The organism is Actinophytocola sediminis, from assembly GCF_054779715.1.
Window position 1 is genome coordinate 1 of record NZ_BAAGXS010000043.1, and the last position, 105,235, is coordinate 105,235.

Annotated in this window: 101 protein-coding genes and 2 riboswitches; of the genes, 58 read left to right on the top strand and 43 right to left on the bottom strand. The window is 70.7% G+C overall.

Annotation, left to right across the window (positions count from 1 at the left end; all coding sequences use genetic code 11):
• Positions 1–312, bottom strand: a 312-nt coding sequence (locus ACYVIP_RS25680; RefSeq protein WP_460400709.1) for a hypothetical protein, incomplete at its 3' end; no start/stop codon positions are given.
• A 121-nt stretch (positions 313–433) separates the two neighbouring features.
• Between ACYVIP_RS25680 and ACYVIP_RS25685 the strand changes: the two genes are divergently transcribed.
• Positions 434–607, top strand: a complete 174-nt coding sequence (locus tag ACYVIP_RS25685) for a hypothetical protein (protein WP_460400711.1) — start codon at positions 434–436, stop codon at positions 605–607.
• Here the strand turns inward: ACYVIP_RS25685 and ACYVIP_RS25690 are convergent.
• A complete protein-coding gene (locus ACYVIP_RS25690) occupies positions 597–1,553 on the bottom strand; it encodes a helix-turn-helix transcriptional regulator (RefSeq protein ID WP_460400713.1) in 957 nt (318 codons plus the stop codon). The genes ACYVIP_RS25685 and ACYVIP_RS25690 overlap by 11 nt on opposite strands.
• A 113-nt stretch (positions 1,554–1,666) precedes the next feature.
• Between ACYVIP_RS25690 and ACYVIP_RS25695 the strand changes: the two genes are divergently transcribed.
• On the top strand, positions 1,667–2,779 hold the full coding sequence (locus tag ACYVIP_RS25695) for a beta propeller repeat protein (protein ID WP_460400715.1): 1,113 nt from the start codon (positions 1,667–1,669) through the stop codon (positions 2,777–2,779).
• Between the two features lie 212 nt (positions 2,780–2,991).
• Here the strand turns inward: ACYVIP_RS25695 and ACYVIP_RS25700 are convergent, their stop codons facing one another.
• The 3 genes from ACYVIP_RS25700 to ACYVIP_RS25710 all read right to left on the bottom strand — a co-directional run bounded on the left by ACYVIP_RS25700 (position 2,992) and on the right by ACYVIP_RS25710 (position 6,591).
• Complete coding sequence (locus ACYVIP_RS25700; RefSeq protein ID WP_460400717.1) at positions 2,992–4,698, bottom strand: CocE/NonD family hydrolase; 1,707 nt, start codon at positions 4,696–4,698, stop codon at positions 2,992–2,994.
• Between the two features lie 148 nt (positions 4,699–4,846).
• A complete protein-coding gene (locus ACYVIP_RS25705) occupies positions 4,847–5,449 on the bottom strand; it encodes a response regulator (RefSeq protein WP_460400719.1) in 603 nt (200 codons plus the stop codon).
• Complete coding sequence (locus tag ACYVIP_RS25710) at positions 5,446–6,591, bottom strand: sensor histidine kinase (protein ID WP_460400721.1); 1,146 nt, start codon at positions 6,589–6,591, stop codon at positions 5,446–5,448. Before ACYVIP_RS25710 ends, ACYVIP_RS25705 begins: the two co-directional genes overlap by 4 nt.
• Before the next feature lie 162 nt (positions 6,592–6,753).
• On the opposite strand from ACYVIP_RS25710, the gene ACYVIP_RS25715 reads away from it, so the two are divergent.
• The 5 genes from ACYVIP_RS25715 to ACYVIP_RS25735 all read left to right on the top strand — a co-directional run bounded on the left by ACYVIP_RS25715 (position 6,754) and on the right by ACYVIP_RS25735 (position 11,077).
• Positions 6,754–7,635 carry an ABC transporter ATP-binding protein gene (locus ACYVIP_RS25715; protein ID WP_460400723.1) on the top strand — a complete coding sequence of 294 codons (882 nt, stop codon included), beginning with the start codon at positions 6,754–6,756 and terminating at the stop codon, positions 7,633–7,635.
• A 26-nt stretch (positions 7,636–7,661) separates the two neighbouring features.
• On the top strand, positions 7,662–8,381 hold the full coding sequence (locus tag ACYVIP_RS25720; protein ID WP_460400725.1) for an ABC transporter permease: 720 nt from the start codon (positions 7,662–7,664) through the stop codon (positions 8,379–8,381).
• Positions 8,382–8,553: 172 nt separating this feature from the next.
• A complete protein-coding gene (locus tag ACYVIP_RS25725) occupies positions 8,554–8,787 on the top strand; it encodes a hypothetical protein (protein ID WP_460400727.1) in 234 nt (77 codons plus the stop codon).
• Positions 8,787–9,908, top strand: a complete 1,122-nt coding sequence (locus ACYVIP_RS25730) for an SPFH domain-containing protein (RefSeq protein WP_460400729.1) — start codon at positions 8,787–8,789, stop codon at positions 9,906–9,908. The genes ACYVIP_RS25725 and ACYVIP_RS25730 overlap by 1 nt, the downstream gene beginning before the upstream one ends.
• Before the next feature lie 71 nt (positions 9,909–9,979).
• The gene (locus ACYVIP_RS25735) at positions 9,980–11,077 is read left to right on the top strand and encodes a sensor histidine kinase (protein WP_460400905.1); all 1,098 of its coding nucleotides are present in this window, start codon (positions 9,980–9,982) and stop codon (positions 11,075–11,077) included.
• Positions 11,078–11,164: 87 nt separating this feature from the next.
• Here the strand turns inward: ACYVIP_RS25735 and ACYVIP_RS25740 are convergent, their stop codons facing one another.
• The 3 genes from ACYVIP_RS25740 to ACYVIP_RS25750 are packed head-to-tail and all read right to left on the bottom strand — an operon-like array spanning position 11,165 to position 14,317.
• Positions 11,165–12,505, bottom strand: coding sequence for an ABC transporter substrate-binding protein (locus tag ACYVIP_RS25740; RefSeq protein WP_460400731.1), 1,341 nt, complete (start codon positions 12,503–12,505; stop codon positions 11,165–11,167).
• Between the two features lie 31 nt (positions 12,506–12,536).
• Positions 12,537–13,409 carry a carbohydrate ABC transporter permease gene (locus ACYVIP_RS25745; RefSeq protein ID WP_460400733.1) on the bottom strand — a complete coding sequence of 291 codons (873 nt, stop codon included), beginning with the start codon at positions 13,407–13,409 and terminating at the stop codon, positions 12,537–12,539.
• Positions 13,409–14,317 (bottom strand): carbohydrate ABC transporter permease, encoded by a 909-nt coding sequence (locus ACYVIP_RS25750; protein ID WP_460400735.1) that lies wholly within the window; start codon positions 14,315–14,317, stop codon positions 13,409–13,411. The genes ACYVIP_RS25745 and ACYVIP_RS25750 overlap by 1 nt, the downstream gene beginning before the upstream one ends.
• A gap of 407 nt (positions 14,318–14,724) precedes the next feature.
• Here ACYVIP_RS25750 and ACYVIP_RS25755 point away from each other — a divergent pair, with 407 nt between their 5' ends.
• Positions 14,725–15,180 (top strand): hypothetical protein, encoded by a 456-nt coding sequence (locus ACYVIP_RS25755; RefSeq protein WP_460400737.1) that lies wholly within the window; start codon positions 14,725–14,727, stop codon positions 15,178–15,180.
• Here the strand turns inward: ACYVIP_RS25755 and ACYVIP_RS25760 are convergent.
• Positions 15,137–15,499 (bottom strand): DoxX family protein, encoded by a 363-nt coding sequence (locus tag ACYVIP_RS25760; RefSeq protein ID WP_460400739.1) that lies wholly within the window; start codon positions 15,497–15,499, stop codon positions 15,137–15,139. The two genes, ACYVIP_RS25755 and ACYVIP_RS25760, sit on opposite strands and share 44 nt — an antisense overlap.
• Entirely contained in the window at positions 15,496–15,966 is a 471-nt protein-coding gene (locus ACYVIP_RS25765; protein ID WP_460400741.1) for a cupin domain-containing protein, read from the bottom strand. Before ACYVIP_RS25765 ends, ACYVIP_RS25760 begins: the two co-directional genes overlap by 4 nt.
• 81 nt (positions 15,967–16,047) lie before the next feature.
• Here ACYVIP_RS25765 and ACYVIP_RS25770 point away from each other — a divergent pair, with 81 nt between their 5' ends.
• Positions 16,048–16,899: a LysR family transcriptional regulator gene (locus ACYVIP_RS25770; RefSeq protein ID WP_460400743.1), complete on the top strand. Its 852-nt coding sequence runs from the start codon at positions 16,048–16,050 to the stop codon at positions 16,897–16,899.
• A gap of 3 nt (positions 16,900–16,902) precedes the next feature.
• Here ACYVIP_RS25770 and ACYVIP_RS25775 read toward each other — a convergent pair whose 3' ends face one another.
• Positions 16,903–18,201, bottom strand: coding sequence for an MGH1-like glycoside hydrolase domain-containing protein (locus ACYVIP_RS25775; RefSeq protein ID WP_460400745.1), 1,299 nt, complete (start codon positions 18,199–18,201; stop codon positions 16,903–16,905).
• A gap of 132 nt (positions 18,202–18,333) precedes the next feature.
• Here ACYVIP_RS25775 and ACYVIP_RS25780 point away from each other — a divergent pair, with 132 nt between their 5' ends.
• The 8 genes from ACYVIP_RS25780 (at position 18,334) to ACYVIP_RS25815 (ending at position 25,185) form a co-directional block, all read left to right on the top strand.
• Positions 18,334–19,053, top strand: a complete 720-nt coding sequence (locus ACYVIP_RS25780) for a GntR family transcriptional regulator (protein ID WP_460400747.1) — start codon at positions 18,334–18,336, stop codon at positions 19,051–19,053.
• 40 nt (positions 19,054–19,093) lie between these two features.
• Positions 19,094–20,335: an urea ABC transporter substrate-binding protein gene (gene urtA / locus ACYVIP_RS25785; RefSeq protein WP_460400749.1), complete on the top strand. Its 1,242-nt coding sequence runs from the start codon at positions 19,094–19,096 to the stop codon at positions 20,333–20,335.
• A gap of 28 nt (positions 20,336–20,363) precedes the next feature.
• On the top strand, positions 20,364–21,248 hold the full coding sequence (gene urtB / locus ACYVIP_RS25790) for an urea ABC transporter permease subunit UrtB (RefSeq protein ID WP_460400751.1): 885 nt from the start codon (positions 20,364–20,366) through the stop codon (positions 21,246–21,248).
• Positions 21,245–22,339, top strand: coding sequence for an urea ABC transporter permease subunit UrtC (gene urtC / locus ACYVIP_RS25795; protein ID WP_460400753.1), 1,095 nt, complete (start codon positions 21,245–21,247; stop codon positions 22,337–22,339). Before urtB ends, urtC begins: the two co-directional genes overlap by 4 nt.
• Complete coding sequence (gene urtD / locus ACYVIP_RS25800; RefSeq protein ID WP_460400755.1) at positions 22,336–23,088, top strand: urea ABC transporter ATP-binding protein UrtD; 753 nt, start codon at positions 22,336–22,338, stop codon at positions 23,086–23,088. The genes urtC and urtD overlap by 4 nt, the downstream gene beginning before the upstream one ends.
• A gap of 1 nt (position 23,089) precedes the next feature.
• Positions 23,090–23,782 carry an urea ABC transporter ATP-binding subunit UrtE gene (gene urtE / locus ACYVIP_RS25805; RefSeq protein ID WP_460400757.1) on the top strand — a complete coding sequence of 231 codons (693 nt, stop codon included), beginning with the start codon at positions 23,090–23,092 and terminating at the stop codon, positions 23,780–23,782.
• 222 nt (positions 23,783–24,004) lie between these two features.
• On the top strand, positions 24,005–24,208 hold the full coding sequence (locus ACYVIP_RS25810; RefSeq protein WP_460400759.1) for a cold-shock protein: 204 nt from the start codon (positions 24,005–24,007) through the stop codon (positions 24,206–24,208).
• A 131-nt stretch (positions 24,209–24,339) separates the two neighbouring features.
• Positions 24,340–25,185: a TIGR03619 family F420-dependent LLM class oxidoreductase gene (locus tag ACYVIP_RS25815; protein WP_460400761.1), complete on the top strand. Its 846-nt coding sequence runs from the start codon at positions 24,340–24,342 to the stop codon at positions 25,183–25,185.
• On the opposite strand, the gene ACYVIP_RS25820 is transcribed toward ACYVIP_RS25815, so the two are convergent.
• Positions 25,148–25,972, bottom strand: coding sequence for a phosphotransferase (locus ACYVIP_RS25820; RefSeq protein WP_460400763.1), 825 nt, complete (start codon positions 25,970–25,972; stop codon positions 25,148–25,150). The two genes, ACYVIP_RS25815 and ACYVIP_RS25820, sit on opposite strands and share 38 nt — an antisense overlap.
• A gap of 169 nt (positions 25,973–26,141) precedes the next feature.
• On the opposite strand from ACYVIP_RS25820, the gene ACYVIP_RS25825 reads away from it, so the two are divergent.
• Entirely contained in the window at positions 26,142–27,350 is a 1,209-nt protein-coding gene (locus ACYVIP_RS25825; RefSeq protein ID WP_460400765.1) for a discoidin domain-containing protein, read from the top strand.
• A gap of 58 nt (positions 27,351–27,408) precedes the next feature.
• Entirely contained in the window at positions 27,409–29,898 is a 2,490-nt protein-coding gene (locus ACYVIP_RS25830; RefSeq protein ID WP_460400767.1) for a chondroitinase-B domain-containing protein, read from the top strand.
• A gap of 56 nt (positions 29,899–29,954) precedes the next feature.
• Here ACYVIP_RS25830 and ACYVIP_RS25835 read toward each other — a convergent pair whose 3' ends face one another.
• Positions 29,955–30,347, bottom strand: coding sequence for a hypothetical protein (locus tag ACYVIP_RS25835; RefSeq protein ID WP_460400769.1), 393 nt, complete (start codon positions 30,345–30,347; stop codon positions 29,955–29,957).
• A gap of 208 nt (positions 30,348–30,555) precedes the next feature.
• Here ACYVIP_RS25835 and ACYVIP_RS25840 point away from each other — a divergent pair, with 208 nt between their 5' ends.
• From ACYVIP_RS25840 to ACYVIP_RS25865, 6 genes are all read left to right on the top strand, one after another.
• Positions 30,556–31,200: a TetR/AcrR family transcriptional regulator gene (locus tag ACYVIP_RS25840; RefSeq protein WP_460400771.1), complete on the top strand. Its 645-nt coding sequence runs from the start codon at positions 30,556–30,558 to the stop codon at positions 31,198–31,200.
• 108 nt (positions 31,201–31,308) lie between these two features.
• Complete coding sequence (locus ACYVIP_RS25845) at positions 31,309–32,811, top strand: flavin-containing monooxygenase (RefSeq protein ID WP_460400773.1); 1,503 nt, start codon at positions 31,309–31,311, stop codon at positions 32,809–32,811.
• Positions 32,808–33,719, top strand: a complete 912-nt coding sequence (locus tag ACYVIP_RS25850; protein WP_460400775.1) for a metal-dependent hydrolase — start codon at positions 32,808–32,810, stop codon at positions 33,717–33,719. The genes ACYVIP_RS25845 and ACYVIP_RS25850 overlap by 4 nt, the downstream gene beginning before the upstream one ends.
• Positions 33,716–34,777: a PDR/VanB family oxidoreductase gene (locus tag ACYVIP_RS25855; protein ID WP_460400777.1), complete on the top strand. Its 1,062-nt coding sequence runs from the start codon at positions 33,716–33,718 to the stop codon at positions 34,775–34,777. Before ACYVIP_RS25850 ends, ACYVIP_RS25855 begins: the two co-directional genes overlap by 4 nt.
• Positions 34,778–34,804: 27 nt before the next feature.
• A complete protein-coding gene (locus tag ACYVIP_RS25860) occupies positions 34,805–35,302 on the top strand; it encodes an SRPBCC family protein (protein WP_460400779.1) in 498 nt (165 codons plus the stop codon).
• A 1-nt stretch (position 35,303) separates the two neighbouring features.
• Positions 35,304–36,212 (top strand): short-chain dehydrogenase/reductase, encoded by a 909-nt coding sequence (locus tag ACYVIP_RS25865; protein WP_460400781.1) that lies wholly within the window; start codon positions 35,304–35,306, stop codon positions 36,210–36,212.
• A gap of 51 nt (positions 36,213–36,263) precedes the next feature.
• Here the strand turns inward: ACYVIP_RS25865 and ACYVIP_RS25870 are convergent, their stop codons facing one another.
• The 6 genes from ACYVIP_RS25870 to ACYVIP_RS25895 form a co-directional block, all read right to left on the bottom strand.
• On the bottom strand, positions 36,264–37,664 hold the full coding sequence (locus ACYVIP_RS25870) for a restriction system modified-DNA reader domain-containing protein (RefSeq protein ID WP_460400783.1): 1,401 nt from the start codon (positions 37,662–37,664) through the stop codon (positions 36,264–36,266).
• Between the two features lie 6 nt (positions 37,665–37,670).
• The gene (locus tag ACYVIP_RS25875) at positions 37,671–38,348 is read right to left on the bottom strand and encodes a hypothetical protein (protein WP_460400785.1); all 678 of its coding nucleotides are present in this window, start codon (positions 38,346–38,348) and stop codon (positions 37,671–37,673) included.
• The gene (locus ACYVIP_RS25880) at positions 38,345–39,286 is read right to left on the bottom strand and encodes a ParA family protein (RefSeq protein ID WP_460400787.1); all 942 of its coding nucleotides are present in this window, start codon (positions 39,284–39,286) and stop codon (positions 38,345–38,347) included. The genes ACYVIP_RS25875 and ACYVIP_RS25880 overlap by 4 nt, the downstream gene beginning before the upstream one ends.
• A gap of 129 nt (positions 39,287–39,415) precedes the next feature.
• Positions 39,416–40,381, bottom strand: a complete 966-nt coding sequence (locus ACYVIP_RS25885; RefSeq protein ID WP_460400789.1) for an N-acetylglucosamine kinase — start codon at positions 40,379–40,381, stop codon at positions 39,416–39,418.
• Positions 40,371–41,252 carry an N-acetylmuramic acid 6-phosphate etherase gene (locus tag ACYVIP_RS25890; RefSeq protein ID WP_460400791.1) on the bottom strand — a complete coding sequence of 294 codons (882 nt, stop codon included), beginning with the start codon at positions 41,250–41,252 and terminating at the stop codon, positions 40,371–40,373. The genes ACYVIP_RS25885 and ACYVIP_RS25890 overlap by 11 nt, the downstream gene beginning before the upstream one ends.
• Positions 41,239–43,350, bottom strand: coding sequence for an alpha-N-acetylglucosaminidase (locus ACYVIP_RS25895; RefSeq protein ID WP_460400793.1), 2,112 nt, complete (start codon positions 43,348–43,350; stop codon positions 41,239–41,241). Before ACYVIP_RS25895 ends, ACYVIP_RS25890 begins: the two co-directional genes overlap by 14 nt.
• Positions 43,351–43,418: 68 nt before the next feature.
• Between ACYVIP_RS25895 and ACYVIP_RS25900 the strand changes: the two genes are divergently transcribed.
• Genes ACYVIP_RS25900 through ACYVIP_RS25915 form a run of 4 tightly spaced genes read left to right on the top strand, consistent with a single transcriptional unit; the run spans position 43,419 to position 47,696 of the window.
• A complete protein-coding gene (locus ACYVIP_RS25900; protein ID WP_460400795.1) occupies positions 43,419–44,618 on the top strand; it encodes an ROK family transcriptional regulator in 1,200 nt (399 codons plus the stop codon).
• Positions 44,619–44,642: 24 nt separating this feature from the next.
• Positions 44,643–45,944: an extracellular solute-binding protein gene (locus ACYVIP_RS25905; RefSeq protein WP_460400797.1), complete on the top strand. Its 1,302-nt coding sequence runs from the start codon at positions 44,643–44,645 to the stop codon at positions 45,942–45,944.
• Entirely contained in the window at positions 45,937–46,875 is a 939-nt protein-coding gene (locus tag ACYVIP_RS25910; RefSeq protein ID WP_460400799.1) for a carbohydrate ABC transporter permease, read from the top strand. The genes ACYVIP_RS25905 and ACYVIP_RS25910 overlap by 8 nt, the downstream gene beginning before the upstream one ends.
• A complete protein-coding gene (locus ACYVIP_RS25915) occupies positions 46,872–47,696 on the top strand; it encodes a carbohydrate ABC transporter permease (protein ID WP_460400801.1) in 825 nt (274 codons plus the stop codon). The genes ACYVIP_RS25910 and ACYVIP_RS25915 overlap by 4 nt, the downstream gene beginning before the upstream one ends.
• 6 nt (positions 47,697–47,702) lie before the next feature.
• On the opposite strand, the gene ACYVIP_RS25920 is transcribed toward ACYVIP_RS25915, so the two are convergent.
• Complete coding sequence (locus ACYVIP_RS25920; RefSeq protein WP_460400803.1) at positions 47,703–47,933, bottom strand: hypothetical protein; 231 nt, start codon at positions 47,931–47,933, stop codon at positions 47,703–47,705.
• 129 nt (positions 47,934–48,062) lie between these two features.
• Here ACYVIP_RS25920 and wsfD point away from each other — a divergent pair, with 129 nt between their 5' ends.
• The gene (gene wsfD / locus ACYVIP_RS25925; RefSeq protein WP_460400805.1) at positions 48,063–49,535 is read left to right on the top strand and encodes a glycan biosynthesis hexose transferase WsfD; all 1,473 of its coding nucleotides are present in this window, start codon (positions 48,063–48,065) and stop codon (positions 49,533–49,535) included.
• A gap of 104 nt (positions 49,536–49,639) precedes the next feature.
• Complete coding sequence (locus ACYVIP_RS25930) at positions 49,640–50,995, top strand: MFS transporter (protein ID WP_460400807.1); 1,356 nt, start codon at positions 49,640–49,642, stop codon at positions 50,993–50,995.
• Here ACYVIP_RS25930 and solA read toward each other — a convergent pair.
• From solA to proC, 4 genes are read right to left on the bottom strand one after another with little or no spacing between them, the layout of a single operon-like run.
• Positions 50,943–52,109, bottom strand: a complete 1,167-nt coding sequence (gene solA / locus ACYVIP_RS25935; RefSeq protein WP_460400809.1) for an N-methyl-L-tryptophan oxidase — start codon at positions 52,107–52,109, stop codon at positions 50,943–50,945. The two genes, ACYVIP_RS25930 and solA, sit on opposite strands and share 53 nt — an antisense overlap.
• Positions 52,106–53,053, bottom strand: a complete 948-nt coding sequence (locus ACYVIP_RS25940; protein WP_460400811.1) for an EamA family transporter — start codon at positions 53,051–53,053, stop codon at positions 52,106–52,108. The genes solA and ACYVIP_RS25940 overlap by 4 nt, the downstream gene beginning before the upstream one ends.
• Positions 53,050–53,913 carry a 50S ribosomal protein L11 methyltransferase gene (locus tag ACYVIP_RS25945; RefSeq protein WP_460400813.1) on the bottom strand — a complete coding sequence of 288 codons (864 nt, stop codon included), beginning with the start codon at positions 53,911–53,913 and terminating at the stop codon, positions 53,050–53,052. Before ACYVIP_RS25945 ends, ACYVIP_RS25940 begins: the two co-directional genes overlap by 4 nt.
• Before the next feature lie 30 nt (positions 53,914–53,943).
• Positions 53,944–54,828 (bottom strand): pyrroline-5-carboxylate reductase, encoded by an 885-nt coding sequence (proC, locus tag ACYVIP_RS25950; protein WP_460400815.1) that lies wholly within the window; start codon positions 54,826–54,828, stop codon positions 53,944–53,946.
• 129 nt (positions 54,829–54,957) lie between these two features.
• On the opposite strand from proC, the gene ACYVIP_RS25955 reads away from it, so the two are divergent.
• Positions 54,958–55,893: a LuxR C-terminal-related transcriptional regulator gene (locus ACYVIP_RS25955; protein WP_460400817.1), complete on the top strand. Its 936-nt coding sequence runs from the start codon at positions 54,958–54,960 to the stop codon at positions 55,891–55,893.
• Between the two features lie 44 nt (positions 55,894–55,937).
• On the opposite strand, the gene ACYVIP_RS25960 is transcribed toward ACYVIP_RS25955, so the two are convergent.
• On the bottom strand, positions 55,938–56,525 hold the full coding sequence (locus ACYVIP_RS25960; RefSeq protein WP_460400819.1) for a hypothetical protein: 588 nt from the start codon (positions 56,523–56,525) through the stop codon (positions 55,938–55,940).
• Positions 56,526–56,655: 130 nt separating this feature from the next.
• Between ACYVIP_RS25960 and ACYVIP_RS25965 the strand changes: the two genes are divergently transcribed.
• The 5 genes from ACYVIP_RS25965 (at position 56,656) to ACYVIP_RS25985 (ending at position 64,085) form a co-directional block, all read left to right on the top strand.
• Positions 56,656–59,040, top strand: a complete 2,385-nt coding sequence (locus tag ACYVIP_RS25965) for an ATP-binding protein (RefSeq protein WP_460400821.1) — start codon at positions 56,656–56,658, stop codon at positions 59,038–59,040.
• A 358-nt stretch (positions 59,041–59,398) separates the two neighbouring features.
• The gene (locus ACYVIP_RS25970; protein WP_460400823.1) at positions 59,399–60,652 is read left to right on the top strand and encodes a quaternary amine ABC transporter ATP-binding protein; all 1,254 of its coding nucleotides are present in this window, start codon (positions 59,399–59,401) and stop codon (positions 60,650–60,652) included.
• On the top strand, positions 60,652–61,569 hold the full coding sequence (locus ACYVIP_RS25975; RefSeq protein WP_460400825.1) for an ABC transporter permease: 918 nt from the start codon (positions 60,652–60,654) through the stop codon (positions 61,567–61,569). Before ACYVIP_RS25970 ends, ACYVIP_RS25975 begins: the two co-directional genes overlap by 1 nt.
• Before the next feature lie 40 nt (positions 61,570–61,609).
• Positions 61,610–62,506: a glycine betaine ABC transporter substrate-binding protein gene (locus ACYVIP_RS25980; RefSeq protein ID WP_460400827.1), complete on the top strand. Its 897-nt coding sequence runs from the start codon at positions 61,610–61,612 to the stop codon at positions 62,504–62,506.
• A 202-nt stretch (positions 62,507–62,708) separates the two neighbouring features.
• Positions 62,709–64,085: an alkaline phosphatase PhoX gene (locus ACYVIP_RS25985; protein WP_460400829.1), complete on the top strand. Its 1,377-nt coding sequence runs from the start codon at positions 62,709–62,711 to the stop codon at positions 64,083–64,085.
• A 29-nt stretch (positions 64,086–64,114) separates the two neighbouring features.
• Here the strand turns inward: ACYVIP_RS25985 and ACYVIP_RS25990 are convergent, their stop codons facing one another.
• From ACYVIP_RS25990 to ACYVIP_RS26015, 6 genes are all read right to left on the bottom strand, one after another.
• Entirely contained in the window at positions 64,115–64,759 is a 645-nt protein-coding gene (locus ACYVIP_RS25990) for a hypothetical protein (RefSeq protein WP_460400831.1), read from the bottom strand.
• Positions 64,756–69,456 (bottom strand): phage tail protein, encoded by a 4,701-nt coding sequence (locus ACYVIP_RS25995; RefSeq protein ID WP_460400833.1) that lies wholly within the window; start codon positions 69,454–69,456, stop codon positions 64,756–64,758. Before ACYVIP_RS25995 ends, ACYVIP_RS25990 begins: the two co-directional genes overlap by 4 nt.
• 124 nt (positions 69,457–69,580) lie before the next feature.
• Entirely contained in the window at positions 69,581–70,738 is a 1,158-nt protein-coding gene (locus ACYVIP_RS26000) for a geranylgeranyl reductase family protein (RefSeq protein WP_460400835.1), read from the bottom strand.
• Positions 70,738–71,760 (bottom strand): NAD(P)/FAD-dependent oxidoreductase, encoded by a 1,023-nt coding sequence (locus tag ACYVIP_RS26005; protein WP_460400837.1) that lies wholly within the window; start codon positions 71,758–71,760, stop codon positions 70,738–70,740. Before ACYVIP_RS26005 ends, ACYVIP_RS26000 begins: the two co-directional genes overlap by 1 nt.
• 4 nt (positions 71,761–71,764) lie before the next feature.
• Complete coding sequence (locus ACYVIP_RS26010; RefSeq protein ID WP_460400839.1) at positions 71,765–72,286, bottom strand: isoprenylcysteine carboxyl methyltransferase family protein; 522 nt, start codon at positions 72,284–72,286, stop codon at positions 71,765–71,767.
• A complete protein-coding gene (locus ACYVIP_RS26015; protein WP_460400841.1) occupies positions 72,280–73,338 on the bottom strand; it encodes a type III polyketide synthase in 1,059 nt (352 codons plus the stop codon). The genes ACYVIP_RS26010 and ACYVIP_RS26015 overlap by 7 nt, the downstream gene beginning before the upstream one ends.
• Positions 73,339–73,374: 36 nt before the next feature.
• Here ACYVIP_RS26015 and ACYVIP_RS26020 point away from each other — a divergent pair, with 36 nt between their 5' ends.
• The 6 genes from ACYVIP_RS26020 to ACYVIP_RS26045 all read left to right on the top strand — a co-directional run bounded on the left by ACYVIP_RS26020 (position 73,375) and on the right by ACYVIP_RS26045 (position 78,363).
• Positions 73,375–74,202, top strand: coding sequence for a UbiA family prenyltransferase (locus tag ACYVIP_RS26020; RefSeq protein WP_460400843.1), 828 nt, complete (start codon positions 73,375–73,377; stop codon positions 74,200–74,202).
• Between the two features lie 378 nt (positions 74,203–74,580).
• The gene (locus ACYVIP_RS26025) at positions 74,581–75,657 is read left to right on the top strand and encodes a DUF3558 family protein (RefSeq protein WP_460400845.1); all 1,077 of its coding nucleotides are present in this window, start codon (positions 74,581–74,583) and stop codon (positions 75,655–75,657) included.
• A 95-nt stretch (positions 75,658–75,752) separates the two neighbouring features.
• Positions 75,753–76,910: a DUF5685 family protein gene (locus tag ACYVIP_RS26030; protein WP_460400907.1), complete on the top strand. Its 1,158-nt coding sequence runs from the start codon at positions 75,753–75,755 to the stop codon at positions 76,908–76,910.
• Between the two features lie 66 nt (positions 76,911–76,976).
• Positions 76,977–77,405 (top strand): hypothetical protein, encoded by a 429-nt coding sequence (locus tag ACYVIP_RS26035; protein WP_460400847.1) that lies wholly within the window; start codon positions 76,977–76,979, stop codon positions 77,403–77,405.
• A gap of 137 nt (positions 77,406–77,542) precedes the next feature.
• The gene (locus tag ACYVIP_RS26040; protein ID WP_460400849.1) at positions 77,543–78,082 is read left to right on the top strand and encodes a hypothetical protein; all 540 of its coding nucleotides are present in this window, start codon (positions 77,543–77,545) and stop codon (positions 78,080–78,082) included.
• On the top strand, positions 78,079–78,363 hold the full coding sequence (locus ACYVIP_RS26045; protein WP_460400851.1) for a hypothetical protein: 285 nt from the start codon (positions 78,079–78,081) through the stop codon (positions 78,361–78,363). Before ACYVIP_RS26040 ends, ACYVIP_RS26045 begins: the two co-directional genes overlap by 4 nt.
• Before the next feature lie 51 nt (positions 78,364–78,414).
• On the opposite strand, the gene ACYVIP_RS26050 is transcribed toward ACYVIP_RS26045, so the two are convergent.
• Positions 78,415–78,912, bottom strand: a complete 498-nt coding sequence (locus ACYVIP_RS26050; RefSeq protein ID WP_460400853.1) for a hypothetical protein — start codon at positions 78,910–78,912, stop codon at positions 78,415–78,417.
• 246 nt (positions 78,913–79,158) lie between these two features.
• On the opposite strand from ACYVIP_RS26050, the gene ACYVIP_RS26055 reads away from it, so the two are divergent.
• From ACYVIP_RS26055 to ACYVIP_RS26075, 5 genes are all read left to right on the top strand, one after another.
• The gene (locus tag ACYVIP_RS26055) at positions 79,159–80,244 is read left to right on the top strand and encodes an NB-ARC domain-containing protein (RefSeq protein ID WP_460400855.1); all 1,086 of its coding nucleotides are present in this window, start codon (positions 79,159–79,161) and stop codon (positions 80,242–80,244) included.
• Positions 80,241–80,771 carry a chloramphenicol phosphotransferase CPT gene (gene cpt / locus ACYVIP_RS26060; RefSeq protein ID WP_460400857.1) on the top strand — a complete coding sequence of 177 codons (531 nt, stop codon included), beginning with the start codon at positions 80,241–80,243 and terminating at the stop codon, positions 80,769–80,771. Before ACYVIP_RS26055 ends, cpt begins: the two co-directional genes overlap by 4 nt.
• 87 nt (positions 80,772–80,858) lie before the next feature.
• Positions 80,859–81,932, top strand: a complete 1,074-nt coding sequence (locus ACYVIP_RS26065; protein ID WP_460400859.1) for a glycosyltransferase family 2 protein — start codon at positions 80,859–80,861, stop codon at positions 81,930–81,932.
• Positions 81,929–82,225 (top strand): MmyB family transcriptional regulator, encoded by a 297-nt coding sequence (locus tag ACYVIP_RS26070; RefSeq protein WP_460400861.1) that lies wholly within the window; start codon positions 81,929–81,931, stop codon positions 82,223–82,225. Before ACYVIP_RS26065 ends, ACYVIP_RS26070 begins: the two co-directional genes overlap by 4 nt.
• Positions 82,226–82,246: 21 nt before the next feature.
• On the top strand, positions 82,247–83,107 hold the full coding sequence (locus ACYVIP_RS26075) for a spermidine synthase (protein ID WP_460400863.1): 861 nt from the start codon (positions 82,247–82,249) through the stop codon (positions 83,105–83,107).
• Between the two features lie 9 nt (positions 83,108–83,116).
• Here the strand turns inward: ACYVIP_RS26075 and ACYVIP_RS26080 are convergent, their stop codons facing one another.
• Together ACYVIP_RS26080 and ACYVIP_RS26085 are read right to left on the bottom strand one after the other, a co-directional pair.
• Positions 83,117–83,995 carry an SAM-dependent methyltransferase gene (locus tag ACYVIP_RS26080; protein ID WP_460400865.1) on the bottom strand — a complete coding sequence of 293 codons (879 nt, stop codon included), beginning with the start codon at positions 83,993–83,995 and terminating at the stop codon, positions 83,117–83,119.
• Positions 83,992–84,522 carry an EF-hand domain-containing protein gene (locus ACYVIP_RS26085; RefSeq protein ID WP_460400867.1) on the bottom strand — a complete coding sequence of 177 codons (531 nt, stop codon included), beginning with the start codon at positions 84,520–84,522 and terminating at the stop codon, positions 83,992–83,994. The genes ACYVIP_RS26080 and ACYVIP_RS26085 overlap by 4 nt, the downstream gene beginning before the upstream one ends.
• Before the next feature lie 164 nt (positions 84,523–84,686).
• Here ACYVIP_RS26085 and ACYVIP_RS26090 point away from each other — a divergent pair, with 164 nt between their 5' ends.
• The gene (locus ACYVIP_RS26090) at positions 84,687–85,427 is read left to right on the top strand and encodes a cobalt-precorrin-6A reductase (RefSeq protein ID WP_460400869.1); all 741 of its coding nucleotides are present in this window, start codon (positions 84,687–84,689) and stop codon (positions 85,425–85,427) included.
• Positions 85,428–85,436: 9 nt separating this feature from the next.
• On the opposite strand, the gene ACYVIP_RS26095 is transcribed toward ACYVIP_RS26090, so the two are convergent.
• The 5 genes from ACYVIP_RS26095 to ACYVIP_RS26115 form a co-directional block, all read right to left on the bottom strand.
• Positions 85,437–86,198 carry a CbtA family protein gene (locus ACYVIP_RS26095; RefSeq protein ID WP_460400871.1) on the bottom strand — a complete coding sequence of 254 codons (762 nt, stop codon included), beginning with the start codon at positions 86,196–86,198 and terminating at the stop codon, positions 85,437–85,439.
• A gap of 16 nt (positions 86,199–86,214) precedes the next feature.
• On the bottom strand, positions 86,215–86,427 hold the full coding sequence (locus ACYVIP_RS26100; RefSeq protein ID WP_460400873.1) for a CbtB domain-containing protein: 213 nt from the start codon (positions 86,425–86,427) through the stop codon (positions 86,215–86,217).
• 208 nt (positions 86,428–86,635) lie between these two features.
• Positions 86,636–87,985 (bottom strand): cobyrinate a,c-diamide synthase, encoded by a 1,350-nt coding sequence (locus ACYVIP_RS26105; RefSeq protein ID WP_460400875.1) that lies wholly within the window; start codon positions 87,983–87,985, stop codon positions 86,636–86,638.
• The gene (cobO, locus tag ACYVIP_RS26110) at positions 87,982–88,596 is read right to left on the bottom strand and encodes a cob(I)yrinic acid a,c-diamide adenosyltransferase (protein ID WP_460400877.1); all 615 of its coding nucleotides are present in this window, start codon (positions 88,594–88,596) and stop codon (positions 87,982–87,984) included. The genes ACYVIP_RS26105 and cobO overlap by 4 nt, the downstream gene beginning before the upstream one ends.
• Entirely contained in the window at positions 88,596–90,527 is a 1,932-nt protein-coding gene (locus ACYVIP_RS26115) for a VWA domain-containing protein (protein ID WP_460400879.1), read from the bottom strand. Before ACYVIP_RS26115 ends, cobO begins: the two co-directional genes overlap by 1 nt.
• A gap of 50 nt (positions 90,528–90,577) precedes the next feature.
• Positions 90,578–90,726, bottom strand: a riboswitch (cobalamin riboswitch).
• Between the two features lie 52 nt (positions 90,727–90,778).
• Here ACYVIP_RS26115 and cbiE point away from each other — a divergent pair.
• Both cbiE and ACYVIP_RS26125 read left to right on the top strand, forming a co-directional pair.
• A complete protein-coding gene (gene cbiE / locus ACYVIP_RS26120) occupies positions 90,779–91,960 on the top strand; it encodes a precorrin-6y C5,15-methyltransferase (decarboxylating) subunit CbiE (RefSeq protein ID WP_460400881.1) in 1,182 nt (393 codons plus the stop codon).
• Positions 91,957–92,715 carry a cobalt-precorrin-4/precorrin-4 C(11)-methyltransferase gene (locus ACYVIP_RS26125; RefSeq protein ID WP_460400909.1) on the top strand — a complete coding sequence of 253 codons (759 nt, stop codon included), beginning with the start codon at positions 91,957–91,959 and terminating at the stop codon, positions 92,713–92,715. Before cbiE ends, ACYVIP_RS26125 begins: the two co-directional genes overlap by 4 nt.
• Here the strand turns inward: ACYVIP_RS26125 and ACYVIP_RS26130 are convergent.
• From ACYVIP_RS26130 to ACYVIP_RS26140, 3 genes are read right to left on the bottom strand one after another with little or no spacing between them, the layout of a single operon-like run.
• Complete coding sequence (locus ACYVIP_RS26130; protein WP_460400883.1) at positions 92,700–94,187, bottom strand: precorrin-2 C(20)-methyltransferase; 1,488 nt, start codon at positions 94,185–94,187, stop codon at positions 92,700–92,702. The genes ACYVIP_RS26125 and ACYVIP_RS26130 overlap by 16 nt on opposite strands.
• Positions 94,184–94,852 (bottom strand): precorrin-8X methylmutase, encoded by a 669-nt coding sequence (locus ACYVIP_RS26135; RefSeq protein ID WP_460400885.1) that lies wholly within the window; start codon positions 94,850–94,852, stop codon positions 94,184–94,186. The genes ACYVIP_RS26130 and ACYVIP_RS26135 overlap by 4 nt, the downstream gene beginning before the upstream one ends.
• The gene (locus ACYVIP_RS26140) at positions 94,849–95,688 is read right to left on the bottom strand and encodes a sulfite reductase subunit beta (protein WP_460400887.1); all 840 of its coding nucleotides are present in this window, start codon (positions 95,686–95,688) and stop codon (positions 94,849–94,851) included. Before ACYVIP_RS26140 ends, ACYVIP_RS26135 begins: the two co-directional genes overlap by 4 nt.
• Before the next feature lie 39 nt (positions 95,689–95,727).
• Here ACYVIP_RS26140 and ACYVIP_RS26145 point away from each other — a divergent pair, with 39 nt between their 5' ends.
• The 5 genes from ACYVIP_RS26145 to ACYVIP_RS26165 all read left to right on the top strand — a co-directional run bounded on the left by ACYVIP_RS26145 (position 95,728) and on the right by ACYVIP_RS26165 (position 103,266).
• The gene (locus tag ACYVIP_RS26145; RefSeq protein WP_460400889.1) at positions 95,728–96,384 is read left to right on the top strand and encodes a (2Fe-2S)-binding protein; all 657 of its coding nucleotides are present in this window, start codon (positions 95,728–95,730) and stop codon (positions 96,382–96,384) included.
• A 154-nt stretch (positions 96,385–96,538) separates the two neighbouring features.
• Positions 96,539–100,126, top strand: a complete 3,588-nt coding sequence (gene cobN, locus ACYVIP_RS26150) for a cobaltochelatase subunit CobN (RefSeq protein WP_460400891.1) — start codon at positions 96,539–96,541, stop codon at positions 100,124–100,126.
• Entirely contained in the window at positions 100,123–100,872 is a 750-nt protein-coding gene (cobF, locus tag ACYVIP_RS26155) for a precorrin-6A synthase (deacetylating) (protein ID WP_460400893.1), read from the top strand. Before cobN ends, cobF begins: the two co-directional genes overlap by 4 nt.
• Before the next feature lie 29 nt (positions 100,873–100,901).
• Positions 100,902–101,091, top strand: a riboswitch (cobalamin riboswitch).
• Between the two features lie 25 nt (positions 101,092–101,116).
• On the top strand, positions 101,117–102,163 hold the full coding sequence (locus ACYVIP_RS26160) for a homocysteine S-methyltransferase family protein (RefSeq protein WP_460400895.1): 1,047 nt from the start codon (positions 101,117–101,119) through the stop codon (positions 102,161–102,163).
• Positions 102,164–102,225: 62 nt separating this feature from the next.
• Complete coding sequence (locus ACYVIP_RS26165; RefSeq protein ID WP_460400897.1) at positions 102,226–103,266, top strand: LLM class flavin-dependent oxidoreductase; 1,041 nt, start codon at positions 102,226–102,228, stop codon at positions 103,264–103,266.
• Positions 103,267–103,271: 5 nt separating this feature from the next.
• Here ACYVIP_RS26165 and ACYVIP_RS26170 read toward each other — a convergent pair whose 3' ends face one another.
• On the bottom strand, positions 103,272–103,823 hold the full coding sequence (locus ACYVIP_RS26170) for a TetR/AcrR family transcriptional regulator (protein ID WP_460400899.1): 552 nt from the start codon (positions 103,821–103,823) through the stop codon (positions 103,272–103,274).
• Between the two features lie 64 nt (positions 103,824–103,887).
• Here ACYVIP_RS26170 and ACYVIP_RS26175 point away from each other — a divergent pair, with 64 nt between their 5' ends.
• The gene (locus ACYVIP_RS26175) at positions 103,888–104,652 is read left to right on the top strand and encodes an ABC transporter ATP-binding protein (protein ID WP_460400901.1); all 765 of its coding nucleotides are present in this window, start codon (positions 103,888–103,890) and stop codon (positions 104,650–104,652) included.
• A gap of 3 nt (positions 104,653–104,655) precedes the next feature.
• Positions 104,656–105,235, top strand: a 580-nt coding sequence (locus ACYVIP_RS26180) for an FtsX-like permease family protein (protein WP_460400903.1), incomplete at its 3' end; no start/stop codon positions are given.

Genomic DNA, 105,235 nt, shown 5'->3' on the forward strand with positions numbered 1-105,235 from the left:
GCGCCGCAGCCGGTCGGTCTCCCACGCCAGCCGGATCGCCGCGACCGGCGCGCCGAGCATGGCGGCGACCTCGGGCAGCTGGCCGACCGACGCCGGCGCGACGGCCAGGACGTCGCCGTCGCCGAGGTCGTGGTCCAGCCACGAGTCGCCATCGCCCCACTGGGACCGCTGTCCGTGGATGACCAGCGCGCAGCCGGTCGCGCCCGCGGCCTGGCCGATCACCCTGGCGAGCGTGCGCGGGTCCGGTTCCCGCCGGTCGCCGGCCAGGCTGGCGGTGATCGCCTCGGCTACCCGCCGCTCACGGATGCGCACGCCGCGACGGTACTCCGCGGCGACCCGGCATACATTCCGCCCGCCGCGCGCTGGCCGCAAGGGGCCTCCGGGACCCGGCGGGCGGTGGGGGAGCGAGGATACGGCTCGTGACGGAGTTGTCGTGGTGAGGGCGTTGCGGGCGACGGATCCGCGCCAGGTCGGGCCGTACCGGGTACTCGCCGAGCTGGGGCACGGCGGCATGGGCAGGGTGCTGCTGGGCAGCGGGCCGGGCGGCCTGCTGGCCACCGGGCACACCGACAGGACGGTGCGGCTGTGGCGGCTGCCTAGCCGGTGACCTGACCGGGGACCAGCCCCCGGCGGTGGGCCAGCACGCCCGCCTGGAACCGGGTCCTGGCGCCGAGCGCGGCCGACAGCTCGCTGGTCCGCCGGTGCACGGTGCGCAGGCTGACGCCGAGCTGGCGGGCGATGGCCTCGTCCTTCAACCCCGCCGCCAGCAACGAGAGCAGCCGGTCGTCCGGACCGACCCCGGTCGGCGGCACGATCGGCTCCGCCACCTGCCACAGCAGGTCGAACAGCTTCACGAGCGCGTCCAGCAGCGTGGGGGCGTAGACCACGAGCGCGCTGTCGATCATGCCGCTGGTCTGTCCGGTGAACGGCAGGATCGCGGTCGTGCGGTCGCCGATCGCGAGCTTGAGCGGCACGTCCGCGTAGATCCTGGCCTCCTCGCCGCCGCGGATCGCCTCGTGCAGCAACGCGAGCGCGCCCGGCACCTCGAGTGCCTCCGGCGCGTAGATGCCGCGCACCCGCACGCCCCGCGACAGCAGCGAGTCCTCGGCCGGGTTGGGCTGCTGCGGGTCCTGTGCGTACGGCGGCCGGTCCAGCACCCGCAGCTCGCCGGCGGCCGCCTGCTGTAACTGGAGGAACTGCGCGGCGACCGCCTCCTTGCCAACGACGATGCGCAGCTGTTCCTCCGGCCGGTGCTCGGCCGGCAGCTCGGAGGCCAGTGCCGCGGCGGCCCGGCGGATCGCCGCGATCTCGGTCTCCCGCCGGGCGACGAGCACGTCCACGGCGGTGTCCGGTGGCGTGGCGACCAGGCGGGCCGGGCGTCCGGGGAGCCTGCTGACCAGACCGAGGGACTCCAGGGTGCTCGTCGCGGCCCGGACCGCGCGGGCACTGCGGCCGGCGAGCGCGGCCAGGGTCGCGACGCTCTGCCGGGGGTTTCGCAGCAGTACGCGGTAGAGGCTCTCCGCTTCCGGGGGCACACCAAGTGGTTGCAGCACCTGGCCTTTATATGTCATGGCGGCTCTCTGCCATCACATCCGCCTGGTTTGGCGGTCGGCGGTGGGTTATCAATTGCCGGGACGTTCAGTTGACCTTGTGCAGGAGGAACCTGGTGAGACGCAGCGGAGTGGTCGCGGTCGGGATCGTGCTCGCACTTGGACTGGCCGCGCCACCGGCGGGTGCGACGCCGGGCGGCCACTGGCAGTCGCCGCGCTGCGGGGTGGTGACCGGCGACGGGTCGGTCAGCTTCACCAGGAACGACGGGCGGACGATCACCCCGACCTCGGTGCCGCAGCGGGCGTTGCAGTACGTGTACGGCGTGGTGCCGGCGGGCGCGAACACGCTGCTGGCCGTCGACCACCGGGGTGCGCTGCAGACGTCGGCCGACGCCGGCTGCTCGTGGTCGCCGCTGGGCGCGGTGACCGGGCTGGACGTACCCCGGCTCACGCCGGCGGGCGACGGCTCGGCGTACGTGTGGGACCAGAACGGGCTGTCGCTGTACCGGGTTCGGGGCACCAGGGTGACCGCGCTGCCGCCGGTCGCCGAGGACACCGGCACCGGCGTGGCGGCGCTCGCGGTCGACCGGTACTTCCCCCGGCACGTCCGCGTGGTGCTCGGCGACGGCACGGTCCGCGACTCCTACGACGCGGGCGCCACGTTCCGCACGACCGGGAACCCGCCGGCGGCCGACCTGTTCGTCTACAGCGCCGCGATCGACCGGGCGAACCTGAACCACATCGTGCTCGGCACCATGGGGGAGGGCGTGTACACGACCTGGCTCGGCGGCTGGCAGTGGACGCGCGCGACGCTGGGCAGGCCGGGCGAACGGATCAACGCGTTCTCGGTGGCGGTGTCGCCGGCCAACCCGTTGGTGGTGTGGGCGCAGGGCATCAACCACGCGGAGAACGACGCGCACGCGCCGTCGGAGGGCCGCCACGTCTACCGCTCCACCGACGGCGGCCGCCGGTTCACGGTCGCGGTGGACCACAAGCCGGGCGAGGTCACCCTGGTCAACGGCGCGCTGCTGGCGCCACACCCGACCAACCCCGCCGTGCTGTACTTCGTCTTCGGCACCTCCTACGCCGCCTACGGCACGGACCTGTTCCGCTTCGACGCCCACCGCGACACGCTGTCGGTGCGCCACAACGACCACGACGGCATCAAGGCGATCTCGTTCCACCCCCGCGACCCGGCGGTGATGTACCTCGGCTTCGCCGCGGAGTAAGCCGACCTGCTGGCCAGCGACAGCCAGGGGGCCGCTCCCCGATTTTATTTTTCATTAAAAATTATTAACTATATTGATGTCCGATATTATCGCCCAGGCGAAGTCGCGTTCCGTTGTGGCCAAAGGACCACAAGAAGCACGGAGGGGAGGGCCGCGAACGGCGCTACCCGCCCGGTCGCCATTCGGCATCGGGCGGGTAGCGGGGTGTCGGGTCAGCGGTTGACCGGCGGCACCGTGAAAGAAGGGCTGCCGACGGGCAGTTCCTTCGTGTTCAACTGCAGGTAGGTGTCCAGATAGGGCGCCCGGCCGCCGGGAGTGGCGGTGTCGTCGGCCGGGTTGTCCACGGCCAGCGTGAGCTTCGCGTCGTTGACCCTGATCTTCTCCCTGGACGGCGTGTCGATCCAGTCGTTGAGCGGCCCCGCCTGGATGGTGCCGATCTCGACGGCGAGCGAGTGGCCGGCCGCGATGGTCCAGTCGGCCGACTTGAGGTCGAAGGCCAGCTTGTCCGAGCTGAGCACGGCGATCTGTTCGTCGAACATGACGGCGGTGCCGTCCGGGGCCACGTCGTACAGCTTGACCATGATGTTGCCGTGGCCCTTGGTCTTCAGTGAGATCCGCGGCGTCCCGGTGATCCGGGTGCTCTCGGCGACCGGCTCGGACCACTTGACGAAGCTGGGCGTGCTGTCGGCCTCACCCCCGTGGTCCACATAGGACCCACCGCCGAGCCGGACGTCGGCCGTCCGGTCCACCACCGGCCAGGTGTCCTGGGCGCGCCAGGTGCCGGTGCTGTCCTGGACGGAGTAGGCCGGGTAGTCGACGGCGGGCTCGGTGCCCTTGAGGTACTGGTCGTAGAAGGAGATGGTCTCCTCGAACCAGCCTTCCCGGCCCATCGCCAGCTTGTCGTCCTCGGTGCGCTCGTTGCCGCGCACGTGGTCCCACGGGCCGAGCCAGCCGCGCTGGGGGCCGTCGTGGTTGTCGAGGAACTCCTGCATCGCCTCGGGCTCGGTGTTCCACTCCAGGAAGCCCTGGGTGACGAACAGCGGGGTGTCGGTGCCCTTGGCCTTGGCGGCGAAGTCGCGGTCGGTCCAGAACTTGGCCCCGGGGTCAGCGGTCTGGTAGTTGGCCATGTTCGTCAGCAGGCACTCCGGGTGGGCCTCCTCGTACTTGGCGTTGGCCAGGTAGCGGGCGTCCTCGTCGGGCAGTTGCGGGAGCGCGGCGATGGTGTTGTAGGAGTTGGCCGTGTTGACGATGGTCGAGCGCACCACGTCGTTGGAGCGCATGTTGCGGTAGTAGTCCCACACGGGTTCCTGGGCGACGACGGCCTTGAGCGCGTCCTGGTCGAGGTTGTTGCCGATCAGGCCGGTGATGGCGTCGAAGGATTTGCCGTACATGCCAACGGATCCGGTGGACCACGGCTGGCTGGCCGCCCAGTCGATGGCGGCTTTCACGTCGGCCTGGTCGCCGGGGCCGGCGGCGTCCAGGCAGCCGGTCGAGCCGCCGAAGCCGCGCAGGTCCACCATGACGAAGGCGTAGCCGCGGTCGAACAGGTCGGTGCCCTCGATGAAGTCGGTGAAGCGGTCGGATGGTCCCGCGTGTTTCCAGTCCTCCAGCGTGCTTTGGCCGGAGTGTCCGAAGTAGGCGCCGGCGGACAGGATGACCGGGACCTGTTCTCCTGCTGGCAGTCCTTCCGGCAGCAGGACGTCGGCGTGGAGTTCCACATCGGACCCGTCCGAGGACGGGAAGTAGTGCTGGGTCCACGACGCGCCTTCCGGGACGCGGTCGTTCTCCTGGTGGGTCACCGGGTTGTCCGCCGTGGCGACGGTGGTTGGCGCGGCGGTGGCGGCGGAGCCGGCGAGCATGCCGGTCAGTACGACGGCGAGTGCGGTGGCGGTCGGGATGACCGCTTGAGACCTGTGCACGAGTTCCTCCAGTCGGATACTGCGTCCGATTGTTCGTGCTGGGTGGACGGGGCAACAGTGACGCCGTGTCATGCCTTGACCCGGTGGCAGGTCACGGTCCTGTGGGGAGTGTCACCCGAATCGTCCACAGTGGCCAGTCGGGTTCGCCTTACAGCCAGTCGTGTTCGCGGGCGTAGCGGGCGGCCTCGTGCCGGGTCCTGGTCTGGGTTTTCTGCATGGCGTTGGACAGGTAGTTGCGTACGGTGCCTTCCGCGAGGTGCAGCTGGGTGGCGATGTCGGCGACCGAGTAGCCGTTGCCGGTCGCGCGCAGCACGTCGATCTCGCGGTCGGTGAGCGGGCAGTCGTCGACGACGGCCAGTGCGGAGACGTCCGGGTCGATCCAGCGTTTGCCGGCGTGCAGGGCGGCGATGACCGCGGCGATGTGCGCCGGTTCGGCGGACTTGCTGACGAAGCCCTGGACGCCGAGTTTGAGCGCCTTGCGGAGCACGCCGGGTTTGGCGTGCCGGGTGAGCATGAGGATCACCTGGTTGGGCCGGGTGCGGCGGATCTGCGCGACGGCCTCGAGGCCGTCCACACCGGGCATCTCCAGGTCGATGACGAGCACGTCGGGTTCGTGTCGCGTGGTGGCCTCGACGGCGCTCGCGCCGTCCTGTGCCTCGGCGAGCACGGTGATCTCGCCCTCGAGGGGCAGCAACGCGGCCATGGCCTTGCGGAGTAGGGCCTCGTCGTCGGCGAGTACCACGGTGGTCATCGGGTCTCCTGTGCTTCGGAACGTCGGGGCGGCAGGGTGGCGGCGGTGGTGAACTGGCCGTCGTGCTGTTCGACGGTCAGCTCGCCGCCGTCGCCCGCGACGCGTTGGGTGAGGCTGGCCAGGCCGCGCAGTTCGGGCAGTGGGGTGTGCGGGGCGCCGTCGTTGACGATGGCGATGCTCGAGGCCGACAGGGTGATCCGCACGCGCGTGGCCTGGGCGTGGCGCAGGATGTTGGTGGTCGTCTCGCGCAGCACCTGGCCGAGCAGCTCGCCCGCGCTCTGGTCGACGTCGGCCTCGCGGTTGATGCGCACGCTGATGCCGGCGGCCTCGAACAGGTTGCGGGCGTTCTCCAGCTCGGCGGCGAGGTTGAGCCGCCGCTGGGCGTAGGCGAGTTCCTTTGTCTGCTTGATGGTGTCGCTGACCAGGTCGTGGATCTCGCGCAGTTCCTGTTTGGCGCGTTCGGTGTCGCTGTCCACGAGCTTCTGTGCCAGCGCGGTCTTGAGTTTCACCACGTGCAGGGTGTGGCCCTGGATGTCGTGCAGGTCGCTGGCGAACCGGACGCGTTCGCGGATGACGGCCAGCTCGGTCTCCCGTTCCCCGGCCTCCTCGAGTTCCTCGACGACGTCGTAGAACCCCTTGTTGGGGAACATCAGTCCGATGAGGATCACGGTGGCGCCGGTCGGCACGAGGACGAACTGCAACAGCACGTCGGACACGTCCGCGTCGGACACCAGCAGCCGGGTCGCGCCGACGGCGCCGACGTAGGCGGCGAGCGCGACGACGGCCGCGATCCGGTGTCGTGACAGCTGGGGGATGACGTAGGAGCCGACGCAGGAGATGCCGAAGAAGGCCGCCGAGGCGCCGATCTCCAGTACGGCGAATGGCCACACGGCCGCGGCGACGACCAGGCAGGGGATCGCGACGCGCAGCACGTTGCCGGCCGCCCACCGGGTGAACGACACCAGGGTGGCCACCACGCCGGCGCCGAGCACGACGGCGTCGGTCCAGGACCTGGCGTAGATCGTCACGGAGATCGTGCCGGCGACGGCGAGCAGCGGCAGGAACATGGTGAGGTTGAGGGTGCGGAGCTGTCCCTGTGCCGGCTCGCGGTCGGTGGGGTCGCGCAGCGGTCTTGGCTTCATACGTGTGGTTCTCCGGGGTCGACCAGCCGGTTGCTCAGCATCGTTGTTGTCCGGTGGCGGGCACTAGTGACGCCACGTCATATCTTTCCCCAAGTATTGTCACGTGACCTGATGACGTGGTCGCACTGGTGAATGTCCACTGAGGCCGCTGAGATCAGTGGTATGACTTCCACGCCTGTGATCGACGTCGAGCGACTGAACGTCACCTACGGAGACTTCCACGCGGTCAAGGATCTGTCCTTTCAGGTCAGTCGGGGCGAGTTCTACGCGCTGCTCGGTACGAACGGGGCGGGCAAGACCTCGACGCTGGAGACCATCGAGGGCCATCGCGCGCCCACGTCCGGCACGGTACGGGTGCTTGGCCAGAGCCCGTCGGACCGGGCGGCCGTGCGCCCGAAAATGGGCATCATGCTGCAGGAGAGCGGGTTCTCTCCTGATCTGACGGTGAAGGAGACCGTCCAGCTGATCGGCAAGCTCACCCAGCGTGCCGACCGGGTGGAGCGGGTGCTGAGCATCGTCGACCTCACCGGCAAGGCGGGCACGAAGGTGTCGGCGCTGTCGGGCGGGGAGAAGCGGCGGCTGGACTTCGCCACCGCCGTGTACGGCACGCCCGAGCTGGTGTTCCTGGACGAGCCGACGACCGGGCTGGACATCCAGTCCAGGGACGCGCTGTGGGACGCGGTGGACAAGCTGCGCGAGGACGGTTCGACGATCGTGCTGACCACGCACTACCTGGAGGAGGCCCAGCAGCGCGCCGACCGGATCGGCCTGATGCACCAGGGCATCTTCCACCGGGAGGGCACGGTCGCGGAGCTGACCAGGACCCTGCCGGCGGTGATCCGCTTCATGCTGCCGCCGTCGGCGCCCGCGCTGCCGCTGCGGGGCAGGCGGGACCGGGACGGGTCGTTCCTGATCGAGACCTTCGCCCTGCAGAAGGACCTGTTCACGCTGTTGCGCTGGGCGCAGGACCACGCGGTGGAGCTGACCGAGCTGCAGGCGGGGCCGACGCGGCTCGACGACGTGTTCCGCGCCATCGACAACTAGCACTTTTCCTGGGAAGGGACCCAATCATGCTTTCGATCGCTCATGGCGAGCTGATCCAGATCTTCCGCAACCGTTCGGTGCTGATCAACAGCTTCGTGATACCGGTCGCGATCAGCGCGTTCTTCATCTACCAGCACGAGTCGTTCGCGAAGATCGGCAGCCTCGGCTACATCGCGGCGATCGTGATGTTCACCGTGTGCGCGTTCGGGCTCTACGCCAGCGCGGTGACCACGTTGGCCTCGCGTAGGCAGAACCTGTTCCTCAAGCGGCTGCGCTCGACCGCGGCCGGTGACGCGGACATCCTGACCGGGCTGGTGCTGCCGGTGACGGTGATCGCGCTGGTCCAGGTGGTCGCGATCCTGGCCGTGCTGGGGGTGGTCACCGGTATGCCGGACAACATCGGCCTGCTGGCGGTGGCCGTGCTGGCCACGGTGGCGATGATGGTCGGGCTGGGGTTGGCCACCGCGGGGTTGACCAACTCGCCCGAGCACGCCCAGGTCACCACACTGCCCGTGAGCCTCGGGGTGATCGCCGTCGCGAGTTGGGTCGGGATCACCGGCACCGAGGAGCTGGCCCTGGTCAAGCGGCTGTTGCCGGGTGGCTCGGCCACCGAGCTGGCGGTCAACGCCTGGAACGGCGGCGTCGCGGTCACCGACTCGCTGATCCTGTTGGCGCCCACGCTGGCCTGGGTGGTCGTCGCGGGCAGCCTGGCCACTCGCTTCTTCCGTTGGGAGCCGCGCCGGTGAGGTCGCGTCGCGTGTCGACCAGGCGCATGCCGACGAGGTGCTGGTGACCGCGCCGGGTCACGGCTGGTCGGTGCGCCGGGGCGGGCCGACCTCCGAGCGCGGACAGCCTGCCGTTGATCCTGGGAGCTGAGACCTGTCCGGGTTGTCCGTGCGCTAGCGTCTCTGGCGTGAAATGGCGATGAGTACCGACGAATCACCAGTCGGGCTGGTCGGGGTCCTGCTGGTCGGCACGCGCGGTGACCATGGGCCCGGCGAGGTGCTGGTCAAGATCAGAGGCGGTTCGGAAACGTTTCTCGCGTTCTCCGGCGAGCCGCTGCCCAAAGGTGCGACGGTCCTGGTCATCGATTCCCGGGGAGCGCGTGCGGTCGACGTGGCGCCCTGGACAGACCTGATGGGAGACCTGTGATGTTCTTCTACCGCGTACCGGCCCCCGACGAGGCGATGCTCATCTCCGGCGGAAAGGTCCGCAGTGAGGGCAACGCGCCGTTTCGGGTGGTGACCGGGCGGGGTGCCTTCGTGATGCCGTTCTTCCGGAAGGTGCGGTTCCTGTCGCTGCACATGGCCGAGGCGGAGATCACCGAGACCTGCGTGACCAAGCAGGCGATCACGTTGAAGGTGCGGGCGGTGATCGCGTTCAAGATCGGCAACGACACCGAGAGCATCGTCAACGCCGGTCAGCGCTTCCTGTCCGACCAGAAGCAGATGGAGGAGCTGACCGGGCGGATCTTCTCCGGGCACCTGCGCTCGATCGTCGGCGCCATGACGGTCGAGGAGATCATCACCGAACGGCAGAAGCTGGCGCTGGAGGTGCTCGACGCCTCGGCCGTCGAGATGGCGCGGATCGGGCTCACGATCGACTCGTTGCAGATCCAGTCGATCGACGACATGGACCTCGGCTACATCGCCGCGCTGTCCGCGCCGCACAACGCGGCCGTGCACCGCGAGGCGAAGATCGCCCAGGCCAGGGCCGACCAGGCCGCCGCGGAGGTGGCCCAGGAGTCGGATCGCCGGCAGGCCGAGTACTCCCGGCAGACCTCCGTGGTGCGGGCGCAGTACAAGGCGGAGGTGGACAAGGCGCAGGCCGAGGCCGCGCAGGCGGGGCCGCTGGCCCAGGCGAACGCCACCCAGGAGGTGATCAACGCGCAGACCGAGCTGGCGCAGCGCGCGGCCGGTCTGCGTGAGCAGCAGCTGGTGGCCGAGGTGGTGAAGCCGGCGCAGGCCGAGGCCGAGCGGGTCCGCATCATCGCGCGCGCCGAGGCCGAGGCGACCGAGATCCAGGCCGCGGCGGCCGCGTCCCACGACCGGGTCGCGTTGGACCGGTTGATCATCGAGCAGCTGCCCAAGATCGTGCAGGAGGCGGCCGGCGGCCTGCGCGGCGCGAACGTGAACATCCTCAGCGGCGCGGACGGGCTCGGTGAGATGGCGGCCGGTCTGGTGGGTCAGGGGCTGGCGATTCTCGACTCGGTCAAGAAGGGCCTTGCCGGCGAGCAGCCGGAGCCGGAGGAGCGCGCCCAGCTCAAACCGTGAGTGGGCGCCGACAACCCGCCGTCGAGCCGGAGACCACAGTGGACACCAGCGCGCCGCGCAGGCTCCCCGACGTGTCCGCGCGTGTCGAGGCGACCCGTGGTCGGCTGCGCAGGCTGAACGTCATCACCCAACTCGTGGTGATTGTTCCGGTCGGCACGCTGCTGGTCGTGGTCGACTCCCGGTCGTGGTGGGAGGCGGCCGTGCTGGCCGTCGGTCTGCTCGCCGCCGTGGTCGTGGTCCTCCGGTGGGCCGAGTACGACGTGTCCGCCGTCGCGCTGCCCTGTCTGGCGGTCAGCGCGGCGGTGTGGGTCTTCGGTGTGCTGGTCAGCGGCAGTACCACCGCGTTCTACAGCATCACGGTCATCGGTCCGCTCATCGTGCCGCAGTTGCCGAGGCGTCGGCTGCCCGCGGCCGTCGGGCTGGTCGCGTTCGTCGCCGCGGTGGGCGCGGCGCGGCTGCTGGTGTCGGCCGAGGGCGCCGGCCGGGTGCTGTTCGGCTACGTGGTCATCCCGACGGGCGTCGTCGTGCTCGTGCTCGGCTTCCTGTTCGCCAACCAGGTCTTCTACCACCTCATGGCGGAGTTGGAGGAGGCGCGCGAGCACGAGGCGGAACTGGCCGTCGCGCGGGAGCGGATCCGGTTCGCCAGCGAGCTGCACGACATCCAGGGCCACACGTTGCACGTGGTGAAGCTGAAGACCGCGCTGGCCGGGAAGCTGGTGCGGACCGACGCCGACCGCGCGGCCGAGGAGTTGCGCGAGATCCAGGTGTTGGTCGGCGACACCATCAAACAGACGAAGGAACTGGCCTACGCGCAACGGCGGCTCAACCTCGCCAGTGAGCTGGAGAACGCGAAGAACCTGTTCGAGGCCGCCGGCATCCGGGTGCGGATCGTGCGTGCGGCGGAGGTCGGCGAGCACGCGAGCGAGCTTCTCGGCCAGGTCCTGCGCGAGACGACCACCAACATCCTGCGGCACGCGCAGGCGACGCGGGTGCGGATCACGCTGTCGGCCGCCGCCATCACCATCGTCAACGACGGCGCGCCCGGCGACGAGCCGCCGCGGTTGCGTGGTCTGGCCACGCTGCGGGAACGGGTGGCGAGCGAGGGTGGCGAGCTGTCGGTGGAGCGCGCCGGCGGCGAGTTCTCCACGGCCGCGGTCTTCCCGGTCTGACTTGTCGGTCTGTTCAGCCGGCGCGCGGCGAGTATCCGGATATTCTGGGCATGGTGGAGTTTCGTCTGCTCGGCTCCGTCGAGGCGGTCAGTTCGCGTTGACGGTGAAACCCTGCCCGTTGCCGTACTCCACCAGGGCGTCCTGCCAGGTGCGCAGCCCGGCGTCCAGATCGCTGTTGGCGACGTAGGCCTGGCCGACGGTGTCGCTGAAGATGGTCTCGGCGTAGAGCTGGTAGGGCAGGTATTCCCAGCCGGGCGACACCTGGGTGGCGGCGGTGGTCAGCACCTCGTTGATCTGCTGCCCGCCGAAGTAGGGCGCGGAGAACTCGCGGAACTCGCTGGACTCGAGGTCCGCGGTGGTGGCGGGGAAGCCGCCGCTGGCGAGGAAGACGTCGATGCTGTCCTGCTCGTTGTTGAGCCAGCGCACGAACGCCGCGGCCAGGTCACGGTCGCCGCTCCGCGCCAGCACCGACTGGGTGCTGCCGCCGTGCTCGGCGGTGGTCGGCTCGCCGTCGTAGGTGGGGATCGGGGCCACGGCCCACTTGCCGGAGGCGGCCTGCACCGACTCCATCAGGATGCCCGGCATCCACGCGCCGGCCACCACCGTGGCGATGGTTCCGTCGCCCAGTGCCCGGTACCACTCGTCGGTCCACCCGGTGATGTTCGTGACCAGCCTGCCCTCGACGAGCTGGTTCCACAGGGCAGTCCACTTCCGCGTGCCCTCGTCCCGCAGGTCCACCCGGACGTCACGGTCGCCCTCGGTGCTGAACGGCCGCCCGCCCGCCTGCCAGATCATGCTCGTGGTGAAACCGGGATCCCCGGCGTCGGAGGCGATGAACTTGGTCGGGTCCGCGGTGTGCAGTTTTCTCGCCGTGGCCACATAGTCGTCCCACGTGGTCGGCACGGTGAGGCCGTACCTGGTGAAGATCTCCTTGTTGTAGAACATCGCCATGGGTCCGGAGTCCTGGGGCAGGCCGTAGATGCCGTCGCCGACGTGCACCGACTCCCAGGTGGAGGCCGTGTAGTCGTCGGCGAGCTCCTCGAAGCCGTAGCCGGACAGGTCGACCAGTGAGTCCTGCATGGCGAACTGGGGGAGCGCGCGGTACTCGATCTGCGCGACGTCCGGGCCGCCTCGGCCGGCCTTGATCGCGTTCTGCAGTGCGGTGTAATGGTCTTCGCCGGTGCCGACGTTCACGTACTCGACCGTGACGTTCGGGTACTTCTTCTCGAACGCGGCCGCCTGTTCCTTGGCCGACGGTGTCCAGGACCAGTAGGTGATCGTGCCGCCCTTGTCCAGCGCGGCGTCCAGCGCCTCGGGGGAGGCGTTGTCGCCGGCGGCCGGCTCGCCGGCCGAACATCCCGCGAGCAGGACGGCCAGCGAGGTCGCCGCCGCCGCGATCGCCTTGCCCTGGCGCCAGGTTCGAGTCATGAGCGTTCCTTTCCCGACACGGTGCGAGTGGTTACTGCTTGACGCTGCCCGCGCTCAGGCCGTCCTGCCAGAACCGTTGCAGCAGCAGGAAAGCGGCGATGAGTGGGATGATCGTGAGCAGGGAGCCGGTGATCACGAGGTGGTGGATCGGCTCCGCGCCGGCACCCTGGCCCTGGCCGCTCCAGTGGTTGAGGCCGACGGTCAGCGGGAACCAGCTCGGCTCGTTGATCATGATCAGCGGCAGGAAGTAGTTGTTCCATGTGGACACCACGGCGAACAGCGCGACGGTGACGATGCCGGGAACGAGTAGCCGCAGCCCGACGGCGAAGAAGATCCGGATCTCGCCCGCGCCGTCGATGCGCGCCGCCTCGATCAGCTCGTCGGGCACCGCGTCGGTGGCATAGACCCAGATCAGGTAGAGGCCGAACGGGCTCACCAGCGACGGGATGATCACCGCCAGCGGGGTGTTGGTCAGGCCGAGCGCGCTGAACATCAGGAAGGTCGGCACGGCCAGCGCGGTGCCGGGAATCGCGATCGCGCCGAGGATGACGGCGAACACCGCGCGCCGCCCGGCGAACCGGTACTTGGCAAGGCCGTAGCCGGCGGCGGTGGCCAGCAGGGTCGCCCCGCCCGCGCCGGCGACCACGTAGAGCATCGTGTTTCCCAGCCAGCGCAGGAAGATGCCGTTGTCGTAGGTGAACGTCTCGGCGATGTTGGCGAACAGCGCGAACGGCCCGCCGAACCACAGGCCGGGCGTGTCGAACAGAGCGGCCTGGGACTTGGTCGCGTTGATCGCCAGCCAGACCAGCGGAACCAGCGTGTAGACCAGATAGAGGGAGGCGAGGACGGTCAAGGTCCTCGACTTGCCGGCCACCAGGCCGCCGCGCGCCGCTTTCCGGTGCATCACATGCCTTTCCGCGCGCCGCGCAACTGCACCACGTAGGCGATGACCGCGGTGATGACACCCATCACGATCGCGACGGTGGCCGCGTAGTTGTACTGCTGGCCGCCGAAGGACAGGTAGTAGGCGTACATGTTGGGCGTGTAGTCGGTGGTGAGCACGTTGGGGATCAGCGCGCGCAGGATGTTGGGCTCGTTGAACAGCTGGAAGCTGCCGATGATGGAGAAGATGGTCGCGATCACGATGGCGCCGCGCAGCGCGGGCAGCTTGACGCTGACGATCGTCCGGAACGGTCCGGCGCCGTCGATGGCCGCGGCCTCGTACAACTCCCCGGCGACCACACGCAGCGCCGAATAGAAAATGATCATGTTGTAGCCGACGAACTCCCAGGTGACGATGTTGCCGATCGAGGTCAGTGCCCAGCCGGGCGACAGCGGCCGGATCGCGTCGGTGCCCAGCAGGTGGTTGAGGTCGGCGGCCAGACCGAAGTTGGTGCCGTAGATGTAGCCCCACATCAGGGTGGCCACCACCGCCGGGACCGCGTACGGCAGGAAGATCACGATCCGGAAGAAGCCGCTCGCGTGCAGCCGGGCGCTGTCGATGGCCAGCGCCGCGACCAACGCCAGCACCAGCATGATCGGCACCTGAACGGCCAGGAAGACCAACACCCGGAACAGGCCGCTCCAGAACCGGGTGTCGGCGAAGAGCTGCACGTAGTTGTCCAGGCCGACGAAGGCCGTGCCGCCGAAGAACGCCTGGTCCCGGAACAGGCTGAGCTGCAGGGCATACCCGATCGGCGCGAGGAACGTCAGCGCGAACACGACCAGGAAAGGCAGGACGAACAACCAACCGCGCCGATCGAGTCGCCGACGCGGATCGCGGGAGCGGCTGGTGATCGGACTCGACACCATGTCGTTCCTCGCAGTTAATGTTCACGTTAACATTGGCGCGAAGTTACCGCGTCGCGCGCACCATGTCCAGAAACCGCGGCGGGGCCGTGGTACCAGTCCGAGCAACCGACGTGGTCCTCGCAGACGCGGAACCTGTCGATAGTGCTTCCTCCTGTTGGTGTGGGGTCATCGAGTCGGCCCCCGTTCGGGTGGCCCACTCGATGGCCAGGGGTGGCTGACACACCCTTTGCTACGGCACCCGGGTGTCCCACCAACAGGTGTTGCGGTCGGTCGGGACGGTGGGACAGGGTGGGACACAGGTCAGAACAGCCAAGTGGGACAACGGTTATCCAGTGGGACAGGGGTTCTGACGTCCAAGTGGGACTTGCCGCGCGCGTGGCGGCCCCAGGGTGTGAGGGAGAGATCGCGTGGCAGGCCAATCCCCGACCGGTGACCCGCACCCGCCCGCCCGGCCCGCGCCGCCGGACCCGTCGACGGCGACCGACATCCCCGGCTTCGTCTCCAGACTGAACGAGCTCCGGGTGTGGGCGGGCCGCCCCGGCTACAAGAAGACGTTGCAGGCCATGGCGGACCGCACCCTCGGTCCCGGACAGCTGGCCGGGACCACGGTATGGCGGGTGCTGGAGAGCCGCCAGGACCTGGCGCTCATGCGCGAGCCACACCGGTTCGTCCGCGACCTGGTCACCGTCTTCGGCGCCGATCCCGCGCCGTGGCTGGACGTGCTGGCGCGCCTGCTACGCCCACGGACCGGCCGGCGCGCGCCGACTCCCGTCGGGCCCGGCGCCTCGCCGCACAGGAGATCCTGGCTCACCCGCAAAGTCACCGCCACGTGGTGGCCAGCCAGGTGGTCACCACGGCGGTGAGCAGGAGCCCGAGGTTGAGGCCGATCCGGCGGTCCCCACGCCGCAGATGCACGACGGTCGCGCCGAGTTGCAGGATCACGAACCCACCGGCCGCGGCCAGGGCCAGCCAGGGCGCGATGCCGGTCAGCGGCGGCAGGACCAACCCGATCGCGCCGAGCACCTCCAGCGCGCCGATGGTCCGCACGACCGGCATCGGTGTCCGGTCCACCCAGGCCATCATCGGCTGGAGCCGGTCGCGGCCGCGGAACAGCTTGAGCCAGCCCGCGTAGACGTAGAAGAAAGCCAGCAGGCCGGCCACGATCCAGTACGCGACGGTCATGACCCGGTGGCCGGCTCGGTGGCGTACCGGCGCATGGTGGCGAGGTGCGCCTCGGGTGTCATCGCCCGGCCGTCGGCGGACAGGTCCCGCAGGTCGCGGAAGTACCGCACGTACCGGTCCGGGGTGAACGTGCTCAGCATGACCACCGGCTGGTCGGTGATGTTGGCGAAGGTGTGCGGGGCCCCGGGCGGGACCATCACCAGCGTGCCCGGCGGCGCGTCGTGGTGCTGCTCGCCGACGGTGAACCGCAGCGTCCCGGACACGATGTAGAAACCCTCGTCGTGCTCGGCGTGGCGGTGTTGCGGTGGCCCGGGCGTGTGCGGCGGGATGCGGGACTCGGTGATCCCGAGCCGGTGTCCGGTGGTGCTGCCGTCCTCCAGGACACGCATCCGCGTTCCGCCAAGGACGATCACCTCGCCATCACCGGGGCCCACCACGGAGACGCTGGGTTTCGGGTCGTCGTTCATGCCACGATTCCACTGGCCGGCCGCCGCCGCTGTCCAAGACCCATCCGGTGTTCTCGATACCGTACGGGTATCGTCGCAGCTATGGAGCTTCGTACGCTGCGCTATTTCGTGGCCGTCGCCGAGGAGCTCCATTTCGGCCGCGCCGCCGGCCGGCTGCACATGAGCCAGCCACCGCTGAGCCGGGCGATCAAGCAGCTGGAGACCGAGGTCGGCGCCGCGCTGTTGCACCGGTCCCCAGCAGGCGTCACGCTCACCCCGGTCGGCGCGGTGCTGCTCGACGAGGCACGCGCCCTGCTCGACCACGCCGACCGGGCACGCCTGCGCGTGGCCACCGCGGCCGGCGTGGCGAGCATCACCGTCGGCATCCTGGGCGACAGCGCCGATCCGGACGTGGTCCGGCTCGCCGACGCCTACCGCCGCGAACACCCGCACGCCGAGATCCACATCCGCGAGACCGACCTGACCGACCCCACCTGCGGTCTGCGTGCCGGGGCGGTGGACATCGCCCTGACCAGAGGACCGTTCGACGAGACCGGCCTGGCCGTACGGGAACTACGCGCCGACCCGGTCGGCGCCCTGCTGCGCGCCGACGACCCGCTGGCCAACCATCAGCGCCTGACCCTGGCCGACCTGGCGGACCGCCGTTGGTTCCGGTTCCCGGAGGGCACCGACCCGCGGTGGCAGTCCTACTGGAACGGTGGGCGGACCAGAGCTGGCCCGGTGGTGCGCGCGGTCCAGGAATGCCAGCAGGCCGTTCTGTGGAGCGGCACCATCGGCATGACCCCACTGGCCCACGTGCCCCCGGCGGGACTCACCGTCGTGCCGGTGGTCGACATGCCTGCCAGCCACGTCCTGCTGGCCTGGAAGAAGAACGGCAGCCACCCCCTGATCAAGTCCTTCGTCAGGCTCGCGACCACCGCCTACCGCGGCTGACACTCAGGTCAGCGTGATCTCCACGCGGTGGTGGCCGGTCAGGGTGGCCGGCACGGCGTGGTCTGCCCGCGCCACACCGTCCACAGTGAACGCCGTGACCCGGGTGCCCGCACCGGTGACCGTCACCTCCATGGTCAGCCCGCGATGGGCGAAGCCGGACAGCCGGAGCCTGGGGAACCCGGCGGGCACCACCGGCCGGAAGCGGATCTCGTTGCCGTCGAAGGACATCCCGAACAGTCCATAGTGGACCAGCGCGAGATAGCCGGCCGCGCTCCACAACTGGCGGGCCGACCCGTCCGGCCGACCGGTGTCCTGGCGGTAGAACTCGTGGAAGGTCGCCGCGTTGCCGGCCAGTTCGGTCAGGGCCGCCAACTCGGCCGCGAACACCTCGACGGCACCCCGGCTGGCCGCCGCCCAACCCCAGTAACCCTGCACGAACGGCCACACCGTCCCGTTGTGGTAGTGGTACTCGTCGCGCCACAGCCACGGCCCCCACACCGGGAACCTCGGCCACAGACACGGCAGCCCGTGGCGCGTCGGGGTCACCGTCCGGAAGACCGCCGCCGCGGTCTCGTCGTCGGCCACGCCCCACAGCAGGGCCAGCGCGGTGCCCAGACCCTCCCACCGGTCCGAACCCTCGTAGTAGGCGTAGTGACCGCGCTCGGGCAACCACAGCCGCTCGTTGATCGCCCGCCGCGAGGCCGCGGCCCGGTCCGCGAACGGCGCCGGGTCCTCGCCAAGCAGCACCGCCGCCCGCGCCGCCAGGGCGTACCCGCGGTGGTGCAGCACGTTGGTGCTCAACGCCGAGGTCGCCCCGACCGCCCGGCCACGGAACGCGAACCGCGGCGGATAGCCGCTGTTGGACTCCATAAAACTGGCACACCCACGGAACAGCCCGCCGTCGAAGACCTCCCGCTCCGCGCGCGCCAGGCTCGCCCTGGTCACCCCGTGGCTCCAGCGCAGGAACTCCAGATCACCGGTGGCGACATAGCAGGCCCAGGCGCCGACCGCGCCGACGATGGCGTCACTCAGGTTCGGCCACCCGCCGAAATGGGCCGACCGGTCCTGGGTCCACGTCGCGCTGGCGCCGCCGACGGCCCGCATCGTCGCCAGCGACACCGCGGGATGGGTCAGCCCGGCGCCAAGATCGATCGCGTACGCGGCGTCGCGCACCCACACCGTCGGCCAGGACTCCCCGGCCACGAACAGCCCGCCGGACACGCTCGCCGCCACGTCCCGCGTCGCCTTGGCGTAGGCCGCGTCGTAGTCCGCCCGCCCGGAGTCGAGCCTGGATACCGCCACACGGGCCACGGTACCCAGGCCACGCGTCGAGGTCGGTGTTACGTGGCTTCCATACTCCTGGTAACACGGCGAAAACTTGCCGTCATCATTCGAGGGCATTGCGGCAACAGGATCTTTGTAGCGTCGGTGGCCGTGCATACGGATTCGTCGACCGATGAGTATACCGGCCCGACCGGCGGCTCCCGAACCGAGCGAGTGCACCAACGCCTGCGCGATGACGTGCTCAGCGGCCGCATCACCCCGCGAACCCGGCTCGCGGAAGGACCGTTGGCCCGCCAGCACCGGGTGTCCCGCACTCCCGTGCGTGAGGCACTCACCCGGCTGGCCGCCGACGGGCTGATCGAGCGGCGCGACGGCGCCTTCTTCGTCGTGGTGCCCAACCTCGACGAGCTCCGTGACCTCTACGAGCTCCAGGTGACCCTGGAACTGCGGGGCATCACGAGGGCGATCGAGAACCCCTCGGTCCGCCACGACCACGAAACCCTTGCCATCGAACGTGATCGGTGGCGCGAGCTGGCCGCACACCCACCGCACCCGGACCCGGACTTCGTGCTGCGCGACGAGAGCTTCCACACCGAGCTGTCCCGTGCGGCCGGCAACCCCGCCCTGACCGAGGCGCTCAGATCGGTCAACCAGAAGGTTCGCCGCGTACGCCGATACGACTTCCTGACCCAGGACCGCATCGCGGCGACCAGCCGCGAACACCTCGAGATCACCGAACTCACCCTGGCCGGCGACCTCGACCAGGCCTACGTCGCGCTCTACGAACACCTCGGGGCGTCGACCGACGCCGTGCGGCAACGCGCGGAACAGGCGCTGACCCGGATGGCGCTGCACAACGGAGTGTGGTGAACACCCAGCATTCCCTTCCCCCACGCTGAAAGGAACTGTCGTGAGACACCTTCTGCCAACCGTCGCGGTCGCGCTGTCGGCGACCCTCGTCCTCGCCGCCTGCGGCAGCCGGGTCGACGACGCCGGCTCCTCGTCCGGCGCCGCGTCGTGCCTGGACTCGTCCGGCGACTCGGTGAAGATCGGGTTCCTGAACTCGTTGTCCGGCACCATGGCCATCAGCGAGAAGACCGTCAGCGACTCGTTAGGCCTGGCCGCCAAGCAGATCAACGCCGAGGGTGGCGTGCTGGGCAAGCAACTGAGGGTGGTGCAGGAGGACGGCGCGTCCGAGCCCACGGTGTTCGCGGAGAAGGCGGAGAAGCTGATCAGCGCCGACTGCGTCGCCGCGGTCTTCGGCGGCTGGACCTCCTCCTCGCGCAAGGCGATGCTGCCGGTGTTCGAGGGCGCGAACTCGCTGCTGTTCTATCCCGTCCAGTACGAGGGCCTCGAGTCCTCGCCGAACATCTTCTACACCGGCGCGACCACCAACCAACAGATCGTGCCGGCACTGGACTACCTCAAGGAAACCGGTGTCACGTCCCTGTTCCTCGTCGGCTCCGACTACGTGTTCCCCCGCACCGCCAACAAGATCATCAAAGCGTACGCGGCGGCCAACGGCATCGAGATCACCGGCGAGGAGTACGCCCCACTGGGACACACCGACTTCTCGACCATCGTCAACAAGGTGCGCTCGGCCGGCGCTGGCGCGGTGTTCAACACCCTCAACGGCGACTCGAACGTCGCGTTCTTCAAGGAGTACCGCAACGCCGGCCTGACCGCGGCCGCCATGCCGGTCGTGTCGGTGTCCATCGCGGAGGAGGAGGTCGGCGGGATCGGCGTGGACAACCTCGTCGGCCAGCTCACCGCCTGGAACTACTACCAGACCATCGACACCCCGGTGAACAAGGCGTTCGTCGACGCGTTCACCGCCGAGTACGGCCAGGACCGGGTCACCTCCGACCCCATGGAGGCCGCCTACACCTCGCTGTTCCTGTGGAAGGCCATGGTGGAGAAGGCCAAGTCGTTCACCGCCGACGACGTGAAGAAGGCCGCGGACGGCGTCACCTTCGACGCGCCGGAAGGCACGGTCACCGTCAACGGCGACAACCACCACATCGCCAAGACCGCGCTGATCGGTGAGGTCGGCGCGGACGGCCTGATCCACACCGTGTGGCGCTCCAAGGCGCCGATCGAGCCCGACCCCTACCTCAGGACCTACGACTGGGGCGCGGACCTGTCCAGCTGAGCGGTTCCTCCACAAAGGACATCACGGTATGGAAGCCCTGGTCAACCAGCTGTTCGCCGGACTGTCGCTCGGCTCGGTGCTGCTGCTCGCCGCGCTCGGCCTCGCCCTCACCTTCGGCCAGATGGGCGTCATCAACATGGCGCACGGCGAGTTCATGATGGCCGGCGCCTACACCGCCTACGTCGTCGGGGAGGTGGTCACCGACGCCGGGGTCGCGCTGCTGCTGGCCATCCCCATCGGGTTCGTCGTCGGCGGCGTGCTCGGGGTCGTGCTGGAGGCGACCCTGCTGCGCCGGATGTACCACCGTCCACTCGACACGCTCCTGGTCACCTGGGGCGTCGCGCTGATCCTGCAACAGGCCGCCCGCGACATCTTCGGCGCGCCCAACGTCGACGTCCGCGCCCCGGACTGGCTGGCAGGCGGCGTCGACATCGGCGTCACCGAGGTCCCGGCCGCCCGGATCTTCATCCTGGCCCTGTCCGTCGCCGCCGTCGTCGGCCTGACCGTGCTGCTGCGCACGACCCCGCTCGGCCGCCGCATTCGTGGGGTGGTGCAGAACCGCGACCTCGCCGAGACGGCCGGCATCGACACCCGCGCCACCGACCGGTTCACCTTCTTCATCGGCTCCGGCCTGGCCGGGGTCGCCGGCGTGGCGCTCACCCTGCTCGGCTCGACCGGCCCGACCCTGGGCACCAACTACATCGTCGACGCGTTCCTGGTCGTGGTCGCCGGCGGGGTCGGCCAGATCAGGGGCGCGGTGATCGCGGCGTGCTGCCTTGGCCTGCTGCAGTCGGCCTTCGAGTACTCGACCACGGCGAGCATCGCGAAGGTACTGGTCTTCGTGGTGGTCGTGGTGTTCCTCCAACTCCGACCACAGGGCATCTTCACCGTCCGGACGAGGAGCCTGCTGTGACCACTGTCCTCAAAGGACCCCGGGGCGTGCTGCTCGGGTTCGTGCTCGGCGCGGTGCTGCTGCTGGCCGTCGCCCCCGCGGTGCTGTCGGACTTCCGGCTCACCCTGCTCGGCCGCTTCGTGTGCCTGGCGATCGTCGCGGTCGGCATCGGGCTGGCCTGGGGCCGGGGCGGCATGCTCACCCTCGGCCAGGGCGTGTTCTTCGGCCTTGGCGCCTACATCATGGCCATGCACATGAAACTCGACGACGCCGGTCCGGGTGGCGTGCCCGACTTCATGCGCCTCTACGGCTCCGGCGAGGTGCCCGGCTGGTGGGAGCCGTTCCGCTCGCCGGTGGTCACCGTGGCGGGGGTGGTGCTGGTCCCGGCGCTGGTGGCGTTCGCGTTGGGCAGCGCGGTGTTCCGCAGGCGGGTGCGCGGGGCCTACTTCGCCATCCTGTCCCAGGCTCTCGCGGCGGCGTTCGCGATCCTGCTCGTCGGCCAGCAGACCACCACCGGGGGCACCAACGGGCTCAACGGTTTCCGCTCGTTCTTCGGCTTCAACCTCTACGACCCGGTGAACAAGCGGATGCTGTTCTACATCGCCGCGGGCACCCTGCTGGTGCTGGTGCTCGTGGTCTGGCAGCTCTACCGCTCCCGCTACGGCGAACTCCTGGTCGCGGTGCGCGACCAGGAGGAACGGGTCCGGTTCCTCGGCTACGACCCGGCGACCGTCAAGACCGTCGCCTACGTGCTCGCCGCCGTGATGGCGAGCCTTGGCGGCGCGCTGTTCGTGCCGATCGTGGGCATCATCTCCCCGGCCAACGTCGGCGTGGTGCCCTCGATCGCGTTCCTCATCGGGGTCGCGATCGGCGGTCGCACGACCCTGTTCGGCCCCGCCCTCGGCGCCATCGCGGTCGCCTGGGCACAAACCACCCTGTCGGAGAGCTTCCCGTCGTTCTGGACCTACTTCCAGGGCGCGCTGTTCGTGCTCGTGGTCGCCTTCCTGCCCGGCGGACTGGCCTCGGTCGCCACCCTGGCCCGCCGGCATCGCACCCCGCCGCCCGCACCGGACCAGGCCACCCCCACCAAGCAGAAGGAGCCAGCCCCGTGAGTTTTACCGCCGACTACCTCGAGCTGTCCGACGTGCGGGTGACCTTCGACGGGTTCGCCGCCGTGGACGGCGTGACGATGACCGTGCTGCAGGGAGACCTGCGGTTCCTCATCGGCCCCAACGGCGCCGGCAAGACCACCCTGGTCGACGCGATCACCGGGCTCGTGCCGGCGACCGGCTCGGTCCGGTTCGGCCGCACCGAGCTGCTCGGCAAGAAGGTGCACCGGATCGCCCGGCTCGGCATCGGCCGCACCTTCCAGACCGCCAGCGTCTTCGAGGAGCTGACCGTGCTGCAGAACCTGGACATCGCCGCCGGCGCCGGCCGAGGCCCGCTGACCATGGTGCGCGCCCGCGCCGGCGTGCCCCCCGAGGTCGATGAGGCGATGGTGACCGTCGGCCTCACCTCGGCCAGGGACACCCAGGCGGGCACGCTCGCGCACGGGCAGAAGCAGTGGCTGGAGATCGGCATGCTGCTGGTGCAGAACGCCCGCGTGCTGCTGCTCGACGAGCCGGTGGCCGGCATGAGCGCGGAGGAACGCGCGGAGACCGGCCGGCTGCTGCACCGGGTCGGCGCCGCCCGGACGGTCATCGTTGTCGAGCACGACATGGACTTCATGCGCGCCTTCGCCGACTCGGTCACCGTGCTGCACGCCGGGAAGATCCTCAGCGAGGGCACGGTGGCCAACGTCCAGGCCGACCCGAAGGTCCAGCAGGTCTACCTCGGCACGACCGACAGGACGGTGAGCTGACGTGCTGACCACGACCGACCTGCACGTTGGCTACGGCAGGACCACCGTCGTGCACGGCGTGTCCGTCGAGGTCCCCGACAACGGGGTCGCGGCCGTGCTGGGACACAACGGCGCGGGCAAGACCACCCTGCTGCGGGCGGTGGTCGGCCTGCTCAGACCGACCGCCGGCCGGGTGCGCCTGGACGGCGAGGACATCACCCGGCTGCGCCCGAACGAACGGGTGCGGCGCGGGCTCGCCTACGTGCCGCAGGGCCAGCAGTGCTTCCCCCAGCTCACGACCGAGGAGAACCTGCGACTGGTCGCCGACACCCAGCGGTCCGGCCGGGCCGCCGTCGACGAGGTGCTCGACCTGTTCCCGGCGCTCACCGGCCTGCTCGCACGCCGGGCCGGCCTGCTCTCCGGTGGTCAACGCCAGCAACTGGCCATCGCGCGGGCCCTGATCACCCGACCCCGGGTGCTGGTCCTCGACGAGCCGACCGAGGGCATCCAACCGTCGGTGGTGGCCGACATCGAGGCGACGATCCTGTCGCTGACCGGCCGCGGCGGGATGTCGGTCCTGCTGGTCGAGCAGCATGTCGGCTTCGCGCTGGCCGCCGCCGACCACTACTACGTCCTGCACGCCGGCACCGTCACCTCCTCGGGCGCGGGCGGCACCGAGGCCCACGACACCGTGCGCACGGCGATGGCCATCTGACCGTCGGTAACGGGTCGGCGCGGGCCCGGGCTGCGCCGATCGCCGTAACCGTGTATGCTCAATCTTGGTCGTTAGTTTTGTGTTCGTGTATCATGCGCGCTCGCGAAACATTTGTTGCGGGCGTTCGCGTTTCTCCAGGTTGGTTGGAGCAAATCCCGTCGCAGACAACCCGGTTCGCCGTGACCACGGTGTTCCGTAACCCAACCTGTTGAGGAGAAAAATATGGCTCAGGGCGTTGTGAAGTGGTTCAACTCCGAAAAGGGCTTTGGTTTCATCGCCCCGGACGACGGCACCGCTGACGTCTTCGTGCACTACTCGGAGATCCAGGGCAACGGCTTCAAGTCGCTCGAGGAGAACCAGCGCGTGCAGTTCGATGTCGGCCAGGGCCAGAAGGGCCCGCAGGCGACCGGCGTCACCGCCATCTGATTCTGGTCCGGGCCACGCCCGGACCCGCGTTACCTGCCGCCGGCAGGCCCCCGCGTCGAGCGGGGGTCTGCCGGTTTCGGCGTTCCGGATGCTACCGTCAAATAGAACACGTTCTACTTGACGGGGTGCACATGAGGTTCGGGATCGTGCTGTTCACCAGCGACCGAGGCATCACGCCCGCCGCGTGCGCCAAGGCCGCAGAGGACGCCGGCTTCTACTCGTTCTACGTGCCGGAACACACCCACATCCCGGTCCGCCGGGACGCCGCGCACCCGCACACCGGCAGCGCCGACCTGCCGGACGACCGGTACCTGCGCACGCTGGACCCCTGGGTGTCCCTCGCGACGGCCGCCGCGGCCACCTCGTCGATCCGCCTGGCCACCGCCGTCGCGCTGCCGGTGGAGTCCGACCCGATCACCCTGGCCAAGACGGTCGCGACCCTGGACTTCCTGTCCGGCGGCCGGGTCACCCTGGGCGCCGGGTTCGGCTGGAACACCGACGAGCTGGCCGACCACGGCATCCCCGCCCGGTTCCGGTACACCGCGCTGCGCGAGTACGTGGCGGCGATGCGCGCGCTGTGGACCGAGGACGTCGCCTCCTACGAGGGCAGGTTCGTGTCCTTCGGCGGCAGCTGGGCCTACCCCAAGCCGGTGCAGGACCACATCCCCGTCCTGATCGGCGCCGGCGGCACGGACCGAACCTTCACCTGGCTCGCGGCGAACGCGGACGGCTGGATCACCACCCCGTACGAGACCGACCTCGACGAGCGGATCCAGCTGCTGCACAAACACTGGTCCGCGGCCGGTCGTCCTGGCGCGCCCTACGTCGTCGCGCTTGGCGGCCGCGCCGACCCCGACCGGGTCGCCCACCTGGCCTCGCTTGGCGTGGCCGAAGTGGTCATCGGCGTGCCGGACAAGGACGAGGACGCGGTGCTGGCGTTCATCGCCAAGATGGGCGCGCGGCTCGGACTCGGTTGAGCCCCTCGGCTCGCCAGTGGTCCCGGTCGGGAAACTGGTCGTCCCGCCGCCAGCGCCACGTCGAGAACAACGCCCACACCAGCGCGCGGCACCGGCGAACCAGCTCGGGGTCGGCGTTTGGACAGTGCGCGGCCACCTCGTCGGGGGCATGGGCGAGATCGAACTCGACCGGCCCCCGGCAGCAGGTCGCGAGATCCACGAACAGCGGCCCGCGTCGCGTGTTGAGCAGGTTCCCCGGATGCGGCTCGCCGTGCAACAGCTGCTCGCCGCCGATCGTGGCGCTCAGCGTCCGGAGGGTGTCGCCGAGAAACTCCCGGTCGGCGTCGGGTAGCGCCGGCGTCCGCTGCCGGTCGCCCACCTCGCGCAGCGCCCCACCGATCCGCTCGGTGACATGCGGGGCCGCCAGCTCGACCCCGCGCAGGGCGGCATGGTGGCGGGCGAGCGCGTCCACGTAATCGGCCGGCGCGACCGCCGATCCCACCGGCTCGTAGTAGGTCCAGAGCGAGAGCACGAAACCGGCCCGCGGCCACACCCGCGGTTCGACCCGAGGATCAAGCTCCGCCACCGGCCCGCCGACCTCGGCGACCCGGCGCGCGACCGCCACCTCGAACTCGAAGCCGGCACGATGCGTCGCCGGCCCGACCCGGACAAGAACGTCGCAGGGCACCAACCGCACCACGACACGATCGGAGTTGTGGATGACGACCGCGTCGTCGACCTGAAGGCCCAGCGCGGAAACGGTCGCCCTGCCGGCCTCGACCGCGCGCCGGACCTCCGATGCCTCCATGCCGTCATCGTGGCACAGGGGTCAAAGCGGGTTTCGGTGCCGCGCGGGGCAGAAATCCGGGGGACCGGTCCCATGCCGGCGGCAGTACGGTGCGCGCCGACACTCCAGGGACAGGGGTGTCGCGACTGGGGTGACCTGTCGCTTTTGGTGTGCCCAAAGGAGGTTACGCATGCGTCTACAGCGAGCTGGTCTCGCGATTCTGCCCGTGGTGCTCGCGGTCGGACTGGTGGGGGTCGCCGATCCGGTCGCGGTGGCGGCGGGTTCCCCGTTGCCGGTCACCGGTGTGGTGGCCAGTGCCGATGATGGCAACGTCCCGGCGAACACCCTCGACGGTGACCTGAGCACCCGCTGGTCGGCAGAAGGCGACGGGGTGTGGATCCGGTACGACCTCGGCTCGGCGCAGACCATCGGTTCGGTCTCGCTCGCCTGGCACAACGGGAACAGCAGACGCACGACCTTCGACGTGCAGCTGTCCGACGACGCCTCGTCGTGGACCACCGTCCTCAGTAGACAGATCAGCAACGGCACCTCACTCCAGCCGCAGAACTACGACTTCCCCGACGCCGCCAGCCGGTACCTGCGCGTCGTCGGCTACGGCAACACGTTCAACGACTGGACCAGCATCACCGAGACCACCGTCAACGGTGTCGGCGAGGAGGAGCCTGGCGACCAGACCGAGGCCGCGGTGCGCTACGGCTGGGGCACCCCACTGCCGATCTCCGACGAGTTCAACTACACCGGCTCGGTCGACCGGACGAAGTGGGGTGTGCCAAGCGGCAACGTTGGCGGCACGGCCGGCTGCTGGGAAGGACACAGCGGCAACGGACGTCGCTGCGCCAAGAACAGCACGGTGGCCGACGGCATCATGACCATGCGCGGGGAAGCCAACGGCGACACCGGGTGGCTGGAACAGGAGCTGAACCGCCAGTACGGCCGGTGGGAGATCCGCTCCCGCTCCCGCAACCTCGGCACCTCCGGCGAGCCCTACCACGTGCTGCACCTCATCTGGCCGACCTCGGGCAAACGCCTGGAGGACGGCGAGTACGACTGGGTGGAGTACTCCGACCCCGACGCCCAGTGCCTGGAGGGGTTCCTGCACTACCCGGACAGCCCGTCGGACAAGAAGGAGCACGAGGAGACCTGCCCGGTCGACATGACCCAGTGGCACAACTTCGCGTTCGAGTGGACCTCCGAAGCCCTGGTCGGCTATGTCGACGGCGTGGAGTGGTTCCGCCTGTCCGGCGGCGCGAACTCCGACCGGGGCGACATCCAGGACATGCCGTCGGGCCACCTCAACATCCAGCTCGACAACTTCGAGGGCAGCAGCGGTCTGCGCCCTGCGGTCTTCGAGGTCGACTGGGTCCGCGTCTACGACTGACTTTCCGCTCAGCACCAACGAGAAGTGAGGATCGATGAAACGAGCTAGTCTTGCGGTGATGGCCGTGGCACTCGCCGCCGGAATGGTGGGCGTCGCCGACACGGTCGCGGTTGCCGCAGGTTCTCCGTTACCGATCTCCGGGGTGACCGCCAGCGGCGACGACGGCAACGTGCCGGCCAACACCCTGGACCAGGACCTGACCACCCGCTGGTCGGACGAGGGCGACGGGGTGTGGATCCGCTACGACCTCGGCGCGGCCCAGACCGTCGGGTCGGTGTCGCTGGCCTGGCACCAGGGCAACACCAGGGCCTCCAGCTTCGAGGTCCAGCTGTCCGGTGACGGGTCGTCGTGGACCACCGTGGTTGCCAGGAAGAACAGCAGCGGCGGCACCCTGCAACTGGAGAACCACGACTTCGCCGACGCCTCCGCGCGCTACGTCCGCGTTCTCGGCTACGGCAACCCGGTCAACGACTGGACCAGCATCACCGAGGCCACCGTCAACGGGGCCGACGGCGGTGGCGGCGGGGGAGACTGCGACTACCCGGCCGACGTGCTGAACCTGCAGAACTGGTACATCGGGCTGCCCATCGGCGACGAGGAGAGCCCGCTCAACATCGAGCAGCCGGACCTGGCCACGTACTCGATCGACCCGTGGTTCCGCGCCACCGACGACTGCGCGGCGGTCCAGTTCCGGGCCCCGGTCAACGGGGTGACCACCAGCGGCTCCAGCTACCCGCGCTCCGAACTGCGGGAGATGACCGACTCTGGGCAGACGAAGGCCAGTTGGTCGTCGACCTCGGGCACGCACACGATGGAGATCGACCAGGCCATCACCGCGCTGCCCAACGAACGGCGCAACATCGTCGCCGGCCAGATCCACGACGCCAACGACGACATCTCGGTGTTCCGGCTGGAGGGCAGCAAGCTCTACATCACCGACGAGAACGAGAAGCACACGCTCATCGACGAGAACTACGAGGTCGGTGACCGGTTCCGGGCGAAGTTCGAGGTCAGTGACGGAAAGATCAGGGCATACTACAACGGTTCGCTGAAGGCCACGCTCTCCAAGAGCTTCACCGGCGGCTACTTCAAGGCCGGCGCGTACACCCAGGCCAACTGCGAGTACTCATCGCCGTGCAGCGCAAGCAACTACGGCGAGGTGAAGATCTACGGGCTGACCGTGACCCACTCCGGTGACGAGAACCCCGCCCCCGGCCAGACCGTGCCGGTGGCCAACTCGTCACAGCTGCAGAGCGCGCTCGGTGCCGCGAAGGCGGGCGACCGGATCGTGCTGGCCGACGGCAACTACACGATCAACAAGATGTCCGGCAAGAACGGCACGGCCAGCAAGCCGATCACCGTGGTCGCGGCCAACCGTGGCCGCGCGGTGATCAACGACGGTCAGCTGGAGGTGGCGAGCTCCTCGTACGTGACGTTCGAAGGTCTGAAGTGGACGAACAGCGACACGTTGAAGATCACCAGCTCGAACAACGTGCGGCTGACCAGGAACCACTTTCGGCTGACCGAGGAGGATTCCTCGCTGAAGTGGGTGATCATCCAGGGGGAGAACAGCCACCACAACCGGATCGACCACAACCTGTTCGAGGAGAAGCACAAGCTGGGCAACTTCATCACCATCGACGGCTCGGAAACCCAGCAGTCCCAGCATGATCTGATCGACCACAACCACTTCCGCAACATCGGCCCCCGCGCGGAGAACGAGATGGAGGCCATCCGGGTCGGCTGGAGCGAGATCTCGGAGTCGAACGGGTTCACCGTGATCGAGTCGAACCTGTTCGAGAACTGCGACGGCGACCCCGAGATCATCTCCGTGAAGAGCAACGACAACATCGTCCGCTACAACACCTTCCTCACCTCACAGGGCACGTTGTCGCACCGGCACGGCAACCGGGGCACGTTCCACGGCAACTTCTTCCTCGGTGAGGGGAAGTCGGGCACCGGCGGGATCCGGATCTACGGCCAGGACCACAAGATCTACAACAACCACTTCGAGGGCCTGACCGGCACCGGCTACGACGCCGCGCTGCAACTCGACGGCGGCGACGTGGACACCTCGGGCGCGCTCAACGCCCACTGGCGGGTCTACCGGGCAACGGTGGTGAACAACACCTTCGTCGACAACACCTCCAACATCGAGATCGGCGCCAACTACAAACACGCGCCGGTCGACTCGACCGTCGCCAACAACGTGGTCACCGGCAGCAAGGGCAAGTTGTTCAACGAACTCAAGACGCCGGTGAACCTGACCTACGCCGGAAACATCGCCTGGCCGCTCGGCTCGGCGACCGTCGGCGTCACCGGCATCCGGTCGGCTGACCCGCTGCTGGCCCCCGACGGGTCAGTCCACCGGTTGGGCGCGGGCAGTCCCGCGATCGACGCGGGGACCGGCAGTCACTCGTTCGTCACCGACGACATGGACGGCCAGGCCCGCGCCGGCGGCGCGGATGTCGGCGCGGACGAGCGGTCCTCGGCCGCGGTCACCCGCGGCCCACTGACCGCGACCGACGTCGGACCGGACGCGGACTAGGAAAACGCGAGGCCCGGTGGCACGCGCGGGGCGGTGCCACCGGGCCTAGCCGACGTTCAGCAATGTTTTACGGCCCCTTTTGTGGATCCGTCGGGATTTGTGGGCAGGTGGTCGTCATAGATCCACCCATGTGTCTGTGTCCCAGCGATTCGGGCGAAGGTCCACGTGTTTCCGTAATCGTTCGCCACCCAGCACCAGTAGTAAACGAGAGTCCCAGGCTGGATCCACACCTCGTTCCCGCACGCCTCGTACGGGCCGACCTTCATGTTCGCGCCGCGGACCAGGCGCCCACTTCCGTCGTCGACATTTTCGAAGTCCCAACCGGTGCACTCCACGGCGGCCGGTGACGCCGGGCCAGTTGCGGATGCGGACGGTGTGAACAATCCGGCACCTGTGGCGAGGAGAATCGAGGTGATGATCACCATCACCTTGGGGGCGAACTTCTTCATTCTTCCTCCGGGATTTGTTTTTGTCGCACTGCGGTGTTGGTCTGCACATCCCCGACATCGGCCCTATTTTGAGCATGCCGACGGTTGTTCGGTGACCTGGTGAACTGCCGGACAAACAATCGACGAACAACCCCCGCCCGCGCGCCCGGCTCGCTCACGGCGCGCCAGGCCTCCTGCCAGCGGCAATCGTCCGTGACAGGATGGCGGCATGGTCGCCGGTGCTCAGTCCTCGGATAACCCGCGTCGCCCGTGGCGTGGTGTGGACGCCGACGAGCGGCAGGCCCAGCGGCGCGAGCGGCTCGTGGCGGCCGCGTTCGGGATCATGGGAGTCGATGGCGCGGCCGCGGTGAGCATGCGGGGTGTGTGCCGCGCGGCCAAGCTGAGCGAGCGCTACTTCTACGAGAGCTTCGGCCGCCGCGAGGAACTCCTGGTCACCGTGCTGGAGACGGTCGCGGGCCAGGCGCGGGAGGTGCTGGTCGCGGCGTTGGCGCAGGCGCCGGGCGACACGCGCCACGCGGTGTCGGAGTTCACCGAGTTCGTCACGGGGGACCCGCGCCGGGGGCGCGTGTTGTTCGTGGAGTCGCTGGTCGCGCCGGAGCTGTCGGTTCGGGGCGCGGAGCTGGTGGAGGAGTTCACCACCACGATCGCGCAGGCGTTGCGCACGCCGGCGCTGGCCGGGCAGGCGGCCGACGACCGGGACGTCGAGCTGAACGCGCAGGCGGTGTTCGGCGCGCTCGCGTACCTGTTCCAGGGCTGGCTCGGTGGCCGTCTCGCCGTGTCGGCGGACCGGTTCGTCGAGCACGTCGTCCAGGTGATCGAGCACGTGGCGGCGGCGACCTCGCGCGACGCCTGACCTCCCGTAGCCGGGGCACGTCGAAGTTGACATCACCTGATGTTGACATCAGTTGATTCCTATTTTACGGTCGGCCGAGCGAGCACGTCAGCGAGGAGGCAGCCGAAGATGGTCAGCACCGAGACGCGCCGGGTCCGAGTGGCGATCATCGGCGCGGGCTTCGGCGGGTTGGGCACGGCGATCGGGCTGAAACGCGCGGGTATCGACGACTTCGTCGTCCTGGAGCGTGCCGGCGACATCGGTGGGACCTGGCAGGTGAACACCTATCCGGGCGCGCAGTGCGACATTCCGTCCATTCTGTACTCGTTCTCCTTCGCGCCCAACCCGCGCTGGAGCCGGCTCTACCCCTACCAACCCGAGATCCGGGACTACCTGAACCGGTGTGTGGCCGACTTCGGGATCACGCCGCACCTGCGGCTGCGCCACGACGTGCTGGACGCGCGTTGGGACGACACGGCGGCGGTATGGCGGATCCGGACCGATCGGGGTACCTGGGAGGCCGGCGTCCTGGTCGGCGCCATCGGCCCGTTCAGCGAGCCGGCGGTGCCGGCGCTGCCGGGCTTGGACACCTTCGGCGGCACCACATTCCACTCGTCGGCGTGGAACCACGAACACGACCTGGCGGGACGCCGGGTGGCGGTGATCGGCACGGGCGCCTCGGCGGTGCAGATCATCCCGCGGCTGGCGCGGGTGGTGGACCGGCTCACCGTCTTCCAGCGTACCCCGACCTGGATCATGCCCCACCTCGACCGGCCGGTGTCCGGCTGGGCGCGCCGGATCCTCGACGAGGTCCCCGGCGCGGCGCGGGCCGCGCGCACCGCGCTGGACCTGGTCCAGGAGGCGTTGGTGCCGGGGTTCGTGCACCAACCGTGGCTGCTCAGGGGCATGTCCGGCATCGCCGGCGCACACCTGCGCCGTCAGGTGCGCGACCCGGTCCTGCGGGCCAAGCTCACGCCCGCCTACGCCTTCGGCTGCAAGCGGCCCACCTTCTCCAACGCCTACTACCCGGCCCTCGCCCAGCCGAACGTGGACGTGGTGACCGAGCCGATCCAGGAGGTTCGGCCCGGCGGCGTGGTGACGGCCGACGGTGTCGAGCACGACGTCGACACCATCGTGTTCGGCACCGGGTTCCGCACGACCGACCACCCCGGCTTCGCCCGGCTGCACGGCCGGGGCGGCCGCAGCCTCGCGCAGGTCTGGGCCGGCAGCCCGCGCGCCTACCTCGGCACCACCGTTGCCGGCTTCCCCAACTTCTTCCTGTTGCTCGGCCCCAACTCGGTGGTCTACACCTCGCAGGTCGTCACCATCGAGGCCCAGGTCACCTACATCCTCAGCGCCCTCACCGCGATGGACCGCGCCGGACTGTCCACTATGGAGGTTCGACAGGACGTGCAGCGCGCGTTCGTGCGACAGGTCGACCACGGTTTGCGGCGCTCGGTGTGGAACACGGGCGGCTGCGCCAGCTACTACCTGGACGCCGCCGGCCGCAACTTCGTGTTCTACCCCGGTTTCAACCGCCGCTTCCTGGCCAGGACGCGGCGGGTCGCGCTGACCGACTACCACCTCGGCCACACCGGCGAGGTCGTCGAGAAGAAGGCGAGGACGGCATGACGTTCCGCATCGGCAGGAAGCCGGTCATCGACCCCGCCGGCGCGCGCCGGTACACCGGGCAGGCGCACGCGATCACGCCGAGGGACGTGCATTTCTCCTGGGACGGGGTTCCGCTGCACTACATCCCCGGCGAACCGATGGCCACGCACATCATCAACGTGATGCACCTGGTGCTCCCGGAAGGCGAGCGCGCGATGGCCAGGGCACTCGGCGAGGCGCTGCCGCTGATCAGCGACCCCCGGCTGCGGGAGGAGGTCACCGGCTTCATCGGACAGGAGGCGACCCACGCGTCCTCCCACGAGGGCGCCCGTGCGCACCTGGCCACGCTGGGACTGCCGGTCGAGCCGGTGGCCGGCACGATGGACTGGCTGGTCGACAAGGTGCTCGGCGACCACGGTCTGACCGGCAGGGCGCGACACGCGTGGCTGTGCGAGCGGCTCGGCCTGTTCGCCGCGATGGAGCACTACACCGCCGTCGTGGGGGAGTGGCTGCTCGGCGCGGATCACCTGGAGCGCAAGGGAATGCACCCGACGATGCTGGACCTCGTCCGGTGGCACGGGGCCGAGGAGGTCGAGCACCGCAACGTCGCCTTCGACGCGTACATGCACGTCGACGGCGGCTACTTCCGCCGCGTGCGCACGGCCGTGGTCGCCAGCTTCACCCTCGCCGTGCTGTTCGTCAGCACCGCGCGGTACCTCTACCGCGCCGACCCCACACCGGACCGGGGCGGCCACTGGCTGCGGGAACTGGTGAGCGCGACCCGGCGCGGGGTGATCCCGCGGTTCGCCCTGTTCCTGACCGAGATCCCGAAGTACCTGCGGCCGACCTTCCACCCGTCGCAGTTGGGCAGCATGGACGAGGCCGTCCGGTACCTGGCCCGCTCGCCCGCCGCCACCGGTGCCGCGTGAGCGCCCTCGGCACGCCGAGCCGGGGGTTGCGGCTGGCCGCGGCGGCCAGCGACGTCTACCGGCGGGTGTTCGCCGCGAGCCGGGTCGGCGCGCTGCTGTCGCGGCCGAATCCCGTGCGCCGCACCGGATACGACCTCGACGTGGTGGTGGGGCGGATCAGGCGGGAGGCCGAGGACGTCCTCGGCCTCGACCTCGTGGCCAAGGACGGTCGCCCGCTGCCGGCGTGGCTGCCGGGCGCGCATCTGGACGTGGTGCTGCCATCGGGCCGGCAGCGCCAGTACTCGCTGTGCGGCGACCCCGCCGACCGGTCCACCTATCGGATCGCCGTGCGCCGGGTCGCGGACGGCGACGGCGGCTCCCGCGAGGTGCACACCAAACTGTCCGAACAGGACTCTCTGCGGATTCGCGGGCCACGCAACGCCTTCTCGCTCGTGCGTACGGCCTGCGCCTACCTGTTCGTGGCCGGCGGTATCGGCATCACCCCGATCCTGCCGATGGTGCGCTCATGCCACGAACTCGGCCTGCCATGGCATTTGGTCTACTGGGGACGGTCACGCGCGAGTATGCCGTTCCTACCGGAGCTCGAACGCTACGGCGACCACGTCGAGGTCCGCTCCGACGACGAGAACGGCCCGCCGGACCTCGGCCAGATCCTCACGCTCGCCCCGGCGGGCGCCGCGGTCTACCTGTGCGGCCCGCCGGCGTTGATGGCCCCGGCCAGGGGGATCATGCGTGCCGCCAACCCCACCGGCTCCCTGCACGCCGAGCGGTTCAGCCCACCGCCGGTGGTCGGTGGGCGACCGTTCACGGTCCACTTGCGACGCAGCGGCCACACGGTCGGCGTCGGCGCGGACGAGAGCGCGCTGGCCGCGATCCGGCGCACGGTGCCCGGCGTCGCCTACTCCTGCCAGCAGGGCTTCTGCGGCACCTGCCGGGTTCGCGTGCTCGACGGCGAGGTCGCCCACCGCGACCGGCTGCTCACCGACGCCGAGCGGGCCGACTCGATGTTGGTGTGTGTCTCCCGCGCGGCGACCGGCAGGCTGGTCCTCGACCTCTGATCCACCGAACAGGAAGGGATCCGCCCGATGACGCGCTGGTACCCGCTCGCCGAGAGCGACGACGAGTTCCTCGACCGCGCCCGGTTCCGGCTCGACCACGAGGTCGTGCTGCCCGCGCCGGCCGACCGCGTGTGGCAGGCGCTGACCGCCGACGACGCACTGGTGTCCTGGGCGAGGGGCATCACCGGCGCCGAGTGGACCTCGCCCCGACCCTTCGGGGTGGGCACCACCAGGACGGTGACCGTTGGCCGAGGCGTCGCGGCGCTGCGGGAACGGTTCTACCGCTGGGAAACCGGTCACCGCATGACGTTCACCGCGACCGCGGCGAGCAGGCCGGGAATCCGGCGGTTCGCCGAGGACCTCGTGCTGACCCCGGACTCGGCCTCGACCCGACTGCGCTGGATCTTCGCGGTCGACGCGCAGCCGTGGCTCGCACCGCTGCTCAACCTCACCCGGCCAGCGCTGGCGCGGATCACGGCGGGCTGGGCGGCCGGCGTCACCGGCGCACGGCCGGAACGGAGCTGACATGGCCTTCCGGGTCACCGCGACGCTGCGCGACCTCGGGCTCCCCCTGCCCGGCGGTCGGACCTACCGCGTGGCCGGCCGAACGGTGCTGATCACCGGTGGCGGGGCCGGCATCGGCCGCGCGCTCGCCAACCACCTGCACCAGCGCGGCGCGATCGTCGCGCTCGTCGACCGGGACGAGCACGCCCTCGCCAGCACCGAACACGAACTGGGCGGCGACCGGGTGCTCACCGCGGTCGCCGACGTCCGCGACCGCCCCGGTGTCGCCGACGCGATCGAGGACCTGGCCGATCGTGCCGGCGGGCTGGACGTAGTGGTGGCCAACGCGGGCGTGACCCCACCACCCGCGACGCTGCGCCAGCTCGACCCGGCCGAGTTCGACCGGGTCTTGGCGATCAACGTCACCGGCGCGTTCAACACCGTGCGCGCCGCGACCGCGCGGTTGATCGACCGGCGCGGGCACATCGTCGTGGTGTCCTCGGCCGCGGCGTTCGTGCCGGGCCCCGGCGGCGCTCCGTACATGATCAGCAAGGCCGCCGTCGAGCAGCTCGGCCGGGCGCTGCGCCTCGAACTCGCTCCCCACGGGGTGAGCGTCGGCGTCGCCTACTTCGGCGTCGTCGACACCCAACTGGCCAGGACGACGCTGGACGAGGACCCCATTGGCCGTGAGCTGGAAAGCCGGCTCCCGGCGCCGCTGCGCAGGCGCATCACCGCGGCGAGGGCGGCCGAGGTACTCGCCGACGGGATCGCCCGGCGCGCCGGGCGCACGCTGGCCCCGGCGGGGTGGCAGCCGTGGGCCCTGCTGCGCGGCCTGCTCAACGTCGGGGTGGACGCCTTCCTCGCCGGCGACCGCGCCACCCACCGGCTCATCCTCGACCTCGAGGCCCGGCACCGAGGAGGACCCCGCTGACCACCACAGGTGCACGAGCCCGCCCAGGTGTAGCGGCGGCCCCAACACGGCTCAGGCCAGGTCGCGGTACTGGTGCAGCAGCGTGTTGAACGCGCGCAGCTTGTCGACCGCGTCGTCGGAGACCGGGTCGGGGTGGAAGTGCGTGACCTTGTTGCGGATGCGCCGAATCTCGTCGAGCCGGGCGATGAACGTCGGGCGGTCCAGCGGCCAGGCAAGCCGTTGCCAGATGTCCTTGTCCTCGAGCAGCCGTTGGTAGTCCCCCATGGTGAGGTCGTCGAAGCTCGTGATCGGCCGGGAGCAGAACCGCCGGACGGTCTCGAGGTCGAGGGCGCGCTTCAGGACCCAGCGCAGAGTTTGGTCGAGTTCGCCGAGTTGGAAGAAGGGCGTGGCCATCACGCCGTAGCGGTGCGCGACGTCCGCGGTCGTCACGATGCCGGCGACGGCCCTGGTCTCGTCCAGCACGAACACGAAATCGCGTTGCTGCAGCGTCGGTAGCACCTCGAACAGGTCGCGGTCGTAGGCGACGACCTCGACCCGGGTGTCGATCGCGTCGGCGACGGCCGCGTCGGTCCGCTGGTGCATGACCTGCGCGATCGACCGCCAGGTGACCGCGCCGCGCAGGTTGCGCGGGCCGCTGAGCACGGCGAGCTGCGAGAAGTCGTTGAGCGCCATCTTCGTGATGGCTTCCTCGATGGTGCTGTTCGGCCCGACGGACACGACGCCGCGCAGCGGCGACAGGTTGCCGACCTTCAGGCCGACGTCGAGGTCACCGCCGCCCTCGACGTCCTCGGTCACCGGCACTTCGTTGGCGTCGGCCGGAGCCTGCGGCGTGGACGCCTCCGCCTCGTCGGGAGGTGTGGACAGTGAGACCACCGTGTCCAGCGTGACCGCGCGGAAGCTGGGCGAGGTCACCAGCCCGTGGTTGGCCAGGTCCGCCTCGATCTGACCGACCTGGTCACCGCGGTCGGCCGCGCCCCACAGCGCCAGCAGCTCGCGCACGGTGATGCGTTCGGGAGCGTGCTCGTCGGCCTGGGTGCGCGCCTGTCGCAGGCGTTCGTGGACCCGCTGCCGAGCGGTGTCCCGATGGGCCTCGGTGGTCACCACGGAGATGGCCTGGTCGAGCAACTGCTGGCGCACGGCGTCCAACAGCCGGTCCTGGTCGATCACCCGCCACGCCCGCCACCCGTCGACCGCGCGCATCCCCGCCGCCACCATCGCCGCCCGGGACGGCGACCGGAACTCCTCACCGTCGGGTTCGAGCCGGATCCGTCCCTTCTCGGTGACCGTCGCGTCATAGGTGACGCCGATCCGGGCGCGTGCGAACCGCAGTTTCGCGCCCGGGCGCAGTAGTTCTGCTTCCAGCAGGTCGAGCACGGTCACCCGGCGACCGCCGATCAGATACATCGACCGGCCTCCGGTGTCGTCCTGGTGATCGCCGTCGGGACCGGCCACAGAGGATCACCACTTCCGCAGGCCACTGAACTTGCGCCGGGCACCGATCGCCTGTTTGAGCACCCGCTTCTCCAGTTCGGACGGACGCAGCTGGTCCACGCGCGTGAGCTGGAGCTCGGCGGCCACGGCCAGCAGCGAGTTCCGGTCGAGTCGTTGTGCGCGCAGATACTCCGCGCCCTGCTCCTCGGTCTCGGTCGCACGCAGGTGTGCCGCGATGGCCGCCGGGTCGACCCCGGGGACGGCCGGGGGCGGCGCGTCGGGGGTGGGCGCAGGCTCGACCGCCGCGGGTTTGCGCCGCGGTGGGGCCGCCGCCTCGGGGGAGCGCGGCGCGTCGTGACCGACCAGCTGGTCGATGAGCTTCGTGCGGGTGAGGTTGCTGTAGCCGGTCACTCCGAGCAGTTTGGCCACCCTCTTCAAGCCGGTGACCGGAAGCTTCGTCGCGTTCAGGTAGATCAGCCGCTCCGGTGTGGAGGTCATGGCCGTGAGCTCCCGCGCGGTCCGCAGTGGATCGTCGGTCGGCACGGGCCTGGCCGGTGGCGCGACAGGTCGCGGCGCCGCGTCGGCGCCCACGACCGTCAACCGCGCGGTGCCGTCGGCCACGGCCAGCAGCGTGGCCTCGTCCTGTCGCGCCAGGAACTCGTAGACGCGGGCGTGCAGGGCCGCGACCGTGGTGAGGTCGGTCATCGCCGCCCCCCGGACAGGTCGAGTGCGCCGAGCACTTCGTCGGCCAGTTGGTCGAACTCCTTGACCACGTCGTCCTTTCCGGTGGTGCGCAGCATCGCGGGCACGCCGCTCTCGCCGGCGTCACCGAAATGCCGAGGACTGTTGCGGACCTTGCTGCTCAGCACGGCCACTCGCGAGTTCAGGCGTACCTCCTCGATGTAGGGGTGCTGGGCGAGCGTTACCCGCTGCGAATAGATCTGGACCATGGTGAACACCACGCCGAGAAAGTCCGGGGAGATCGGCAGGTGGTCGCCGCCATCCCGCTTGTGATGGACGAAGTCGTTGAACTGCTTTACCAGGTCATCGAGGTGGCCAACCAGGTAGTCCAGCCCCAAGGTCGAGAGATAGTCGGCCTTGGCCGGCACCAGGATGTGTTCGCTGGCCACGATCGCGGTCTTGGTCACCAGCCCGAAGTTCGGGGCGCAGTCGATCAGCACCAGGTCGTAGCCGGTGAAGTGGTTGTCGGCCAGCGCGCGGCGCAGGCAGCCGTGCAGGTCGAGGAACTTCCGCCGGGAGCTGTCGATGGTGGTGGCGCCACCCAGCTGGGCGGCGAGCTCGAGATCGATGTCGATCAGGCCCAGGTGGGAGGAGATGAGGTCCACCCGACCGCTGGTGTTCCCGAGCGCTCTGTTCACCCGCTCCGGGGTGACGATGAGCTCCGCCAGTGCGACGTCCCGGCCGGGCATGTCCCCGCCGTACCACCGTTTGATCGTGTGGCTTTCCTTGAGCCGGTGGTGCCAGTCGTCGACCGAGAAGAACGAGAACGTCAGGTTGGTCTGCGGGTCGAGATCGATCAGCAGCACGCGCAGACCGCGGCTGGCGGCGAGTGCCCCGAGATTCGCGGTGAGCGTCGTCTTGCCGACGCCACCCTTGTAGTTCATGACCGCGACGACCCGCATGCGTTCTCCCCAATGGTCCGGCTGACGACATTGTCAGAACCTGCGCGCCAAAGGCAACCACTGCCCGGATTGAGGACACGAAAAGGATAATGGAACAGATCGATTGTCCTGATTTCGGTGAAACCGGGTCTACTGGCGAATTGATTCGCCGTCCGGATCCGGGATTTCGACGGCGTAGGCGGCCGGGTGGGCGCTGTCCGGTGGGAGGCCGCGCTGGGCGAGCAGCAGCGCGCCGTCCGCGGCCTGGCCAGCCGGTGTGACGATGCGCGCGCCGGGCACCCGCCGCGACAGTTCGTCGTGAAAGGCGTCGTGCAGCAGCGGACCGGCGTCGAACAGCCTGCCGCCCCAGGAGAAGTTCGCCGGCAGGTCGCGGGCGGCCGCCTGGGCCGACTCCGCGAGATGCACGCCGGCTCGCCGCCAGATGTCGCCCGCCACTCGGTCGCCGTCGTGGGCGGCGGCCGCGACATCCGGGGCGAACGTGGCGAGTTCGCGTGCCGGCCAGGTCGAGCCGTAGATCGTGTGCAGCGAGCCGTCGATACCGCCGAACCGGCTGGTCGCCTTCGCCAGTAGCGCGGCCGAACCGCCGTCACGGCCGTCGGCGTGGCGTAGCGCGGCGCGCAACCCCTGGGCACCGATCCACGCGCCGCCGCCGTCGTCGCCGAGCAGGTGCCCCCAGCCGTCGGCCTGGTGCCAGGTCGTCCGGTGGTCGGTGCCGAGCACGATCACGCCCGTGCCCGCCGCGACGACGCACCCCGGCCGGCCGGCGAGCGCGCCGAGATGGGTGGCGAGCGCGTCGCTGGCGACGATCACGCCGCTGGTCGCGATGTGGCGGTGCAACTGGCCACCCAACTCCTCGGGACGGTCCAGTAGTCCTGGCATGCCGGTCAGGCCGACGGCCACCCGGTCCACCGCGTCGACGTCGAGACCGGCCACCAGCCGGCCGATCCGCTCGCCCAACGCGCGGGTGTCGATCCGCCCCGCCGTCCGGGGGACCGGGCCGTCGTCGTGAGTGGTCAGGTGGTGGTCGCCGACCTTGGCCCGGACGCGGATGCCGCCGCCACCGACGTCGACACCGATGTGTGCCTCAGCGCGCATCGGTGGTGAGCCGGTGCAGTGCCGACCGGACGCCGCCGGCCCGCAGCGCGGCGCGGCAGTCGGCCAGCGGGCGGCCGGACAACAGGTGGACCAGCGCCAGCGGCACGTCGCCGTCGCTGTGGCGCAGCGCGGCGGCGCTCTCGTCCTGGCTGAGGCCGGTGGCCATCTCGACGACCCGCACCGCGCGGGCGACGAGCTTGTCGTTGGTGGCGACCAGGTTCACCATCAGGTTCGAGTACGTGCGCCCCGCGCGGACCATCAACGCGGTCGAGAAGGCGTTCAGCAGCACCTTCGTCGCGGTGCCCGCCTTGAGCCGGGTCGAGCCCGTGACCGCCTCGGGTCCGGTGTCCGCGACGACCAGCACGTCCGCGGTCAGCGCGGCGTCCACAGTGGACGTGATGAGTACCGTCGCCGCGCCCACCTCGCGGGCCCGGGTCAACGCGCCCGCCACGTACCGCGTCGCGCCGGACGCGGTGATGCCCACCACGATGTCCCGCGCGCTCACCTCCGCCGCGTCGTCGTGGCCCGCGGCCTCGGCGTCCTCGTAGTCCAGGCCGGAGTCGACCAGCGCCGCCGTGCCGCCGGGGAAGTGCGGGGTGAACAGGCCGGGCGGCGCGTTGAACGTCGGGGTCGCCTCGGTCGCGTCGAGCACGGCCAGCCTGCCGGACGCGCCGGCGCCGAAGTAGTGCACCCGGCCGCCGTCGTCGATGCGGGGGAGGGCGAGGTCGACGGCCTCGGCCAGTGCCGGGCCTGCCTTCCTGGCGGCCTCGACCGCCAGGACGTCCTCCGCGAGTACCGCGTCGACGACGCGGTCGCTCGGCCACCGGTCGATGTCGGCGGTGCGTTGGTTTCTGTCCTCAGTGGACGTCATGGGATGCGATTCCTCTCTGCGCGCCGAACTCGTCGGCGTACTTCGCCAGCAGGGCGCGGCTGAGTGCGCGTACGTCGCCGCCTGGCCGGTCCGGGGTGGGCGTGCGGATGAACGTCTCCGCGAGCGCGCGCAGTTCGGTGTCGAGCGCGGCTTTGGCGGCCGGGCGGTCGGTCAGCGCTTGAGGTAGGTGGTGCAGCCACAGCTCCCAGCGCCGCTTGAGATATCCGGCGACCAGCCCGCTCCAGAGCCGCGCGGAGTAGTTGTCCAGCGAGGGATTCTCGGCCGTGTGCCACACGGTGACCAGGCGGCGGGCGTTGTCCGCGAGCACCGCCTGTCCCTGCGTATCGGACGAGCAGCCGACCGCGGCCGTGACCCAGGTGGACAGTCGCATCGACGGTCGGGTCGCGGCCAGGTCGTCGAGATCGTCGAAGACCTCGATGAAGCGCGCGGCCGCCGCCGTGGACACCTGGCCGGTCATCGCCTCGGACACCACCGTCAGGTAACGGAAATCGATGATCCGCGACAGCATCGCGACGCCCGCCAGCGCGAGGTCGTCGTCGGCGGCGCCGGACGCCGGCAGCCGCAGCAGTGCGCGGATGGCGACCAGCAGGTCGTGCGGGTCGTAGAACAACGCCGCCCGCACGGTGTCCACGTCCGAATCGAACGTGTAGTCCGGTGTGGACACCGCGATCGAGATGAACCGCTCCGGGAAGATCGACCGGGCGGTGCCAGCCAGCACCGACGCGCCGAGCAGGCGCCACGCCTCCTCGGCGGCGGGATCGGCGGTCCCGTAGCGCTGGCCACCGAACTCGCGCAACCACCCGTCGAGCGCGGGCCCGGCATCCCAGGCCCGGTCCGCGACCAGTTCGAAGAACGCCGGGTTGTTGTGGATCGCCTCCATCGTCAGGCCGAGACCGACCGGGGGCCGGTCCGCGGCCAGCGCGGCCTCGAGGTTGCGTTCGGTGGCCGGGAGATCGGCGACCGGGTCGCTCCGGCCGCCGAAGTTGAGCAGGCCGTTCCACAGCCACGGGCGCCCGCCGTACCCGTCGAGTCGCGTCCACTGTGGATCCGCCTCACCCCACAGGTCCAGCACCAGCACCCCGCCATCGGGAATGCCGTCGAGGAACCGGTTCACCCGCTCGGTGGTCCAGTAGTCGCGCTGGTAGGAGAACGGCCACGACTGGAGCACCCAGACGGCCTGGTCGTCGGCCGCCCGCAGCCCGTCCACGATCGCGGCGGCCACCCGCGCGGGATGACCGGCGTCGCTGTCGGTCGGCGCCATCTCGATGAACGGGTCGGCCGCGTACAGGTGGTCGGTGCCGAACAGTTCCTGTTGCGCGGTCACGATCTCCGTGGTCAGCCGGCGGAAGAGCGGGTCGTCGGGATGGACCACGGTGGTCGGCATGCCCTGCCACCGCCGCGTCCGGGCATCGGCGGGCGCGAGTAGCGCCGGGACGTGCCCGGTGAACGCGGGCAGCACGGGCGTCATGCCCAACTCCCGCTGACGGTCCAGAATGCGCCGGCCGAGGTCGATGCTCCTCGGCAGCCAGTCGGCCGGCAGCGGCCCGGCGAAGCTGTCCAGACAACCCATGTACAGCCAGGGAAGGTAGGCCGGCCCGCCGAGGAACGATCGAATGTCCTCATCGGACATGCCGAGCCGGGTGTATGCCAGCGCGAGCGCGGCCTCGTGACCGACCAGGTTCAACGGCATGGTCACCCCGTGCAGCGCCATCCAGTCGATCTCGCGCGCCCACTCCGGCCAACCCCAGTAGGCGGTCGAGTAGCCGAACGTGCAGAAGTTGAGGTAGTAGAACTGATCGACCCGAGCGCGCCCACGCACCGGCGGCCGGGCGGTCACCTCGAGGTCGAGCGGCAGCGGCGTGTCCCATGTGACCCGCCGGCCGTGGGCCTCGATGAGATACCGGTGCAGACCGGCGCACGCGGCCGGCGCGTCGGTGGCGCCGACGTGCAGGGCGCGGTCGGCGACCCGTACCTCGAAGCCGCGCGGACCCGGCTGTTCCCGCAGGTGAAGTGGGGTGCCGTCGCCGACGACTCGCGTCCACAGGCGCTGTACGGCCGCGTCCCAGGAAGGTGACATGGGCGCAGTCTAATACTTTCGTATGGTACGTAACTATGTTAGGTTCCGAGGTCTCGAGAGGAGGGGCGATGGCACGGACAGTCGCGGTCGGCACGAACTTCATGCTGGAGAACAACGCCGCCGCGATCCTCACGCAGGTCCGCGCCGCGGGCCGCGCGCCGGTGTCCGCGCTGGCCAAGGAGACCGGCCTGTCACGCCAGGCGGTGTCCCGCTCGCTGGCGGTGCTCGACTCGATGGGCCTGATCGAGATCTCCGCCCCCGACCGCGCCGCGACCGCCACCGGCAGGCCACCGCAGCTCGTGCGGTTCCGCGCCGAGGCGGGCCACGTGCTGAGCGTCGACCTCAACCCCGGCACGGTACGGATCGTGGTCGCCGACCTCGCCGGCGCCTTCGTGGTCGACACGACCACCGCGCTGGACCGCTCGGGAGTGTTCGCGCACGCGCTGCGGGCCGCCGTCGAACGGGCCCTCGCGCAGGCGGGCCTGCGCCCGGACGAGATCTGGCACGCCTGCGCGGCCGCGCCCGGCATCACCGACCCGGCCACCGGGCACGTCAGCCTGAGCGTGAGCATGCCGGAGATCGTCGGCGACACCATTCCCGCCGCGGTCAGGGCCGCGGCCGTCGACGCGCCGCTGTACGTCGACAACGACGTGAAGCTGGCCACCGAGGGCGAACGCTGGCGCGGCACGCCACACGCCGAGGACTCGCTGGTGTTCATCGACTGGGGCGAGCGGATCGGCGCGGGCATCGTGCTGCGCGGCCAGCTGTACCGGGGCGCGTCCAACGACGCCGGCGATCTTGGCTACCTGGACCTGCTCGTGCCCGGTCCGTCCGATGTGGACCATGACCTCGGCCCGTTCGAGCGCTGGGTTGGCACGCGCGAGCTGCTGCGCACCGCGAGCACGGCCGCCGGCCGCGCGGTGACCCTGCCGGCACTGGCCAAGGCGGCCCGAGACGGCGACGACTGGGCGCTGACCGCGATCGACACCATCGCCACCCGCTTCGCCAAAGGTGTCGCCGCGATCCGCGCGCTGCTCGACCCCGAGGTGGTCGTGCTCGGCGGCGACATCGCCGAACTCGGCATGGTCCTGCTCGCCGCGATCGTCGACGCGCTCGCGGCCGAGGAACTTGGCCAGCCACGGCTCGAACTGTCCACTTTGGGCCCGGACGCGAGTGTCCACGGCGCGATCCGGCATTCGCTGTCGTGGGTGGAACGCGAACGGTTCGACATCACCGCGATGCGCCGGCGCGGCGCACTGTCCACCTAAGCTCGGCACCGAGGAGACAAAGCTATGCGTAGCAGGTATCTGGCCGCCGCGGCCGCCGCGGTGTTACTGGTCGCGGGATGCGCGGAGACCGGCGGCGCCGGGCCGGCCGCGCCAAGGGACGTGTCCAAGGAGCTCTCCGCCGAGCAGGTCACGCTGACCCTGGCCTACACCGACGACCCCCCGGTGAAGGCGCTCATCGACGCGTTCGAGGCCAAACACCCGAACATCACCGTCAAGGGCCAGCAGACCCCGTTCTCCGACTACGTGAAGTCGATCAAACTCGGCATGTCGTCGTCCACCCCGCCCGACATCGCCGAGTACAACCCCGGCGCCATGCGCTCACTCGTGCCCGGCGGCCTGATCTACGACCTCGCGCCCTACGAGGAGCTGTACGGCTGGCAGGACGGTTTCCCGGCGTCCAGCCTGGAGGTGTTGCGGTCCAACGCGGAGGCGAAGGAGTACGGCACCGGCGGCCTGTACGCGGTGCCCGGCGCGCTGTCGGTACTCGGCGTGTTCTACAACAAGTCGCTCGTCCAGGCGGCCGGCATCACCGGCACCCCCGCGACACTCGCGGAGTTCGAGCAGCACCTGGCCGCGGTGAAGAAGGCGGGCACCACTCCGATCAGCCTGGACAACCTGGAGGTCGGCGGTTTCCAGCTGTGGAACGCGCTGACCAACGTGCTCGGCGACCCGGGGGAGTATCGCGACTGGGTGTACGGCAAGCAGGGCGCCACGATCGCCACGGACGGCGCGACCCAGGCCGCGCAGAAGATCGCCGACTGGGCGACCGCCGGCTACCTGCCGGAGTCGGCCAACGCCATCGGGGTCAACGACGCCAGGGCGAACTTCACCAGCGGCAAGAACGCCTACCTCGTCACCGGCAACTGGGCGGCGGCCCCGATCGCCGAGGCGATGGGCGAGGACGTCGGCTTCTTCCTGTTCCCGGCGGTCGAGGCGGACTCGCCCGCGGTGGCCTCCGGGGCGAGTGTGGCGTTCTCGATCTCGTCGAAGACCAAGCATCCCAACGAGGCGGCGGCCTTCCTCGACTTCATGCGATCACCGGAAGCGGCGAAGGTGCAGTTCGAGACCGGCTTCATGCCGGTGAACAACTCCGTCGAGGTCGACGCGAGCGGCGTCACCGCCGAGATCGCCACCGACTTCAAGAAGGTCGTCGCCGAGGAGGGCATCGTGCCGTTCCCGGACTTCGCGTCCCCGAACATGATCGACCGGCTGACCTCGGGTGTGCAGGGACTGGTGAGCAAGCAGACGACACCGGCGGACTTCCTGGCCTCCCTACAGGAATCGTGGACCGAACACCATGGCTGACCGAGCCGTCGCGGTCCTGCCGGCGCGGGCGACCCGTGCCGGTGGGACCGCGGTGGTCCGCCGCCGGCGCCGTCGTTCCGGGCGGCTGCTCGCGCTCGCCTACATCGCGCCCGCCGCGGCCGTCTATCTCGGCTTCGCCATCTGGCCCGCGATCCACACCGTCTATCTATCCTTTTTGGACTGGGACGGCATCCTCCCAGCCACCTGGGCCGGCTTGGCCAACTACGCCACCGTCTTCACCGACCCCACCCTCGGCCCGGCGCTGTGGCACGCGATCGTGCTGATCGTGTTCTTCACGGTCATCCCGTGCGCCATCGGGCTGTTCCTGACCGCGCTGTTGCAGAGCGGCGTGCGCGGTATGACCGCGTTCCGGATGATCTTCTTCCTGCCGCAGGTGCTGCCGCTGGTCGCCGTCGGCATCACCTGGCGGTGGATGTACAGCGACGACGGGCTGATCAACCAGGGCCTGCGGCTGATCGGTCTCGGCGGGGTGAGCCGGGCCTGGCTCGGCGACTACGACACCGCGCTGATCGCGCTCGGGCTGATCGGCAGCTGGGCGATGACCGGGCTCTGTATGGTTCTGTTCCTGTCCGGGGTGCAGAAGGTCGACGTCGCGCTGTACGAGTCGGTCGCGCTCGACGGCGGCGGGCCGGTCCGCAAGTTCTTCACCGTGACGCTGCCGGCGGTGCGCGGCGAGATCACCATCGCGAGCGTCATCACCACGATCGCCGCGCTCGCGAGCTTCGACCTGGTCTTCGTGACGACCAACGGCGGCCCGGTCAACCAGACCACGGTGCCGGGCCTGCTCGTGTACCGGCTCGCGTTCAACGAGAGCGACATCGGCGGCGCCGCGGCACTGGCCGTCGTGCTGACGCTGATCGTGATCGTCTTCGTGACGGCGATCCGCATGATCACCCGGGAGCGCTCGTGAACCCAGCCCGTTCGATGGTCGTCGCGCGCTACCTCGTGCTCACCCTGCTGGCCGTGGCGGTGCTGCTGCCGTTCGTGAGCGTGACGCTCGCGGCGTTCCAGCCCTCCGGCGCGCAGGTTTCGGGACTGAGCCTGCCCTCGACGTGGTCGTGGTCGAACTTCGTCGCGGTGTGGCGGGACCACGATTTCGGCCGGCTGGTGGGTTCCGGGTTCATCATCGCGGTCGGCGTGGTGCCGCTCGCGCTCGTGCTCGCCACCCTCGCCGCCTACTCGCTCGCGACGCTGGACCCGTTCGGCGGCCGGACGATCTCCGTCGGGTTCGTGCTCGGGCTGACGCTGCCGATCGAACTGGTCGTGGTGGCGCTGTACTTCGACCTGAACCAGCTCGGCCTGACCAACTCCTACCTCGGCGTCATCCTCGCGGAGACCGCGCTGTTCATGCCGTTCGGCGTCTACTGGATGCAGACCCACTTCGCGGCCCTGCCGGCGGAACTGGTCGACGCCGCGCGCGTGGACGGCGCGCGGAGCCTCACCGTGCTCACCCGCGTCCTGCTGCCGATCTCCTGGCCGGCGCTGACGACGCTGGGGGTGCTGTACTTCATGTGGTCGTGGAACCAGTTCCTGCTGGTGATCGTGCTGATGCAGGACCCGGCACTGCGCACGGCGCCCACCGGGCTCGGCATGTTCGTCGGCCAGTTCTCGACCAACGTCCCGCTGCTGTCGGCGGCCAGCCTGATCGTCGTCGGCCCGATCGTGGTGCTCTACCTGATCTTCCAACGCAACTTCGTCAACGGCCTCACCCAGGGCGCGGTCAAGGGCTGAGGAAACCTAGTCGACCGGGCCACGCAACGTCAGCACGACCCGGAGCACGTACTCGACCGCCGTTGGCAGGGCGGCCCCGCGCAGCTCACCGCGGTCGGCCAGGTTGCGCGCCGCGAACTCCAGCGCCCGCTCGGTCCCGCCGCGCCGCACGACGAGCGTGGCGATGTCCTCGATGTCCAGGTCCGGGTGGTCCATCCGCACGAGCGCGAACTCGACGAGCAACTCCTCGGTCGTCATGTCCGCCTCCTCCGCCTCGGCGTCAATCTACCCGGCACCCGGCCGGTCGTTCACACCTTTGAGTGGTCCGGGTGCCGTGCCCGGTGTCACGCCCGATCCGGCCGGCCGGGTGGTTGTTGGCTGCCAGGCATGAATCCCGTTCGGACGGTCACGCGCACCGCGGACTGGCTGCCGGCCGTGCTCGGTGGTCTGCTCGCCGCCGGGTCGATGGCCGTTCGGCAGCTGGCCGGGACCCCGGTCGGCATGGCGAACAACGGCGACGCCGCCCGGCTGATGTGCCAGGTCGGCGCGGACAGCGGCAACGCGCACCACGGCGCGGACCGGTGGGACTTCGTCCGCTTCGCCTACGCCGAACTGCCCATCGACGCCCCGTGCCCGGCCTACCGGACCAGCCAGTACCTCCAGCTCAGGCTGAGCTCGTGGCTACACGACCTGCTCGGCCTGCCCGGGGCGCTCGACATGCGCCTGGTGATCGTCCAGGACTGTGTGCTCGCCGGGGTCGCGGTGGGCACGATGGTGTGGCTGCTGCGCCGGACCAGGTGGTGGGTGCGGGTCGGGGTGCCGGCCGCGCTGTTCCTGGTACTGGCCGACGCCACGTTCGCCGGCCATGCCGCGTCGCCGTTCAGTGAGCCGGCCGCGTTCATCGGCCTGGTGACGGTCGCGCTCGCCGGCGTGGCGGCGGTGGGCGGCACCCGCCGGCGTACGGCGTTCCTGATCGCCACGGCCGGCGCGGCGCTGGCGGTCAGCGCCAAACTCTCCGCGATCACGCTCGCCGTGCCGTTCGCGCTCTTCCTGGTCACCCGGCGGCTGCCGCTGTGGCGCGGGTCCTGGGGGTTGCCGGTGGTCGGCGTGGCCGCGATCGCGTCGGCGGCGGTGTGGGTGAGCGGCACGGAGACCAGCAACTACGAGCGGGTCAACGTGGCCAACACGATCACCATGACGATCATGCCGCAGAGCGCGGACCCGGCCGGGGTCGCGACCGACCTCGGCCTGCCGGCGTCGTTCGGCCAGTACAGCGGCACCCACTGGTGGAGCCGGCCACGCCTGCCGGCGGATCCGGAGTTCGCGGCCAACGCCCACCACCTCACCAGGACGAACCTCGGCCGGTACCTGCTCGACAACCCGGCCGCCGTGGTCCGGATGGTCACCGGCGGCGCGGACGAGTACCTGGCCTACCGGGTGGACTACCTCGGCAGCTACGGCGAGTTCGCCGGCAGGCCGCCGGGCAGCCAGGAGTGCCGGCTGTGCCTGCTGCCGACGGTGTCGCGCGCGTTGGCCTGGACCGGCTTCGCCGGCGTCGCCGGGTACTGGCTGCTCTGTCTGGTCGCCGCCGGGGCGCAGCTGCGCCGGTCGGCCCCCGGCACGCTCCGGCGCGGCTTCGCACTGGTCGCGATGACGCTCGTCGGCGTCGCCGTCGTGCAGTACCTCACCGCGGTACTGGGGGAGGGCAACGAGATCACCAAACACCTGTCGGTCGCGCTGCTGGCCGCCACCCTGGCGCCGGTGTGGTTGCTGGCCGGCCTGTTCGCCTCGGGCGGCGACCCGGAGCTGGTCGAGTCCGAACAGGCCGATCGCGACGTCGGCCAACTCGCCGCGCGCTGACGGACTTTGTTGTCCTCCGCGAAAATACGGTGCGGTTGCCGTGTCCGGTTGGTGATACGGTCCATCCCATACGGTATTCAGCTGTGGATCCCTGGGGGGATGCCATGAGTGGCGGCACTGTGTCCGGTTCACCGTCCCGTACCCGAGTCGCGGTCGCGACCTTCATCGGCACCGCGATCGAGTTCTACGACTTCTACATCTACGGCACCGCCGCCGCGTTGGTGTTCGGCACCGTGTTCTTTCCCGAGTTCTCACCGGTTGCCGGAACACTCGCGTCGCTGGCCACCTTCGCTGTCGGCTTCGCCGCCCGTCCGCTCGGCTCTGTCGTCTTCGGACATTTCGGCGACCGGGTGGGACGCAAGCGGATGCTCATCGTGTCGTTGTTGCTGATGGGTGGCGCGACCGTCGCGGTCGGCCTCATCCCCTCCTACGCCGCGATCGGGGTGAGCGCGCCGATCCTGCTCGTCATCGCCCGGTTCGTGCAGGGCATCGGGATGGGCGGCGAGTGGGGTGGCGCGGTGCTACTGGCCACCGAGCACGCGCCGGCCGGGAAACGCGGTCTCTACTCCGCGTTTCCCCAGCTGGGTCCCTCGGTCGGGTTCGTGCTCGGCAACCTGGTGTTCCTGGTGCTCAACGCCACCATGCCGGCCGAGGTCTTCCAGTCGATCGGTTGGCGCATCCCGTTTCTGGCCTCCGGGGTGCTGCTGGTCGTCGGCTACTACATCCGCGTCCGGATGACCGAGACCCCGATCTTCCAGGCCGCCCTTGACCGCCAGCAGCAGGTGCGGATGCCCTTCGCCGAGCTGATCCGCCACCAGTCCCGGGTGCTGCTGTTGGCCGCGCTGGCGTTCATCCTGGCCCACGCGCTGTTCTACACGGTCACCACGTTCGTGCTCTCCTACGGCACCACCACCCTCAACGTCAGTCGCACCACCATGTTGGTGGCCGCGATGATCGCGGTCGCGGTCATGGGAGCGCTCACGCTGTTCTTCGCGGTCTGGTCCGACCGGCTCGGCCGCAGACGACTCTGCCTGGCCGCGGCGGTGGCCGCCGCGCTGTGGGCGTTCCCGTTGTTCTGGCTGGTGGACACCGGAAACCCGGTGCTCATCACCGTCGGCATGACCGGCGGCATGGTCTGCTTCGCCATGCTCTTCGGCCCGATGGGCGCCTTCCTGCCCGAGCTGTTCCGGGTTCGTTACCGCTACTCCGGCGCCTCCTTCGCCTACAACGCGGCCGGGGTCGTCGGCGGCGGCGTCAGCCCGATCGTGGCCGCCGCGCTGCTCGCGGGCACCGGCACCTCCGCCTGGGTCGCGGCCTACCTGGTGGGGATCGCGCTGATCTGTCTGGTCAGCGTGCTGTTGTTGCCGGAGACCAGGGACAGTGACTTCGCCGACGGGCTGACCACGGTCAGTCCCGAACAGCCGAGTCCGCGTGGTCGGCTGCGAACCGCGCCGAGGTGAACGGACTCAGGTCGACCGGGGCCGGTTCGCCGAGCGCCAGCGCGGCGGCGCACTCGCCGACGGCGGTCGCGAACTTGAAGCCGTGTCCGGAACAGGCCGAGGCGTGCACGACCCGGGGGTCGACCGGCGACCGGTCGATGACGAAGCTGCCGTCCGGGGTGAGGGTGTAGAAACACTGGCGCCAGCGCACCGGTTCGGGATCGATGCCGGTGAAGATCCGGGCGACCATCGCGGCCATCTCGGTGCGGGACCTGGGCGGCACCGCGTGCGGCCGGACGTTCTGCGGGTCGCCGGGGCGTTGCTGCCGGTTGTGGAAACCGATCTTGACCTGTGGCCCGTCCTCGCTCCACTCCGGCACCCCGTAGACGACGTCACCGGCCGCCGACTCGTACAGGAACGCCGGGAAGCCGTCGATGCCGAGCCGACTGTCCACACGGAACCAGTACACCGGCACCCGCATCGGGGTGAGCACGTGTTCCAGGCCCGCGGCCAGCGCTCCCGGCATCCACGGGCCGGTGGCCAGGACCACCGACCCACAGGAGACCGTCTCGCCGGAGCGCAGCCGTACCTCCACACCGGTGCCGGTGTCCCGCAGCCCCGCGACCTCGTCGCCGAACCGCACGCGAGCCCGCCTGCGCACGGCGGCGTCGAGCATCGCCAGCCGGGCGCGGGTGGCGAGCACGGTGTACGCGCCCGGCTCGTACAGGGCGGTCATGTCGTCCCCCACGCCGAACCACGGGTACCGCTCGGCCAGCTGTGCCGCGTCCAGGACCTCGTGCTCGATACCGCCGAACCGCGCGGTCCGGCGGCTCAGTTCGACCACCCCGCTTTCCCGCGACCCGACGAAGACCCCGCCGGTACGCACGAGCAGGGGATCGCCGTGGATCTCCGCCAGTTCGGTCCACAGCTCGTTGGCCCGGTTCAGCAGCGGTAGGTACGTGGTGCCCTCCCAGTAGGCGCGGCGGTAGATGCGGCTCTCGCCGTGGGAGGAGCCGTACCGGTGGGTCGGTCCGTTCGCGTCGACGGCGAGCACCTCGGCACCGCGCTCGGCCAGCGCCCACGCGGTCGCCGCGCCGACGACGCCCGCACCGACGACCAACACGTCGTAGTTCATGGCAGACGAGTCCCTTCCTCGTGTGTCTCGCCGGTCGGGGTCACCACCGGTCGAGTCCTGCGGGTGCGCAGCACGGAGTCCACGACGATGGACACCAGCGCCAACCACACCACGACGAAGCACAGGATGGTGTTGCCGGACGGCACCTGGCCGTAGAAGACCAGCGCGACGACGAACTGCGTTGTCGGCAGGACGTACTGCATGAACCCCGAGACCGTGAGCGTGATCTTCTTGGCACCGAAGGAGATGAGCCACAGCGGGGTGACCGACACCAGACCGCACACCGCGAGCAGGGCGATCTCGGTCCCGCCCGCCGCCGGCCCCGGGTCGAGCGAGTACGACGTGCCCGCGACGGCGGCCACGGTGACGACGGCCAGCAGCGCGGTCTCGATGGTGAGCCCGGTGACCGGATCGGCGGTGGTCAGCTTCTTCAGGAAGCTGTACACCCCCCAGGTCGTGCCGATCGTGACGTACACCCACCACTCGAGCTCGCTGCTGCGCAGGATGAGCAGCAGCACCCCGAGCAGGCACACGACGAGCGCGCCGCCGCGGACCCGGCCGAGGCGCTCGCGCATCACCACCGCGCCGAGGGCGATGGTGATCGCCGGCGCGATCAGGTACCCCAGCCCGGTCTCGATCACCTTGCCGTGGATCGAACCCCAGATGAAGGTGAGCCAGTTGACACACACCAGGATCGCGGCGGTGAGGTGGATCAGCACGACGCGGAGGTCGGCCGCCGCGTTGATGGCGGCCCGTGCTCGTCCCAGCAGCGCCAGCGCGGCGCAGAGGGTCACCAGGGACACGAGGATGCGGTAGCCGAGCAGGGTCGGCGGCGGCACGTTGCCCAGCGCGTGCCAGAACAGCGCCGACGCGCCGAGAATGACGTTGGCCACCGCCATCGCGGCGATGCCGACCGCGCCACCCCTGGCCTGCGAAACCGTCATCCTCGCGTCCTTCCCGCCGGTGCCAGGCGGATCTCGACGATCTCGTAGGACCAGTGCAGCGTCCCGTCGGTGTCCGTGCTGAAGGCCGCGCCGTGCTCCTCCTTCCAGCGGCGGAACTCCTTCACCAGCACCGCACGCGACAGCCGCCATTCCTCGGTGTAGAAGAACAGCGGGAAGCCGTGCCGCTCCACCATTCTCAGCTCCAGCGCCGCGCCGTCGCGCCGCCGCTGTCTGGCCAGCACGTCGCGGATGCCGGTCATCGAGTTCAGGCCGACGACGGCTCGCCCCGACGGGGTGAGGTGGTCGGGCAGTCGCAGCAGGAAGTCCAGCAGGACGGTCTCCCCGGAGAACATTGCCGACAGGCTGAGGTCGGTGAGCCCGCTGCGTTCCAGTTCACGCCGGCACTCCGGCGAGGGGGTGCGCCAGCCCGGCGGGTTGAACACGATCAGGTCGAACCGTCCCCGCGCGCCGGCACAGTCGAACAGGCTGCCCTCGCCGAACATGATCCGGCGGTCGCCGAAGTTGCGTAACTCGTTCTCCTCGGCCGTCTTCACCGCGGGTGCCGAGATGTCGGTCGCCAGGACGGCGCGTGCGCCCATGGCCCGCAGCAGCAGCGCCAACGCCCCGCTGCCGGTGCCGATGTCGAGCACCGTGCTGTCCTCAAGCGCGCGCCGGTCGGTGCTGCGCACCAGGTAGTCACCCAGTGCCAGCCCGGCCGGGCTGACCTTGAACACCCCGGGTCGGTCGAGCAGGCGCAGGACGTTTCCCATGCCGAAATACGCCTCGTAGGAATCCTCGGTGGATACCAGGTCGGCAAGCCCACCCTGTCCGTGCTGTGTCACGCCCAGCAAGTTTCCCATCTCCGCTCACCTTGGCATTTCGAAGCTGACTCAGCTAACCAGTCCGTCCAGTTCACGCGACCGTTCCGCAGCCCTGTTCAAACCCTCGATGAGAATTTCCCGAAGTCGGTTCTCGCGGTAATGGAGAATGCCTTGTTCCGTGGTTCCGCCGGGAGTCATCACCTCGTCACACAGTTCTTCCGGGCTGCGCGTCGTCGATTCCAGCAGTGCCGCCGTGCCGCGCAGGACCTGGCAGGTCATCAGCCGTGCCTGGCCGGGCTGGAACCCCGCCGCCACCGCGAACTCGGCGAACGCGCCCGCGATGTGCGCGACGAACGCGGGCCCGCCGCCACACAGTGCGGTCGCCTCGTCGACCAGCGCCTCGTCGGCGACGGTGAGCACGCGCCCGAGCACGGCCAGCATGCGCTCGGCGAGCACCAGGTCGGCCGAGGTCACGGCGGATCCGGCGACCAGCACCGTCATGCCCTCCGCGACCTCGCACGGTGTGTTGGGGATCGACCGGACGACCCGTTCGGTGCCCAGCAGGGCTGTCATGGCCGAGATGGTCACGCCCGCCATGACGGACACGACCAGCGCGTTGTCGAAGTCACCAGGCGACCGCGTGCCGGCGAACGCCGCGAACTGCTGGGGCTGCACCGCGATGACCACCACGTCCGCCGGCCCTGGCTCGTATTGTTCGCGCGCTTCGACACCGAACTCCGCGCGTACCTCCGCCCGCCGGGATTCGGCCTTCTCGATCACCACCAGCGGCAGGTCGCCACCATTCTTCACCAGGCCGGCAATGATGGCCGTGCCCATATGTCCCGCCCCGATGAGCACTACTCGCCACCCGGAAAAATCCACATCTCCTCCTCGTTCACGACAACACTGTGAACTGGCCAGTGACGTTTCCCGTCCTGCAGAAGGCTGGCGCACCTTCCGCCGAACCGGCTACATTTTGCGTCGGCGTGATGACGCACTGCGCAAGTACGCAAGGGAGCGTGGATGGATCGGACCTGTTCAGCGACGTGCGGCGCACCGGAGCTTTGCGACGAGGCCCTGGACGTGTACGAGGGAGCGGTCGCGGACAGCGCAGGCGCCGGCTTCCCGCCGCTGAACGAGGTACCGATGTGTCTGCGCAGGCTCGGGCTGGTCGTCCCGTCGGCGCGGGCGCCCAACCGGGTGCGCGCGGTGCCGCCGTCGGTGGCCGCGGCCCACCACCTCGCGCCCCTGGAACGGGCGATCTCGCGCAAGCGCACCGAACTGTCCGCCGTCACCGAGACGTTCGAGCTGATCGAGCAGGCCTACGCCCGCGGTCGGGTGGCCCACCTGCCCGACGTCGTCCCCATCCGCGGTCAGGCGGAGGTCGAGGCCGCGTTGCAGCGCTCACTCGACGAGTGCAAGGCCGAGCTCATCACGGCGCATCCGGGGAAGGGGCGGTCTCCGGAGATCCTGGCGGAGGTGCTCAACCGCGACCTGCCGGCGCTGCGCCGGGGCGTGCGCAAGCGGGTGATCTACCAGCACACCATCCGTACCCACGGACCGACGCTGGAGTACATCGACAGCATCGTCGGCGAGGGCGCCGAGGCCCGCACCCTCAGCGAACTGTTCGACCGGCTCATCGTCTTCGACCGGAACATCGCCTACGTCGCGTCGCCGTCGCACGACGAGCACGAGCTCATCGAGATCCGCCAGTTCGGCCTCGTGCACTACCTGAGCCGCTCCTTCGAGCTCGCCTGGAACAGGGCGACGCCGGTGCCGACCACCGCCGGCTACCGGCACTCGGTCTCGGTGACCAGCGACCTCCAACGCAGCATCATGCGGATGCTGGTCAACGGGCTCACCGACGACAAGATCGCGCGCGAGCTGGGCATGGGCCGGCGCACGGTCGTTGAGCACGTGCGGCGGCTGTCCGAACGCTTCGGCAGCTCCGGCCGCGCCCAGCTCGGCTACGCCATCGCCCGGTCGGGCCTGCTGGACGACGACGCTCCGGCGCAGTGAACGTGCGGTGGCCGGGGTGGCCACCGCACGTCCGGTGCTACTGATCAGGACCACTGGATGGAGCTGATCTCTCCGTCCAGGGCGCCCGGGTTGCCGTTGATGGGGGTCCAGCCGACCGCCATGCCCTGGAACCCGGCGTGCTCGTAGTGCATCGAGTAGCAGAAGTTGTGGTTCTCGTAGGCGTTGATCCGGTCGTTCCAGCCGTAGTCCTCGAGGTTCCACACCTGCCACTTGACGACGCCGAGCGGGTTGCCAAGGCAGCTGTCGTTCTCCACCCACCAGGTGAACGTGTCCGTGCCGAAGAAGTGATAGTCGTAGTCGATCTCGATGACGTTCTGCGCCTGGACGCCCGGCTGGGGTGCCTGCTTGGCCAGGGCTCTCAGCTTGGCTTCGAAGGCCTTGTCGTCGGCGGCCTTCCCGGCGTCGCTCGGCGCGTCGGTGACCCGGCCGCCGGTCGCCGTGGCGATCGCCACGGTGAAGTCGTCGAAGCACTCGACCTCGGCGGCGGGGGCGGCCACGTTCGCGATGCAGTGGTTGGGTTTGCTCTCGGCGGCCTGCGCCGGGGTGCCCATCGCGGTGATACCGACGGCCGCGACGGCCAGGGACACCACAGTGAGAATACGAACTCGCACGATTACTCCTTGGTGTTGTTCCGGGAGATCACGCGGCCATGCTAGGAAGACCCTGTGCTGTCCGGCGCCTTCCGGAACTCGGACAGTCAAAGGGAAAGCGCGTCCGCACAGGCGACCCGGGTGGTGCTCCATGACGCAGGAATCCAGACAGGTGCTGGACACGTTCGTCGGCGAACTCAACCGGTTGCGGCAGTGCGCGGGGGCGCCGTCGTTGAACCAGCTCACGTCGTCGGCGGCCGTGGCCGGCCACCCGCTCGCCCGGTCGACCGTGAGCGACAAGCTCAACGCGAAGTCGTTGCCCGAGTGGGACTTCGTCGTCGGCTTCGTGCGCGCCTGCCTGGCCCACGCCGAGGAAACCGGCCACCAGGTGCCGGCGGAACTGGCCGACCTGGCGCACTGGGACGCCACGCACTGGGAGTTGCTCCGCGCCCTGGACGGTCACCGGTCGACCGACCGGCTCGCCGTCGCCGCGCAGCAGGAAACCCGGCGCCGCCACGCGAGTCCTCCACCGCGGGAACGGGATTCCTGGGTGGTGCCCCAACAGTTGCCCGCGTCGGCGCCGCACTTCGCCGGCAGGGCGGGGGAACTGGCCCAGCTGGCCGAACTGCTCGCCGATCCCCGGCCGCCGACGGCGATGGTGATCACGGCCCTTGGCGGCACCGCCGGTGTCGGCAAGACCACGCTCGCGGTGTACTGGGCCAACCGCGTGGCCGACCGGTTCCCCGACGGCCAGCTGTATGTGAACCTGCGCGGCTTCGACGCGGCGTCCGCGCGGCTGGACCCGGCCGAGGTGCTGCGTGGTTTCCTGGAGACACTGGGAGTTCCCGGCGAACGCACGCCGACCGACCTCGGCGCGCGGACCGGGCTCTACCGCAGCCTGCTGACCGGGCGCCGGGTGCTGATCCTGCTGGACAACGCCCGCGACGCCGAGCAGGTGCGACCGCTGTTGCCTGGCTCGCCGGGCTGTCTCGTGGTGGTCACCAGCCGGCAGCGGATGACCGGACTGGTCGCGGCCGAGGGCGCGCACCCGGTCGTGCTGGATCTGTTGTCCGACACCGAGTCCGGCGAACTGCTGGCGCTTCGCCTTGGCGCGCACCGGGTCGCGGCGGAGCCGGCGGCGGTGCGCCGCATCGTCACCGCGTCGGCCGGGCTGCCGCTCGCGCTGGCGGTGGTGGCCGCCCGCGCGCAGACCTTCCCCGGCTTTCCGTTGTCCCGGTTGGCCGACGAGCTGGACGCGGCCAGGCTGGACGGCTTCGCCAGCGCCGAGCCGACGATGGACATCCGGTTCGTGTTCTCCTGGTCCTGCCGGCAACTCGAGGCGCCGACGGCCCGGCTGCTGCGCCTGCTCGGCCTGCACCCCGCCGGCGGGTTCGGCGCGCGGGCCGCGGCGAGCCTGGCCGGGCAGCCCGTCGCGCGGACCCAACGGCAGCTGGCGACGCTGGCCCACGCCAACCTGGTGTCCGAGCCGTCGCCGGGCCGGTTCGCCATGCACGACCTGCTGCGCGCCTACGCCGCCGAACAGGCGACCGAGCGGGAACCAGACCGTCGGCAGGCGCTCGGCCGGCTGCTCGATCACTACCTGCACACCGTGCACGCCGCGGACCTGCTGCTGTACCCACACCGGGACGCGATCACGTTGCCGCCCGTGCCGGCCGAGGTCGCGCTGCCGACGTTCGCCGACCGCGACCAGGCGTGGGCGTGGCTCACCGCCGAACGCCAGGTGCTGCTCAACGCGATCGAGCTCGCCGCCGACGGCTTCGACACCCACGCCTGGCAACTCGCCTGGTCGATGAACACCTATCTCGACCGGATCGGCGCCTGGGCAGAGCAGAGCAGGGTCCAGCAGCTCGCGGTGGCCGCGGGCGTCCGGCTGGGCGACCTCGACGCGCAGGCCAGGGCCCGCCGCAACTGGGCGGTGGCGTGCCTGCGGCGCAAGCGCTACGCCGAAGCCGGCGAGCAGCTGCGGCTGGCCCTTGACCACTACGACCAGCTGGGTGACCACGTCGGCGCCGCCAGGACGGTGCTGAACCTGGGCATCCTCGACGAGCACCAGGCCGACTTCCCGCACGCGCTCCAGCACGCGCGGCTGGCGTTCGACCGGTTCGCGCTGGCCGGCCACACCCACGGGCAGGCCAACGCGCTCAACAACATCGGCTGGTACCACATCCAGCTCGGCGACTACGAGAGCGCGCTCGACTACTGTCAGCGAGCACTCGCGCTGCAACAGGAGACCGGAAACACCTACTGGCAGGCACACACCTGGGACAGCCTTGGCTCCGCCCATCACCACCTCGGCCAGTACACCGAGGCGATCGACTGCTTCAGCCAGGCACTGACCCGATGGCGCGACTCCGGCGAACGCTACTTCGAGGCGACGACGCTGACCCACCTCGGCGACTCCCGCCAGGCGATCGGCGATGCCGGGAACGCGCGCTCAGCGTGGCGCCAGGCCACGGCCATCCTCGACGACCTGGCCCACCCCGACGCCGGCCCGGTACGCGCCCGGCTGCGCTGAGGACCCTGACCGGGCAACCTTGCGATCACCTTGCGATCACGACGCCGTGGGGGAGTGCTCGATCCCGAGAGATCAGATCGTGTCAGATCCGTGATCAACGTGGGCTGGTCCGGTGACGGACCGACCCGCCGCACACCCTGTCACCGGCGACAACCCAGCGTGCGGGTCGCTTCCCGGGCGACCGGCTCGACCACCCGATTCCTCGCTCAGTGAGATTCCCCGGTGACCAAGGGTGGTGAATCGCGGCCTGAACCATGTCAACAGCCCGCGTCGCATACCCGCAGGCCTGCCCACCGGCAGCGGACTTGTTAGGTTGCGAGGCGCCGAACTCAAGGGCGGCGTTCACCACCGAGAGGTCATGCTGGCTGTGTCATTGATCGAGCTGTCCGAGATCTACAAGGTCTTCGGCCGCCGCCCGCAACGCGCGGTAGCCCGGTTGCGCGAGGGAGCCAGCTGCGAGGAACTGCGCGCCGACGGCCTGACCGCGGCGGTCATCGACGCGTCCTTCGCGGTCGATCCCGGCCAGATCTTCGTCGTGATGGGCCTGTCGGGGTCGGGCAAGTCCACGCTGATCCGCATGGTGAACGGCCTGCTGGAGCCCACCTCCGGGGCGGTGCTCATCGACGACGAGGACATCACCAAGCTCGAGGCCCGCGGTCTGCGGCGGGTCCGGCGCGAGCGGATCAGCATGGTCTTCCAGCACTTCGCCCTGCTGCCGCACCGCACGGTCGGCGAGAACGCCGCCTACGGGCTCAAGGTCCAGGGCGTCAACCGCGTGGACCGCGAGCAGCGGGCCGACCGCGCACTGGACCTGGTCGGCCTCGGCGGCTGGGGTGGCTCGTACCCCGGTGAGCTCTCCGGCGGCATGCGCCAGCGGGTCGGGCTGGCCCGCGCCCTGGCCGCGGAGACCGACATCATGCTGATGGACGAGGCGTTCAGTGCGCTGGACCCGCTCATCCGGCGGGAGATGCAGGACCAGCTCATCAAGCTCCAGCACGACCTCGGCAAGACCATCCTGTTCATCACCCACGACCTCAACGAGGCGATGCGCCTCGGTGACCGCATCGCGATGATGCGGGAGGGCCGGATCGTGCAACAGGGCACCGCCGAGGAGATCCTGAACGACCCGGCCAACGACTACGTCGCCCAGTTCGTCCAGGACGTCGACCGCACCCGGATCCTCACCGCGGCCTCGGTGATGGAGAACCCGGTCGCCGTGCTCGGCGCGGGGCAGGGGCCGCGCGCGGCCCACAAGCTGATGCGCGAGAACCAGCTCAACGGCATCATGGTCGTCGACCGCAAGCATCGGCTACACGGTGTGGTCAGCGAGTCGGCCGCCGCCGACGCCGTCGCCGCCGGGCGCGACGACCTCGCGGGCGTGCTGGAGCAGCCGGCCAAGGTCAGCCCGGACACCGCGGTCGCCGACCTGTTCGCCACCTCGGCACACAGCGCCATCCCGATCGCCGTGGTCGACGCCGAGGAGACCCTGCTCGGCGTCATCGCCCGCGTCACCCTGCTCAGCGCCCTCGGCAGCGTCGCCCAGTCCGCCGCCGCCGATCTGGACACCGGCTCCGAACTGGCGCCCGACGCCACCACGAAGGGACCCCGGTGATGCGGGCACAGGACATGTGGGGCGAGAGCGTCGACGGCCTGCCGAGGATCCCGGTCGGGGACTGGATCGACAGCGCGTTCGACTGGGTCAAGGACAACCTCGAGACCTTCTTCGACCAGGTCGCCGACCTGCTGCGGGACGCGGTGGACGGCATCGCCGACCTGCTCAACGGGCCGACGCCACTGGTGCTGGCGTTCGTGTTCGCGCTGCTGGCCTGGCTGGTCCGGGACTGGAAGGTCGCGCTCGGCACGCTCGTCGGGATGGCGCTGATCATCTCGATGGAGCAGTGGGAGAACGCGATGGACACCCTGGCGCTCATCGTGGTCGCCACCATCGTGGCGCTGGTGGTCGCCATCCCACTGGGCATCCTCGCGGCCCGCTCCGACCGGTTCAGCAGGGTGATCCGCCCGGTGATGGACCTGATGCAGACGATGCCGGCCTTCGTGTGGCTGGTCCCGGTGGTCACCCTGTTCAGCATCGGGGTGCCCGCCGGGCTGGTGGCCACCATCATCTTCGCGCTGCCGCCCGGCGTCCGGCTGACCGAGCTGGGCATCCGCCAGGTGGACGCCGAGGTCGTCGAGGCCGGGCACGCGTTCGGCGCGACCCCCCGGCAGATCCTCCGGGAGGTCCAGCTGCCGCTGGCCCTGCCGACCGTGATGGCCGGCGTCAACCAGGTGATCATGCTGGCGCTGTCGATGGCGGTCATCGCGGGGCTGGTCGGCGGTGGTGGCCTCGGCAGCGAGGTGACCTCGTCGATCTCCCGCCTGGACATCGGGCTCGGGTTCGAGGCCGGCATCTCCGTGGTGATCCTCGCGATCTTCCTCGATCGCGTCACCGCGTCGGCCGGGCAGCGCGGACAGCGGCGAGGGCTGCTGCGTGGCCTGCGGACCCGGGTACGGACTGGAGGCGTCACGTGATGCCCGCACGAAGAGAAGAGGACGACGAATGACGAGGACGATGACGGGAAAACGAGTCGGTGCGGCAGTGGCGGCGGTCGGCCTGAGCCTCGGGCTGGTGGCCTGTGGTTCCGACGGCGACAGTGGTGATGGCGGTGACGGCGGTGACAGCAAGCAGATCACGCTCGGGATCATCCCGTCGTGGACCGACGGCCTGAGCACCGCGTACCTGTGGAAGAACATCCTGGAGGACAAGGGCTACCAGGTCGACATCGAGGAGCTGTCGGAGGCCGCGCCGCTCTACACCGGACTGTCCGAAGGCGACCTGGACGTCTACCCGTCCGCGTGGCCGGAGGTCACGCACAAGTCCTACATGGAGCAGTACGGCGACAAGATCGAGGACCTCGGCGCGTACTACGCCAACGCGAAGCTCACCTTCGCGGTGCCCGAGTACACCGACATCGACTCCATTGAGGACCTCACCGGCAACGCCGACAAGTTCGGCGGCAAGATCATCGGCATCGAGCCGGGCGCAGGCCTCACCGAGGTCACCAAGACCGCCGTCATGCCGGACTACGGCCTGGACGGCGACTACGAGCTGGTCACCTCGTCGACGACCTCGATGCTCGCCGAGCTGAAGAAGGCCACCGAGGGCCAGAAGGACATCGTGGTCACCCTGTGGCGGCCGTTCTGGGCGAACAACGCCTTCCCGGTGAAGGACCTGGAGGACCCCAAGGGCGCGCTTGGCGAGGCCGAGGGGCTGCACGAGCTGGCCAGGGAGGGCTTCAGCGAGGAGCACGCCGAGGTGGCCGAGATGATGTCCAAGGCGAAGCTCACCGACGAGCAGTACGGCACCCTCGAGGACCTGGTGGTCAACGAGTTCGGCGAGGGCAAGGAAGACGAGGCCATCACCCAGTGGCTCAAGGACAACCCGGACTGGGTGGCAACGCTCGGCTGACCGGATTCCGATCAGTTGGGGTGCACGGTGGCCCGACACGGTGAACATCCGTGTCGGGCCACCACTTTGTGTCCGTAATGGACGGTTTGCTCGGGTATGGCTCGCTGATTCGGCCGTACGGCTGGTGGTGCGCGTAGGGCACGATGCGGTTAACTCGTGTTCATCTCGCGTTCACTTTCGTCCGCTCGTGTGAGGAGACGCCTTGACCTCGTCGCGCCGCCAGTTCCTGAGCCGTGCCGTAGGCGCCGTTGTCGTCGCCGGATCCGTCGAGGCGCTGTTCGCCGCGCAGCCGGCGGCGGGATCCTCCGGGCCGCCCGCCGGATACGGCCCGCTGATCCCCGACCCCGACGGGATCCTGGACCTGCCCCGCGGCTTCCGCTACACGATCCTGTCCAGGGAGGGCACCGTCCGGCCGGACGGGTTGCCGGTGCCGAGCCGGTTCGACGGCATGGGTGCCTTCCCCACCCGCCGGGGGAGCTCCCGGCTGGTCCGCAACCACGAGTGCTCGCCGACGTCGCGGATCACGGTGCAGGCGCCCCCGGAGCGGACCTACGACCCGGCCGGCGGCGGTGGCACCAGCACACTGGTGATCGACCGGCACGGCCAGGCCGAGTCCGAGCACATCAGCCTCGGCGGCACCGCGATCAACTGCTCGGGCGGGATCACGCCCTGGCACACGTGGCTGACCTGCGAGGAGACCGAGGACAAGGCCGGCGCGAACGGCCACACCAAGGACCACGGCTTCATCTTCGAGGTCGACCCGTACGACGACCGGCGCAACGAGAACCCGACGCCGCTGACGGCGATGGGCCGGTTCCAGCACGAGGCGGTCGCGGTCGACCCGCACACCGGCATCGTCTACGAGACCGAGGACGCGTTCGTCGCGCCGCTTGGCAGCTTCTACCGCTTCCTGCCGGAGCGTCCCCACGGCGGCTGGGGGAGCCTGCGCGCCGGCGGCGAGCTGCAGGCGTTGCACGTGCCCGACCTGCCCGACCTGTCGGTGGTGCAGGAGGCGGGCGAGGTGTTCGGCGGGGTCGACTGGGTGACCGTGCCCGACCCGTTGGCCACCACCGAGTCGGTGCGCTCCCAGGACTACGCGAAGCCGATTACCGGCGGCTACAAGATCGAGGGCGCCTGGTGGGGCGAGCGCGACCGGTGCGCGTACTTCGTCTCCTCGTTCGCCCGCACCGAGCTCGGCCCGGCCAGGGACCACGACGGCCAGGTCTGGAAGTACGACCCTCGGCGGGGGACGCTGCGGCTGGAGATCATCTTCACCCGGCCGACGCCCGGGCCGGACAACCCGGAGTTCGACGCGCCGGACAACATCTGCATGTCGCCCTACGGCGGCCTGATGATGTGCGAGGACGGCATCGGCGACGCGTACATGCTCGGCACCACGCGTGACGGCGAGGTCTTCCACTTCGCCCGCAACCGGGTGAACAACGGCACGCCCGAGGAACCGGCCTACGGCGAGCTGGCCGGGGTGGGGTTCTCCGCCGACGGGCGGACGATGTACTTCAACATCTACGACCCCGGCATGACGCTGGCCGTCACCGGTCCGTGGAACCGCCGCCACTAGCGAGCCGGGCGGCACGAGCCCGCGGTCGCCTAGCCGCCTCGCCGGGTCGTTTCTCGTTGGAACGTCGCTATCTGCTCGAGCATGGTCCGCGACTCGGCCACGTCCTTGAGGTCCACTGACCCGGCTCCCCAGTTCGACGGCCGCCGACGTTCCCGTTCCGTCTGGCGCAGTTCCTCGGCGTGGTGTGCGCGCAGCACCGTGAGCAGTGATCCGCCGCAGCGCCGCACCCGGTCCCGAGGACCGACGTCCTCCGGGATGCCGTACACCGTCGGATGACCGGCGTGCAGCCTGCGCAGGCGGTAGCACAGAATCCGGTCACCACACCGTCCGTGCGGGCCGAACAGCCACATCAACGGGACGAGGTCGGGATCGCGGTCGAAGATCTTCCGCTCGAACGCCTGGAACGACTCCGCCTCGGGTGGGGGACCGCCCTGCTCCAGGGGCAGAACCAACTTCCACGGCAGGGTGGTGAAGAACCCCATCAGCGGCGGCTTCAACGGCTTCGCTTCGGCCACCACGAAGAACTCCACCGGGAAGTCGACCCCATAGCACTGGCGAAGAACCTCCCGAGGTCCCTGTCCGTCGGCCTGTAGCGCGCTGGCAAGCCGGGCCATCGAGGCGTAGTCACCGCGTGAGGCACCCGCACGTAGCCGGTCGAGCGCGTCCCCGGTCATCGCCGCCTGCTCTCCGGTGGCTTCCGGTACTTCTTGGCGTCCCGCAACTGCACGCGCAGAGCGTGCCAGATGGTGCGCATCTGGTCGGCGGTCATCGCGGTGACGACCTTCTGCGTCAGCCCGTGCGCCTTCTCCACGGCCTGCCTGAACCGCGGGTCGTCGGCCAGCTCCGCCTGGCGAAGCAGCTGCTTGACGTCCGCACCGAGCGCCTGCCACAGCGCGTTGATCGCCGGGCTGTCGATCCGCAGCTCCGGGTTGTCGGCCATCAGCCTGGCGACCCGCTCGACGTAGCTGAAGACGCTGTTGCGCAGGAACCGCCGTTGGTCCCGTGGCAGCTCGGGGAAGGTCTTGCCGAACTCCCTGGCGAGGGTCTCGGCGCTGGCGTAGGACTGCGACTGCCGGAGGACGGTGTCCACCGCAGGTCTGCGCCGGGTGAACGGCAGCCAGCTGAACCGGCCGGCCCTGCGGGCCTGGCTCGCGGTCACCGTGAGTCCCCGCGTGGGGTCGGCCGGCTCCGGGCTGGTGGCGACGCCGGCCTCCGGCACGTTGAGCATGGTGAAGTCGCCTTCGTAGACCTCCATCATCACGTTCCTGGCCACGCGGCCCTCGGTCGCGCCGAGTCCGTAGAGCGAACCCTGGGTCCGCTCCAGGTTGGTGCCGATCTCGGTCTGGAAGACGCCCCGGAGGCGTCTTTCGTCGTTCTCCCAGGCCTTGATCAGCATGTTGGGCTCGGTCGGGTACAGCATCTCCGGGTTGTCCTCGGCGATGACCTTGCGGATGGCGTGGTCGAGCTCGTTGCCGAGCAGCGTCAGCTGAACGGTCCGCGAGTCAACTCCCCTGCGCCAGTCGAGGCCCTTGAAGTTGTAGCCGCCGATGACCAGCAGGGGGTCCTGGTCGGCCTCCTCGAGCACCCTGGCGTAGACGGCGAGGATGCCCTTCGCCTGTGCGGTCACGACATCGGTGTCCGCGTCCTGGCCCAACACGAAGACCCGCTGGTTGACCTGGGAGAGAATGCTCACGGCCCGTCGGGTGTATGTCGACCCGAACACCACTTCGCGGAAGAGGCCGTAGGGCAGCTTCTCCTGGTCGCGCCAGAGTCTGGCGCTTTCATGGCGCTTGCTGGCCTGATCCCGGTCCTTGGCCGACAGTTTCAGGTAGGCCCCGCGCACCTCGGACATCGGCGCGTTCCGCTTCTCCTTCGTGTGCCGCCACTTGGGTGCCCACAGGAAGGCGAAGGCCGCGAGGAGCAGTCCGGGGCGCTGCTCTATCTGCTCCAGGGTCTGCGCGAGGTCTCGCTGCCCGTCGGCGTCCTTCGCCGGGTCGAGCCGCTTGAAGGTGTTGACCCCGATGACCACCGCGGTGCGCCAGCGTTGCACGTCCTCGGCACCGGTGTTCTTCCCGCTCGGGTCCCGCCAGGCGTCGTGCAGGTAGCGCGCGGCCAGTTGGCGGTTGTTCTTGACACCGCTCGCGATCGTCGTGATGTTGACGACGAAACCGGAGAGGTTCTTCTTGTCGCCTGCCATCATCGGCAGGTCCGTCGGGCCGAGGTTGTCCACCGCGCCGGGCAACCTGGTGATGTCGATCGGTGCCGCGAGCGGGCCGACCTCATAGGGGAACTTCTTGCCGAGCGACCTGAACGGGGTCAGGCGCGACGGGTTGATGGCCACCTGGATCCGGTACTTGTCCCCTGCCGCGTCCATCAGCCTGATCCGGCTGAGCCGGTGCCTTCTCCTGATGGCCGGCAAGCCCTTCCGCACGGTCTCCGGGGTGGCCGACTCCTCGCTGAGAAGGGCGATCGCGTCGCGCACGGCGGCGTCGAGCGCGATGCGCTTGTCCCGTTCGGAACGCCGGTCCCGATGTCGATCCGGGCGTCGATCCGGGCGTCGATCCGGGCGGCGGTCCCGGCGGCGGTCGGGCCGTCTCCTCGGCCGGCGGCGGTCCGGGCGGCGGGCGCGGTCCCTGACCGGCGTGCGCGGGCGCGTTGGCTTCCTTCGGTCCGGTGTGGACCTTGGCTTGGCCAGGAGTTTCCTGATCAGGCCGGCCATCTTGTCGATGACCCAGTCGATGGCGCGGTTGACCGGTCGGGCGATCTGCTGGAAGACCTGTTTGACCCGGCCGCCGATCCCGCCGATGCCCAGAATCGCGGCCAGGGCGCCGATCAGCACCGGGATCGACCGGGCGAGCGCGCGTTCGACGAGCGCGGGCACCCCGCCGGCGCCGCCGCGGGCGATGGCGATGACCGCGTCGAGCACCGCGTTGACGAACTGGATGATCTGGCGTGCCTGGGTGACGATGAACCGGACGATGTCGATGATCATCTTGCAGGCGCGGATGAACGCCGACGCCGGGTTGAACAGCGACACGATCCAGGTGATGCCGGCGAGGATGATCGTCGGCAGCAGGTACTGGACCAGTTTGCCGATCAGGTCCTTCCGCAGGTCGCCGACGCGGGACCGGAGGTCGTTCCACATGCCGCGGACACCGCGTTTCCTGACCTCCACCACGATGGGGATGGCGTCGCGGCCGCGTTCGGCCGAGGCGACCGCGCGCTCGGGGACCTTGCGGGTGAGCCGGGTGCGGATGTTGGGCCAGTTCAGCCCGAGCAGCCCGGCGATGAGCACCAGGATGCCCAGGATGTCGAAGGTCACCGGCATCTGCAGGCCGCCGGTCACGCCGGCCCCGAGCAGCCAGGCCAGCACGCCCTGCTGCAGGTGCCGGCCGGCGTTCTTCTTGAACAGGCCCAATCCGCCGCCGACGCCGGAGATGAGCCGGCCGAGGAACCCGATCGGGTCCCGCAGGATCAGCGGGACCGCCGAGGCCGCCTTGCGCAGCACACCCATCAACAGCCGACCGAGTTCCCTGATCGTGTTGATCACACCGCCGATGGCCTCGGCGGCCTTGGACACCAGGCCCTTGTTCTTCTCCTTCTCCGCCGCGATTTCGGCGTCCACGGACTTGACCGCGTCGGTGTACCTGGTGGCCAGGGTGTCGACGAGCTGGGTGCCCTTGTTGTTGACGGTGTCCTGCAACGATTCGAACTGGCCGTCGAAGTCGGCCGCGGCGTCGCGGCCGATCGCGCGGAGGTCCTGGGGAAGCTGGTCGACCGCCTGCTTGAGTTCCTTGCGGCCCTTGGCGATCCGGTCCTTGGCCCGGCGCAGTTCGCCGACCACGGTGTCGGCGATGTCGGAGATGACCCTGCGCATCGCGGCGAGGTAGTTGTCGCGGGCGCGTTCGTAGATCCGGTTGGCCTCCTCCGGCAGGTCGGCGAACAGGTCCTTGACCCAGCGGGCCTTGCCGGTGATGCCCGAGTACCGGCGGTCCTTGTACTCCTCCATGCCACGGCTGTGCTCGTCGGTGAAGTCGGTACGCGCCGTCCGCTCACCCCTGGTGAACTGGTCGTCGACCTTCTTGTCCAGCTCGGCCAGGATCTTGTCGACGTCGCCCTTGGTGTCGTCGAACACCCGCTGCAGCAGCGCGGTGACCTGGGTGCGTTTGTCCTCGTCGCTGCCCTTGGTCGCCTTCTTGCCGGTGGTGACCCGTTTGCCGCAGTCGAGGCGGGTGCCGTGCATGTCGCCCATCGCGGCCGCGCCGGTCCCCGCGGCGGTCGCCTTGACCTTCTTCAGCTCGCGGGACTCGTCCGCGCGCAGCTCCCCGGGCGCGGTGTCGGCGTGGGCGTCCATCGCCTTCTTGTCCCGCACCGCCTTGTCGAACGCGGGCTCGCGGGAGTTCTTCATCGACAGCTGTTGCTCGGTCACGCCCGCGGTGGTCAACTGCTTGCTGACCCGCTCCGATCCGGCCGACAGGTTCGTGACCGACTTGGGCAGCGGGTCGGGCGCGGCCTGGTTGGGGTTGGGCGTGCCCGGCCGGCCGGGCACCTTGTCCGCCGTGATCGGCACGACCGTCTTGGCGTCCGGGGCCGGTTGTGGCGTGGCCGCGGTGGTGTCGGCGATCTCGCAGGCCGCGGCGTCCTTGCCCGCGCCGACCTTGTCGGCGACCTCGGTTCTGACCTCCTCGGCCTTGCCCGAGTCCCCGAAGTTGTCCGCCTCGTCGAGGTTCTTGGGCGCCCGGTCGCGGATCGCCTTCTCCACCGCGGCGATGAACGACTGCTTGTCGAACTCCTTGGGCTGCGCGGCATCCATGTCCTCGGAATGGGCCGCCTTGCCCCGCGCTTCGCGGTCGTCCGGCGGGGGCACCGCCGCACCCTGCGCCGCGCCCGCCTCCACCGCGGCCGGTGGATGACTCGTCCCGACCGCCCGCTTCTTCGCCGCGACATCCTGTTTCAACGCCTGGAACTTCGGGTCCGCGCCCGGTTTGCGCGGGCCGGTCGCCTCCTTGTTCCCGGCGTCCTTGTCCGCGCGCTCCTTCTTCTCGTCCCTGTCGGTCACCTCGGGAGCGGAAGCGGCCGGCGCCTTCGCCCGCCGAACGGGTTTGGGCTGGGACTTCCCGCGGGGCTGTTGGGTGGCCGTGCGCGCGGTCGCCCTGGCCGCGACGGCCTGGTTGCCGACGACATCCTGACCGGCCAACAACATCCGCTCGGTCAATCCGGTGGGGGTGGCCTCGGCGTTGGCCGGGGCGCCACCCAACGCCGAGGCCATGGCCGCGTTGCCCACCTGGGAACGTGCTCGCACCAGGTCGGCGGACCTGCGGGCCATCGCGGTGCCCGAGGCGCGCGCCTGCTGGCGCCGCGGGTCGATCACGGGCGTCCTGGCGGGTACGGGCGCGCGCAACCTCATCGGGGCGGGCATCGGGCCCAGGTCCCAGGGCACCGGTCACACGCGACGGTCACCGGACAAGGATGCGGGCGGCCGCGTCGCGGTCGCGTCACCGCGGCGTCGCCACCCACGAGCGCCGCGCGACGAGCGTGGTCACCATCGCCGCGGCCAGTGTGGTGCTGACGGTGCCCGCGCCGAGGCCGATCTCGACCAGCTCGTCGAACGCGCGCTGGCGGTCGCGGGCGGCGGCGGTGGCCAGGTCGACCAGCCACGGCGTGCGCGTGAGCCGGGCGAGCGCGTCGGTGTGCCGGAGGTGTCGGCCAAGGCCGCGGCGCAGCGCTCGCCGGTACTGGTCGACGGGCCTGGCGGTCATGGCGGCCGTACCGGCGAGGAGACCGGACCGGACCGCGTAGTAGATGCCCTCGCCGGTCAGGGGGTTGATCAGGGACGCGGCGTCCCCCGCCAACAGCACCCGGCCCGCGCCGACGTCGGGGCGGCCGGGGGACAGCGGCAGGCGATGCCCGCGCAGCGCCACCGGCGGACAGTCCGGCAGCAGGTCGTGCAGGCGTTCGGTCAGCTGGGCCCTGGTCGGGGGAGCGGCGCCGATGAGCTCGCCGTAGCCGACGTTCGCGGTGCCGTCGCCGACGGGGAAGACCCAGGCGTAGGCGGGCCAGTGCGCGGTGGCCATCACGAGCCGTTGTTCCCCGGCCGGCCATGGCCGAGCACTGGTGTAGCCGCGCAGCGCGATGGCGGTCGTGCCGGCCGGCGCCCCACGCGCGCCACATTGCCGGCGCACGACCGACTCCGCGCCGTCCGCGCCGATGACCGTGCTGGCGTGGATGACGCCGTCGAGGTCGACCCCGTCGCCGGCGGCGGTGAGCGTGCGGACCCGGTGCCGGCGCAGTACCGCACCCGCCTCCTGGGCGGCGTGCACGAGTCGCGCGTCCAGCAGCGCGCGCGGGATGACCGAGGCGGGGCGGGCGAAGCGGCGGGTGGCGGTCACGCCCCGCGGCGAGGTCAGCCGCAGGTCCTCGATCGGAGCGGTGCCCGCCGTGAGCGCGGCGACGTCCACGCCGAGGCCGGCGAGGACGTCCAGCGCCTGCGGCGCGACCCCGTCGCCACAGACCTTGTCGCGGGGGAAGTCGGCGGCGTCCAGCAGCAGCACCCTGGCGGCCGGGTCGGCGCGCAACGCGGCGAGCGCCGCGGTCGACCCGGCCGGCCCGGCCCCGACGACGACCAGGTCCCATTCGCCGGCGCGCCCTGGCATCAGCGGGCGAGCTGGTCGATGGCGGCGGCGAACAGCCGAGGGACGCGGGTGGCGATCGGCACGATCCGCCTGGCCAGCGCGGGCCGGTTCCTGGCCCACAGCAGGGACTCGGTCAGCCAGCGGGACCGGCGTGAGGTGCGGGTCCACGCGCGCTCGTAGTCGCCGGGCCGGCCGGCACGCAGGCAGCGGACGAGTTCGGCCGCGGTGGTCAGCGACAGCGCGAGCCCTTCGCCGGTCAGCGCGTCGATGTAGCCGGCAGCGTCCCCGACGAGCAGCACCCGCCCCGCCACCCGGCCCGTGGTCCACTGCCGGAGCGGGCCGGCGCCCCGGACCGGCGAGACCGGTGTCGCGGTGGACAGCCGGGCCGCCAGGTCGGGAAAGGCGGCGAGCTGGTCGGTGAAGCCGCCCCGGACCGAGGACAGGATCGCGACGCCGATCGTGTCCGGCGCCACCGGCGTCACGTAGGCCTCGGACCGGTGCGCCCAGGTCACCTCCACGGTGGTGCTGGCCGGGGCGAGCGCGAAGTGCCGGCGCAGGCCCCACCGGGGGACCGGTGTCACCCGCGCGGTGGTGAGGCCGACGAGGTCCCGGATCGCGGAGTGCAGCCCGTCGGCCGCGACGAGGTACCGCGCCCGCAGGTCACCGGCGCGCACGTGGTCCTCGTACTGGGTGAGGCCGGTGACCGGGGACGCCAGGACCGGCACCCCGGCGTGGTCGACCGCGGCCCGCAGCGTGTCCTGCAGGTGGGTGCGCCGGACCCCGCGTCCGGTGCCGCTGCGGAACGCGGCGTGCGCGACCAGATCACCCTGTCGGTAGGTGATTCCACCGATCGGATGGCCCGGTGGGTCCACGCCGAGCGCGGCGAGTGCGCGCACCGCGCCGGGCATCAGCCCTTCCCCGCAGGCCTTGTCGAGCACGCCGGCCCGCTTCTCGCAGACCACCACGTCCATGCCCGCGCGGGCACAGCCCAACGCGACCGCGAGCCCAGCCGGCCCGCCGCCGGCCACCACGACATCGTGCATCCGCTCAGGCATACGCGGCCCGGAGCGCGTCGTTCTCCGCGCGGATCCGCACCGTCAGCAGGCCGGCGTTCAACACGGTGAAGACGACGGCGGTCAGCCACGCGTCGTGGACCAGCGGCAGCGCGAACCCCTCGACCACGACCGCGACATAGTTCGGGTGCGGGAACAGGCGATAGGGCCCGCCGGTGACCCGGGCGAGCCCGGGAACGACGACGATCCGGGTGTTCCACTGGGTGCCGAGGACCCGGATGCACCACCACCGCAGCACCTGCGACCCGACGACCAACGCGAGCATCGGCCAGCCGAGCCAGGGGACGAAGTCCCGGTCGGCCAGCCACACCTCGAGCAGACAGCCGGCCAGCAGTCCGGTGTGCAGCACGACCATGAAGGGGTAGTGCGCGAACCCGGTCTCGCGGCCACCGCGAGCCATACTCCACGCCAGATTGCGTTTGGCGACGACCAACTCGGCCAGCCGCTCCACCGCGACCAGACCGACCAGCACCGAGTACCACACCTGGCTCACCATCGCAGCAGCACCAACTCGGCGCAGAACCCCGGGCCCATGGCCAGCACCACGCCCCAGTCGCCAGGGGAGGCCGGCCGGTGGTCGAGCGTGTCGGCGAAGACGTGCAGTACCGACGCGGAGGACAGGTTGCCGATCTCGTGCAGCGAACGCCACGTCAGCGCGAGGTCGTCCTCGTCGAGGCCGAGCACCGACTGGATGGCCTCGATCACCTTCGGCCCGCCGGGATGGCAGATCCAGCGGGCGATGTCGTCGACGTCCAGGTCGTGCGGTGCCAGCAGGGACTTGACGTCGTCGGCCAGGTGGGTGCGCACCAGGTCGGGCACCTCCGCGCCGAGCACGACCTGCAGGCCGTTGCTGCCGATGTCCCAGCCCATGGCGCGCTCGGAGTTCGGATACAGGTGGCTCACCGAGTCCACGACCCGTGGCCCGGCCGCCGCGAGTGGATGATCGGTGCCGACGGCGACGACCGCGGCCGCGCCGTCGCCGAACAGCCCGGCCGCGATCATGTTCGCCACACTGGAATCCTGCCGCTGCACGGTGAGCGAGCACAACTCGACCGACACCAACATCGCCACCGACGTCGGCCAGCCGCGCAGGAAGTCGTGCAACCGGGCGATCCCGGCCGCGCCGGCCAGACAGCCGAGACCGAAGATCGGCACCCGCTTGACGTCCGACCGCATACCGATCCGCGCCGCGATCCGCGCCTCCAGCGAGGGCACCGCGATCCCGGTGACCGTCGTGGACACCACAAGATCCACATCGGCCGGTCGCAGCCCGGCGTCGGCCAACGCGCCCAGCGCGGCCGCGCATCCAAGATCGACCGCGGCCGCGAGGAACTCGTCGTTGGCCGAGGTGAACCCGGCGAGTTCCGGGTATCGCTCGATGGGTAGTGCCAGGTGGCGCGCGCCGACCCGGGCACTGCGGTGCAACCGGGCAGCCACCGTCCGCGCGGTCGAGTCCACAAGGCACAGTTGGGCGAACAGATCCGTCAGCCGTTCCTGTGGATAGCGATGCGGTGGAAGGACACCGTGTACCGCCGAAATGGTCGTCACCGTATCAAATGTAGGTGCTCCACCTACACTCGGCAGATGACCTGGCTGGGGATGGTGCGTGGTCTCGCGGGGTCGTGCCACCCGCTGCCCAGCCTGGCGGTGACCGTGGTGGCCGTGCTCCTGGGTGTGGGCAGCGGGCTCGACGGCTGGCGCCTGTTCCTGCTCGGCGCCGCGGTGTTCACCGGGCAACTGTCGATCGGCTGGTCCAACGACTGGGTCGATGCGGCACGGGACCGCACGAATGGCCGGCCGGACAAACCCGCGGCGGCCGGGCTGGTTCCGGTGCGCGTCGTGGCGGTGGCGGCGATCGTGGCGGCGGCGGCCACGATCGTGTTGTCGGTGTCGCTGGGATGGGTCGCCGGTGGCGCGCTGTTGCTCGGGGTCGCGGGCGGATGGGCGTACAACCTCGGCCTGAAGGCCACGATCTGGTCTGGTGCCGCGTATCTCGTGGCGTTCGGTGCGCTACCCGTCGGGGTGTATGCCGCGTCGCCGGGGGAACCGTGGCCGCCGTGGTGGGTGCCGGTGGTCAGCGCGCTGCTGGGATTCGGGGCGCATTTCGCGAACGTGCTCCCCGACCTGAGCGCGGACGCGCGGACCGGGGTGCGGGGGCTCCCGCACCGGCTCGGTCCGCGCAACGGTGTGCTCGTGATGGCCGCGTCGCTGGCGGTGGCGTCGGTGGTGCTCGGTATCGCACCGGCGGCCGCGTCGGCGCTGTTCACGTTGACGGTGGTGACGGCCGGGGCCGCGTTGGCGGCCGCCACCACCGTGGCCGCCATCCGCGCCCCACGACGCCCGATCGCGTTCCGCCTCACGGTCGTGATCGCGATCCTCGACGTCGTCCTGCTGATCGCCGTCACGATCTGACCCGCTGTCTGGCACTGGCCAGTACTTCCCCGCGATTTCCGCCAGTTCGTTCGAACTGCTGGTGAGCGATCTTGCGCTGTGTCAGAGTCGTGCTGCTGAGAGCGACCTGGGGGGCACAATGCCAGAGGGGTACACGGCTGACACGGATGTGATGCGCAACGCCGCGAGCATCCTCGACTTCCCGGCGACCTGATCGGCATCGACGACCACCACGTGGTGGTCCGCCTCCCCGGCAGAGACCTCGTGCCCGCCACCTACGCCGTGCGCTGAGCGCCTGGCCGTCCATTGTTGGGCGTGGGTTTGTTGGGCTGTCGTCGACCACTATTCTTCGTGCGGACGAAAATCCTCCAGGAGACGCGTACGGAGATTGTTGCCAGCATGAGGACGGGCCGGTCATCGCTGCTCGGTCTCGTGGCGCTGGTGATGATCGCGGGCTGCGCACCGGACGATCCGCGGTCGGAACCGTCGACGCCCGCGACGCCGACCGTCGAGGTGCCACCGGATCGGGACGAAGGTGCCGTGCTGGCCTCGTTGCGTCGGCTGGACCCGTGTTCTCTGCTGGATCCAGCCGCCGTCGGCGCGCCCGCCGGGGTGGCGCCACAGCCCACCACCACGGACGGCTGCCGGATCGACATCGCGGAACTCGGTGACCATGTCTCGGTCATGCTCGGGGAAAAGTTCGACCGTGGTGAGCGGTACCGCTCGGCGCTGCTGGACCTGAACGGCATGAAAGCCTACCTCGACGTGTCCGAACCGGGAACCGACTCCTGCCAGGTCGTCGTTCCGGTCAGCTTCCGCCGAGTCGTCTCGTTCGTCGGCCGGGCCGGTCCGCGTTCGGCTCCAGGTGACCTCTGTGCGACGACGAGGGCGGCCGCCGAGGCGGCGGTGCCCAGGCTGATCGGTCTCGGGTACGAGTCCGACGAGCCGGACCAGCCACTGGCGGGCGCGTGCGTCGACTATCCCTTTGAGACAGAGTGTCGGCCTGGGGCGGAGGCGGACGTGCCAGACGATCCCCAGGACGTACTTCCGGCAGCGGCTGCCGACCCCGGGGTGGCGTGCACCCTGGCCGGGCAGGCGCTGCGCACCCGAGTCGATGCCAACCTGGTCCCGGTCATCTCTGGTCCTGCCGGTGAACAGGCGCAGTGCTCGTTCGTGGAGCCTGACCACACCGTGCTCGTCGACATCGTGGTCGCACCGAACGACTCCCTCGACAGCGATGGCGAGCAGCGGCAGGTGGCCGGGCGCCAGGCCAAATCGACCACCAGCACCGGCGATCGATCCAGTCACCACCGCCTCTGCACGCTGCCGGTCGCCGGCAGCACCAGCGGGCAACTCTGTCTCGCCCTCACCATTCTGGCCGGTCGCGGTGTCGAGAACGACGTCCCCCCGGACAGCACCAAGCAGTCCGTGCTCGAACCCGCACTCGCCGACATCACCCGTGCGTACTTCTCGTGAGCACCCGCATCGACTGGCGCGTTTCCGTCACACGGCGGACGCGACGTGGGTAGCGTCCCGTCTGGACATCGTCGGGCTGGGGTGGGGGAGTGCGGTTGTTCGGGATCATCCGGCCATGTCGGCACCGGTTGTCGCCGCGGTTGCGGGAGTCGTGGCTGGCGCACCTGTGCGGCCTGTGTCTCGCCCTGCGCGACGACCACGGCCAGTTCGCCCGCACGGTGACCAACTACGACGGCCTCGTGCTCTCCGCGTTGGGTGAGGCGCAGTCGGCGCGTGTCGGTGGCCGGCGGACGGCCGGGCCGTGTCCGTTGCGCGGGATGCGGGCCGCCACCGTCGCGCACGGTGACGCGTCGCGCCTGGCGGCGGCGGTGTCGCTGGTTCTGGCGTCGGCCAAGATGCGTGACCACGTCGAGGACCGGGACGGCGCGTTCGGCAGGCGACCGGTCGCGGGCGTGGCGCGCCGGGTGGCCACGCGGTGGGCCAGACAGGGCGCTGCGACCGGCGACCGCGTCGGGTTCGACACCGCTGTGCTGTTGGACTCGGTGCTCCGGCAGTCGACCGTGGAGTCCACTGTGGACACTGGGAGTTCGGTGCTGCTGGCCACCGAACCGACCGAGACCGCGACCGCCGAGGCGTTCGCGCACACGGCGGTGCTCGCCGGCCAGCCGGACAACGCCGGCCCGTTGCGGGAGGCGGGCCGGCTGTTCGGCCGGGTCGCGCACCTGCTGGACGCCGTCGAGGACCTGGCTGAGGACGAGCGGTGCGGCGCGTGGAACCCCATCCAGGCGACCGGCACCGACCTCGGCGAGATCCGGCGGCTGTGTGTGGACGCGGTCACCGGGGTCCGGCTGGCGCTGCGGGACGTGACGTTCACCGACCGGTCGCTGGTGCACGCGTTGCTGGTGCACGCGTTGCTGGTGCACGAACTGGAGCACGCGGTGACGCGCGCGTTCGGTGACGCACACGGACATCCCCGGCCGCAGGGCCCGCCGCTGCCAGGATGGCAGCCATCACCGCCCCCGGAGGACAGGCCGAAACGGGGCAGGCGGCGCGGCACGCTCGCCGGATGTGGCATGGCGGCCCTGCTTTTCTGCTCGTGCCAGTACTGCTGCGCTGGCGAGTTCCACGACCCGTGGACCGGGGAGCCGAAGGAGGGCCGGTGCCGCAACGGCGACTGCTGCGACCCGTCCGGCTGCTGCGGCTGTTGCGGCGAGGACGGTTGTTGCGACTGTGGCTGCTCATGCGACTGCTGACCTTTGTCGATCGGCTGATGACGAAAACGGCTTCCGGCGCCCCCGGCTCGATGTGAGACTCGACGAGTGAATGCCGACGAATGCCTCGCCCGCTACGGCCTGCGCCCCGACCCGAGCGTGCTGCCCGAGCTCAGGGCGCTGCTGGCACACGAGACGGAGATCGAACGTGCCGCCTACGCCGGGGAGTCCGCCGCCGACGACATCGAGACCGATCACGAGCTGATGAGGCTGGTCAGCGCGCAGTTGTTCGGCATCGGGTCGCTGGCCGACGTGCCGCTCCTGTGGCGCGCGAAGCGCACCAGCATGGACACCTCGTCGGCCATCGACATCCAGATGCTGTGCGGGGCCGGGCTCGACGAAACCGAGGCCTACCTGAGCGCCAACGGTCCAGAAGAAGCACTGGACTACCTGCGGCAGTGCCGTGACGCCGGCGACTTCGACGACTTCACCCCCGCCGGCCGCATGGTCGAGTACGAGTGGTACTACGGCGTCTGAGCCGTTTGGCCGTCCACTCTGGACCGGTCGTCGGGTGCGTATACCGCACCGAAGGCTGCCTCTTCGTGCGCGAGTGCGCGTGCCGTCCGCGCGTAGCGTTGGCGGCATGCGCGGCGCCGCGCAGGACAGGAGGCACGATGGCAACCGAACCCATAGCGGGCGTGGAGCCGGAAGTTCTTACCCAGCTGGACGACCAACACGGTCCACAGTGGATCGACTGGGCGCGGCAGCGATGGGGAGCGGACTGGGCGCAACCCTGCCAACAGGAACTCGCCGAGCACCTCGGGCCGGGCTGGGAGTCCGAAACCCCGGAAACCAAGTACGAGACGCTGACGACGTTGCTCATCGGCCCGACCGCGCACACCGAGACCGCGGCCGAGGAGTCGGTCCCGCCGATCGCGGACACCCCGTGGCTCGCCACCCTGACCGAGGTCGACTCGTTCGCCGCCTGGCTGGTCCGCATCGGGATCGACGAGCAGCTCGTCGCGTCGCTCGACGGCGCGGCCGGCGAGGCACAGCGCGAAGAGGTGCCCAGCCTCGAGGAGACGCCCTGGCTCGCCACCCTCACCGAGGCCGACTCGTTCTCCTCCTGGCTCATGCGGATCGGCGTCCCCGCTGAGATGGTCGCCTCCTTCGAGAAGTCCGCATCCGACCAACCAGCCGAGGAGCTGACATGACCGACCCCACCAACACCAACCAGCACGGCGCCGACATGGCGCGCTTCTGGGGAAGCGGTGTCGCCGCGGTCGGCGCCGGCGTCGCGTTCCGCGCGGCGCCCAGCATGGCCACCGGTATCGCCTTCTCCGGCGCCATCGGCAACCTGTACGCCGCGAGCCAGGCGCCCGGCGTACGCGCCACGTTCGGGAACTCCTACGGCACGCTGTCCACCGCGATGGGCTCGATCGACAACGAGCGCATGAACAACAGCTTCTGGCACCCCGGCCGGCGAGGGATCTGAGCGAAGCGGGGCAGGGCTCGTTGCCCTGCCCCACAGGTCCGAAAAGGACAATCAGCAGAAGATCGAGGCGACCGGTGTCTGGCCGTACAGCCACAGTGGCGAGTTGGCATAGCCGGCCTTGGTGAACACCGCCGTGCCGAAGCCGAAGTAGTCGAGGTTGAGGCCGAGACACCCGGTGACCGCGAAGAAGTCCGCACTCGCGGTCAGGGGGAAGTTCTCCGCCCGCTCGGCCACGTTGGCGCCGTTGCTGTAGTAGATCGCCGGAACCAGGTAGATGTTGTCCACCTGCGCGGTGCACTCGCCGTGAATGTCGACCCGCACCGCGCCGCCGGACTGGTAGGGCGTGGTGACGTAGCCACCACAGTAGATGGTCTCCGGCAACGCGCTCGTGGCGTGGGACTTGTCGACCTTCGTCAGGGTCATGCCGAAGGTCACCTTCTGCGGTTGCGCCGGCGCCGCCCCGGCCTGACCCGCGGTGAGCGTCAGGCCGGCGACGCAGCTGACCACGATCGTCATGGCCGCCGCGAGTTTGCGAACGTACTGGAGCACGGTGTTCCTCCCAGCTGAGCTTTCGGTTCGGTGGCGAGAATGATGACCGTCGCCGGGCCACACCGGGCCGATCGCGGGACACCACCGGACAGCGCGCCCGTTCGCGCAGTTGAGGACCGCGCGCCGCGCTGATGACCGGACACCACCGGACAGTGCGCGTCCAGTGCCCGTCCAGTCGAGGGCCAGTCCGGTTTGACAGCGTCGGTCCGGTCCAGCGGTGGTGGTGGCGAGGCACATGGGGTCGCGATGATTCGAGGTACCGAGGTCGAACTGCTGGAGCAGCTGTGCCGAGACCTGAACCTGATGTGGCGGCAGGCCAGCGGCCCCAGCCTACGAGTCCTCGGCGGCCGATTACAGCTGAGTAAGAGCCAGGTCGGCGCGATCCTGAATGGCGCCATTCGTCGGCCGCCCGCGTGGGCCACGGTCCGCGGGCTGGTCGAGAGCTTCCGGGAGTACGCCGACGCGCACGGCTCCAGCGCCAACCTGTCGGTGCCCACCGGCGTGTCCGAGTTCTGGCAGCCCCGCCACACCGTGCTGGAGTACGCGTTCAGCCAGGCGCGGCGGTTCAGGTCGAGCCGGATCCCGGTGCCGCGCCAGCTGCCGCCCACGGTGCCTCGGCTGTCCTGCCGGACCGCCGAGTTGCGTGCGCTGGACGGCCTGGCCGCCGGGCGGCGGCGGGCGGCCGCCACGATCGTGATCCACGGGGCGGCCGGCGCCGGCAAGACCGCGTTGGCCGTGGGCTGGGCCCACCGGGTCCGGGACCGGTTCCCCGACGGGCAGCTGTTCGCCGATCTCCTCGGGTCCGCCGGTACGCGCCCGGCCGACCCGGCCGAGACGATCCGCGAGCTGCTGCTCGCCTTCGAGGTCCCCGGCCGGAGCGTGCCGACCGGCCTGGCCGCGCTGTCGGCCTGCTACCGCAGCGTGCTGGCCGAACGACGGGTGCTGGTGGTGCTGGACGACGCCCACGACACCGAGCAGGTGTTGCCGCTGCTGCCCGGCGCGCCGGGCAGCCTGGTGGTGGTGACCAGCCGCCACCGCCCGTCCGGGTTGGTCGCCGCGGTCGACGCGCACTCGCTGCTGCTCGGTCCACTCGGTCCGGCCGACGCGCGGATGCTGCTCGCGGCACGGCTCGGACAGCAGGCGGTGTCGGCCGAGCCACGCGCCGTGGCCGACATCGTCCGGCGGTCCGCCGGACTGCCTGGCCCGCTGGTGGCCGCCGCGGCCGCGGCGGCCACGAACCCCGGCATGTCGTTGGCGGCGCTTGCCGCTGACCCGGCCTGGGACAATGGCGCCTGCCAACGTTCCGGCCGGAAAGGTGAACCGATCAAGTGACGACACAGGTCATCGTACTCAATGGCGGCTCGAGTTCCGGGAAGTCCGGGATTGTGCGGTGCCTCAAACACCTGCTTCCCCAGCCATGGATGAGCTTCGGGGTGGACGACCTGATCGAGCGACTGCCGCCGTCCTTTGTCGGCAGCGCGGCGGGACTGGCATTCGGACCGAACGGCGAGGTCGTTGTCGGCGACGAGTTCAGAAAGCTCGAGCATTGCTGGCTGGTGGGCATCGCCGCGATGGCGAGGGCCGGCGCGCGCGTGATCCTGGATGAGGTCTTCCTCGGCGGCGGTTCCCAGGAACGCATTCGTTCGTATCTGGCAGGTCTGGAGGTGCTGTGGGTCGGGGTGCGGTGCGCGCCGGACATCGCGGCTGGCCGGGAGATCGCCAGGGGCGACCGGGTGATCGGGATGGCGGAGTCGCAGGCCGACGTCGTGCACAAGGGTGTCGAGTATGACCTCGAGGTCGACTCGAGTCATACCGAATCCATTCAGTGTGCTCGGGCCATCGCGTCATTGGTGAGCTGAGGTATTGCCGGCGCGGGGGGAATTCCTGACAGCCCGCGGGCTCGTTCGTGTGCCAATCTGGCTGATACGTCGAGTCGGGGAGGGAATATGGACAGGGTGCCACTGGTCAGCGTCGTCATTCCCTGTTACAACGGCATGCCATGGGTGCCGCACGCCGTGCGGAGCGCACTGCGCCAGACGTATCCGAACGTCGAGGTGATCGTGGTGGACGACGGGTCGGTCGACGGTAGCCGGGCGGTGATCGAGGCGGAGTTCGGGGACGCTGTCACGGTCGTCGGCATCGCGAACTCGGGGCCCGGCGCGGCGCGGAACGTGGGGTTCGAGTCGGCCGGTGGCGAATACGTGCAGTTTCTCGACGCCGACGACATCATCACCACGGAGAAGATCGAGCGGTCGATGGCATGTTTCCGGGATCATCCGGAGACCGACATCGTCTACACGGCCCTGCACGAGCCGGCGGCCTACGATTTCGTCGACGAGTCGCAGTTCCCGGCGGCGGAGTTCCAGCGGACCGTGGACCTCATGGCCAAGAACGCGTACGAATACCACTTCCGGGGCACCGGCATGCCATCGTTGGCAACCGCCCAGCCGCTTTACCGCAGCCGGCTGCTGCGCGAGCACGGCGCCTTCGACGAGACGCTGGTTCTGCTCGAGGACGTCGAACTCCTGTGCCGGCAGATCTTCAACGGGGCGCGCATCAGGGACGTGGCCATGGTCGGCATCCTCTACCGCGACCATCCCGGCGACCGCCTGACCAACAAGCTGCGGTACGACTACGAGGCCTATTACCACGCCGCGGTGAAGCTGATCGAGTTGGCGCGCACGCATGGGCGGATGTCCGGTGCGATCAAGGACTTCGCCATGATGTTCCTGATCTGGGAGGCGGCGCTGGAGTGCGTCCGGAAACGCAACTACCGCAACGCCGCGAAATACGTCGCGCTGGCCGGGGAGATCTGTCCTCGGCTGCCAGGACCGGCGGTCTTCCGGGGAATCGCGAGGGTGATCGGCACGGTTCCGGCGTTGACCGCCGCCCGCGTCGTGTTGGACAACTTCGTCCGGTTCTTCCCGGCGAGGGCCCGTTCGCTGCTCGGTCCCGCGGCGGTCGAGGTGACCCTGGCCCACCAACGGAGTCAGGGGAGACCCCGACAACCAACCGGGTGACAGCGGTGTTCGGCGCGGTGGAGCGTGCCCTACTTCGCCGGCTCGACGACCGGGAACGAGGCGTTGGTGAGGTCCTCGGAGATCCGCCAGATGCGGGCGGCGTCGTCCTCGTCGCGCAGTCGCGAGTAGACGGGCTGCTCGGCGAGGTCGGGCACCTCGAGCTGACCTGCCAGACCCTGCTGGACCCCGACCAGTCACACATCCTGCTCGTCTACACCGCCGTCCCCGGCAGCGAAAGCCACGAGAAGCTGCGGTTGCTGTCCGTCATCGGTCCCCACCACCTCGCGCGGTAGCCGGCGGCTAGATTGGCGGGTGTGGGACAGCTCCGGGAATCCGACGACACCGTGACGCGCGAGGTCGACTCGGGTGTCGCGGAGCTGGTGCCGGACCTGGACGTGCCGGGCGCGTGGACCCTGTGTCTCAACGGCACCCCGCAGTCCCACGTGGACCTGGAGGATCCCACCCGGCTCGAGTTCGAGTACGTGCGGCGACTGGCGCATGTGGCCGATCTGGCCGCGCCCGCCGGTGCTCCGGTGGCGGTCATGCACCTTGGCGGCGGCGCGCTCACCCTGCCCCGCTTCGTCGCCGCCACGCGGCCGGAGTCCACTCAGCGGGTGGTGGAGGTCGACGCGGCGCTGATCGACCTGGTGCGTGCCTGGCTGCCGCTCGACGACGCCTGGCCGGTCGAGATCCGGCACGGGGACGCCAGGGCCGTGCTCGCCGAGGCGCGGGCGGGCGCCTTCGACCTCGTGGTCTCGGACGTGTTCACCGGCGCGCGCACCCCGGCCCACCTGACCTCGGTGGAGTACCTGTCGCTGGCGGCCCGCGCGCTGCGGCCCGGCGGGGTCTACGCGGCCAACATCGCCGACGGTGGGGAACTGGCGTTCGCCAGGGCGCAGGTCGCCACCGCGCGGGCGGTGTTCCCGCACGTCTGTGTCCTGGCCGAGGCGAGGGTGTTGCGGGGACGACGTTTCGGCAACGTCATCGTGGTCGCCTCCCGCGCGGAGCTGCCGCTGGCCGAACTCACGCGCCGGGTCGCTGGCGACTCGTTCCCCGGCCGTGTCGAGCAGGGTGCGGCGCTCGCCCGGTTCGTCGGCGACGCCCCGCCGACCACCGACCAGACCGCGACGCGCTCACCGACACCGCCGACGGGCGTCTTCGGCATGTCGGCCTGATCTGGTTGCTCACCGGGGTTTTCTGGCGATCACCCAGCGGTTGGTCGCCAGTGCGTCGTGCGGTTCGGGGAGTGGGCCGCGGCCGTGGAGGTGGGCGTAGTCGAAGGGGGTGCGGATGTCGGTGGTCCAGCCGAGGGCGGTGAGCGCGGCGGCCGAGTCCGGTCGGGGGTCGGGGTCGAACAGGGCCAGTAGGTCGATGCCGATCTGGGCCCTGGCGGTGGTGTAGACCGGGTTGTCGCGCATCGTGGGGGGTTCGGGGATCAGTTTGATCTCGTAGGCCAGGGTGCTGCCGGGCGCCGAGAGGTGAGCCACGGTCTGGATCAGGCGGCGTTCCGCGTCGCTGGGCAGGTACATCAGCAGGCCCTCCGCCAGCCAGGTCGTCGGCACGTCCGGTCGGAAGCCGGGCAGCAGTCCCGCCCAGTCCTCGCGGAGGTCGGCCGCGATCGCGTGGCGGTCGACGCGGGGGCGGGCGCCGAGACCGTCCAGCACCTTCTGCTTGAACGTCAGCACGTTCGGCCGGTCGAGTTCGTGGACGACGGAGTCGGCCGGCCAGTCGAGGCGGAACGCCCTGGTGTCCAGGCCGGCGCCCAGCAGCACGACCTGACGGTCGCCCGCGGCGAGTATCACGTCGTCGAGCACTCTGGTGCGCAGACCGAAGTAGCGGCCCAGCCTTTCCCACAACGGGTTCCGCGCGCCATCGGGGACCTCTTGGGGGCGTAACGGCCAACTCGCGCATGCCGATGCGGCGCGCACGAAGTGTTCCGCGTACTCATCCTGTGCCAGCGAGTCCGGGCGGTGGGTCTCGATCGCGCGCGCGGCGGCGACCATGAGTGCCGTCAGGCCGACATCGTCGCCGAGCACGACTCGTCCTCCGACGGGTGCGGTCATCCCGCGCTCGGCACCAGCAGGTCGCCGGTGATGTCGGCCGCGTCCGGTTGATAGAACTCCCGGATACCGGACTCCCAGGTCGATGCCGCGACCTGGTCGTCGCCGTTCGGCTCGTAGGCGTCGAAGAGGGCGTCGATGTTCGTCCGCGCGAACCCGATGGCGATCATGAGCGCGGTGAAGACCGGACGCTCGACAAGGCCGTTGCCGTCCGGGTCGCCCAGGTGGGCGAGTGCCTGCGCGAACTCGGCTATCGTGGATTCGAAACGCGCCGGCGACAGCACGATCGCCTGGTATTCCTCGCGGTTGATCCGCCCGTTGCGGTCCTTGTCGAGTTCCTCGGCCAAGGTGGCCCAGTAGCGACGAAACGCGGCGACGATCGCCTCCTTGGCCGCGTCGTCGGACCGCGGCGCGGCCTTGACGACCCGATCCGCCATGAGCTCGAAGTCGTTCGCCTCGATCTCGCCGCTGCCGTTGGCGTCGAACAACGTGAAGATAAGTCCGACCCGATCGACTGCCTCGATGCTCATAGATCATCACCCTTTCTCGTCACCCACAACCGGTCCACTTCAGTGGCCGGCGTCACTATGTCAGAATGCGAGGGCGGTGCGGTCGAGCTGGCTAGTTACTACCAAAAAGAGTGAATTGTCATTATGGCTACAATTACTCCGAGTGTGCCTGTGGGAGATCAGCGATGACAGTTCTCGTGCTCGGTGGTACGTCGGAGGCCAGGGCGCTCGCCGAGTTGCTTGCCGGTGCCGGCGTGGACTTCGTGTCGTCGTTGGCCGGGCGGGTGGCGCGCCCACGGTTGCCGGTCGGACCGGTGCGGATCGGTGGTTTCGGTGGGGTCGCCGGGTTGTCGACCTATCTGGCCGAGCACGCGGTCACCGCGGTGGTCGACGCGACGCATCCGTTCGCGGCGGGCATGACCGCCAACGCGGTCGCCGCGTGTGCCGAGTCCGGGGTGCCGCTGGTCCGGCTGGAACGTCCGGGATGGACGGACGCTCCCGGCGCGGACAGGTGGCACTGGGTCAATGGACACCGGGAGGCGGCGGAAACAGTGGCGCTACTGGGAAAGCGACCGTTCCTGACCGTCGGCCGACAGGAGCTCGCGGCGTTCGCCGACCCGTTGGCCGACCATGCCGCGCTGGTGCGTGTGGTGGACGTGCCGGAGCTCGCACTGCCCGAGCCGTGGACCCTGGTGACCAGTCGTGGACCCTACGACCTCGCGGGGGAGCGCGCGCTGATGGCCGGGCACCGCGCGGATTCCTTGGTGACCAAGGACTCCGGCGGCGCCTACACCTGGCCCAAGCTCCAGGTTGCCGACGAGCTGGGTCTGGCCGTGGTCGTCGTGCGCCGCCGGGAGAGTCCCGGCGGCGTGCCGACGGTCAGCGATCCCGCCGACGCGGCCGACTGGGTGCTGGCTCGCGGCTGACCACTGTGGTCAGAGGCTGGCCGCGAGGTCCCGCCGCTCGGCCGCCAGCACCTCCCGTTCGTACAGCCTGCCGATGAGCGCGGTGAGCACCACGCCGATGACTGTCCACAGTGTCGTGAGTGTGACGAGCGACGCGCGTCGGAACTCCCACAATGTGTGGCCGGGGAACTCGCCGATCTCGTTGACCGTCGGCAACAGGTACCCGACCCCGACCACGACCACCAGGTACGCGACCACGGCCAGCGTGACCGCCTCGACGATCCGCAGCCGCTCGCTCAGGTAACGGCCGAGCGCGACCGCGAGCGCGGCGGCGACCACCGAGATGAGCAGATAGAGGAAGTAGTGGCCGGTGCGCGAGCCGAGGGTGTCCTCGTTGCCGACCGCGGGCGGAGCGGCCGGATACTTCAGGAACGGCACCAGCGCCACCGACACGAACCCGACCAGCGCGGCCAGCGCGGTCGACTGTGTCGGCGTCAGCCTGCGGATCCGGCCGACCATGGCGGCGGCCACCAGCGCGACCAGACCACCGAGGGCGACCCCGACCGCGAGGGTCGCGGTGCCAAGGCCGAACGTCTTCTGCGTGGTCCTGGTGACCTCGGTGCCTTCCTCCTCGCCGTGGGTGTGCGCGGGTTGTTCCTCGGCGCCCGCCTCCTCGATCGCGATCGCCGCGTCGATGGAGGGTTCGCCGAAGACGTTGGCGACCAGGAACGTGATCAGGCCGGCGACGAGTCCGGCGAGGAGACCACGGATGAGAAAGTTGCGTGCGGTCATGGGTGCTCGGTTCCGCTCAGTGGCAGGGGAAGCCGAGCAGGTGCCGGCCGTCGTGGACCCACTCGTGGATCGCGTTGCCGGCGAAGACGTTGACCGCGCCCTGGTCGGCGCTGACGAAGAACAGCGCGATCAAGGCGAGCACACCGAACAGGACCGCCCACGGGGCGATCTGGCCGAGTGGAATCGTGGGGATCCGGACTTCCGGCGTGACGGGAACTGACTGGCTCATGTGGTGCCTCCTCAGGGATATGTGCGTCCCGTGTGCTGGGCAATCCCTGGGCTCGGGTCTGACTCCACCCGCCATGGCCGTCGGTCGACGGCCGAACTGGTGTCACAGTAGCGCGACTGTGCCGGAATCCCACCGGCTTCCTTGTCCAGGGTCGACTCACGTTACCACTGGTCAACGTGGCGGCAGTACCTCCAGTTGGCGCGTGGGGTCAGCCGAACGCGTGCACGGCGGCGGCGAACCGCTCGGCCAGGCCCGGATGGCCCGCCCAGTGCACGTGGAGGTAGGACGCGGTGACCGTGGCGGAGCCGAACCCGTGTGGACTGCCCTCGATGAACAGCGCGGGGTCGACCCCGGCGTCCCGAGTGACCGCCGTGCGGTGGAACTCGTGGCCACGCAAGGGAGTTCCGGCCGCGCCGGCGAGCCCGTCGGCGGCCACCACCGCGTCGCGGTAGCCGAGGGTGAGTCGTGGGGTCATCGCGGCGTCGGCCGCCAGTGCGCCGACCATCGGCCTGCCGTCGAGGGTGCGGCACAGGTAGAGCAGCCCGGCGCACTCCGCCACGGTCGGCATGCCCGATCCGATCGCGTCGCGCAGTTCCTTGCGCAGCCTCGTGTTGCCGGACAGCTCGCCGACGTGGACCTCGGGGAACCCGCCGCCGAGATAGAGGCCGCTGGTGCCGGCGGGCAGCCGGTCGTCGGTGAGCGGGTCGAACGTGGTGACCGCGCAGCCCGCCGCGCGCAACAGTTCCTCGGTCTCGGCGTACCGGAACGTGAAGGCGCGCCCGCCCGCCATGGCCACCAGCGGTCGTCGATCGCCGACCGGGGTGACCTCGGCGGCCGGGTCCCACGGTGCCGCCGGCACGTTCGGTGCGGCGCGCGCGAGTGTGAGCAGTCCGTCGAGGTCGAGGTTGGCCTCGGTCCGGTCGGCGAGCAGGTCCAGCGCGGCGACCGCGTCCGGCCGCTCGGCCGCCGGCACCAGTCCCAGGTGGCGGGACGGCACGACGACGCCGTCATCCCGGTGCAGCACCCCGAGGACGGGCAGCCCGGTGCCGGCCAACGCGTCGAGCACCTCGGCGGCGTGCCGGGGCGAGCCCGCCTTGTTCAGCACCACGCCGACGATGCGCACCGCCGGGTCGAAGGTCCGCATGCCGTGCACCACGGCCGCGATCGACCTGGCCGCGTGGGACACGTCCACCACGAGCACGATCGGACTCGCGGTGACCTCGGCGACGTGTGCGGTGGAGGCGAAGCCGCCGGTGCCGAGCCTGCCGTCGTACAGGCCCATCACGCCCTCGATCACCGCCACGTCCGCGCCGGCCGCGCCGTGGGACAGCAGCGGTGCGAGCCGGTGCTCGCCGACCAGGAACGGGTCGAGGTTGCGGCCGGGGCGGCCGGTGGCCAACTCGTGGTAGCCGGGGTCGATGTAGTCGGGGCCGACCTTGTGTCCACTGACGACGTGCCCGCGCCGGCGCAACGCCGCCATGATGCCGGTCGCGACCGTGGTCTTGCCGTGCCCGGAAGCCGGTGCGGCCACGACGATCCTGGGCAGTGGCCGGCTCACCACTCGATGCCCCGCTGGCCCTTCTGTCCGGTCTGGAAGGGATGTTTGACCACGGTCATCTCGGTGACCAGGTCGGCGAGCTCGACCAGCTGTGGGTCGGCCCGCCGGCCGGTGAGCACCACGTGCTGGTGGCCGGACCTGGCCGCCAGGGTGTCCACCACGTCGGCCAGGTCGACCCAGCCCCACTGGATGGGGTAGGTGAACTCGTCGAGGACATACAGGTCGTGACGTTCCTCGCCGAGGCGGCGTTTGACCTCGGCCCAGCCCTCGGCCGCCGCCGCGGCGTGGTCCTCCTCGCTGCCCTCCTTGCGTGACCAGGACCAGCCGGCGCCCATCTTGTGCCACTCGACCGGGCCGCCCTCGCCGGTCTCGGTGTGCAGGACGGCGAGCCGCTCCAGCACGGTCTGCTCGCCGATGCGCCACTTCGCCGACTTGACGAACTGGAACACGCCGATGTCCCAGCCCTGGTTCCAGCCGCGCAACGCCAACCCGTAGGCGGCGGTGGACTTTCCCTTGCCGTCACCGGTGTGCACGATCAGCAGCGGGCGGTTGCGGCGTTGCCTGGTGGTCAGCCCGTCCTCGGGGACGACGGGCGGCTGTCCCTGTGCCATCAGGCGGCCCGCGCGGCGGTGGTCAGCGCGGCGGCGTTGACCTCACCGACCGGCACGTGCACGGCGCCGAGCAGCTCGGCCAGCCTGCGTGCCAGGCCCATCCGGAACCGGCCGGTCTCGCAGTCCACGACCACCGACGAGAGCCCGGTACGGCCGAGCGCCGCCGCGGCCCGGTGGGCGCGGCCGAGCGCGTCCGGCCCGTGGGTGGCGCGGCCGTCGGTGACCAGCACGAGCAGCGGGCGGCGGCGCGGGTCGCGGATCGCCTCGACCCGGACCACCTCGGCGACCCGGGTGAGCGCCTCGGCCAGCGGGGTGCGCCCGCCGGCGGCCAGCTCCCGCAGCCGGGTGACCGCCACCTCGACCGACCCGGTCGGCGGCAGCACGAGCTCGGCGCCGCCGCCGCGGAAGGTGACCAGGCCGACCTTGTCCCGGCGCTGGTAGGCGTCGGTGAGCAAGGACAGGATGGCGGTCTTGACCTCGCGCATCCGGCGGCTGGCCGCCATCGAGCCGGACGCGTCGACGCAGAACAGCACCTGGTTGGACTCGCGCCCCTCCTTGATCGGCACGCGCAGGTCCTCGGCGGCCAGCAGCAGCCGGCCGGTGCGCCGGCCGCGCCGGTGTTGGTGGCGGGCCGCCGCGCGCAGGGTCTCCAGCAGGTGCAGGGTGCCGGTGGGGCCGGCGGGGCGTTGCGCGCCGACCCGGCCGCCGGTGTCGGTACGGGCGGTGGACCGCCGGCCGGCCTCGTCGCCGCCGACACCGGGGACGGTGAACAGCCGGGCCCGGTAGGGCTCGCCGACCGGGGCGGTGGTCGACGGCGCGGACTGCCCGTTGCCGGCCGGGCCATCGGCATCGGTCGGTGGCGGGATGTCCCGGTCGCCAGGATCGTCGCCGCCGGCCGGCGGGTCGGGTTCCGGCTCGGGCGCTGGTTCGTCGAGCAGCTGGTCGAGCTGGTCCTCGTCGAGTCCTGGCGCGTCGAACGGGTTGCGCCGGCGCCGATGGGGCAGCGCGAGCCGGGCGGCGACCTTGAGGTCCTCGGCGGTGATCGTGGTGCGGCCGGCCAGCGCGGCGTGCGCGGCGGCGGTTCTGGCCATGACGATGTCCGCGCGCATCCCGTCGACCTCGAACGCGGCGCAGACCTCGGCGATGCGCAGCAGGGTCGCCTCGGTCAGCTCGACGGTCGGCAGCAGCGCGCGGGCGGCCACGATCCGTTCCCGGGTCAGGGTTTCCTCGGCCGCGAACCCGGCGACGAAGCCGTCGGGGTCCGCGTCGTACCGCAGGCGCGAGCGCACCACCCTGGCGCGTACTCGGGGATCGCGGGAGGCGGCCACCTCGACGGTGAGGCCGAAGCGGTCCAACAGCTGCGGCCGCAGCTCGCCCTCCTCGGGGTTCATCGTGCCGATCAGCACGAACCGCGCGGCGTGCGCGACCGAGACGCCGTCGCGCTCGATGCTGACCCGGCCGGTGGCCGCCGCGTCAAGCAGCACGTCGACCAGGTGGTCGTGCAGCAGGTTGACCTCGTCCACGTACAGGATGCCGCGGTGCGCGCGGGCCAGCAGGCCCGGTTCGTACTCGGCGACGCCCTCGGCCAGCGCGCGCTGCAGGTGCAGCGAGCCGAGCACCCGGTCCTCGGTCGCGCCGACGGGCAGCTCGACCAGCCGCACCGGCCGGGTCTCCACCCTGGCGTCGGCTGGGAACGGACCGTCGGGCGACAGCGGCGTCGGGTCAAGCGGATCGGTGGCGAACCGGTCGTCGGCGATCACGTCGACCGGCGGCAGGACCGCGGCCAGCGCGCGGACGGCGGTGGTCTTCGCGGTGCCCTTCTCGCCGCGCACGAGCACCCCACCGACCTCGGGGGCGACCGCGGCGAGCAGGAGGGCGAGGACGAGGTCGTCGGCGCCGACGACGGCCGACAAGGGGTACTGCTGTGGCATTCGGGGCTCCCGCGCTCAGTGCCAACCGGTGGACGGGCGCGGGATCACGCCCGTCGGCAGGCGCCGAGGCCGGTCTTCGGACTTCCCGGATCGACGTCCGGGTCACCGCAGCGGGCCCTGTGCCGGATTCTCACCGGCTTCCCGATTCTCCCGGCCGCGCGGTCAGCGCGGCGCGGGCACCTCGGGCCTGGTGATCGCAGCATAACTCCTGGGTCACCACCAACGGGCCTGACGTACTGTGACCTGCCGTGATGGTGCACGTGGTTGGCATCGGCGCGGACGGCTGGCGGGCGCTGGCGGAGCCGGCAAGGGAGTTGGTGCGGGCGGCCGGGGTGGTGCTCGGCGCGCCGCGCCAGCTCGGGCTGCTGCCCGACATCGCCGGTCAGCGGCGCGTGGCGTGGCCCTCGCCGCTGCGCGAGCGGCTGCCCGGACTGCTCGCCGAGTTGACCGGGGACGGGCCGGTGGTGGCGCTCGCGTCGGGTGACCCGTTGGTCGCGGGCATCGGGACGACGCTGCTGAACCTGCTCGGCCTGGAGTCGGTGGTCGTGGTGCCGGCGGTGTCCTCGGTGGCGCTCGCCCGCGCCCGGCTCGGCTGGCCGGCCGAGACGGTCGAGGTCGTCCGTGAGCCGGGCACGGTGGTGCGCCACCTCGCGCCGGGGCGACGGATTCTCGTGCTGTCCCAGGACAAGCACACCCCCGCGCTGGTCGCGCGGGCGCTGACCGAGCGCGGTTTCGGGGCGAGCGGGCTGACCGTGCTGGCCGACCTCGGCGGGGACGACGAGTCGGTGCGCCAGGTCGACGCGGCCGACTGGACCGGGGACGCGCCCGCGCTGCACGTGCTGGCGATCGAGTGCGTCGGTGGGCCGGCACATGGGCTGCTCGCGGGCCTGCCGGACGACGCGTTCGAGCACGACGGTCAGCTCACCAAGCGGGACCTGCGGGCGGTCGCGTTGGCCAGGCTCGCGCCCCAGCCGGGACAGCTGCTGTGGGACGTCGGTGCCGGCGCGGGGTCGGTCGCGATCGAATGGCTGCGCGCGCACGCCACCTGCCGGGCCGTGGCGGTGGAACGGGACGCCGTGCGCGCCGAACGGATCGCGCGCAACGCCGGCCGGCTCGGGGTGCCGGGCCTCGCGGTGGTCACCGGTGCGGCGCCGGATGCGCTGGCCGGACTGTCCACTCCGGACGCGGTGTTCGTCGGCGGCGGCGCGACGATCCCGGGTGTGCTGGACGCCTGTTGGTCGGCGCTGCCGCCGGGCGGGCGGCTGGTCGTGCACGGGGTCACGGTGGAGACCGAGGCGGTGCTCGCTCGCGCGTACGGCGAGCGCGGCGGGGAGCTGACCCGGATCGCGGTCGAGCACGCCGCACCCCTCGGCGGACTCACCGGCTGGACACCAGCCCGTACGGTGACCCAGTGGACGGCGACCAAACCATGACCCTGGTGCGTTTCGTCGGCGCCGGGCCGGGAGCCGCGGATCTGTTGACGCTGCGGGCGGTGGAGTTGTTGCGGGCGGCCGATGTCTGCCTCTACCCGGGCACCTACCTCGACCGCGCGGTGCTCGGGCACTGCCGCGCCGACGCCCGGCTGGTCGACACCCAGCACCTCGATCTCGACCAGATCGTGGCCGACCTGGTCACCTCCCAGCGGGCGGGACTGCGCGTGGTGCGCCTGTGCTCCGGCGACCCGTCGGTGTACTCGGCGCTCTACGAGCAGACCCGGCGGCTCGACGCGGCCGGCGTGCCGTGGGACGTGACCCCGGGCGTGCCGGCCTACGCCGCCGCGGCGGCGCGGATCGGACACGAGCTGACCGTGCCGGCGGTGGCCCAGTCGGTCGTGCTCACCAGGACCCGCGCCAGGTCGACCGCGATGCCCTCGGGCGAGACCCTGGCCGCGTTCGCCGCCACCGGCGCGACCATGGTGCTGCACCTGGCGATCACCCGCACCCGGATCCTGGCCGAGGAACTGGTGGCCCACTACGGGCCGGACTGCCCGGCCGTGGTGGTCGCCAACGTCTCCCAGCCGGCCGAGCTGGTACTGCGCGGCACCCTCGCCGACATCGCCGACCAGGTCGAGGCCGCCGCGCTCCGGCAGGCCGCGGTGATCATGGTCGGCCCCGCGCTCGGCACCGGCGTGGCGGGCGCCGAGTCCTACCTCTACGACCCGGCGAGGGAACGTCAGTCCCGGACATAGCGCGGAGTCCACGCCCGGCCGGCCGCGCTGACCCGCGTGCTGCTCGCGCCGATGATCAGCAGACACCGCATGTCGACCGACTCCGGGTCCAGCTCGGCGAGCGTGGTCATCGTCAGCGACTCGCCCGCCCGGCCGACGTCCCGCGCGACCACGACCACGGTGCCCGGATCGCGGTGGGCCAACAGGATCTCGCGCAGCTCACCGACCTGCGTCGGCCGCGCGCGGGAACGCGGGTTGTACACCGCCAGCACCAGGTCGGCCTCGGCCACCGCCCGGATGCGGCGTTCGATCACCGACCACGGCTTGAGCCGGTCGGACAGGCTCAGCACGGCGAAGTCCGCGCCGATCGGCGCCCCCGCCCGCGCCGCCGCGGCCTGCACCGCGCTGACCCCGGGCACGACGCGGACGTGCACCGCCGCGTAGGCCGGATCCTCGGCCGCCTCGAACACCGCCGACGCCATGCCGAACACCCCGGCGTCCCCACCGGACACCACGGCCACCCGCGCCCCACCAACGGCCAGGTCGAGCGCGAACCTGGCCCGGTCCAGCTCCACGGTGTTGCCCGAGGCGTGCCGACGCAGCCCCGCCCGCTGCGGCACCCGGTCGACATAGGGGGCGTAGCCGACGACGTGGTCCACCTCGGCGAGCACCGCCGCGGCCTCCGGGGTGAGCCACTCGTCGGCACCGGGGCCGAGGCCGACGACCACCAGCTCGGCGCCGGCCGGCACGGGTGCCGGCGATGGAGCCTCGGCGGTGTGCGTGTCGCCGGGCACCACGATCAACGAGAAGTACGGCACGTCGGCCGGCGAGACCTCGGCGACCGGCAGCCACCGTTCCTCGGCCATCGACGCGCGTTCGACGTACCAGGCGTCGTCGAGCCGGTCGGCCTCCACCAGCGCGGCCCGCACCTCGGGGAAGGTCCTGCCCAGCTTCATGATGATCGCCGCGTCGGTGTCGGCCAGCCTGCGGGCCAACTCGGGTCGGGGCAACGTCCCCGGCAGCACGGTGAGCACGTCGGTCTGCCTGGCCAGCGGGGTGCCCAGCACGGCGGTCGCGGCCGTGAACGCGGGCACGCCCGGCACCACCTCGGTCTCGAAGTGCTCGCTGAGCCGGTCGTGCACGTACATGTACGAGCCGTAGAACAGCGGATCGCCCTCGGCCAGCACGACCACGTCCCGCCCCGCGCTCAGATGGGCGGCCAGGCGCTTGGCGCAGTGCTCGTAGAAGTCGGCCATGGCACCGGCGTAGCCGCCGGGGTGGTCGGTGATGCCCGTGGTGACCGGGTACTCCAGCAGCTCCTCGATCACCCCGGCGCGGACGTAGGGGTCGGCGATGCGGCGCGCGTTGGAGCGCTTCCTCGGCCCCTGGTGGTAGGCGATGACCTCGGCGTGCTCGATGATCCTGGCGGCCTTGACGGTGACCAGTTCGGGGTCGCCGGGACCGAGCCCGACGCCGTAGAGCCGCCCGGTCACTCCCGCTCCCTGGCGAGTGCGTTGAGCGCGGCGGCGGCCAGCGCCGAGCCGCCGCGCCGGCCGTGGACGGTCAGGAACGGCACGTCGATCCCGTGGTCGGCCGCGAACGACGCGAGTGCCTGTTTGGACTCGGCCGCGCCGACGAAACCGACCGGCACGCCGACGATCGCGGCCGGTGGGGCGGCGCCGTCGGCCAGTAACTCCAGCAGGTGGAACAGCGCGGTCGGCGCGTTGCCGATCGCGACGACCGAGCCGGCGAGCAACTCGCCCCACAGCGACACCGCGGCGGCGCTGCGGGTCGTGCCGAGCACCCGGGCCAGCTCCGGCACCCGCTCGTCGCGCAGCAGGCAGCGGACGTCGTTGGCGCGTGGCAGCCGGGCGCGGGTGACCCCGGAGGCCACCATGTGCGCGTCGGTGAGGATCGGCGCGCCCGCCAGCAGCGCGGCGCGGGCCGAGGAGACCAGCGCGGGGTGGATCACCAGTGCGGCCGGCAGGTCGGTCTGGCCGGTGGCGTGCACCATCCGCACCGCGACCTTCTCCGCGTCGGCCGGCAGGTGGGCCAGGTCGGTCTCGGCGCGGATGGTGGCGAAGGACTCGGCGTAGATCGCCGCGCCGTCCCGGACGTAGTCGTAGCGCGGCGTCGGCGCGGTGAACCCAGCGGTCATACGGACTCCTCCACCACGATGCTGCGCCAGGGGGTGACGACCAGGCCGGCGGCACCGGTCAGCTGTTCGGCCAGCGGGCGGCGGACCAGCCCGGCCGGCACGGCCAGCACCTCGACCGGCCCGTGCCGGCCGGGCGCTGGCGGCGCGGACTCGACCTCGGTCGCCGGGTCGCGGGCCGCGCGGGCACCGAGCACGACCGTCGGGTCGGGCAGTTCGTCGACGTGCCAGCAGGCGCTCGGCCCCGTGCCGCGCGACCGTGCGAACGCGCGGGCGAGGTCGACCAGTTCCGCCGCGGCCCGGTCGACCGGCACGACCGGTCCCCAGCCCGCCGCGCCGGCCCGCAGCTGCACCCTGGTCGCGTCCACCGCGACCAGCCCGAGGTCGAGGTCCCGCCCGGCCAGGTCGCCCCGGCCGTCGTCGAGGACGAACAGGAACCGGCCGCCGAGCACGGCCAGCGCGGGGTCGGCCAGCAGCGCCTCGTCCAGCGCCCGCACGACCGGCCGCAGGTCGACCCGGCCGCCGACCAGGCCGGTGAGCGGCGAGACGAGGATGTTGCGGACCAGCTCGTGGGTGCGTGAGGGCAGCAGCCCGGCCGCGGCGATCGCGTCGACCAGGCTGTCGGGGACGCCGCCGGCGATGCCCCGCAGCTGGAGGTTGGCCCGCTTGGTGAGCAGCACCGTGCCGTCGCCGTGCCGCTCGGCGGCCTCGACCACCCGGAGCAGCGCGTCCGGACCGATCCGGCCGCCGGGCACGCGCAGCCGGACGAGCGCGCCGTCCTGCGCCACCCAGGGACGGAACACTCCCGGGCAGCGGTCGGCGTAGGTGCGGGCGGCCACCGGCCCATCGTGCCACCTGGTCCGTGCCACGATGACCACATGCCAGCAGCGGACTCCGTCCTGTCCGAGCTCGGCCCGTTCTTCGCGGTGCGCCGCGAGACCGGGCCCGGTCCGTGGCGACCGCTGCGGGACCTGCTGGCGACGGCGGTGCTCGCGGAGCGGGTGGGGCACGTGCACACCGTGCTCAGTCGACTGTCCACTGTGGACGTCGAGCGGCGGGTCGCGGCGTCCACGATGTCGCTGGGCCTGTTCGCCAGGCTGATCTCGCCGGTGCTCGGCGCCGGCGTCCTCGGCGTGCCGCTGCCCCGGCCGACCCTCGACGACGCCTGGTGGCAGCCGGTCGACCAGGGACCGTGGCCGCTCACGCTGACCGGTGCGGACACCGAACCGTCGGTGAGCGACCTGCTCACCGACGTGCTGACGCCGCTCGCGGAGGTGTTGGCGCAGCGGTACTCCCTGTCCCGGCAGATCCTGTCCGGCAACATCACCTCCGCCGTGTTCGGCGCGGCCCGCATGATCGGCCGCGCCCGTCCCGACCTCGCCCCGGCCGCGCGCGAGCACGGTGCCGCCCTGCTCGCCGGCCCGCTCGCGGGCACCGGTGAGCTGGCCGGCGAGTTCGTCCGGTCCTCCTGCTGCCTCTACTACCGGATCCCCGGCGGCGGGTACTGCGGCGACTGTGTGCTCGCCAGCGGTTAGGGTGGAGCGTGTCCGCCGGTCGCGGACTCAGGAACCCGGTGTGACTCCGGGGCGGTTCCGCCACTGTGCACCGGCTGACACCAGCCGGGCAGCCAGACACTGACCGCGGCCACCACCTGCCACGCGGGGCGCGAACCCCGCCAGGAGGAACCGCATGCCCAGTGTCACGCCCACTGTCGCGTTGCTGTCCACGTCCGACACCGACCTGCTGTCCGCGCGGGCGTCGGCCGCCGACTACCGCTGGGCCAACCCCGCCCGGCTCGACCTCGCCGACCTGGCCTCGGTCGTCGACGGCGCCCAGGTGGTCGTCGTGCGGCTGCTCGGCACCCCCGAGTCCTGGCGCGACGGCTTCGCCATCCTGCGGGACAGCGCCGTGCCGCTGGTGGTGCTCGGCGGCGAGCAGACCCCGGACGCGGAGCTGATGCGCCTGTCCACGGTGCCGGCCGGCATCGCGGCCGACGCGCACCGCTACCTCGCCGAGGGTGGGCCGGCCAACCTGGCCCAGCTGCACGCCTTCCTCTCCGACACCGTGCTGCTCACCGGCGAGGGCTTCGAGCCGCCGGTCACCGTGCCGGCGTGGGGCTTCGCCGACCGCGCGATCCCCGCCGGCGAACTGCCCCGGATCGGCATCCTCTACTACCGGGCACACGAGACCAGCGGGAACACCGACTTCGCGCACGCGCTCGCCGACGCGGTCGACGCCACCGGCGATGCGGTCGGCGTGCCGGTGTTCTCCGTGTCGCTGCGCTCGGCGCCCGACGAGCTGTACACCGCGCTCGGCACCCTGGACGCGCTGGTGGTCACTGTGCTCGCCGCCGGCGGCAGCACCCCGGCCGGGGTGAGCGCGGGTGGGGACGACGAGGCCTGGGACGTGGCGCGGATCCGCGCGCTGGACATCCCGATCCTGCAGGGCCTGTGCCTGACCTCCAGCCGGGCCGAGTGGCTGGCCGCCGACGAGGGCGTCACCCCGCTGGACTCCGCGAGCCAGATCGCGATCCCCGAGTTCGACGGCCGGATCATCACCGCGCCGTTCTCGTTCAAGGAAACCGACATCGACGGCCTGCCGCGCTATGTCGCCGATCCCGAGCGCTGTGCCCGCGTGGCCGGCATCGCGGTCGCGCACGCCCGGCTGCGGCACACCCCGGTGGGGCAGCGGCGGATCGCGCTGATGCTCTCGGCCTACCCGACCAAGCACAGCCGGGTCGGCAACGCGGTCGGCCTGGACACTCCAGTGTCGACCGTGCGGCTGCTGCGCCGAATGCGGGCCGCCGGGTACGACATCGGCGACCTGCCGGCCATCGACCTCGCCGACGACACCGAGGCGGGCAACGCGCTCATCCACGCGCTGATCGCGGCCGGCGGACAGGACGAGGAATGGCTCACCCAGGGCCAGCTCACCGACGCGCACGTGCGCATCCCGGCGGGGGACTACACGCGCTGGTTCGCCGCGCTGGACCCCGCCCTGCGGGAGTCGGTCACCGAGGCCTGGGGACCGGCGCCGGGCGCGCTGTTCGTCAACGACGCCAACGAGATCGTGCTCGCCACCATCCGGTCGGGCAACATCGTGCTGCTGATCCAGCCGCCGCGCGGGTTCGGCGAGAACCCGGTCGCGATCTACCACGACCCGGACCTGGCGCCATCACACCACTACCTGGCCGCCTACCGCTGGCTGGAGCATGGTTTCGGCGCGCACGCCGTCGTGCACCTCGGCAAGCACGGCTCGATGGAATGGTTGCCCGGCAAGAACGCCGCGCTGTCCGCCGCCTGTGCCAGCGACGCGGCCATCGGCAACCTGCCGCTGGTGTATCCGTTCCTGGTCAACGATCCCGGCGAGGGCGCGCAGGCCAAACGCCGCGCGCACGCCACGATCGTCGACCACCTGGTGCCGCCGATGGCCAGGGCGGAGAGCTACGGCGACATCGCCCGGCTGGAGCAACTCCTCGACGAGCACGCGAACATCGCGGCGATGGACCCGGCCAAGCTGCCCGCGATCCGCGCCGAGATCTGGACCCTCATGCAGGCCGCGCACATGCACCGCGACCTCGGCCTGGACGACCGCCCGGACGACACCGAGTTCGACGACTTCATCCTGCACGTCGACGGCTGGCTGTGTGAGGTCAAGGACGCCCAGATCCGCGACGGGCTGCACATCCTCGGCCAGGCACCCGCCGGGGCCGCGCGGGTGGACCTGGTGCTCGCGATCCTGCGCGCCCAACAGATCTGGGGCGGCGAGACCGCCGCGGTGCCGGGCCTGCGCACCGCGCTCGGCCTCAAGGAGGGCGCCGAGCAGACCGGTGCCGTGGACACCGTCGAGGCCAAGGCCCGCGCGCTCGTCGAGGCGATGGAGGCGGCGGGCTGGGACCCGGCCGCGGCGACCGGACTGCACGAGGACCCCGAGGTCGTCCGGGTGCTGGCGTTCGCCGCCACCGAGGTGGTGCCCCGGCTGAACCGCACCACCGACGAGCTCGACGCGGTGCTGCACGCGCTCGACGGCGGGTACGTCCCGGCCGGCCCGTCCGGCTCGCCCCTGCGCGGTCTGGTCAACGTGCTGCCGACCGGCCGCAACTTCTACACCGTCGACCCCCGCTCGGTGCCCTCCCGGCTCGCCTACGAGACCGGTGTCGCGATGGCCGACTCGCTGCTGGCCCGCTACCTGGACGAGACCGGCGAGTACCCCAAGTCGGTCGGCCTGTCGGTGTGGGGCACCTCGGCCATGCGCACCTCCGGCGACGACATCGCCGAAGTCCTTGCCCTGCTTGGTGTCCGGCCGGTCTGGGACGAGGCCTCCCGGCGGGTGCGGGAGCTGGCGGTGCTGCCATTGGCCGAGTTGGGCCGACCGCGGATCGACGTGACCGTGCGGGTCTCCGGCTTCTTCCGCGACGCCTTCCCGCACGTGGTCGGCATGCTCGACGACGCGGTCCGGCTGGTCGCCGCGCTGGACGAACCGGCCGAGCAGAACTTCGTCCGCGCCCACGTGCACGCCGACCTCGCCGAGCACGGCGACGAACGCCGGGCCACCGCGCGGATCTTCGGCTCGGCCCCCGGCTCCTACGGCGCCGGCATCCTGCAGGCCGTCGAGTCCGGCACCTGGCGCGACGACGCCGACCTGGCCGAGGTCTACACCGCCTGGGGCGGCTTCGCCTACGGCCGGGGGCTCGACGGCCGGCCGGCGGCCGAGGACATGCGCGCGAACTACCGCCGCATCCAGGTCGCCGCGAAGAACATCGACACCCGCGAGCACGACATCGCCGACTCCGACGACTACTTCCAGTACCACGGCGGCATGATCGCCACGGTCCGGGCGTTGACCGGCGCCGACCCGAAGGCCTACGTCGGCGACTCCACGTCCCCCGACGCGGTGCGCACCCGCACGCTGCAGGAGGAGACCAACCGCGTCTTCCGCTCCCGGGTGGTGAACCCGCGCTGGATCGGCGCGATGCAACGGCACGGCTACAAGGGCGCCTTCGAGCTGGCCGCGACCGTGGACTACCTGTTCGGCTTCGACGCGACCACCGGTGTCGTGCACGACTGGATGTACGAGCGGCTGGCCCGCGAGTACGTCCTGGACCAGACCAACCAGGAGTTCATGCGCCAGGCCAACCCGTGGGCGCTGCGCGGCATCGTGGAGCGACTGCACGAGGCGGCCGACCGCGGGCTGTGGGCCGAGCCCGACCCGGAGGTGCTGGCCCAGCTGCAGGCGGTCTACCTGTCGGTCGAGGGAGACCTCGAGGACGGCGCGTGAGCCGACGGGTGGTGCTCATCGGCGTCGGCCCCGGCGGTCCCGACCAGCTCACCGTCGAGGCGGTCCTGGCGATGAACGAGGTCGACTTCTTCGTGGTGACCGAGAAACAGCGCCCGGACGGCGACCCGCTGGCCGCCGCCAGAACAGCGCTGCTTGGCCGCCACGTGCGCGGCGACCCGACGATCGTGGTCGTCGAGGACGCCGAGCGGGACCGCACGGCGGCGGACTACGCACACGCGGTCGCCGACTGGCACGCGGCCCGCGCCGCCCGCTACGCCGCCGCGCTGGCCGACCACGACGGCGACGCGGGCTTCCTCGTCTGGGGCGACCCGGCCCTCTACGACTCGACGATCCGCGTGCTGGCCCGCGTCGCCGACACCGTCGGCGCCCGGCTGGAGGTCGTGCCGGGCGTGTCGAGCCTGTCCGCGCTCGCCGCCCGCCACCGCATCGTGCCGCACGGCATCGGCGAACCGCTGCACATCACCACCGGCCGCCGTCTTGTCGAGGCGATCCGGCAGCGACAGCCCAACATCGCGGTCCTGCTCAGCCGCTCGTTGGAGGAACTACGCGCCGTCGACCCGGCCGGCTGGCACATCTGGTGGGGCGCCAATCTCGGCACCCCGAGCGAACGACTCGCCGCCGGCCAACTCGCCGATGTCCTGCCCGCGATAACAACCGCCCGCACCGCCGCGAAACACGAGGCCGGCTGGCTACTGGACATCTATCTGCTCCGGCACGAGAAGTGACTGCACCGGTTCCATAATATGAAACAATTGACCATCCTGTGGCAGGTGGATAGCGTGTTCGACGCGCGGCAGAAAACGGGAAGTCTGGTGTGAATCCAGCGCGGTCCTCGCCACTGTGACCGGATAGCGAACCTCATGACGCCACTGGGACATGTCCTGGGAAGGCGAGGAAAGCCGACATCCGGAAGTCAGGAGACCGTCTGCGGCGCGCACGTAGCCGATCCACGAGCGATGGAGCCGCACAATGTCGACCAACGACCTGACCGAACGCCTCAATGCCGGCCCGGTGATCTGCGCCGAGGGATTTCTTTTCGAGCTGGAGAGACGGGGTTATCTCACCGCCGGGGAGTTCGTGCCCGAGGTGGCGCTGGAACACCCCGACGCGCTGCGCGCCCTGCATGTCGACTTCCAACGAGCCGGCTCCGATGTGGTGGAGGCATTCACCTACAACGGGCATCGGGAGAAGATGCGGGTCATCGGCAAGGAGGATCTGCTCGAGCCGCTGAACCGCGCGGCACTGGGGATCGCCCGCGAGGTCGCCGACGCGCGACCCGGGGACCTGATGGCGGGCAACATCTCCAACACGAACGTGTGGGACCCGGCGGACACCGGCCGGCAGGCCGAGGTGCGTGCCATGTTCGAGGAGATGGTTGGCTGGGCCGTTGACGGCGGCGCCGACCTGATCATCGGCGAGACGTTCTACTACGCGGGCGAGGCGTTGGCGGCGCTGGAGGTGGCGGCGTCGACCGGCCTGCCGGTGGTGCTCACCATCGCGCCGATGGCACTGAACGAACTGGCCGACGGCGTCGGGATCGTGGAGACCTGCCAGCGACTCGAGCAGGCAGGCGCGGACGTCGTCGGCATGAACTGCTTCCGCGGGCCGGACACGATGTTGCCGTGGCTCAAGGAGATCCGGGCGGCGGTGTCCTGTCACGTCGGTGCCTTGCCCGTGCCGTACCGGACCACCGTCGAGGAGCCGACGTTCTTCAACCTGACCGACGACCGGGCACGCGTCCCCTCCCCGCACGGTCGCACGTTCCCCACCGCGCTCGATCCGCTGTCCGCCAACAGGTACGAGCTGGGCGCCTTCGCGACCGAGGCGCACGACCTGGACGTCAACTACCTCGGCGTGTGTTGCGGCGCGTCCCCGATGCTGGTCCGTCAGGTGGCGGAGGCGGTCGGCCGCACGACCGAGGCGAGCCGGTTCTCGGAGCGGATGAGCAACCACTTCATGTACGGCGACGACGAGCGGCTGCCGGACCACATCGTGGCTCTCGGCGATCGCGCGTGACCTTCCGGTAGTCACCGGCGGGGAGCCACACTGGGCTGGTCGACTGTTCTGGGAGGAGAATCATGCGGTTCAGTTTCGTGCTGTTGCCTGATTACCCGCTCGACGACACGATCGAGTCCATCAAGCTCGCCGACGAACTCGGGTTCTACGCCTGCTATGCGGCGGACGAGACCTGGCACAAGGATCTCTGGCTGTTGTTCGCCGCGGCGGCGGACAAGACGACCAACATCCGGTTCGGTCCGAGCGTGTCCGCGGTGACGTTGCGGGAGCCGTCGTTGATCGCCCAGGCGACCGCCACCCTCGACGAGCTCACCGGGGGCCGCGCCGAATGTGTGCTCGGGTCGGGGAACTTCGGGCTGCTCGCGCAGTACGGCATCGACTGGGCGCGGACGAAACCGTTGTCCCGCCTCAAGGAGGCGCACACCGTGGTGCGCACCCTGCTCGACGAGGGGGCGATCAGCCACGATGGCGAGTTCTACCGCTATGACGGGCTGTTCACCTTCGCCCGGCCGGTCCAGCGGCACGTTCCGGTCAAGCTGGGCGCGATGCGCGGCCCGAAGTCGTTCCAGGCGGCGGGGGAGCTGACCGACGGCGTGCACCATGCGCTGAGCTACACCAGGCGCGCCTACGAGTACATGGTGGAGAACGTGCGGATCGGCGCCGAGCGCGCCGGCCGCGACGTGTCGTCGTTGGACCTCGGCGCGTGGGTCGTGTTCGCCACGGGCGAGGACTCGCGGGCGGCCAAGGACGCCGCCAGGGCGATGGTCGGCCTGTACGCGTCGTCGATGCCGGCCGAGCAGTTGGCGCGCAACGACGTGGATCCCGCGTCGCTGACCGAGATCATCGCCGCGGTGGGGGAGGGCCGGGTGGACCGTGCGTTCGAGCTCACCCCGCCGGAGCTGGCCGACAAGCTGTCCGTGGCCGGCACCCCGGAGGAGTGCCTGGCCAAGATCAGGACGGAGATCGCCTCGACCGGGGTCAACCACCTGGTCCTCGCCATCACCGACGCCGCGCTGGTCAAGGCGTTCGCCGGCATCGACCTGCCCGGCGTGGCCACCATGCGCGAGCAGTTGCGGCTGGTGCACGACAGGATCATGTGGTGACCTGGTCAGCCGCGGTCGGCGCGGACGATCTCCTCGGCGGTCGGCGCCTCGTCGGCATCGGTCAACCACTGCAGCGCGACGCCGACCAGCAGTGAGTAGTAGTGCGCGCCAACGGCGTGCACCTCCGCCGGGTCCGCGTCCTGGCCGAGGCCACCGAAGGCGTGCGCCAGGGCGACCCGCGCGGTGCGCTGCGCCGAGGCGTTCATCTCGCGGATCTTGTCGTTGTGCTGGAGGACCGCGACCGTCTCGAAGTTGACGAACCACAGCTCGCGGTTCTTCTGGATCGACTCGATGATGCGCTGCCACCTGGCGACCCGCGCCGCCTGTTCCCGCGCTCCCTCGGCGTCCTCGAGCGCGGCGAACAGGTGGCGGCCCCACTCCTCGTTCAGGTCGTAGATCGCCTGCGTGAGCAGCTGGTCCTTCGAGCCGAAGTGGTAGTTGATCGACGCCTGGTTGGCGCCGGACGCCGCGACCAGCTCGCGCACGGTCGTCCGCGCGTAGCCGTTGTGCAGCAGACACTCCCGTGCGGCGGTGAGCAGGTTCTCCCGATGACCCATGACGGGTACCGTATCATGTAAACGTTCGTTTCAAACGAACATACATATCGAGGGGAGTCCTGTCATGAACACCAAGCCAGTCCTGCGGATCCGTGGGCTGACCTGCCAGTACCCGAGCGATGCCGGCCCGGTGCACGCCCTGCGCGGCATCGACCTCGACGTGGGCCGGGGGTCCTTCGTCGCGATCATGGGGCCGTCCGGCTCCGGCAAGACGACCCTGCTGCACTGCGCGGCGGGGCTACAGCGCCCGACCTCGGGGCTGGTCGAGCTGGACGACCGCGACCTCACCCAGGCCGGCCCGGTCGAGCTCGCGCGGCTGCGCCGCCGCCGGGTCGGGTTCGTGTTCCAGTCGTTCAACCTGCTGCCCGCGCTCACCGCGGGAGAGAACGTCGAGCTGCCACTGCGGCTGGACGGGCGGCGCACCGACCCTCGGCGCACCTCGGCCCTGCTGCGGAACGTCGGTCTCGGCCAGCGCGCCGGACACCGGCCGGACCAGCTCTCCGGCGGGCAGCAGCAGCGCGTCGCCGTGGCGCGGGCGCTGATCACCGACCCCGACGTCGTCTTCGCCGACGAGCCGACCGGCGCGCTGGACATCCGCAGCGCCCGCGAGGTGCTCACGCTGCTGCGCGGCCTGGCCAACGGCGGCCAGACGATCATCATGGTCACCCACGACCCGGTCGCCGCGTCCTACTCCGACCAGGTGCTGTTCCTGGCCGACGGGCGCATCGTCGACCGGCTGGCACGGCCGTCGGCGGGCGCGGTGGCCGCCAGGATGGCGACGCTGGTCGAGTCCGCCGAGCAGGCGGCCAACGACGCGGTGGTGGGCTGACCCATGCTGACCCTCGTCCTGCGCTCGTTCGTCCACCACCGCTCGGCCGCACTGGCGACCGCCCTGGTCTCGTTCGTCGGCCTGCTGCTGGTGACCGCGATGGCCGCGCTGCTCGGCACCGGGCTGGCCCCGACGACCACGGCGGCCGACGCGCCGTTCCTCACCCAGTTCCCGCTGATCATGGGTGGTTGGGTGGTGGCGATCGTGCTGTTCGCCATGGTCTCCACCATCGGCGTCACCCTCGTCGGCCGGCGCGGGGAGCTCGCGGGGCTGCGGCTGGTCGGCGCGACGCCGCGTCAGTTGCAGACCATGGTCGCCGCCGAGACCCTGGTGTTGTCCGCCATCGCCGCGGTGCCGGGCATCGCCTGTGGGTACCTGCTCGGCGGGCTCGTCCTGGACCAGGTGCACACCGCCGGGCTCATCGACGCCGCGTCGGCGTTCGCGCCCGGGGTCGTGCTGCCGGTGCTCGGCGCCGCGGTCGTGCTCGTCGCGAGCGTGGCGGCGGCCTGGCTGGGCAGCCGGCGGATCGCCGCGGCCAGCCCGGTCGGGGCACCCGTGGCGACCACGGGCCAGAGCCGCGGTC

Coding starts and splice junctions, on each gene's coding strand:
- ACYVIP_RS25705 (WP_460400719.1), bottom strand. CDS start 5,449: ATGACCACCGTGGTACTCGCCGACGACGAGGCCCTACTCCGCAAGGCC.
- ACYVIP_RS25710 (WP_460400721.1), bottom strand. CDS start 6,591: ATGAAGCCAAGACCGCTGCGCGACCCCACCGACCGCGAGCCGGCACAG.
- ACYVIP_RS25715 (WP_460400723.1), top strand. CDS start 6,754: ATGACTTCCACGCCTGTGATCGACGTCGAGCGACTGAACGTCACCTAC.
- ACYVIP_RS25720 (WP_460400725.1), top strand. CDS start 7,662: ATGCTTTCGATCGCTCATGGCGAGCTGATCCAGATCTTCCGCAACCGT.
- ACYVIP_RS25725 (WP_460400727.1), top strand. CDS start 8,554: ATGGCGATGAGTACCGACGAATCACCAGTCGGGCTGGTCGGGGTCCTG.
- ACYVIP_RS25730 (WP_460400729.1), top strand. CDS start 8,787: ATGTTCTTCTACCGCGTACCGGCCCCCGACGAGGCGATGCTCATCTCC.
- ACYVIP_RS25740 (WP_460400731.1), bottom strand. CDS start 12,505: ATGACTCGAACCTGGCGCCAGGGCAAGGCGATCGCGGCGGCGGCGACC.
- ACYVIP_RS25745 (WP_460400733.1), bottom strand. CDS start 13,409: ATGCACCGGAAAGCGGCGCGCGGCGGCCTGGTGGCCGGCAAGTCGAGG.
- ACYVIP_RS25750 (WP_460400735.1), bottom strand. CDS start 14,317: ATGGTGTCGAGTCCGATCACCAGCCGCTCCCGCGATCCGCGTCGGCGA.
- ACYVIP_RS25760 (WP_460400739.1), bottom strand. CDS start 15,499: ATGACCGTCGCGTACTGGATCGTGGCCGGCCTGCTGGCTTTCTTCTAC.
- ACYVIP_RS25765 (WP_460400741.1), bottom strand. CDS start 15,966: ATGAACGACGACCCGAAACCCAGCGTCTCCGTGGTGGGCCCCGGTGAT.
- ACYVIP_RS25770 (WP_460400743.1), top strand. CDS start 16,048: ATGGAGCTTCGTACGCTGCGCTATTTCGTGGCCGTCGCCGAGGAGCTC.
- urtB (WP_460400751.1), top strand. CDS start 20,364: ATGGAAGCCCTGGTCAACCAGCTGTTCGCCGGACTGTCGCTCGGCTCG.
- ACYVIP_RS25810 (WP_460400759.1), top strand. CDS start 24,005: ATGGCTCAGGGCGTTGTGAAGTGGTTCAACTCCGAAAAGGGCTTTGGT.
- ACYVIP_RS25815 (WP_460400761.1), top strand. CDS start 24,340: ATGAGGTTCGGGATCGTGCTGTTCACCAGCGACCGAGGCATCACGCCC.
- ACYVIP_RS25820 (WP_460400763.1), bottom strand. CDS start 25,972: ATGGAGGCATCGGAGGTCCGGCGCGCGGTCGAGGCCGGCAGGGCGACC.
- ACYVIP_RS25825 (WP_460400765.1), top strand. CDS start 26,142: ATGCGTCTACAGCGAGCTGGTCTCGCGATTCTGCCCGTGGTGCTCGCG.
- ACYVIP_RS25830 (WP_460400767.1), top strand. CDS start 27,409: ATGGCCGTGGCACTCGCCGCCGGAATGGTGGGCGTCGCCGACACGGTC.
- ACYVIP_RS25835 (WP_460400769.1), bottom strand. CDS start 30,347: ATGAAGAAGTTCGCCCCCAAGGTGATGGTGATCATCACCTCGATTCTC.
- ACYVIP_RS25840 (WP_460400771.1), top strand. CDS start 30,556: ATGGTCGCCGGTGCTCAGTCCTCGGATAACCCGCGTCGCCCGTGGCGT.
- ACYVIP_RS25845 (WP_460400773.1), top strand. CDS start 31,309: ATGGTCAGCACCGAGACGCGCCGGGTCCGAGTGGCGATCATCGGCGCG.
- ACYVIP_RS25850 (WP_460400775.1), top strand. CDS start 32,808: ATGACGTTCCGCATCGGCAGGAAGCCGGTCATCGACCCCGCCGGCGCG.
- ACYVIP_RS25860 (WP_460400779.1), top strand. CDS start 34,805: ATGACGCGCTGGTACCCGCTCGCCGAGAGCGACGACGAGTTCCTCGAC.
- ACYVIP_RS25865 (WP_460400781.1), top strand. CDS start 35,304: ATGGCCTTCCGGGTCACCGCGACGCTGCGCGACCTCGGGCTCCCCCTG.
- ACYVIP_RS25875 (WP_460400785.1), bottom strand. CDS start 38,348: ATGACCGACCTCACCACGGTCGCGGCCCTGCACGCCCGCGTCTACGAG.
- ACYVIP_RS25880 (WP_460400787.1), bottom strand. CDS start 39,286: ATGCGGGTCGTCGCGGTCATGAACTACAAGGGTGGCGTCGGCAAGACG.
- ACYVIP_RS25885 (WP_460400789.1), bottom strand. CDS start 40,381: ATGCGCGCTGAGGCACACATCGGTGTCGACGTCGGTGGCGGCGGCATC.
- ACYVIP_RS25890 (WP_460400791.1), bottom strand. CDS start 41,252: ATGACGTCCACTGAGGACAGAAACCAACGCACCGCCGACATCGACCGG.
- ACYVIP_RS25895 (WP_460400793.1), bottom strand. CDS start 43,350: ATGTCACCTTCCTGGGACGCGGCCGTACAGCGCCTGTGGACGCGAGTC.
- ACYVIP_RS25900 (WP_460400795.1), top strand. CDS start 43,419: ATGGCACGGACAGTCGCGGTCGGCACGAACTTCATGCTGGAGAACAAC.
- ACYVIP_RS25905 (WP_460400797.1), top strand. CDS start 44,643: ATGCGTAGCAGGTATCTGGCCGCCGCGGCCGCCGCGGTGTTACTGGTC.
- ACYVIP_RS25910 (WP_460400799.1), top strand. CDS start 45,937: ATGGCTGACCGAGCCGTCGCGGTCCTGCCGGCGCGGGCGACCCGTGCC.
- ACYVIP_RS25920 (WP_460400803.1), bottom strand. CDS start 47,933: ATGACGACCGAGGAGTTGCTCGTCGAGTTCGCGCTCGTGCGGATGGAC.
- wsfD (WP_460400805.1), top strand. CDS start 48,063: ATGAATCCCGTTCGGACGGTCACGCGCACCGCGGACTGGCTGCCGGCC.
- ACYVIP_RS25930 (WP_460400807.1), top strand. CDS start 49,640: ATGAGTGGCGGCACTGTGTCCGGTTCACCGTCCCGTACCCGAGTCGCG.
- solA (WP_460400809.1), bottom strand. CDS start 52,109: ATGAACTACGACGTGTTGGTCGTCGGTGCGGGCGTCGTCGGCGCGGCG.
- ACYVIP_RS25940 (WP_460400811.1), bottom strand. CDS start 53,053: ATGACGGTTTCGCAGGCCAGGGGTGGCGCGGTCGGCATCGCCGCGATG.
- ACYVIP_RS25945 (WP_460400813.1), bottom strand. CDS start 53,913: ATGGGAAACTTGCTGGGCGTGACACAGCACGGACAGGGTGGGCTTGCC.
- ACYVIP_RS25965 (WP_460400821.1), top strand. CDS start 56,656: ATGACGCAGGAATCCAGACAGGTGCTGGACACGTTCGTCGGCGAACTC.
- ACYVIP_RS25970 (WP_460400823.1), top strand. CDS start 59,399: ATGCTGGCTGTGTCATTGATCGAGCTGTCCGAGATCTACAAGGTCTTC.
- ACYVIP_RS25975 (WP_460400825.1), top strand. CDS start 60,652: ATGCGGGCACAGGACATGTGGGGCGAGAGCGTCGACGGCCTGCCGAGG.
- ACYVIP_RS25980 (WP_460400827.1), top strand. CDS start 61,610: ATGACGGGAAAACGAGTCGGTGCGGCAGTGGCGGCGGTCGGCCTGAGC.
- ACYVIP_RS25990 (WP_460400831.1), bottom strand. CDS start 64,759: ATGACCGGGGACGCGCTCGACCGGCTACGTGCGGGTGCCTCACGCGGT.
- ACYVIP_RS26000 (WP_460400835.1), bottom strand. CDS start 70,738: ATGCCAGGGCGCGCCGGCGAATGGGACCTGGTCGTCGTCGGGGCCGGG.
- ACYVIP_RS26005 (WP_460400837.1), bottom strand. CDS start 71,760: ATGCACGATGTCGTGGTGGCCGGCGGCGGGCCGGCTGGGCTCGCGGTC.
- ACYVIP_RS26010 (WP_460400839.1), bottom strand. CDS start 72,286: ATGGTGAGCCAGGTGTGGTACTCGGTGCTGGTCGGTCTGGTCGCGGTG.
- ACYVIP_RS26020 (WP_460400843.1), top strand. CDS start 73,375: ATGACCTGGCTGGGGATGGTGCGTGGTCTCGCGGGGTCGTGCCACCCG.
- ACYVIP_RS26025 (WP_460400845.1), top strand. CDS start 74,581: ATGAGGACGGGCCGGTCATCGCTGCTCGGTCTCGTGGCGCTGGTGATG.
- ACYVIP_RS26040 (WP_460400849.1), top strand. CDS start 77,543: ATGGCAACCGAACCCATAGCGGGCGTGGAGCCGGAAGTTCTTACCCAG.
- ACYVIP_RS26045 (WP_460400851.1), top strand. CDS start 78,079: ATGACCGACCCCACCAACACCAACCAGCACGGCGCCGACATGGCGCGC.
- ACYVIP_RS26055 (WP_460400855.1), top strand. CDS start 79,159: ATGATTCGAGGTACCGAGGTCGAACTGCTGGAGCAGCTGTGCCGAGAC.
- ACYVIP_RS26065 (WP_460400859.1), top strand. CDS start 80,859: ATGGACAGGGTGCCACTGGTCAGCGTCGTCATTCCCTGTTACAACGGC.
- ACYVIP_RS26080 (WP_460400865.1), bottom strand. CDS start 83,995: ATGACCGCACCCGTCGGAGGACGAGTCGTGCTCGGCGACGATGTCGGC.
- ACYVIP_RS26085 (WP_460400867.1), bottom strand. CDS start 84,522: ATGAGCATCGAGGCAGTCGATCGGGTCGGACTTATCTTCACGTTGTTC.
- ACYVIP_RS26090 (WP_460400869.1), top strand. CDS start 84,687: ATGACAGTTCTCGTGCTCGGTGGTACGTCGGAGGCCAGGGCGCTCGCC.
- ACYVIP_RS26095 (WP_460400871.1), bottom strand. CDS start 86,198: ATGACCGCACGCAACTTTCTCATCCGTGGTCTCCTCGCCGGACTCGTC.
- ACYVIP_RS26100 (WP_460400873.1), bottom strand. CDS start 86,427: ATGAGCCAGTCAGTTCCCGTCACGCCGGAAGTCCGGATCCCCACGATT.
- cobO (WP_460400877.1), bottom strand. CDS start 88,596: ATGGCACAGGGACAGCCGCCCGTCGTCCCCGAGGACGGGCTGACCACC.
- ACYVIP_RS26115 (WP_460400879.1), bottom strand. CDS start 90,527: ATGCCACAGCAGTACCCCTTGTCGGCCGTCGTCGGCGCCGACGACCTC.
- cbiE (WP_460400881.1), top strand. CDS start 90,779: ATGGTGCACGTGGTTGGCATCGGCGCGGACGGCTGGCGGGCGCTGGCG.
- ACYVIP_RS26125 (WP_460400909.1), top strand. CDS start 91,957: ATGACCCTGGTGCGTTTCGTCGGCGCCGGGCCGGGAGCCGCGGATCTG.
- ACYVIP_RS26135 (WP_460400885.1), bottom strand. CDS start 94,852: ATGACCGCTGGGTTCACCGCGCCGACGCCGCGCTACGACTACGTCCGG.
- ACYVIP_RS26145 (WP_460400889.1), top strand. CDS start 95,728: ATGCCAGCAGCGGACTCCGTCCTGTCCGAGCTCGGCCCGTTCTTCGCG.
- cobN (WP_460400891.1), top strand. CDS start 96,539: ATGCCCAGTGTCACGCCCACTGTCGCGTTGCTGTCCACGTCCGACACC.
- ACYVIP_RS26160 (WP_460400895.1), top strand. CDS start 101,117: ATGTCGACCAACGACCTGACCGAACGCCTCAATGCCGGCCCGGTGATC.
- ACYVIP_RS26165 (WP_460400897.1), top strand. CDS start 102,226: ATGCGGTTCAGTTTCGTGCTGTTGCCTGATTACCCGCTCGACGACACG.
- ACYVIP_RS26170 (WP_460400899.1), bottom strand. CDS start 103,823: ATGGGTCATCGGGAGAACCTGCTCACCGCCGCACGGGAGTGTCTGCTG.
- ACYVIP_RS26175 (WP_460400901.1), top strand. CDS start 103,888: ATGAACACCAAGCCAGTCCTGCGGATCCGTGGGCTGACCTGCCAGTAC.